Below are 110615 nucleotides of genomic sequence, written 5' to 3'. Positions count from 1 at the left end.
CGCCTGGTCGCCCAGGTCGGTGAAGAACGCGGCCATCGCGGCGGCCAGCTCGTTGAGCCGCCGCCAGAGCTGGCCGCCCTCGCGGGTGCCCTGGTTCTCGTGGGTGTCGTAGCCGCCCATGCCGACGGTGGCCACCCGCACGTTCGCGCCGCCCTTGATGAGCTGGGCGAGCTGCTTGAACGAGTTGCCGACGCCCCGGTACTCGACGCCCTCGGCGGCGGCGTACGGCTTGGCAGCCAGCTTCTGGGCGGTGGCGAGCGCGCCCATGCCCTCGATGACCGCCTCCTCCACCGGGTGGTTGATGCCGGTGAACAGGCCGCGGATCGCCTTCTCGGTGGCCGCCCGGAACTTGTCGTCGCCGTTGAGCCGCAGGTCGCCGACGCTGTTGAGGGAGATCGCGCCGTTCACGCCGACGAGCGAGCGCGGCAGCGTGCTGCCGATGCCGACGCTGCGGAACGCGGTGCCCTTGCCGAGCGCGTCTACCAGGCTGTCCAGCCAGCCCCGGCCGCCGGTCTCGCCGGGCAGGCCGCCCAGGTTGCAGGCGTCGGCGGCCTGGAAGTGGCTGCGGGACAGCCGCGGGTCGGACGCGGCCGGCACGAAGCCGAGCTGACCGGCCTTGAGCCACTTCTCCAGCGGCGCGAACGCGCTGGTCAGCTTGAAGCCGCGGGCCAGCGCCAGCGAGTCCTCGCCGAGCAGCAGGTCCGGGCGGGCCTTGGTGAGCACCGGGTCGCTCGCCGGGGCGACCAGGCTCAGCCCGTCCAGCCCGCCGTAGAGGAAGACGTGGATCAGCGTGCCGGTCTTGGTCGCGGCGAACGACGCCGACGTGGTGACGAACTGGGCCGTCGCCAGCGCGGTCGCGGTGGCCGCGGCGCCCGCGACGAAGGTACGGCGGGTGACGCCCCGGCCGTCCTGCTGCGCCTCCTCGATCTCCTCCAGCCGGCGGTACCGGTCGGCCTCGGCCGCGCTCTCGGCCGCGACGATGTCCGCCTCCGCGCGCAGCAGCGCCTCGGCCGGGTTGTCGGCCAGCCGCCGCAGGTCGGGGCATTCGGGGTGCAGGGGGTACGGGTTCACGGTCATCTCCATCGAATGCCTCACCGGAGGTGGTGCTGGGGGGACGCGAGGATCGTCCGCGCGACAGCGGCGATGGCCCCGTTGAAGGTGGCGTCGACCTTGGCGCTCTCGGCGACCCCGGCCACGGCGAGCACGAGCTTCTTCTCCTTGGCGCTGAGCTTCTGGTGCACCAGCCGCTGGGCCAGCGCGTCCACGTACGCCCCGGCGGTGGTCGGCGGCTTCGCCACCAGCTTCTCCGGCTTGGCGAACGTGAACTGCTTGCGGTAGCCGGCGATCAGGTCGCCCGCCTCGTTCCAGCCGTCGATCATCGTGCCGGCCGAGGTCCAGGCCAGGTAGACGTCGGCGTAGCCGTCCGGGGTGGGCTTGCCCATCGGGTACTGGCCGAGTTCGCGCATCTTGTCCTGGATCTGCCGCAGGCCCTGCGCGAACGGGGTCCGCCGATTGTCGCCGGAGTAGCCGGGGGCCGCGTCCGGCGAGACGCCGAGCGCCCGGTACGTGGCGACCAGGTACTCCATCGGGCGGCGTACCTTCTGGCCGACCGCGGCCCAGAACTCCGAGGAGCTGAACAGCGTCGCCAGCACCGGGCGGATCTGCCCCTTGTTCGTGGTGTACGCCTTGGCGAGCCGGTCCACCACGGACTTCGGCGGGGTGTCGGAGACGAACCGGGTGGCGAGGTTCTGCGCCACGTACCGGGCGGTCGACGGGTGCGTCGCGATGTAGCGGATGTACGAGTCGATGACCTTGTCGGCGGCCACCGGATCGTCGGAGTTGTTGGCGTGGCTGAACCCGAGGATCTTCACCTTGCCGAGGTAGTGCCGCTCGGCGAAGAACTTGTACTTGCCGTCGGCGACACCGCGTCCGGTCTGCAGCAGCGCGGCCTGGCGTACGTCCTTCTCGGTGTAGCCACCGTCGACGCCGACGGAGTACAGCTCCAGGTTCTCCCGGGCCAGGTTCTCGTTGACCGCGTCCTTGCGCGAGTCGACCTGGTTCAGGTAGAGCAGCAGCGCCGGGTGCTTGTTCGCGGCGACGAGCATCTCCGGGTAGCTGCCGAGCGCGTGCTTGCGGATGACGTCCCGGTCGAACGCGTTGCGGTAGTTCTCCCCGCCGTCGAAGTCGGCGGCGACGTGCAGGAAGTCGTTCCAGAAGTCGACCATCACCTCGAACAGCTGCCGGTCCGACCAGATCTGCCGGGCGATGGTGGCGTCCACCGTCTCCCGGGCCGGGTCGACGCCCTTCTCGTTGAGCTGCTCGCGCTGGTCGCGCAGCTGCGTCGGGCTGAGCTTGAGTGACTGCAGCTCGGCCAGCTTCAGCTCCGCCTTGGTCGGGGCGATCTTCTCCGGTTCGAGCTGCTGGCGCAGCCAGTCGTCGATGCCGAGCCGCTTGATGTCGGCGAGCATCTTCGGGGTCGCGCCGAACGTGGTGCGGGTGGCGAGGTGCCGGATCGGATCCTTGGCGAGCACCGTCTTCACAGTCACCTTGGTCGCCTCGGCAGCGGCGGCCGGGCTGCCGTAGAGCCGGCCGCCGGTGGGCGCGTTGCGCTTGAGCGCCTCGCCCGCCCGGGAGCCCATGTAGCTCTCGTTCTGCTCGGTGTAGGTCCGCACGGTGCTGGGCTGCTGGCCGCTCGGCCGCGCCGCGTTGCCGTCGGTGGTGACGGTGCCGGTGGCGTCACCGGCCGCTGCGTCACCGGTGAACAGTCCGCGTACCTGCGGAGACAGCGCGAAGGCGGCGCCACCGGCGACCACCGCGGCCCCACCGAGGGTGGCCAGCGCGCGGCGGCGACCCCGGTTCGGCGGCTCGTCGCCGTCGTCGTCCAGCGTGGGCAGTCCCGGGCCGGGCGGCGGGCCGTACCCGCCGGCGGGCTGGGCGTAGCCGCCCTGCTGGGGGAAGCCGCCCTGCGGCGGGTAGCCACCGGCGGCGGGGGCGAAGCCGTCCGGTCCGACCCACTGCGGGCCCGGCGCGGCGCCGGGGTGAGCGCCGGCGTACGGCGCGGCGTGCGGGTCGCGGTACCCGTCCGGATGGGGGTGCTGGTATCCGTCCCAGCCGCGGTCGTCCCGGGGTCGACGCGGTGGCACGTTCAGGTCGGCCATGTACCTATCCCGTTTTCTTCGAGTGCCGGCACGCCTGCCACCCGGGGGGTCGGGTGGCGCAGGGGCGGCGACGGTTGCCGGAGAAGTTGCCTACGGGAAAGTAGCCAGGCCGTCCCGGCCGCTCAAGGCACGCCGGACGCGCCCGTGAGCGCACTTAAGACGGTGCTCAGGCCCGCCGCGGAGGACCCGGCGGGGCGGCGAGTGCGCGGCGACGTCCGGAGCAGGGCCGATCCGGTCACGCACCGCCCGAACGCGAGGTTTCGCAGCCCGGCGACGCCGCCGGGGGCGTTCACCGCCTCACCGAAACTTAAGGTACGGATAAGCCTGCGCTGAGAACCTCGTTCCGCCTGTCCGGTCCGGCGAAACAGCAGCAGCGGCGGCGCGTGACCGCCCTCCGATCCGGGTATGCCGCCGAACCGCTGAAGCCGTGAGGGGAAGGCACCGCCATGCTCAGCCAAGAGGATCAGCGCAGGTTCGAACAGATCACCCGCCGTCTGCGGGAGAGCGACCCTCGGTTCTTCGCCCGGTTGGACAGCCGGATAAAGGGACGCCGGGGCCGGTACATGATGCTGCTGACGATCGTGCTGTGGGCCTCGCTACCGGCGATGACAGTACTGGTCGGACGGCTGGCCGGGGCGATCTGCGCGGTGGTGCTGGTCGCCAACGCCGCCGTGATGTGGCGTTTCCGCCGCCGATTGCTGTAGGCGTAAGGAAGGGCCCCTTCTTAACGCCTCCGGTAGAGGAAGGGCCCCTTCTTAACGCGCGCCTTCGGCGCGACCGAACTCCGTGGGCGACGCGCCCTCGGCGCTGCCGAACTCCCGGTACGCCCGGCGCAGCCGCTCGGCCAGGCCAGGCCCGCCGATCGCGGCACCGGGCGACCCGAGCTGGCGCAGCAGCAGCTCCGGGCCGGTGGCGAGCGTGGGCGGCCGGTCCGGCAGCGCCACCGGCGCCAGCCAGAACCGGTCCAGCTCCTCGTCCGGCTCGACCGCCGGCACCCCGGCCAGGGCCCGCGCCGCGCCGACGACCGGCACACCCGTCGTCGCCGCCGGGTCCGGCCCGGCGCCCGGGACCGATGCCGCGCCCGCGCCGAGCACACCGCCGTCCGCCACGGCGCCGCGCAGCGTACGCAGCCGGTCGAGCAGTTCGGTGCGGGACCGGCCACGCCAGTGCAGCAGGTGGAACGGGTCGGCGTCGAACGCCTCGGCGAGCAGGTAGAACGTGGCCGCCAGGTGTTTGCACGGCACCGCGAAGTCGGGGCAGCCGCAGCTCTGGTCCAGCTCGTCGATCTCGGCCGGGAACAGCGGCGCGCCCGCCTCGGCGAACAGCTCCTCCAGTTCGGCCGGCAGGTCGCCGGCGAGCAGCCGGGCGCTGAAGAACGCCTGCCCGGCCAGCTCCGACTCCAGCCGCCGCCACACCTTCTCCGGGTACGCGGCCAGCCCGATCCGCACCGGGTAGGGGCGCGGCCGGGAGCCCTGCACCTCGGCGGTGACCTTGCCGGGCGACACGTCCAGCCGGAGCACCTGCCCCCGGCGCGCGTACGCCCGGCCGCGGGTGAGCCGGGAGCCGAGCGCGAACGACTCCAGCACCTCCACGAACCGCCGGGACCACCAGGACTGCCCGATCGCGCCTCTGGTGCTGCGCGCCCGCAGGCCACCCTCGACCCGCAGCGGCGGCCGGTAGTCGTCAAAGCGGGGGCTCACTCGACCACCGCCCCGGACTCCAACGTGAACAGGTCCCGCAGCGTGTCGGTGGACAGCTCGGTGATCCACTGCTCGCCGCTGCCCACCACGGACCGGGCCAGGCTGCGCTTGTCCGCGATCATCGCGGCCACCTTCTCCTCGACGGTGCCGGCGCAGACGAACTTGCGTACCTGCACGCGGCGGCGCTGTCCGATGCGGAACGCCCGGTCGGTGGCCTGGTCCTCGACGGCCGGGTTCCACCACCGGTCCACGTGCACCACGTGGTTGGCGGCGGTCAGCGTGAGACCGGTGCCGCCGGCCTTGAGCGACAGCACGAACAGCGGCGGCCCCTGCGGCGACTGGAAGCGGGTCACCATGGCGTCCCGGTCGGCCTTGCCGACGCCGCCGTGCAGCAGCAGCACCTCCCGGCCGGTACGCGCCGACAGGTGCCCGCGCAGCATGCCGCCGAACTCGGCGTACTGGGTGAACAGCAGCGCCTTCTCCTCCGCGGCGAGCACCTCGTCGACGATCTCGTCGAGGCGTTCCAGCTTGCCGGAGCGGCCGTCCAGCGCGGAGCCGTCGTGCAGCAGCTGGGCGGGGTGGTTGCAGACCTGCTTGAGGCGGGTCATGGTGGCCAGCACCAGCCCGCGTCGTTCGATGCCGTCGCTGGACTCGATCTTCGCCATCATGTCGTCGACCACGGCCTGGTAGAGCGCGGCCTGCTCGGCGGTGAGGTTGCAGACCACCTCCATCTCCAGCTTCTCCGGCAGGTCGGTGATGATCGTCGGGTCGGTCTTGAGGCGGCGCAGCACGAACGGGCCGGTGATCCGGCGCAGCCGCTCGGCGACCTCGGCGTCGCCGTGCCGCTCGATCGGTTCGGCGAAGCGCTTGCGGAACGTCGCGGCCGGGCCGAGCAGCCCCGGATTCGCGAACTGCATGATCGACCAGAGGTCGGCGAGCCGGTTCTCCACCGGCGTACCGGTGACCGCGACCCGGTGCCGCGCGGGCAGTGACCGGACCGCCTCGGCCTGCCGGGTGGCGGCGTTCTTGATCGCCTGCGCCTCGTCCACCACCACCCGGTGCCAGTCGACGCCGGCCAGCTCGAACGCGTCCCGGGCAGCCACCGAGTACGTGGTGAGCACCAGGTCCGCCTCGCCCACCGCGGTGGCGAAGCCCTCGCCCCGGGCGCGCTCGGCGCCGTGGTGCACGTGTACGCGCAGGCCGGGCGCGAACTTCGCCGCCTCCCGCTGCCAGTTGCCGACGAGCGACATCGGGCAGACCAGCAGCGTGGGCCCGGCCTCCGGCGGGTCACCGGCGAGCAGCGCGAGCAGTTGGACGGTCTTGCCCAGCCCCATGTCGTCGGCGAGGATGCCGCCGAGCCCGAGCGACTGGAGGAACGCCAGCCAGGCCAGCCCGCGCCGCTGGTACGGCCGCAGCCTCCCGGTGAAACCCGGCGGCGGGTCGGCCGGGGTGAGCCGCCGTTCCGCCTCACCGGCGAGCAGCTCGCCGAGCGCGCCGTCGGCGACCACGTCCAGCACCGGCAGCTCACCGGCACTGTCGTCACCGGACAGTCCCATCCGCAGCAGGTCGGCCACCGTCAGCTCGCCGGAGGAGCGCAGCAGCTTCAGCCCGGCCTCCAGCCGCTGCGGGTCCAGCTCGACCCACCGGCCGCGCAGCCGGACCAGCGGCGACTTCAGGTCGGCCAGCGACGCCAGTTCCTCGGCGGTCAGCGGCTGGTCGCCGAGCGCCAGCTCCCAGCGGTAGTCGACGAGTGCGTCCAGCCCCAGCTTCCCGGCGGTGGTGGCCACCGCTCCCGGCGCGCTCCGGCTGCGCGCCCGCAGCCGCGCGCCGAGCCGGGACGAGGAACGCCGCCACCACGACGGCAGCAGCACCCCGAACCCGGCCGCGTGCAGCACCGGCGCGCCCTCACGCAGGAACCGGTGCGCGCCGTCGGCGTCCAGTTCCATGCCTTCCGGCGCGGCGGTACGCAACGCGGCGTCCACCTCGGGCCACAGCCGGCTGGCCCGGCCCAGCTCGGCCAGGAGCGTCTCCTGCGGCTCCACGCCCCGGGCGGCCAGCGCCGGCGCGGGCCGCTGCCAGATGTGCGCGGCGTCCACCACGAGCCCCGGCTCGTCGGCCGGGTGCAGGCCGAACTCGACCCGCCAGACGGCGTCCTCGACCAGCTCGGCGACCGGGTCGACGTCCGGCTCGACCAGGCGGAACGTGGCCCGTACCGCGCCGCCCGCGGCGTCGCGCTGCCAGGCGTCCAGTTCGTCGCGCAGCGTCGCCAGCGCGTCCGGCTCGGCGGGGAACGCGCGCTCCGGGCCGGTCAGCGCGGCCAGCCAGCGCGGCACCGCGCCGACCGGGCGCATTCCCCGGTGCAGCCGGGTGTCGGCCAGCGCCACCCGGGCGGCGGCGTCGGCCAGCGCGTCCAGCGCCTCGGCGACCAGCTCACCGGCTCCGATGTCGCCGGATCGCCCGGCCCACGCGCCGCCCGCCGGTTCGCCCGCCCGGCTGCTGTCCCGGACGGACCCGCTCGGCGAGCGCCCGCCCGGCATGGGCCCGGCGGCGTCCGTCCGCACATCCGCCGACGCCGGGGCGGCGGCCCCGCCAGGGCCTTCGCCCGCACCGACCGACGCCGCTGCCGGGCCCCACGGCTCGGGCCGCCATTCCCGGGCGGCGCGGGCCGCCGGTGGCAACGCCGTCGCCAGGTCGCGCGCCCAGCCCGCGTCGGTGCCGGTGAGCAGCGGCCGCCAGAGCGCCCACCCGGTCGCCACGTCGTCCGCCCCGACGGCCCGCAACCGCCGCCCGGCCCTCGCGCCGGAGGCCGCCGGTGACCGCCGCGCCGAGGCACGCCGGCCGGTCGCGGCCGGCCCGCCGTCGGGTCCACCACCACCGGGGTACGCGTCGAGCGCGACCGGCAGCAGCCGGCCGCGTGCGACCAGGTCGGTGGCGAAGTCGGCCAGCTCGCACAGGTGACGCAGGCTCGCCCCGACCGGGCCCGGCGTCGGCGCGCGCAGCAGCTCGTACGCGGCGTCCGGGGCGTACCCCAGGGCCGGGACCCGCCATCCGGCGCGGGTGACCGGGCCGCGGACCGGTTCCCCGACGGTGGCCCGGATCAGTTCCGGCGAGTCCACCGGCGAGCCGGCGCGGGTCGGCAGGTCCAGCAGGACGGAGACCGGCTCGCCCGGCATGCCGTCGAGCGCGGCGGCGAGCGTGGCGTGGTCGGCGGCGAACGGGTGCGGGCGCTCGCGCGGGACGCGGCCGGGCCGGCGGGGCCCGCGCGCCGGGCGCGTGCTGTCCTCGGCCCACAGGGCGAGCCCGCTACCGGGCAGCCACAGCCCGTGGATGACCAGCACTGCTCCCCCTCGCCGACGCCGGGGCCGGAAGACGGCGCCCGGGGAGTCAGGATAGGCCGCCGGGCGTCGCTATCGTCGGCGCCATGGTCGACCTTCTCGTGCTCGGCGGGCTCGGTGTGGACGTCCGCGTCCAGGTGCCCGCGCTGCCGCCGCCCGTCGCCGACTCGCTGCTGGTGCCGCCGATCGACATGCGGATCGGCAACACCGGCGCCGGGGTGGCGCTGGCCGCGCACGCGCTCGGCCTGCGGGTGGCGCTCGTCGACGTGCTGGGCGCCGACCCGGCAGGTGACGTGGTGCGGGCGGCGCTGGCGCGTACCTCGGTGCGGACCACGCTCGCGGACGCGCCGGCCGGCACCCGCCGCTCGGTGAACCTGGTCGACCCGGCCGGGCGGCGGATGTCGCTGCACGACCCGCGCCCGTGGTCGGGGCCGGCGCCGTTCGCCGACGCGGAGCTGGCCGCGCTCGTGGCCGAGGCGACCCACGTCCACCTGTCGATCATGGATTGGGCCCGGGACTCGCTGCCGGTGCTGCGCGCCGCCACGTCGGTCTCCACCGACCTGCACGACTGGGACGGCGAGAACGACTACCACCGTCCGTTCGCCCGGATCGCGGACCTGGTCTTCGTCAGCGACACCCGGCTCGGCGAGCGGGCCGCGAAGGAGGCGGCCGAGCTGGCGCCGCGCACGGTGCTGGTCACCGGCGGCGCGGCCGGCGCGACGCTGCACACCCCCGGCGCGCCGCCCGCACACGTGCCCGCCGCCACCCCGCCGGGGCCGGTGGTGGACACCAACGGCGCCGGGGACGCGTTCGCGGCCGGGGTGATCGCCGCCCGGCTGCGCGGCGCGGACGTGCTCGACGCGGCCCGGTACGCCGCCCGGGTGGCCGCCGCGGCCTGTACGCACGACGGGATGGAGTATCCGGACGGGCTGCTCCCCCGGGCCTGAGGCGTCAGATCGCGCCGGTCTCGCCGTCGGTCAGCTCGCGCAGGATGTCCGCGTGCCCGGCATGCCGGGCGGTCTCCTCGATCAGGTGCACCAGCACCCAGCGCAGCGACACCTCGCCGAGTTGCGGGTGCGGCACCACGTGGTCGAGGTCGAACCGCGCGGCGACCCGCCGGGATTCGTCGCAGGCCGCCTCGTACGCGGCGGCGAGCGTCTCGACCGTGTCGCCGGGGCGCAGCGCGAAGCTGGCGTCGGCGTCGGCCTGGGAGGTGAGGTAGACGTCGCCCGGCTCCGGGGCGAACAGGCGGCGGAACCAGTTCCCCTCGACCACCGTCAGGTGCTTGAGCAGCCCGGCCAGGGTGGTCAGCGAGGGCACCAGACGCCGGCCGGCGTCGGCGTCGGTCAGGCCGCGAACCTTGCGCAGCACGGTGCTCCGGTGGAAGTCGAGGAACGCGTCGAGGATCGCCCGTTCGCCGCCCGTACGGGCGAGGACCGGACCGAGAGTCGGATCGATCGTCGGGTGCGCCATCCCCGGACCCTAGTACGCACGGTGCCCGGTTCGCTGCCCCGCGTGATCCCCTGCGCGGGCGGGCCGGCCGGGGCAGGATGGGCGCATGGCTTCCACGGTGCAGATCCCCCTGGTGGGCGGCGCGGCCGACGGCGAGACCGTCACCGTCGAGCTGGACAGCAACGGCCGTCCCCCGCTGACCCACCACCACCTCGGGTCCAACGGGCTCGCGGAGGCACAGATCTACGAGCTGGAGTCGGACGCCCAGCCGGGCCGGGAGTGGGTCTACGCCTGGCGTGGCCCGGCGGTCTGACGACCCGGCTCACACCGCCGGGGTCAGTGACCGGGCCCGGATGCTGTCCAGCACGCTGCGGGTCACCTGCGAGGTGCCGCGCGCCTGCTCGCAGACCTCCGCCACCCGGCGCGCGGTCTCGTCGGCCCGCGCCGCCCGCTCGTCCCACAGCCGGTCCACCTCGGCCAGCAGCGGGCCCTCGACCTCTCGTTCCACGCCGCGCAGCGCCGGCACGCCGAGCCGCTGGGCCAGGTCGAAGACCTTTCCGGCGTACGGCAGCGGCAGGAACGGTGTGCCCATCATGGCCGCGAAGATCAGGAAGTGCAGGCGCATGCCGACCGCGAGGTCGAAGTGGCGCATCAACCCGAGGATCTGCGCCGGACGGTAGTCGCCGTGCAGGATCCGGCCCCGGTCGGCGGCGGTCATGTGCGACAGCACGCCGTGCGAGTGCCGGATGTCGTCGCGTTCCATCGGCACGAACAGCACGTGCGCGTCGATCCGGTGCACCAGGAAGTCACCGATCTGGGCGAGCAGGCGGTGGTAGCCGTCCACGTCGAGCCGTTCGGCCGCCCGGCCCGGCTCGCGCACGCTCAGCCCGACCAGCCGGGAGTTGGCCGGCACGCCCTCCTCACGCAGCCACTGCTCGGGGAACTCCTCCGGTTCCAGCAGGAACGCCGGGTCGGCGGTGACGGTGATGGGATTGATCAGACCGGCCTCCTCCAGCACCATCCGCGACTCCTGGTCCCGGACGGTCACCTCGACCGCCTGCGCGAGCGTCTCGCGCACCATGCCGCTGTCGAGCGTGTCGCTGAGCGGGCCGACACCCACCGCGTACGTGAGCAGCGGCAGCCCGCGTTCCTGGGCGACCCGGACCACCCGCAGGTAGCGCCGGGCCTCCTTGTCGTAGAGGATCCCGCCGCCGCCGAGGATGAGCAGGTCGAGCTGGTTGAGCACCGGGGACGAGTCGACGCGGCTGACGCCCTCCCACGGCACCGCCTCGACCTCGGGGTGGGCCAGCGCGGTGTGCGCGGGGTTGCGGGAGAAGACGATGATCCGGGCGTTCGGCTCGTGTCGGCGCAGATCGTCCAGGAGACCCGTGAGGATCGCCTCGTCGCCGAGGTTGCGACCGCCGTAGGAGCCGAGCACGCCGATGGTCAGTCCGGTGCGTTCCCTCATCCGTTGCTCCTTCCCAGGGGTGTCCGCGCCAGCGTTCCCGCTGGCCGCCCCGGGTTAACGCACGGCGAGGAGACTCAACGGGTGGCGTCGCCGACCAGACGGGAGACGAGGTCGGAGACCACCTGATCGGTGTCGAACCCGGCGTCGATCGAGGTGGTGAGCAGGTCGAGCAGGAGCCCGTCGACGGCGTAGTGCAGCAGCGCCACCTCGTACGCCCCGCCCGGTAGTCCGGCGGCGAGGTGGTGGGCGACGTCGTCGGCGTACCCCCGGCGCAGCACGCCGCCGAGCGCGGACCGCAACTCGGGGCGGCGGGCGGCCTCCAGCCGCAGTTCGAACAGCGCCCGGGTGAGGCCCGGCTCGCGGGTGGTGCGCGCGACGATGTCGCGCAGGTAGTCGGTCATCAGCGCGAGCGACGGCTCGCGGCGGCCGAGGTCGGCCAGCACGGCCGGGTCGGGTGCGATCCGGTCGAAGATCCGTTCGGCCAGGCCGGCCAGCAGCGCCGCGCGGGACGGGAAGTAGTTCGAGGTGGTGCCGGTGGGCACGCCCGCCTCGGCGTCGACCGCCCGGTGGGTCAGCCCGCGCGCGCCGGCGTCGGCGAGCACCCGCAGACCGGCGTCGGCGAGCAGGGTACGGCGTTCCGGGTTCCTGGCCACGCGAACACACTAGCAACAACCACGACAGGTGTTGTAGATTCGCCACTGAACCACGACAGCCGTCGTGGATCATCTTGAACATCGGAGCCGGTTTGCGCAAGCTCGTGTATTTCGTCGCCAGCACCCTCGACGGCTTCATCGCCGCGCCCGACGGGTCGTTCGACTTCCTCCCGCTGACGCCCGACCTGGCGCCCCACCTGGTGGCCGAGTGGCCCCAGACGCTGCCCACGTTCGCCCACGCCCAGCTCGGCATCGACTCCCCGCCCGCCGGCCGCTTCGACACCGTGCTGATGGGCCGGGGCAGCTACGAGCCCGGCCTGAAGATCGGCGTGACAAGCCCGTACGCCCACCTGAAGCAGTACGTGTTCAGCCGCTCCCTGCCCCCTGCCGACTACCCGGACGTGAACGTCGTCGCCGGTGACCCGGTGGCCTTCGTCCGCGAGCTGAAGACGCAACCCGGGCGCGACATCTGGCTCTGCGGCGGCGGGCAGCTCGCCGGTCAGCTCCTCGACGAGATCGACGAGCTGGTGGTCAAGCTCAACCCGGTGGTCGTCGGCAGCGGCATCAAGCTCGTCGACAGCGGCTTCGATCCGCGCCGGCTCACGCTCACCTCGGCGCGCCCGTTCGACGCCGGCGTGGTCGTCCTGCACTACACGCGCAACGAGTAACCCGGTTGCCCCGGACGGCGGGCGGCACGCACCGTGGAACGGTGACGAAGACTCGGCTGCACTGGCACGAACTGCCCGGGCACGTACGCGACGGCATCGAGGGCGTCCTCGGCGACCGGGTGGTGGCGGCGCACTCGCAGCCGGGCGGCTTCTCCCCCGGCACCGCCGACCGCGTCCGTACCGCAGGCGGTGGCCGGGCCTTCGTCAAGGCGGTCAGCCCGGCGCAGAACGACCGCAGTCCCCACCTGCACCGCGCCGAGGCCCGGATCGCCGCCGCCCTGCCCCCGGACGCGCCCGCGCCCCGGCTGCTCGGCAGCTACGACGACGGCCACTGGATCGCGCTCGTCTTCACCGACGTCGAGGGCCGGCACCCGGCTACCCCGTGGCGTACCGGTGAGCTGGCCGCCGTGCTGTCCACGCTGGAGGCGATGGCGGCGACGCTCACCCCGGCGCCCGCCGCCGCCGGAACCACCACCGCCGCCGAACACCTCGCGTACGACTTCGGCGGCTGGCGGCGCCTCGCCGCCGACCCGCCGGCCGACCTCGACCCGTGGGCCCGGTCCCACCTGCCCGAGCTGTGCGCCGCCGCCGACCGGGGCCTGGCCGCGCTCGCCGGCGACACGCTCTGCCACGTCGACGTCCGCGCCGACAACCTGCTGCTCGGCCCGGACGGATCGGTCACCGTGGTCGACTGGCCGTGGGCCTGTCGCGGGCCGGCCTGGCTGGACACCCTGTTCACCGTCGTCAACGTCCAGGTGTACGGCGGACACGACCCGGACGCGCTGCTCGCCGCCCAGCCGCTGACCGCCGATGTGGACCCGGCCGACCTGACCGGCGTGCTGGCCGGCCTCACCGGCTTCTTGCTGGACGGCGCCCGCCAGCCACCCCCACCCGGCATCCCCACGGTCCGAGCGTTCCAGCGCCAACAGGGCGAGGCTCTCCTCCCTTGGCTGACCCACCGCCTGACCTCCTGACCGCCCCGCGCGGAGTGCCGCCGTCGATCTTGGAGTTGTGGCGCCTCACGAGGCTCACCAAAGCGACATCCCAGGCGCCACAACTCCAAGATCAGCGAAGCGCCGAGGCGCGGGTGAGGGTGCCGAGTGGGTCGGCGAACAACGGGGTGAAGCCCCGTTCGGCGGCGCCGATCAAGGTGGCGTCGTAGCCGAGCGCGGACACCCGCAGGCGGGCCTTGTCGCGGGAGATGGGCAGCACGTTGGCGGCGATCCGGCTGCGGACGTGGTCGGCGCAGACCGGAAAGACCTCGCTGAGCGTGCCCCCGAAGATCACCACGCCGGGGTTGAACAGATTGATCACGTTCGCCACGCCGATGCCCAGCCAGTCACCGATGTGCCGCAGCGCGTCCCGGGCGGCCGGCTCGCCCCGCGACGCGGCGGCCACCACGGCCCGTACCGCCTCGCGCCCCTTCTCCCCCGCCGGGCGGCCGGCGGCGTCGAGCAGCGCCCGCTCACCGACCTCGGCCTCCAGGCACCCGCGCGAGCCGCAGCCGCAGGGCCTCCCCTGGTACGGGTTCACGAGCATGTGCCCGACCTCGGAGGCGTACCCGCCGTCGCCGTCGAGCAGCTCACCGCCGACGATGATCCCGCCGCCGACGCCCACGTCACCGTGCAGGTAGACGACGTTCTGCACGCCGACTCCGGCGCCCCGCTGGTGCTCCGCCAGCGCGCCCAGGTGCGCCTCGTTGCCGACCAGGACCGGCAGCCCCAGGTCCAGCCGCCCGGCCAGCTCGGCGCCGAACGCCTGGTCGACCCAGCCCATGTCCGGTCCGAAGCGGACCATGCCGTCGCCGGGCCGGATCATCCCGCAGTACGACGCGCCGACGCCCACGCACACCGATCCGGGCGGCGCGGCGTGGTGCAGCGCCCGCCCGAAGTCGGCGAGCACCGAGACCACCGAGTCGAGGTCGGCCCCGGCCCGTGGGCGTTCCGCCTCCAGGCGGGCCGACATCACGCCGCCGAGCCCGACGCGGGCGGCCACGAGCCGGTCCACGGCGATGTCGAAGGCGAGCACGTAGAAGGTGTCCGAGGCCGGGCGGACCACAAGCGAGGGTCGCCCCGCCCGTCCGCTGCCGCCGGCCGTCACCTCCCGGACCAGACCGGCCGACGCCAGTTCCGCGGTGAGCGCCATGACCGTGCTGCGGTTGACGCCCATCCACTCGGCCAGCTCGACGCGCGTCACCGGGCCGGTCAGGTGGACGCGCCGGAGCAACGCGCCGAGGTTGGCTCTGCGGCCGTCCCCCTGCGCATGCCGGTCCGCGACCAGGCCCTTCCGCATCGACCACTCCGTCAGACGGCGACTTGGCTTGTGACCCGAGAATAGTTGCCGCGCATCGACGGGTGCCAGCGCCCGCCTCCGGGGACGGCTGCCTCAACCATGGCGGGCCCGACCGGCGCGCCGCGGGCAGCGGTGACGAAGCGGGTGCCTCCCCCGGCCGGGGAGGCACCCGTGCGCCGCCGGGTTACTCCGCTTCGCGGACCGGGCTCTGCGGCACCACCATCACCGGCCGGTGGGCACGGTGCAGGGTGGCCATGGCGACGCTGCCGAGCAGGATCTTGCGCATCGCCGTCCGTCCGCGCGAGCCGACCACCACCGCGCTCGCCTTGTGCTCGGTGGCGACTGCGGAGAGCGCCTCGGCCACCGCGCGTCCCTGGGCGCCGCGCCCGGCGCTGACCCGCACGACGGTGACCGAACCGCCGGCCGTGTCCGGGGTGGGCGTCTCCCCCTCGTCGCCGTCGACGGCGACCAGGACGACGTCCCGCTCGGGGAAGAGACGCCGGGTGGAGTCGAGCGCCGCCTCGGCCCCGGTGGACGCGTCCCAGCCGACCACCACCGGGCCGGCGGCGAGCGCGTCGTGCTCGTCGGTGAGCAGCGGGTGCGGCACCACCAGGACGGGCCGCGGGCTGTAGTGCACGGCCATGTCCGAGACGCTGCCGAGCACGGCCCGGGCGCCGCCCAGACCGCGCGAGCCGAGCAGCAGCACGTCGGTCTGCTTCTCGTCGGCCAGCTCGGCGAGCCGGAGCCCCTCACCGCCGTAGCTGCGGCACACGAGCGGCTCGGCGTCCCAGCCGGCCGCGCGGGCCAGCATCACGCCGACGGAGGTGAGCCGGTCGGCCTCCCGGCCGCCCTCGCGCTCGATCGCCTCCACGAACGCGTTGATGTTGCGCTTGCCGGTCCAGAGCCGCTTGCGCAGTTCCTCGCTGGCGAACGGAGGCGTCCACAGATGCCCGATCCACGCGTGCGCGCCGGGGAACAGCAACGCGCCCGCCTCGATGGCGGCGCTCGCGGCCGGAGACCCGTCGTAACCCACCATCACTTGCCTGCCGTGCACGTCGCTCACCGCACCGAACCTCTCCTGCCGACGACATCTCACAAGATCGTATCCGCGGTCCGACCGGGTCCGCGCCGGATCATCCGCCACGGACCCATCGGTACGCTGGGCGGATGAGCACCCCGGACCTGTCGTACCTGCTCGACCACACCAGTCATGTGCTGCGCACCCGGGTGGCGGCGGCCCTGGCCGAGATCGGGCTGACCGCGCGGATGCACTGCGTGCTCGCGCACGCGCTGCCCGAGGAGCGTACGCAGATCCAGCTCGCCGAGATGGGCGACATGGACAAGACGACGATGGTGGTGACGGTGGACGCGCTGGAGCAGGCCGGGCTGGCGGTGCGGCGTCCGTCGCGTACCGACCGGCGGGCCCGGATCATCGCGGTCACCGAGGAGGGCGCCCGGGTGGCCGCGCGCAGCCAGGAGATCGTCGACCGGGTGCACGCCGAGGCGCTGGCGAGCCTGCCGGAGGACGAGCGGGCGGTCTTCCTGCGCGCGCTGGAGCGCCTGGCCGCCGGCCATTTGGCCACGCCGGTGCAGAGCCCGAAGCCGGCCCGCCGAGCCCGCCAATAGTCCCTCAATAGATTGTCTGCAACGGGACTATCCGTTACGGTCTCTCCTGTCGCACCTCTCGACAGGAGGACTCCATGTCCGCTCCCCGCTCGCGTCGGGTCGCGCTCGGCGTGCTCGCCACCAGCGCCCTGATGACCATCCTCGACGGCAGCATCGTCACCGTGGCGATGCCGGCCATCCAGCGCGACCTGCGCTTCTCCCCGGCCGGCCTGAGCTGGGTGGTGAACGCGTACCTGATCGCGTTCGGCAGCCTGCTCCTGCTCGCCGGCCGCCTGGGCGACCTGGTCGGACGCCGGGCGATGTTCCTCGGCGGCACCGCGCTGTTCACCGCCGCCTCGGTGCTGGCCGGGGTGGCGGCGAACAGCGCCACGCTCGTCGCGGCCCGCTTCCTCCAGGGTGTCGGCAGCGCGGCGGCGGTCGCGGTGAGCCTCGGCATCCTGGTCACGCTCTTTCCCGACGCCGCCGAGCGGGGCCGGGCGATCGCCGTGTTCGCCTTCACCGGCGCGGCCGGGGCGGCCATCGGCCAGGTCGCCGGCGGCCTGCTCACCGACGCGCTGGGCTGGCACTGGATCTTCCTGATCAACCTGCCGATCGGCCTGGCCACGATCGCGCTCGCGGTCCGTACGCTGCCCGCCGACCGGGGCCTGGGCCTGGAGGCCGGGGCCGACGTGGCGGGCGCGCTGCTGGTCACCGCCGGACTGGTGCTCGGCATCTACACGGTGGTCACGATCGAGCGGTACGGGGCGACGTCGGCGCGCACGCTCGGCCTCGGCGCGCTCGCCGTCGCGCTGGTCGCCGGGTTCGTCGTCCGGCAGGCGACCGCACGCCGCCCGCTCATGCCGCTGCGGATCCTGCGCTCGCGCGGCGTGGCGGTGGCGAACGTGGTCCAGATCCTCACCGTGGCGTCGACGTTCGCGTTCCAGGTGCTCGTCACGCTCTACCTCCAGCAGGTGCTCGGCTACGACGCCACAGGCACCGGGCTGGCCCTGCTCCCGGCGGCAGTCGTCATCGGCGCGGTGTCGCTGGGCGTCTCCGCCCGGCTCAACGCCCGGTTCGGCGAGCGGGCGGTGCTGCTGGCCGGGCTCGTCCTGCTCGTCGCCATGTTCGCGTGGCTGGCCCGCATACCGGTGGACGGCCGCTACCTGCCCGACGTGCTCCCGGTGATGCTGCTCGCCGGCGGGTTCGGGCTGGTGCTGCCGGCGCTGACCGCGCTCGGCATGTCCGCCGCCCGCCCCGACGACGCCGGTCTCGCCTCCGGGCTGTTCAACACCACCCAGCAGCTCGGCATGGCGTTCGGCGTAGCGGTGCTGTCCACGCTGGCCGCCGCCCGTACCGCGGACCGCCTCGCGCTCGGCGACGACCGGGCCACCGCGCTGACCAGCGGGTTCCACCTGGCGTTCGCGATCGGCGCGGGGCTGCTCGTGGTCGCCGTCGGGCTCGCGTACGCGCTGCTGCGCCCGCGCACGACGGCGGGCGCGGACACCCCGGCGCTGGTGGGCTGAGTCAGCCCGGGGCGCGCGCCGGATGGGTGAGGAACGGCAGCACCGCCGCCGGCAGCGCGGGCGAGGTCAGCACGTCGTAGTGGGTCAGCCCGGGCAGCACCGCCAGCCGGGACGCGGGGCGGCCGGTTCCGTCGCCGCCCGCGTCCCGGTGGCCGCCGCCGAGCAGGCCGAAGAACTCCGCCGCGTGGCTCACCGGGATCTCGTCCGCGTCGGCGAAGACCAGCAGCACCGGCATCGGCAGCGCGGCCACCTCGGCGGACCAGTCGTAGTCCCGCCGCAGCAGCTCGCCGCAGCGGGCCCAGAGCGCCTGCCAGTCCTGCGGGCGGGGCGCCACCCGCGCGTACCGCTCGTGGAGCGGGGTGCCGCGCATCCGTTGCGCGACGCGCTCGTCGTGGGCGGACATCGCGGCGAGCGTCTCCGGGTACCAGCCGCGCCGCCGGAACGGCGTGGAGACCAGCACCAGGCGCCGGACCAGGTCGGGGTGCTGGATCGCGGTACGCAGGGCCACCCCGCCGCCGAGGGAGTAGCCGAGCACGTCGGCCCGGGGCAGGCCGAGGTGCCGCAGCAGCCCGGCGACGTCGTCGGCCATCGACTCGTACCGCAGCGGCCGGTCCACGTCGGCGGTGCGGCCGTGGCCCTGCAGGTCGACGGCGATCAGCCGCCGGCGCGTGGCCAGCGCCGGGCGGACCGGCGCGAACGTCTCCGTCGAGCCGTACTCGCCGTGCAGCAGGACCAGCGGTTTGCCGGCCCCGTGCTCCTCGTACCAGATCCGCAGCCCGCCGACGTCCGCATAGCTCACCCGCCGATCGTCGCGCCGCCGATGCCGCGGCGGGCGTGTTTACCGTCGCCGCTCAGCTCGACGCGCGGGGGCGGGCGCGCAGGTGGGCGCGTTCGCCCTGGCTGCCGAAGAGGCTGAGGAACTCCACCCCCTCGCTGTCGGCACGCCCGAACCAGTGCGGTACGCGGGTGTCGAACTCGGCCGCCTCACCGGGGACCATAACCAGGTCGTGCTCGCCGAGCACGAGCCGCAGCCGCCCGTTGAGCACGTAGACCCACTCGTACCCCTCGTGGGTCTTCGGCTCGGGCTCGGACCGGCCGCCGGCCGGGATGATCAGCTTGTACGCCTGGATGCCGCCGGCGCGGCGGGTGAGCGGCAGCATGGTCATCCCGAACGCGGCGACCGGCCGCAGGTGGACGCGCGGGTCGCCGGTGGGCGGGGCGCCGACCAGCTCGTCCAGCGTCACGCCGTGCGCGCGGGCGAGCGGGAGCAGCAGTTCGAGGGTGGGCTTGCGGCCGCCGGACTCCAGCCGGGACAGCGTGCTCACCGAGATGCCGGTGGCGGCGGAGAGATCGGTGAGCGTGGTCTCCCGCTCACGCCGCAGCGCGCGCAGCCGGGGACCGACCGCGTCGAGGGCCTGGTCGAGGTCGACATCCATGCCCCCAGTTTGCCACATCAGCAAGAGAGTTTGCGGTTCTGCGCTTCCCCGTCGCAGTCTGGTCGCGGAGGTGGTCACGATGACCGAGCTACGTGAGGACTACGAGGTACTGGTGATCGGCGGCGGCGCGGCCGGGCTGAGCGGCGCGCTGATGCTGGCCCGGGCACGCCGGTCGGTGCTCGTGGTGGACGGCGGCGAACCGCGCAACGCGCCCGCCGACGGCGTACACGCGCTGCTGGGCCACGACGGCGTACCGCCGGCCGAGCTGCTGGCACGCGGCCGGGACGAGGTCCGCGGCTACGGCGGGCACCTGGCCGAGGGCCGGGTCGAGTCGGTGAGCCGCGACGGCGACGGCTTCGAGGTGACGCTCGCCGACGGCCGGCGGGTACGCGCCGGTCATGTGCTGGTCGCCACCGGCCTGGTCGACGAGCTGCCCGAGGTGCCGGGCCTGCGCGAGCGCTGGGGCCGGGACCTGGTGCACTGCCCGTACTGCCACGGCTGGGAGGTGCGGGACCGGCCGATCGGGGTGATCGGCAGCGGCCCGATGTCGGTGCACCAGACGCTGCTGTTCCGGCAGTGGAGCGACGACGTGGTCTACCTGCGGCACACCGCGCCGCCGCTGACCGACGAGCAGGCCGAGCAGCTCGCCGCCCGCGGCGTGCCGGTGGTCGAGGGCGAGGTCGCGGCCGTCGAGACGGCCGGGGACCGGGTGACCGGGGTACGCCTGCGCGACGGCCGCACCGTCGACCGGGAGGTGCTGACCGTCGCGCCCCGGATGGTCGCGCGCACCGGCTTCCTGGCCGGACTGGGACTTCGCCCGCAACCGCACCCCAGCGGGATGGGCGAGTACCTGCCGGCCGACGAGTCGGGGCGTACCGAGGTGCCCGGGGTGTGGGTCGCGGGCAACGTGACCGACCTGTCGGCGCAGGTCGGGGCCGCTGCCGCGGCTGGTGCCCGGACCGCGGCGATGATCAACGCGGAACTGGTGAACGAGGAGACCCGCCGGGCGGTCGAGGCGCGGCGTGACGCGCGAGGGTGGGTGACCACGAATCCCCTCTAACCTGACAATTCTTCCCCTAGGTTGAGTCGGAGAGGGCAGTCGGAACCTGGGGGGCGACGTGAAGAGCTATCCGGCGATCGAGGATCACGGGCTCATCGGCGACCTCCAGACCGCGGCGCTGGTGACCTGTGACGGGACGATCGACTGGTTCTGCGCGCCGCGCTTCGACTCGCCCAGCGTCTTCTGCGCGTTGCTGGACAAGGACAAGGGCGGCTTCTTCCAGATCGCCCCGCACGACGTCCGGTACGTCACGAAGCAGCTCTACCTCCCCGGCACGCCGATCCTGATCACCCGGTTCATCAGCGCGGACGGCGTCGCCGAGGTGATGGACTTCATGCCGGTGACCGGCGAGCGGGTCACCGACTCGCACCGCATCGTGCGCATGGTCAACATGGTGCGCGGCAGCATGCGGTTCCGGGTGGAGTGCCGGCCGCGCTTCGACTTCGCCCGGGAGAGCCACGAGCTGGAGCGACACCGCAACGGTTACCTGTTCCGGAGCCGGTCGGCGACGCTCGCCTTCAACCCGATCGATCCGGTGCGGCAGCTCTGGGCCAAGACCGGCGAGATCCGCATGGAGGACGGCGACCTGATCGCCTACGGCACGTTGCAGGAGGGCGACACCGGCGGGGTGGTCCTGGAGACCGGCAGCGACGAGCCCAGGATCATCCCGCCGGAAGAGGTCCAGGGCATGTTCGAGTGGACCCGGGACTACTGGCGGCGCTGGGTCGAGCGCTCCCGCTACACCGGGCGCTGGCGGGAGATGGTCGAGCGCTCGGCCATCACGCTCAAGCTCATGACGTACGCGCCGACCGGCGCGATGATCGCCGCGCCGACCGCCGCGCTGCCCGAGCTGGTCGGCGGCTCCCGCAACTGGGACTACCGCTACACCTGGGTACGCGACACCTCGTTCTCCGTGCACGCGCTGCTCGGCCTCGGGTTCACCGAGGAGGTCAGCCGGTACATGGACTGGCTGGACGAACGCATCCGCGAGGCCGGCGACCACCAGGACCCACTGAAGATCATGTACCGGGTGGACGGGTCCTCGGACCTGCACGAGGAGGTGCTCGACCACCTGGAGGGCTACCGCGGCTCCCGTCCGGTACGGATCGGCAACGGCGCCGCCGACCAGATCCAGCTCGACATCCACGGCGAGGCGCTCTACGCCATGCACCTCGCCGACGAGCAGGGCATCCGGGTGTCGCACCAGGTGTGGAAGAGCACCGTACGGCTGATCGACTGGCTCTGCCACAACTGGGACCAGCGCGACGCCGGCATCTGGGAGAGCCGCCACCACCCCCGCAACTACACGTTCGGCCGGGTGATGTCGTGGGTGGCGCTGGACCGCGCCATCCGGCTGGCCACCCGTACCGGCCGCCCCGGGGACATGAGCTGCTGGACCGAACAACGCAACCGGATCTACAACCAGGTCATGGCCCGCGGTTTCCACCGGGAACGCGGCAGCTTCGTGCAGGCGTACGACGAGAACGTGCTCGACGCCGCTCTCCTCTACATGCCGGCGGTCGGCTTCGTCACGCCCACCGACCCGCTGTGGTTGTCCACCCTCGAGTCGATCGAGCGGGACCTGGTCTCGGACAGCCTCGTTCACCGGTACGACCCGGTCCACTCCCCCGACGGGCTCCCCGGCCACGAGGGCACGTTCAACATGTGCACGTTCTGGTACGTGGAGGCGCTGGCCCGCTCCGGCCGGCTGGACGACGCCCGGCTCACCCTGGAGAAGATGTTCACCTTCAGCAACCACCTCGGGCTCTACGCCGAGGAGATCGCCTCCACCGGTGAGCAGATCGGCAACTATCCGCAGGCGTTCAGCCACCTCGCCCTGATCAACTCGGCGTTGGCGGTGAACGACCTGCTCGACGCCGAGGCCTCCGCCCGCCTCCGCCGGTAACTCCGGTGATCTCCGGCCCGGAGCCGGGTACTGTTTGCCGCATGAGGTTCTTCGCCGCTGTCATGAAGCCCTGGTCCCTCCGCTGACGGCGGCAGGGTGACCGGCTTCTTCTGACGTACCAGCTCTGCTCCGCCGTCCCGGCGTTCCCGCCGGGCGGTGTCCTCGCGCTGCCCGGCTCCATGACGAGCCGAAGAGCGGACTGTGCACAACCTCGACAACATTCCTTCCTTCCCATCCACCTCGGGCGGTTCGCTGCCCGCCGGGCACCGGGCGCACGTGCGGGCCGACGGCGTCCGCGTCGTACTCGGCGGCCGGGTCGTGCTGTCCGACGTCAGCGTGACCGTCTCCGCCGGTTCCCGCCTGGCGGTCGTCGGCGAGAACGGCCGTGGCAAGACCACCCTGCTGCACGTGCTGGCCGGCCTCATCGCTCCCGACCAGGGCGTGGTGGAACGGCTGGGCACGATCGGCGTCGCCCGGCAGAACCTGGAGTCGCGCCACGGCGAGACGGTGGGCACGCTCGTCCGGGAGGCGATCCGGGAGTCCGAACGCGCGCTGCGGGCGTTCGACGAGGCCGCGATCGCGCTCACCGAGGGCCGGGCGGGCGCGGACGACGCGTACGCCGCCGCCCTGGACGCGGCGACCCGGCTGGACGCCTGGGACGCGCAGCGGCGCGTCGACGTGGCGCTGGCCGGCCTCGACGCCTGCCCGGACCGGGACCGGGAACTGGCCACGCTGTCCGTCGGCCAGCGCTACCGGGTCCGGCTGGCGTGCCTGCTGGGAGCGCGGGTGGACCTGCTGATGCTGGACGAGCCGACCAACCACCTCGACGCGGACAGCCTGGCCTTCCTCACCGCCCGGCTACGCGACCACCCGGGCGGCGTCGTGCTGGTGACCCACGACCGCGCCCTGCTGCGGGACGTCGCCACGGAGTTCCTGGACCTCGACCCCAGCGCGGACGGGCGCCCGCGCCGCTACGCCGGGGACTACGCCGCCTGGCAGGACGGGCGCCGCCGCGACTTCGCGCACTGGGTACGCGACCACGAGGCGCAGCAGGCCGAGCACCAGCGGCTGGCCGACGGGGTACGGGAGGCGCAGGACCGCCTCAGCACCGGCTGGCGGCCGGAGAAGGGACACGGCAAGCACCAGCGCCAGTCCCGCGCGCCCGGACTGGTCCAGGCGCTGCGCCGCCGGCAGGAGGCGCTCGACGCGCACCGCGTCACCGTGCCGGAGCCACCGCAGCCGCTGCGCTGGCCACCGCTGGACACCCGTCCCGGACTGCCGATCCTGCGCTGCCACGACGTGACAGTGGCCGGGCGCCTGCGTACCCCGGTCACGCTCACGCTCGACGGCGGGGACCGCCTGCTGGTGACCGGACCCAACGGCGCGGGCAAGTCGACGCTGCTCTCCGTGCTGGCCGGTGACCTCACGCCGTCGACCGGGGAGGTCCGGCACCTGTCCGGGGCGCGCGTCGCGTACCTCGGTCAGGAGGTGCCCGACTGGCCGCCGGCGCTGCTCGCCCACGACCTGTACGAGCAGCACGTGGGCCGGTTGCGCTCCGCCGGGCGCGTCGACTCCGGCACGGCCCTGCCGCTGAGCGCGACGAACCTGCTCGACGCCGAGGCCCGGCGTACCCCCGTCGGCCGGATGTCGCACGGACAGCAACGGCGGCTGAACCTGGCGCTGCGCCTGGCCGAACGTCCCGACCTGCTGATCCTCGACGAACCCACCAACCACCTGTCGGCGCCGCTGGTCGACGACCTCACCGCCGCCCTGCTGACGACGAGGGCCGCGGTGGTCGTCGCCACCCACGACCGGCAGATGCTCCACGACCTGGCGGCGTGGCCCACGCTGTCGCTCACCGCCCCGGCGGTGCCAGGTCGTTCGGTCACGGAGGGTGATGCCCGGCCGGAAGACTGAGTGCTTCGAACGATATGACTGAGAGGCATATTTATGCCTCTCAGTCATATCGGCTTCTCGTCACCTATTCCCCACCGGGCTGGGCGCGCTGGCTACCGTGGATGTCCGGGGCAGTCGGCGAAGGAGCGGCGGGATGTCTGTCGACGGAGCGGGCGCCGGCCCCGTCAGCCGCCCCTCGCGCTACGAGGAGGTCGTCCTCGGCCTGCTACGGGGCGAGGGGGCGACCGTGCTGACAGCCGGTCTCTGGCTGCTCGTCACGTCCCTGTTCACCGCGCTGTTCCTGACCTTCGCCGGGTGGCAGGTGTGGGAGAACCGCATGCTGGAGACCAGGGGCCGGATCGGCGACGCGCAGGTGGTGCGCGCCAACTACGAAGGGCCCGGCAAGTCCCTGAACGTCGTCTACCTGTCGGGGCCGGTGGGCACGACGGCGATCCTGGAGAACCCGGTGCACCGGCCGGCCGCGGGCGACGTGATAGCGGTCCGGTACGACCCCCGGCACCCCACCCACCTGCGGGAAGCGGACGCGCCGATCTGGCGGTGGCCGGACTTCCTGGTGACCGTGCCGCCCGCGGTGGCGGGCTGCCTCGTCGTACCGGCCGAGTGGATGCGGTTCCGGCGGCGGCTGCGGGAGCGACGACTCTGAGCAGTCACCGCCCCTGCGGACCCGCCTCCCGGGTCCACCCGACGAAGCGGCGGTGCAGCGCGCCGGCAGGCGCCCAGGGCATGTCCTCGGAGGCTTGCACGAGGTAGGCGCCGAGATACAGAGCCAGTGACACCGGCGCGCCGGCGTACTCCGCCCGCAGCTCACGCCTGCGAGTGGGGCACGGCCACGGCAGGTCGCAGCCGCCGCAGCTCCACACCGGCATGACCGGACCGTGGGTGGTCACCGCGCACCCTCCAGGAACCGCGCGGTGATCGCCCGCGCCTGCCGACTCGTCGCCCATTCCGCCTGCCAGCACGGGTACGGCGTGAGCCGTGCCCACCACGCCCGGCACCCGGCACACATGCCGTCGAGTCCCCGCACGTGTACCGCGAGGATCGTCTCCTCCGGCCCGGCGATCACTTGTCGCTCGCCTGTGGCCAGTGACCACGATTGATCGGAAGCCGATGCCGCGAATGACAGGGCAGCTCGGCTCCGCACCAGCAAACCCGTCTCCACCGCCGCCAGCACCACACCGGCCGATGCCGCCGGGCGAACGTCAACGCGGCGGCCGACAGGTACGTGTCGTACGAGACGCGGCGTTCCCGCGAGGCGTCGCCGTCCGGGGACCGTTGCCCGCCTCGCGCCTGGTCCAGCAAACGACGTCTGGCGATCTCCTGCTCCATCGCCTGGATGCGCTCACCGATGCCGGAAACCGCCGACGGCGACAGGCACCGACCGACGCGCCGCCGCAGGAGCATCAGGATCTCGAACCGGGACAGTGCGGTGCCGAGCCAACCGACACCTTCGCCGCAAGCCGCCTCAGCAGTGGTCAGAGGTCGCCTCTTTGTCGCCCGTCGGCCCACCGCGCGGATCTGTTCGCTCCGGCTCACCGACGGTTCGTCGCCAGTGCTCGGCATCTTCACCTCCGCCAGGGAAAACGCGGCGGCCTCTGCCGTCGCCTGTCCACAGTGACGTCCGGGTGTCACCGATCGCGACGGCACAAGAGCCGACAATCCGACCACATAGGTGGCGACATTGAGGCGACACAGCACTATCGTGGAGGGCATGACCGCCCCCAACACGGTTCTCCGCGGCGTCCGTACCGGGATGCGCATGAGCCAGGACGACTTCGCCCGCGCGCTCCAAGCCGCGGGCCACCGCGTCGGCGAGCCCAACGACGCCAACAAGCGACTCGTCCAGCGATGGGAGTCCGGTGCGATCGCCGCACCGCGCCCCGTCTACGCCCGCGCGCTGGAGGTCGTCACCGGCCTGCCCATCTCACTGCTCGGCTTCGCCGCGGTGCCCGGTGGGCACGTGGCCGACGACCCGCAGGGTGGCCACGACCTGACCTCACCCGTATCGAACCTGGCCACGCCGACGCCGGCTGCCAAGCCCAGCACGGCGCACAGGTCGTACGAGGGCGTGTGGCTCAGCCGCTACCAGTACTACTCCAGCGGACGGGAGGAGTCCTTCGCCGGACAGCACTTCGTCGTCCTGCTGCAGCACGGCGACAGGCTGACCGCCCGCAGCCTGCCCGGATCGGCGTCCTCATCTCTGTCGCTGGACCTGACCGTGGACGGTGCCGTTGTCACCGGCACCTGGGTGGAGCAGACCGACCCGGCCGGCTACTACCGAGGCGCCCGCTATCACGGAGCGATCCAACTCCTGGCCGAGCCGACGGGCCGGCGGATGGCCGGAAAGTGGGTCGGGTTCGGTAAGGACATGGACGTGAACACCGGCCCGTGGGAGCTTGTCTTCCGCGACGCCTCGACCTCCAAGGCGACGCTGGACCGGTACAACACCTCAGCGACATAGCGCCGTGGCCTTGTTCTGGCGCCGACTACTCTGCACTCGGAGTACGACACGGCACGGCGTCCGGATCCGGCGAAACCACCGCTGCCCACGACACAACAGGAGAGCGCTGTGACAGTCCGCGCCACGGGCCAGCCACTGACCCGGCTGGAAGCCGCCCGGGCGCAGGCGGAGCACGTACTCGGCCCCCGGAGGGCAAAGCGGATCGCGACGTTCGGCAACGGCGGCCTGTACGTCCGGGCCGGCACCGGGGCACAGATCATGGCCTGGCTCGTCGACTTCACGGTGTTCCTGTTCGGTGTCGGGGCGGGCGTCGTCGCCCTGGCCCTGGTGGACCGCGCGGTCACCCTGTCCGACAACTTCGCCGCCGGGGCGAGCCTCTCGTTGCTCGTGGTGGTGCCGCTGCTCTACGGCCTCTGCTACGGCAACGGCCGCGCGCTCGGCGCGCTGCTCACCGGCACCCAGCTCGTACGGGCCAGGGACGGCAGCCGGATCGGCCTGAAGGCGTGCTGGGCCATGCTGGTTCGGACGCTGTTGATGCCGGTGCTGGTCGTCGTGCTGCTGGTGGCCGCGTTCAGCACCGGATCGTCAGACGCGCCCGGTTCGCTCGTGCGGACCAGCATCGACCCCGACGCCACCCGGCGGCTCCACGAGGCGGGCATCCGCTGACCCGTCGGGTGGCCGCGTCCCGAGGGCGGACGCCGCCAGCCTGATGCTCACCTGGGCTCCGAGTTCGCGGAAGCCGAGCCGGCGAGCGACCCGTCGTGAGGGCTCGGGGCGTGCGCGCCACTGCGGCAGCAGCCGGTTCGCAAGCGCCTCCGCGACCGCGGCGGACGCCACCGCACGGGCCAGCCCGCGGCCCCGGAAGCGAGAGCTGGTCAGCACGCAGAGATGAGCGACCGCGTGTGGCCAGTTGTGGTACCCCGCCGCCGCCACCACTCGTACGGCGTCCCGGACGACGAACACCGGAGAGGTGATCTCACCGATCCCGCTCTCCGCGAGGTCATCCGCGGAAACGTCCGCGACCAGCCGATCGAGGTCCGGGTGCCCCGGCGACAACCGGGCCACCTCAGCGGTCGCCGTCTCCGGCCGGAACTCACGCTCGTCGAGGTACGCCAGCGAGGCGGGACCGAGCACGTCCATCACGCCGCGCTCCCCGTCCCACCACCCGTCCTCGACGGCCGACCGAAGTGGCCGTCCCATGAGCGATTCGCGTAGGAAACGGGCGGCGGCAGCGTCCGGCGCGGTGGCGATCCCCGAGCTTTCCAGCACCACGATGCCGGCCCAGGCCGGCGGGCACAGCCGCGACCCGGCGGAGACGACCACCCGCACGCCGTCCGCCGGGAAGCTGGTGGCGACACCGGCGAGGCCGGCCCAGAGATCCTGTACGCGGTGCGACACATCCGATCGAGCCATCGACGCATTGTCCCGGGCTGCCGTCACGACCGCTGTCCGGCTGCACGCCCCGCGCACCGCCTAGCCTCTCGGGGATGGAGCGACTGCGCGACCTTGCCGTCCGGCTGGCGATAGACGAGCCGGTCGGCGACGACCTGGCGATGGCAGCCGCGCATGCTCTGGCCCGTGGTGTCGACTCGCCGAGCCTGCGGGAGCTCGCCGGTCTGTCGAAGGGCCAGTCCCGGGAAGCCGTCGACCTGTTCCGGCAGGCGATGGAGGAACTCGGCTCGCCGGTCCCGGACGAGAGCGGCGCCCGGCTGCACCTCATGCGGGCGGCAGCGGCGAGCATCATCGACGGAGAGGGCGATCCCGAGGACCTGGCGCACGAGATCTACTGGCAGTCGTCCTACTCTCCCCCGGAAAAGCTGCGCGAGGTGGGCTACCGCTTCCTCCACCTGTACGCCGATTGCGGCGCAGCGCCGGATCAGACGGAGGAGGCGGTGGCGGCCATGAAGGATGCGGCGCGGTCGTTGCTGCACGATCATCCCGCCTGACCGCACCGTCGCTGTCGTGGCGCAGTGCTCAGAGGGCAAACGGCTCGTACGCGAGGGCTTCCGCCACCACCTCCTCATCGGTCAACTCGGGCTGATTGAAGAACATCAGGGTGATGACGTGCGGGCAGCGCACGATCCGCTCCAGCTCCTCGAGCTTCGCCCCCGTCTCCTCGTCAGGAGTGGCCGGGTCGCGCAGTTCTCGAACGAGGGCCAGCGCCCTGCCCCGCGATGCGTCGTCCAGTTCCACAGCCCCGGAGGGTACGGCTCCGGGCCCGATCTCCAGCCGGCCTCCGCTCGCCGGCCCTGCTGCTCCCCGTTGCTGTGACCTTAAGATCGACGTGCACCTGCCGACAGGTCAGGTTCGCCGACGTCGCGATCGCCGCTGTTCGCACCGGCCAACGTTTCGCTGCCGATCCGAACAGGGCATCTTCCGCTGAATCAACAGCGGCGCAGCCACCAGCGGTCGTCACCGGACGTCTGAGGATCGTGATGGATACGCCTCAACAAAGCGTCGTCCAGGCGATCGACAACAGCTCGAAGCTCTCGGCTGGCATGGCCTGGCAGCGAGACGATTGTCTCTTCCAAGCGCAGTCGTGCCCAGGCGTCGCCACAGCAGGAGCAGGCGAACTCCGCTTCCCACGGCTTCCACCGACGCTGGCTGCCGTATGCGTACACGCCCCAGATCCTGACCGCGGCGGCCACCGTGCCTGGCAGCCACCGCCGCCCTTCCACGAGACGGTCGGCAGCGTTCGCGCGACCGGAGAGCCCAGGAACATCCCGATAACGGGCCCATGGGCTTCCCGCGACGGGTACGCGGCGGCGAAGTGATCGAGGTTGCCTACGAGGCACTGCCCCTTCTCTGGAGAATCACGCCTCAGATCCTTGCATGAACGTCAACAGATGCAGGTCGCCCCGGGCCCAGCGAGGCCTAGGTGTGCTGATCGAACAGCGACGTCTGCTGCCCGAGCGCTGACAAGGCGGCCTCGGGGTTGAACTGACGCCACCCAGCACGTCATCGAGCTTCGCCCCGTCTCGTCGTCGGGGCGCCCTGGAACCAGCCTTGACCGGCTGCGCACACTGAGGGCAGGCATCTCACCCAGGGAGGTCGAAGTGCGCTGGCTCATCCTTCTGCTCATCATCGCGGCTGCCGTGGCTGCGGTCGCACTGTGGCGCCGTAGCCGGCAGGCACCAGTCGACGGCGGCCAGGTGCGTGACCTCCAAGCATCCGCCGAGGCCCGCCGCAGGCTCGACGACCACCGGAACCGAACGGACGGCGGCAACACCGGCAGTGGCGGCGTCGGTGGCTGGAGCGCCTGACCTCACCGCCGGTCAGCTCAACGGCGACTCTCGTGCTGTCACCGCGCCGGGCCCTGTTCATCTGTGGTGGACGTGGCAGGTTTCGAACCTGCGACCCCCCGCTTGTAAGTTCTGGGCGCTCGGTCCGGCTGAGTCCGTCCGCGTCCGCCACCTCGGGCGACCGTCCGCACACACCCGCCGGCCACTGTCGCCGTCCAGGACCGTTGCTGTCATCGTTGCTGTCGGCAGTGCCGCTTGGGCCAGTCAACCGGAGGCGCTACCCGAGCGGTCACTCAGTACGCTGCTGTGGCGCACCTGCCGGCCGTGCAGCGCTTGCGTCACCATCATCCTTGGGGGCAGTGGCCCCACCCTGCGTCCTCCGTCGATGCGCGTGCAGATCGGCCAAAACCTGCGCCGCACGAACCAACTCCTCAGCCGAATCCGCGTAGGCGATGGCTTCACCGGCTGTTGGGTTGTGTTGACCGTGGGCGACCTGATTTCGGAGTGCGCGGAGGTCATCTACTGCTCTCACATACGCGGCGTTGACAACCTCGCTGCGTTCGAGTTCTCTCAGCATGGAAGCGGGCGCTCTTGTAGGTCGGCGCGATATACCGTTAGTGGTTGCACCGACCAAATCCGCTAGTGCTCCGGTAAGGCGTTCCCATGCAGAGATGATCACGAAGGACGGGTTCGCCTCGGCCTCGCGGACGAGCGGGCTTTCCGTGGTCAAGTCTTCGTCTGCGGCAACACCCTGATCGGTCTCAATGCCGCCGACGGCCTGGTCCACGGAGTCCTCCGCCCCTGCGAGCTTCTCGCCGAAGTCAATCCTCTGCCCTAGACCCTCATATGACCTGATACGCCCGATTAGCTCGCGCAACGGCCTCCGAAATATCACTACAACCACCGCGACGACGACCGGCCACGAGAGGAGATGACCGGAGAGGGACGAGACGAACTCCATCCAACCCATGCGGGCACCCTATTGGCTCGCGACTCGCCCTCATCTCTTCAACACGCCGCCGTACCAATTGGCTAGCGGGCTGCCACCCCCGTGGGACTCCTTGACCCTCAGGCAACAATCAGGGCGTCTCTACCTGGGCCGACCTCCGCCATACGCTGGCGCTCGTGTCCGTCGTCGTCCACGGGCGTCCGGTCCAGTACACCCCGATCGTCACCCAGCTAGTCACTCAGCCGCCGGCTTCGAGTTCGGCTGGCCGTAGTCTCACCTGCCAGTTGTGAGCGGCATGGTCGACCACTACTGCATCGAAGTAATCGCCAGCAGTTGGAAGCTCGCTGCCGCGCGGGAGCGCGGTTATCTCCAGCAGCCCAAGCGCATCCGGCTGGCCGTCGATCTCGACGAAGACACCGAACGGCATCGCCGCGAGCACCTGCACGCGGACTCGTTCACCCACAGTCAGTGCCGACTTGATCGCCAGCCACGAGCGCCTTGCTCGCTCGGCTCTGCCGTCGAGCAAGCTCCAATCGTCGGGGCTCATGGCCGCTCATCCTCGCACGGTCAGTTTGGAAGGTGCCTTGAACTCGACGTTGGCGAGCGCAGTGGTGCTTGTGATCAGGCTGGCTCTCCGCTGATCGTACGAGGAAGACGGCGGCGGCGACCGCTGCTGACCCTTGTTGACCGGTCTACCGGGCATGCACCGGGCGGCCTGCACTTGTCACCTTCACTTAGCCTCCTCGTGGACCACCTGGTAGGCGTCGTGCTCACGGAGGGGCCCAAAAACGGCCTCGCGCTTGTAGACTCTGCGCGCCTCATCCACTGCGTAGGGGCGGGGGGTTTCCCCAGCACGGATGTATGCAGGTAAGGCCACAGAAGACGGCAGCCGTGAGGCAGGGGCGGACGTGGGACAATCGGGCCTCGAGCCGGGAGACAAGCGGACCGGAGTGTTCATCCACGCGGAAAACGAGGATGCGCCGTGTGTTGTTGGTGCGCTTTGGATCGATCCAAGACTCGGTGTCCTTGCCGAAATCCCGTATATCGGCTTTGGCACCGACCAGTTCGCTGTCCCATCGCAGTGGTTTCGTCAGGAACAAGCACCGAAGAATCTCCTGTTCAGATCAGAAAATCTTCAGATTTCGCTATTTGGGTGCAGAAACACCGGAGCTGTTGAAGGCTCATACCTCGACCTCGGCCGACTGCGGATTCAAGAGGCTGTATTCGCGGAGCGTACCGGCAACATCGATGACGAGCTGCGAGTGACTACTCTCGTATCTCACATAGACGGCTTGGCTAAATGGTCGGGGCTGTCGTCAGTAAAGTGGGAAAGCGAGCGGATCGCGGTCCCTCGGCAACGTCGGGGCAACCGAATCAGATACACCGTCGAATCGAGCCAGGGCCTTAACTGGCTGCAGGGTACTGCACGAATGACGCTAAAGACGCACTGGAAACACGATGGCAAGACGCGTCCCGGCATCCATCTAACGGACGACACGGTTCTTGAAAGCCGGTTCCGTGAGCCCCGCCCGGTGTCCGATCATCTCGTGGAGCATCGCAAGTTTCGCAACTTGATGTCGCTGATTCTAGGAACTGGGGCGCGCTTTCTTGGCCATTCTATTCGTGACCAACGCTTCGGCGTGCGAACACTTGACGGAAGAATCCATGGTGCGGATTATGAGCGGCTGATCACCGCTAGCACAGTTGCCGATCACTACGCGCAAAGCTCGGGAGCGGAAGCGTCGGACTGGCCGATTCTAGCCACTAAGGACCTTTCGCCCGAAAGTTTGAGTTGGTGGGCCCGAGAGTACGACAACTCACGGCGGTTTATCTTGCCCATCGCCTCAACGATGCAGAGATCGAACGTGTTCGCCGAGGACAGGGTAGTCAACGCCTCAATGAGCATCGAGGCTCTGGGGGCTGCACTGGGTCCGATTGAGGGCGAGGAACCCACCTTGGCCGGCAAGAAGAAGGTGCAGACTACGGCGACCTACTTCTACCGCATTATCGAGTCCGTTGGCATCGATACTTCGCAGATCGCGGATGGCAGCGTCGAACTCGCTCGGGCATTGGCAGATACGTATAACACGATTAAGCATGCCGATCGCGGCGACTTTCCAGACGGGCTCCACACCATCTATGCCGCTCGTCTATCACTCATGCTGATTAGAATGGCGATCGTTCAGAGGCTGCCCGGCGCTCGGGCGGCAGTGGGCAGGTACTCTAACAGTTGGCCGGTTCGACGGATAATCGAGGGTATGAAGGATAACGGCGTCAGTGTTCAGTCGGGACGGTTCTGCACATCACCCTAGGCGGGAACGGCAACGCAAGGAACGTTCGCGGCTGGCCGAGGTGTGGCAGGACCACGGCCTTGTCTTCCCCTCCGAAGTCGGCACGCCGATGGAACCTCGGAACCTGAACCGGCACTTCGCGAGGCTTCGGGAAGCGGCCGGCTGCCCGGACGTATGGTTGCACGACCTGCGACACACCGTCGTGTCCCTACTGATGGAGCTGGGCGTCCCACCGCACGTCGTCCAGGCAATAGCCCGGCATGCCGACGTGAAGATCACCCTCAAGATCTATTCGCACGCCAACCTTGATGCCATGCGGCAGGCGCTCGGGAAGCTCGACGGAAAGCTCTCGTGAGCGCTACTGCTGTCATCGTTGCTGTCACCGCCCTGGGGAGTGATCTTCCTGGGTCGGTTTTCGCTGGTGGTGTGTGGTGGGCGCGGCAGGTTTCGAACCTGCGACCCCTCGCTTGTAAGGCGAGTGCTCTCCCACTGAGCTACGCGCCCGGAACGCCCGTACGGCGGGCCGGAGCGGCCAGCTTACCTGCCCGCCTCCGGCCCGGTCGAACGACGTACCTGGGTGTGGGACTCAGGCAGCGGCGGCCTCGGCCAGCGCCTTGCGCCAGCCCTGCTGATCGCGCGCCTCGCCGGGCATGTTCATCTCCGCGAAGCGGACCACGCCGGCCTTGTCGATGACGAAGGTGCCCCGGTTGGCGATGCCCGCGACGTCGTTGAAGACGCCGTACGCCTGGGCGACCGCGCCGTGCGGCCAGAAGTCGGCGAGCAGCGGGAACTGGAAGCCCTCCTGCTCGGCCCAGATCTTGTGGGCGTACACGGAGTCGACGCTGACGGTCAGCACCTGGACGTCGTCGTTGGCGTACTCGTCGAGGTTGTCCCGCACCTCGGACAGCTCGCCCTGGCAGACGCCGGTGAACGCGAGCGGGTAGAAGACGAGCAGCACGGTCTTGCGGCCACGGAAGTCGGCGAGCCGTACCTCCTGGTTGTTCTGGTCCTTGAGCAGGAAGTCGGGCGCTTCGGCGCCAACCTCGACGGGCATGTGCGCTCCTACTTCTTGCTCTTGGAGCCGCGCCGCATGACCAGGCGGGCTCCGCTCCAGTCGCGGCCGGCGTTGATGGTGGAGGTCTGCTGGAGGCCGGCGGTCTGCGCGCTCTCCGCGACCTCGCTCGGCTCGACGTGGCCGTCGCGGCCGGCCTTCGGGGTCAGGAGCCAGACCACGCCGTTGTCGGCGAGCGGCCCGAGGGCGTCCACGAGGAGCTCGAAGAGGTCACCGTCGCCGTCGCGGTGCCAGACCAGAACCGCGTCGACCACCTCGTCGGTGTCCTCGTCGACGAGTTCCCCACAGCGGTCGGTCAGGGCGTCCCGGAGATCGGTGTCGACGTCGTCGTCGTAGCCCATCTCCATGACGACCATGCCCGGCTCGATACCGAACCGGTCCGCCAGGCTGCGTACCCCGTCGGCCTGGCCAGCGGTCGCGCTCACTGTCGCGTGCCTCCTCATCTATCCCTGCTCGTGGCGTCGGGTGACACCGTCGGGCCCAGTCCACACAGTTGCGGCTCGCCGCGCAAGTGGCGCACCGGGTGGAACGGAATTTACCGTGCCAGCAGCGTACGGGCACCCTGGGTGATGGCTTCCTCGGAGACCAGAACCTGACGAGCGGCCGGACCTAATGGTACAAACGAGTCAAGTCCGGCCACACGGCGCGCGGCGCCGACGTACCCGGTGTCGACGAGCGCGGACACCACGCCCTCGCCCACCCCGCCGGAGCGTCGCGTCTCGTCCACCACCAGCACCCGGCCGGTCGCCGAGGCCTCCCGGATGATGTCGGCCACCGGCAGCGGGGCCAGCCAGCGCAGATCCACCACCCGGCTGCCCACGCCCTCCGCGGCGAGGGTGGCCGCCGCGCGCAGCGACATCCGCACCCCGCTACCGAAGGTGATGATGGTGAGGTCCTCGGCCGAGCCGATCCCGTAGACGCGGGCCCGCCCGATCGGCACGTGCCGGTCCGCCCAGGCGCCCGGCTCGGCGTACTCGGCCGTCCACTCGCCGTCGCCGTCGGCGTAGAGGTCACGGGCGTCATAGAGCGCGGCCGGCTCCAGGAAGACGCAGACGCTGCCGTCCACCCGGGCCGCGGCCAGGCACGTACGCAGCATCGGCGCGGCGTCGTCCGGCCGCGCCGGCACGGCGACCACGAGCCCCGGCACGTCCCGCAGCACCGCCACCGAGTTGTCGTTGCGCGCGTGGCCGCCGAGCCCGTCCTCACCCGCCAGCGCGGCCACCCGCACCACCATCGGGTTGCGGAACGCGCCCCGGGAGAAGAACCGCATGGTGGCCGCCTCGCCGCGCAACTGATCCTCGGCGCTGTGCAGATACGCCAGGTACCGGATCTCCGGCACCGGCAGCATCCCGGCCAGGCCGGCGCCCAGCCCGAGCCCGAGGATCGAGGTCTCGTCCCGTGGCGTGTCGAACACCCGGGCCGCCCCGAACCGGTCCCGCAGCCCCTCGGTCACCCCGTGCGCCCCGCCGCCGGCGGCCACGTCCCGGCCGAACACCGCCATCCGAGGGTGGTCGAGCATGCCGTCGGCGAGCGCCGCGTTGATGCTCTGCGCCAGCGTCAGCGGCCCGGTCAGCTCCGGCGGTTTGCCGCCGAACGCCTCCGCCCGCGCCCCGGCGCCCGGCCCGGCCGCCCGCTCCGCCGCCTCGGCCACCGCCCGGGCCACCCGGACCGGCCGCCGCGGCGCCAGCTCCCGCACGACGTCGACAGCGGACGCCAGTTTCGGCTCGTCCAGCGCCTCCTCGGCGATGCGGCGCAGCTGCCAGCCCCGCTCGTCGTACCGGCTGAGCAGCTCCTCGCCCCCGGCGTACCCGGAGGTGACCAGCAGCCGCGCGGTGGCCAGCAGCGGGTCGCGGGCCGCGTCGCCCTGGCCCATCAGCCGGACCGCGCCCAGGTGCAGCACGGCGGGCCGGCGGTGCCGGCGCACCCAGGCCGCCGCCTCCGCCGCCACCCGGTAGCTCTCGGCCACGTCCGTGCCGTCGGCCGCGAAGTAGCGGATGCCGGGCCGGGACCGCAGCGTCGTCGCCACCCACCCGTCGGCGGAGCGGCCGCTGTCCTCGCACACGAACAGCACCGGGATACGCAGGCCGGTGTGGTCGTACCAGCCGGCGGTGTTGAGCGCGGCGGTGACGGTGGCGTGGTTGACCGAGGCATCGCCGAAGGAGCAGACCACCACGGAGTCCGCGGGCCAGGCCGCCGCCGGCTCTCCGTCCGCGGGCCGGGTGCCCCGGCGCAGCCGCTCCAGCGCCAGCCCCAGACCGACCGCGCGGGGCAGGTGCGAGCCGGCGTTCGCGGCGGTCGGCACGACCGCGAGGTCGGCGCGGCCGAAGAGCTTCTGCCGGCCGCCGGCGGCCGGTTCCTCCACGGACGCGACAATGCCGCGCAGCACGTCGCGCGCCGCCGCCGCGAACGCGTCGTCGGGCGCGGGCTGTGGCAGATCGGGTACGCCGACAGTCGCGCCACCGTCCGCGTCCACCACGATCGAGGCTCCCACGGGAAGGCTGCCCGCCTCGCCGCCCGCCCCCGGCCGTTGGGTGGAACGTTGCTCCTGGGAGGTGGGATTGATGTGCGAATCCTGGCCGGTGCCGCGCTGGGCGGGCAGGTCGTGCGATTCGGGCACGGCGGCCGGCAGGGCCGGGGTGGCCGCCGGGGCCGGGGTGGCCGACGGTTCCGGGATGACAGCAGACGGAGCGGGGGCGACAGCCGAGGAGGCGGGGGTGGCCCGCTGCGCGGAGGATGCGGCCGGCTCGTCGGGCGAGACGCCGCTCGAGGTGCCGGGGACGGCACCGGACGAGCCGTGGACCTCGGCGCGGGCAGCGGTGCCGGGCGAGCCGTCGGCGGCGGGCGAGCCGTCAACGGCGCTGCCGGGCGAGCCGGCGGCAGCCGGCGGAGCAGCACTGGGCGAGCCGGCGGCGGTGCCGGGACCAGCATCGGGCGAGGCGTCCACGGCGGCGTCGGGATCGGCCTCCGGGGCGGGTGTCGGCGGGACGGCCGGCGGCGGGGCGGTGGGGAAGGCGCCGGCGGCCTGGGCGGCGCGCAGGCAGTAGAACGCCCCGGAGCGGTGGTGCAGCAGCGCGGGGTCGGTCGGCCGCAGCGCGGCGGCCACCGCGGCGTTGCCCTCGTGCCCCGCCGACTCGATCGTGTGGTACCCCTCACCGAAGCCGTGCAGCCACTGCCCGGCCAGGTCGAGCAGCCGGCTGGTCACTTGCGCGTCGAACAGGGCCAGCGCTTGCGCCCCGGTCAGCGGCCCGCCGTCGGGCAGTCGCTCGCCCAGGTCGCGCCGCTTCTCGGGCGCCCCGAGCGCGGCCAGTTCGGCCCGGAGCCGGTCGTCGAGATCGTGCGGGGTGGTCACGTCGGACAGCATTACCGACTCGGGCCCGCCGCGCCCAGTCGGACACGTTCCGCCCGGCGTGGCTCAGACCTCGCCGCACTCCTCCGGGCAGCCGCCGTCGGAGACCTTGAAGACGAGTTCACGTAGCGCGGCCAGTTCGGCGGTGCTCAGGTCGTCGAGCAGCCGGGGGTCGGACATGACGTGGGCGACCCGCTCGCGGACCTCCCGGCCGCGCTCGGTGACCACGAGCGCCTTCTGCCGCCGGTCGGCCGGGTCGGTGCGTCGTTCCACCAGCCCGGCCCGCTCCAGCCGGTCGGCCAGGCCGGTGACGTTCGACCTGTCGCAGCCGAGCTGCTCGGCAAGGTCGCGGGCCGGCAGCGGGCGGTCCGGGTCCAGTTGGTGCAGCGCGCGGGCGGCCGCCGGAGTGAGCCCCAGGTCGGCGAACGCCTCGTCCTGGTGGTGGCGCAGCGCGGCGGCGACGTGCAGGATCCGGCGCACGGTGTCCCCGGCCAGGCCCAGCCGGTTACCCGGACCGGGCTGCTCAGCGGAGACAGTGGAGTGCGCCATCAGTCGATTGTACGTGACCAGTCAACAATTGACGTACTCCACTATCTGCGCCGCCGGTCAGCCGGGCAGGAACGAGAAGCGCACCTGGCGGTCGGGGTTGTCGCCGTTGGTGTCGACCAGGCAGATCGACTGCCAGGTGCCGAGCTGGATCCGCCCGTCGAGCACCGGCAGCGTCGCGTACGGCGGCACGAACGCCGGCAGCACGTGGTCGCGTCCGTGCCCGGGCGAGCCGTGCCGGTGCCGCCACCTGTCGTCGGTGGGAAGCAGGTCGTCCAGGGCCCGCAGCAGGTCGTCGTCGGATCCGGCGCCGGTCTCGATGATCGCCAGCCCGGCGGTGGCGTGCGGGACGAAGACGTGCAGCAGGCCGTCGCCGGCGCCGGACACGAACCGCTCGGCCTCGCTCGTGATGTCCCGGACGGTCGGCCGGGAGCCGGTCCGGACGGTGATCACCTGACTGCGCATACGGCGCATTCTGCCGCAGTGCCCGGTTCCCCGCCCCGCCCGCCGATAGCGCATCCGGTGATCGCGCAAAGTTACTGATGGGTACCTGTGTTCAGCGTCGCGTCTGAGGGTGGGAGAGGTGACGGCACGCGCCACCAGGGGGCAGGATGGCGCTAGAGACCTATCCCACACGAAACCGAGGGAACGCCTGTGGCTACGGAACGCAAGCGCCCGGTGATCACCGCTGGTCTGCCGAGCCAGCTTCCGGACATCGACCCTGAAGAGACCAGCGAATGGGTCGAGTCACTCGACGGTGTCATCGACGAGCGCGGGACAAAGCGAGCCCGGTACGTCATGCTGCGCCTGCTGGAGCGGGCCCGCGAGCGGCAGGTCGGGGTGCCGTCCCTGACCACCACCGACTACATCAACACGATCCCGCCGGAGCGCGAACCGTGGTTCCCGGGTGACGAGCACGTCGAGCGGCGGCTGCGGGCGTACATCAGGTGGAACGCCGCGATGCTGGTGCACCGGGCGCAGCGCCCGGAGATCGGCGTCGGGGGCCACATCTCCACGTTCGCCAGCTCCGCGTCGCTCTACGAGGTGGGCTTCAACCACTTCTTCCGGGGCAAGAACCACCCGGGCGGCGGCGACCAGATCTTCTACCAGGGCCACGCCTCCCCCGGCATGTACGCGCGGGCGTTCCTGGAGGGCCGGCTCAGCGAGAACCAGCTCGACGGGTTCCGGCAGGAGCTGTCGCACCCCGGTGGCGGGCTGCCGTCGTACCCGCACCCGCGGCTGATGCCGGACTTCTGGGAGTTCCCGACCGTCTCCATGGGTCTCGGGCCGCTGAACGCCATCTACCAGGCGCGGTTCAACCGCTACCTGCAGCACCGGGGCATCAAGGACACCTCCCAGCAGCACGTCTGGGCGTTCCTCGGCGACGGCGAGATGGACGAGGTCGAGTCGCTCGGCGCGATCGGCGTGGCCGCCCGCGAGGAGCTGGACAACCTCACCTTCGTGATCAACTGCAACCTGCAGCGCCTGGACGGACCGGTCCGCGGCAACGGCAAGATCATGCAGGAGCTGGAGGCGTTCTTCCGGGGCGCCGGCTGGAACGTCATCAAGGTCGTCTGGGGCCGGGAGTGGGACCCGCTGCTCGCCGCGGACACCGACGGCGCGCTGGTCAACCTGATGAACACCACGCCCGACGGCGACTACCAGACCTACAAGGCGGAGTCCGGGGCGTACGTGCGGGAGCACTTCTTCGGCCGCGACCCGCGGACCCGCAAGATGGTCGAGCACCTGTCCGACGACGAGATCTGGAACCTCAAGCGGGGTGGCCACGACTACCGCAAGCTCTACGCGGCCTACAAGGCGGCGATGGAGCACACCGGCCAGCCGACGGTGATCCTCGCCAAGACGATCAAGGGCTGGACGCTCGGCTCGCACTTCGAGGGCCGCAACGCCACGCACCAGATGAAGAAGCTGACGCTGGAGGACCTGAAGCTCTTCCGCGACCGCCTCTACCTGGACATCCCGGACAAGCAGCTGGAGGAGAACCCGTACCTCCCGCCGTACTACACGCCGGGCGAGAAGTCGGACGAGATCACCTACCTGAAGGACCGGCGTCAGCAGCTCGGCGGCTACCTGCCCACGCGCAGCACCGCCCGCAAGACGCTGGCCATCCCGGGCAGCGAGCGGTTCTCCGACGTCAAGCGCGGGTCGGGCAAGCAGAAGGTCGCCACCACGATGGCGTTCGTCCGCCTGCTCAAGGACATCATGAAGGACAAGGAGTTCGGCAAGCGCTGGGTGCCGATCATCCCGGACGAGGCCCGTACGTTCGGTATGGACTCGCTGTTCCCGACGCAGAAGATCTACTCGCCGCACGGCCAGCGCTACACCGCGGTCGACCGGGACCTGTTCCTGTCCTACAAGGAGTCGACCACCGGCCAGATCCTGCACGAGGGGATCAACGAGGYCGGTTCGGTGGCCTCGTTCACCGCCGCCGGCACGGCGTACGCGACGCACGGCGAGCCGATGATCCCGCTGTACATCTTCTACTCGATGTTCGGCTTCCAGCGCACCGGCGACGGGTTCTGGGCGGCGGCGGACCAGATGGCGCGGGGCTTCGTGCTCGGCGCGACCGCCGGCCGGACCACGCTCAACGGTGAGGGCCTGCAGCACGAGGACGGCCACTCGCTGCTGCTCGCCGCCACCAACCCGGCGGTGGTCTCCTACGACGCGGCGTTCGCCTTCGAGCTGGCGCACATCGTGGAGAACGGCCTGCACCGGATGTACGGCGAGGCGCAGGAGAACATCTTCTACTACCTCACCGTCTACAACGAGCCGATCTTCCAGCCGGCCGAGCCGGAGGGCGTGGACGTCGAGGGCATCGTCAAGGGCATCCACCGCTACTCCCCCGCGCCGCAGGTCGGCGACGACGCGCCGAAGGCGAACATCCTCGCCTCCGGCACCGGCATGCAGTGGGCGCTCAAGGCCCAGCAGCTGCTCGCCGAGGACTGGGGCGTGGCCGCCGACGTGTGGTCGGTGACGTCCTGGACCGAGCTGCGCCGCGACGCGGTCCAGTGCGAGGAGCACAACCTGCTCAACCCGGGCGAGGAGCCGCGGGTGCCGTACATCGCGCGGAAGCTGGCCGACGCCGACGGGCCGAAGGTCGCGGTCAGCGACTGGATGCGCGCGGTACCGGACCTGATCGCCCGCTGGGTACCCGGCGACTACACCTCGCTCGGCACCGACGGGTTCGGCATGTCGGACACCCGGCACGCGCTGCGCCGCCACTTCCACGTGGACGCCGAGTCGGTGGCGGTGGCCACGCTGCGCCAGCTCGCGCTGCGCGGTGTGGTGCCGGCGCACGTGCCGGCCGACGCGGCCCGCAAGTACGCGCTGGACGACGTCAACGCCGCCCCGGTCGGCGAGACCGGCGGCGACAGCTGAAAGGAAGGGCCCCTTCTTAACGCCTCCGGTAGAGGAGGGGCCCCTTCTTAACAACCTCGGGTAGAACGACGGCCCGGCGTCCCTGGCGGGAACGCCGGGCCGTCACCATCGCGGGCGACGCCGGGACTGGGCTCGGTCAGCCGACGGCGGCCAGGTCGGTCAGCCGGGCCAGCGAGTCCTCCAGGTCGGCGCCGACCCGGCGCAGGCCGAGCCGGAGCAGGGCCGCCTTGACGGGTCCGGCGGGCCACCGCACGACGATCAGCCGTACGACGGTGCCGCCGGCCTCCTCGTCCGGGGTCAGCTGGACGTAGATCTCGGTGCGCGCCTCGGCTCGGGCGCCGGCACCCTTCGCGCGTTCGCGCCAGCCGATCAGGGTCGGCTCCTGGAAGGCGATCACCTCGGCCTCGTGCGCGGCGCCGCGTCCGGCCTGGACCAGCTGCCGCCGCCCGAATCCCTCCCCGGACAGGACCTCGGCCGCGCGGACTCCCGCCAGCCAGGCCGGCAGCTGCTCGGCGCGCTGCACCACGTCCCAGACCACATCCACCGGCGCCGCCACGTGCGCGCTTCGTTCCACGAGGATCATGAGTATCTTTCCCCCACTTAAATCACATCCGCGATATTTGGCACTCTATGTGTAAATCGGACTTAAGCGGACGGGTTCGGAAAAGACACGCCGAACTCCCTTGCGCCACCCAGTCATCTCGGCCTATGGCGCGGCGGTCCGCCGAGCCCTAGAGTCGCGAGCACGCTTCATGTCTTGGAGGGTGCCTTGACGACCGCGCCGATGCCCGAGTTCCCCGCCGGCTTCCGCTGGGGGGTCTCCACCTCCGCGTACCAGATCGAGGGCGCGACCACTGCCGACGGTCGCGGTCCGTCCATCTGGGACACGTTCGCGCACGAGCCGGGCCGGGTCGCCGACGCCAGCACCGGCGACCGGGCCTGCGACCACTTCCACAGGTACGCCGAGGACACCGCGCTGCTGGCCGGGCTGGGGGTGTCCGCGTACCGGTTCTCGCTCGCCTGGCCCCGGATCCAGCCGGACGGCACGGGCCCGGCCAATGCCGCCGGGCTGGACTTCTACGACCGGCTGGTGGACGGCCTGCTCGCCGCCGGGGTGGACCCGGTCGCCACGCTGTTCCACTGGGACCTGCCGCAGCCGCTGGAGGACGCCGGCGGCTGGCTGAACCGGGACACCGCCGCGCGCTTCGCCGAGTACGCCGACCTGGCCGCCGCCCGGCTCGGCGACCGGGTGAAGCTCTGGATCACGCTCAACGAGCCGTTCATCCACATGAGCATGGGCTACGGCATGGGCGTGCACGCCCCCGGCCGGATGCTGCTGTTCGACGCCTTCCCGGTGGCCCACCACCAGCTTCTCGGGCACGGTCTCGCGGTCTCCGCGCTGCGCGCCCGCACCACGTCCCCGGTGGCGATCGCCAACAACTACTCCCCGGTGCGGGTCGCCGGCGACACCGACGCGGACCGGGCCGCCGCCGCGGCGTACGACGCGCTGCACAACCTCCTGTTCACCGATCCGCTGCTCGGGCGCGGCTACCCGGACGCTCCCGGCCTCGACCCGGCGGTGATCCGGGACGGCGACCTGGACGTGCTGGCCGCGCCGATCGACGTGCTGGGGGTCAACTACTACAACCCGACCGCCATCCGGGCGCCCGAGGCGGGCTCGCCGCTGCCGTTCGACATCGTGCCGCTGGAGGGCTACCCGCGTACCGCGTTCGACTGGCCGGTGGCGCCGGACGGCCTGCGCGACCTGCTGCTCCAACTGCACCGGCGGTACGGCGACGCGCTGCCGCCGATCCAGATCACCGAGAGCGGCTGCGCGTACGACGACGCGCCGGACGCCGACGGCCGGGTGCACGACCCGGAGCGGATCGCGTACCTGGACGGGCACGTCCGCGCGGTGCGCGGGGCGATGGCCGAGGGCGTGCCGGTGACCGGGTACTTCGTCTGGTCGCTGCTGGACAACTGGGAGTGGGCCGAGGGCTTCACCAAGCGGTTCGGCCTGGTGCACGTCGACTTCGACACGCAGCGGCGGACGCCGAAGTCGTCGTACGCCTGGTTCCGGGACCTGGTCCGGCGGTGACCACAGTGAACCCGACGCCGGCCTCGCTGCCGGCGGCGCTCGCCGAACCGACGGTGCCGGTACGGCGGAGCTGGATCGCGCTGATCTTCGCGGCCAACCTGGGCGTCTGGATGGCGTTCTTCACCCCGATCCAGGTGCTGTTGCCGCAGCAGGTGGAACGGATCGCGCCGGCCGACAAGGAGGCGATGCTGGCAGTGGTCACCGGCATCGGCGCGCTCGCCGCGGTGCTGGCGAACCCGCTCGCCGGCGCGCTGTCCGACCGCACCTCGCTGCGGCTGGCCAACCGCCACTTCGGCCGCCGGCACGTCTGGACCGCGTTCGGCGCGGTGATCGGCGCGCTCGCCCTGGTGCTGCTGGCCCGGCAGAACACGATCGCCGGGGTGGCGGTGGCCTGGGTGGCCGCGCAGGTCTGCTTCAACGCAATGCTGGCCAGCCTCACCGCGGCGATCCCCGATCGGGTGCCGGTGGCGCAGCGTGGCGGCGTGTCCGGCTGGGTGGGCATTCCGCAGGCGCTGGGCCTGGTGCTGGGCGCGGTGCTGGTGACGGCCGTGGTGACCGGCAACGCCGCCGGGTACGCCGCGATCGCGCTCGCCGTGCTGCTGCTGTCGCTGCCGTTCGCGCTGCTGACCCAGGACGACCACCTGCCCCGGGAGCACCGCTCGCCGCTGCGGCTGCGCTCGCTGTTCTCCTCGATGTGGATCAGCCCGCGCCGCCACCCCGACTTCGCCTGGGCGTGGTTCACCAGGTTCCTGGTGCAGACCGGCAACGCGCTGGGCACGCTCTACCTGCTCTACTTCCTCACCGACGGGGTACGGGTGGCCGACCCCGAGGGCTCGCTGCTGATCCTGATCCTGCTCTACACGGTCGGCATGATGCTGACCGCTGTGGTCGCCGGGCGCATGTCCGACCGCTCCGGCCGGCGCAAGGTCTTCGTGATCGCCTCCGGGCTGATCATGGCGGTGGCGGCGACGCTACTGGCGGTGGCACCCACCTGGCCGATGGCGATCGTCGCGGCGCTGCTGCTCGGCGCCGGGTACGGCGTCTACCTGTCGGTGGACGCCGCGCTGATCACGCAGGTGCTGCCCGCCGCCACCGACCGGGCCAAGGACCTCGGCGTGATCAACATTGCCAACTCGGCGCCGCAGGTGCTCGGTCCGGCGCTGTCCGCACCGATCGTCGTGCACCTCGGCGGCTACCCGACGCTGTACGCGGTGACCGCGGCGGTCACGCTGCTCGGCAGCGCCCTGGTCGTGAAGATCCGCTCCGTGCCGTGACGCCCGCCGGCTGCCGCGCTTGTTAAGAAGGGGCCCCTTCACCTCCGGAGGCGTTAAGAAGGGGCCCTTCCTTTCTCGGTGGYGGCCCGCCGTAGGCTGGGGGACGTGACGGTACGTGTACGCTTCGCCCCCTCCCCGACCGGTATGTTCCACGTCGGCGGCGCCCGCTCGGCGCTGCAGAACTGGATCTTCGCCAAGCAGCAGGGCGGGGTGTTCGTGCTGCGCATCGAGGACACCGACGCGGCCCGCAACAAGCCCGAGTGGACCGAGGGCATCCTGTCCGCGCTGGAGTGGATAGGCATCGCGCGGGGCAGCTACGAGGGTCCGTACTTCCAGTCCTCGTACGCCGGTGAGCACCGGGCCGCCGCGCAGCGGCTGTACGAGGGCGGCCGGGCCTACTACTGCGACTGCACCCGTGAGGACGTGCAGGCGCGTACCGGGCCGCAGCAGCGCGGCTACGACGGCTTCTGCCGCGACCGCGGCCTGGGACCGGGCGAGGGCCGGGCGCTGCGCTTCCGTACGCCGGACGAGGGCGAGACCGTGGTGGTCGACCTGGTGCGCGGCGAGCCGACGTTCGAGAACAAGCTGATCGAGGACTTCGTCATCGCCCGCGGCGACGGCTCCCCGGTGTTCCTGCTGGCCAACGTCGTGGACGACATGTCGATGGGGATCACCCACGTGATCCGGGCCGAGGAGCACCTGCCGAACACCCCGAAGCAGCAGCTGCTGTGGGACGCGCTCGGGGTCAAGCCGCCGATCTGGGCGCACGTGCCGGTGGTGGTGAACGAGAAGCGGCAGAAGCTGTCCAAGCGGCGGGACAAGGTCGCGCTGGAGGCGTACCGGGACGAGGGCTACCTCGCCGACGCGATGCGCAACTACCTGATGCTGCTGGGCTGGGCGCCGTCGGGCGACCGGGAGATCGTGCCCTGGTCGGTGATCGAGGAGGAGTTCCGGCTGGACGAGGTCAACCCGTCCCCGGCGTTCTTCGACGAGAAGAAGCTGCGCGCGTTCAACGGCGACTACATCCGGGCGCTGCCGGTGGAGGACTTCGTCGCCGCCTGCCAGCCGTGGCTCACCGGCACCGACACCATCGCCCCGCCGCCGTGGCAGCCCGAGGAGTTCGACCCGGCCGCGTTCGCGGCGGTGGCTCCGCTGGCGCAGACCCGGATCGCGGTGCTCAGCGAGATCGTGCCGAACGTCGACTTCCTCTTCCTGGCGGACCCGCTGATCGACGAGGCGGCGTGGGCGAAGGCGATGAAGGAGGGCGCGGCCGACCTGCTGGACGCGGCGATCGTCGCGTTCGAGGCGCTGGAGTCCTGGGACGCCGAGTCGCTCAAGGCCACGCTGGAGGCGGTCGGCGCGGAGCGCGGGCTGAAGCTCGGCAAGGCGCAGGCGCCGGTACGGGTCGCGGTCACCGGCCGCACCGTCGGGCTGCCGCTGTTCGAGTCGCTGGAGGTGCTCGGCCGCGACCGTACGCTGACCCGGCTGCGCGCCGCCCGCGTACGCCTGGTCTGAGCGGCAGGCCCGCCGACGGCCCGGGCGTGTCGTGGCCGGGAGAAGGTGACCCTGTCGAGCGATATGCCTCTGAGTCATGATTATGACTCAGAGGCATATGCGTTTTCGGCGATCGTTGCGCCGGCCGCGTCACGCGGAGTGTTCCCCGCGAGCCGGCTCCCGCTGACCGGCCGGCGTCAGCGGCGGGCGGCCCGGCGGCGCAGCAGCAGCCCGCCGCCCAGAGCGGCCAGCACCACCACCGCGCCGGCCGCCCACAGCCAGCCCGTACCCCCGTCGTCGTCCGCCTCGGCGGCGGCCGGGGTCGGGCTCGGCGCCGCGCTGGTAGGCGCGGCGGGCGCGGCACTCGTGGGCGGCGCGCTCGCCGACGGCGCCTCGGCGGGGGTGCCGGTGGTCAGGGTGAACCGGATCTCCCCCTTGATCGGATGGCCGTCGTCGGAGGCCAGCCGGTAGGTGACGATGTAGAGCCCGGCCGCGCCCGGCCGGAACGGCACGGTCACCCGCTTGCCGGAGAAGGTCGGCGCGCCGCCGGCAGCGGCCACGTTGTCCGGCCCGGTGACGGTGACCTCGGTCGTGGCTTCCTTCGGCGTGGCCAGGAACCGCAGCTCGATCCGCTCCGGCGCGGCGGCCAGCCGGGCCCCGTCGCGCGGATCGCTGCCGGTCAGCGAGTTGTGCGCGGCGGCCGGCGCGGCCGGCAGCAGCGCGAACGCCGCCACCACCCCGAGCACCACCAGCCAGGTACGCGCCGTACGGGCGACCCTGCCCCCCATGGTTCCCTCCGTCCGGGTAAGATCCGGCCGATGATCATCGACCGCTCGTTGGTCGGTCTCAGCTCGCAAATAGTTCCAAATACTCTTCCACCTGCTGCAACCGAGCGCCGTTCTGCGGAGTCTTTGTGGTGGACACCGGTCCAGTGTGACTGCAGCGGAAGCCAGCCATCGAACGGGGCGAGGAGGCGGCGATGATCCGGAAGGTGAGACGGCTGCTGATCGCCGTGACCGGGACGATGGCGGCCCTCGCGTGCACACTGGCTCTGACCGGCGCGACGGCGGCCCACGCCGCCCCGAAACCGACGCCCGCGCCCGCCCCGACCGGCGTCGACATCACCGGCGACAAGCTCGACGAGCCGCTGCGGCTGCGCACCGACAGCCGGTCGGCCGACGTCCACCTGGTGATCGACCAGATCAAGTGGCTGGGCGCGACCGGCCAGCTGCGCGGCCCGGCCGCCGCGGACCTCGGTCCGAAGTACACGGTGGTGGTGCACGTCGCCGCCGGTCCGCAGCGCACCTACGACCTCTTTCCCCTGGCCAAGGGCGGCCCGCGGGTCTACCGGCCGGCGAAGCAGCCGGACCGGAGCAACCTCCGCGCGGGCTGGTTCCTCGGGCGGCTCAACATGCCGGAGACGCTGCGCTCGGTAGGCGTGCCGTTGCCGGCGCAGTTCGACACGCTCGCCGGTGGCATCGGCGGCGGCGAGCGGGTGCTGCCGGAGGAGGCGCTCGACCCGGTGGGCGAACTCGACACCGCCCTCGGCGAACTCCAGCGGCTGCTGCTGCTCAACGTGGGCGTCGTGCTGGTCATCACCGCCGGGCTCGCCGGCATCGCGCTGCTGGTGCGCCGCCGCACCCGCTGAGCCCGGCCCGACACCGCGTCGGCGTCAACCCGCCCGGCTCCGCGTCAGCACCAGCGACGCGGCGGGCGCTCCCGGCGGACCGTACGGTTGCGCGGGCGTACCGCGCCGTGGCGGTGGGCGCCCGCCCAGCCCGCCAGGTCGCTGCGACAACCCTGCTCCGGCGACGCCTCGTCCGCGAGATGCGCCGGCTCGACGGCCCGCTGACGGGGCACCGCCGGCTCGTCCTCGGCGCGCTCCGCGGCCCGGCCGACGGCCTGCTCGCCCTGGTGGTGCAGGCACGGCCGACGCGGGTGCGTGGCCGTGACCGGCTGGTCGTGGCCACGCCGGCACGGCTCGCCCTGGGCGCAACCGTGCTCGGCCTCCCCCTGCGCCATCCCGGCCTCCTCACCGTCGCCCTCGCGCGCCCGCCGGAACAGCCCGGGCGCGCCCTGACACCGTACTGGCCCACCCGGACAAGATCGCCAGCGCGTACCGGTGGAGATCGTCACGCCACGGCGAAGCCGCCACCTCGGAGTGGAACCGCTGCTCAGCGCATGTCAGGCTGGTGCGGTGAGCGAACCGGGCGGCACGGAGACGTCGGCGACGCTGCGGCGTATCGAACGGGCGGCGGGCGGCCTGGCCACCGCCAGCGTGGCCCGGATGGACGAGACACTGCCCTGGTTCCGCGACCTGCCCGCCGACCAGCGCTCCTGGGTCATGCTCGTGGCCCAGGCCGGCGTGCGGTCACTGGTGCAGTGGCTGCGCCAGGGTGGCGGGGCCACCGACCGCACCCAGGAGGTGTCGGACGAGGTCTTCGCCGCCGCGCCGCAGGCGCTGGCCCGCTCGATCAGCCTCCAGCAGACCGTGGCGCTGATCAAGGTGACCATCGACGTGGTCGAGGAGCAGGTGTCGGAGCTGGCCGTGCCGGGCGAGGAGCAGTCGCTGCGGGAGGCGGTGCTGCGCTTCTCCCGGGAGATCGCGTTCGCCGCCGCGCGGGTCTACGCCCGGGCCGCCGAGAGCCGCGGCTCCTGGGACGCCCGGTTGCAGGCGCTGCTGGTCGACGCGTTGCTGCGCGGCGACTCCCCGGACGTGCTGGCCAGCCGGGCCGCCGCGCTCGGCTGGACGGACGCCCCACCGGTCGCGGTGGCGGTGGGCCGTTCCCCCGGCGGCGAGGTGGCCGCCGTGCTGCACACCGTCTACCGGCAGGCCCGGCGGATCGGCGTCGAGGTGATCGGCGGCGTGCACGGCGACCGGCTGGTCATCGTGCTGGGCGGGGCGGCCGACCCGGTGGCGGCCACGGAGAAGCTGCGTACCGCCTTCGGTGAGGGGCCGGTGGTGGTCGGCCCGGCGGTGCCCAGCCTGGACGAGGCCACCGAGTCGGCGCGGGCCGCGCTGGCCGGGTTCCGGGCCGCGCCGGCCTGGCCGACCGCGCCGTGCCCGGTCGCCGCGGACGAGTTGCTGCCGGAGCGGGCGCTGGCCGGCGACACCGAGGCCCGCCGCCGGTTGCGCCACGACGTGTACGCGGCACTGGCCCGCTCCGGCGGCGAGCTGCTGGAGACGCTGGACGCGTTCTTCGCCGCCGGTGGCACGCTGGAGAGCGCCGCCCGGGCGCTCTTCGTGCACCCGAACACCGTGCGCTACCGCCTGAAGCGGATCGCCGAGGTGACCGCCTTCTCGCCGCTGGCCCCGCGCGACGCCTTCGCGCTGCAGGTGGCGCTGACTGTGGGTAGGCTCGACCCGGTGGTACCGGGGGTCTCCGACCGGCGATGACCGCCCACCGATTTTTGTAGGTTTCCTCCAAAGGTTCTAGTGCGGTTTCGTGCCGTGCGTTACAGCGCGACCCGCGAGTATCCGTCAGAGTCGTACACGTGCTCGCCGTACTCTCTCCGGGACAGGGTTCGCAGAAGCCCGGCTTCCTCGCTCCGTGGCTCGACCTCGACGGTGTCGAGGCGCGCCTGCGCTGGTGGTCGGCCCTGGCCGGGGTGGACCTGATCCATTTGGGCACCCGGGCGGACGCGGACGAGATCAAGGACACCGCCCGTACCCAGCCGCTGCTGGTCGCCGCCGCGCTGCTCGCCGCCGAGCACCTGCCGATGCACGACGTCGCGCTGGTCGCCGGGCACAGCGTGGGTGAGCTGGGCGCCGCCGCCCTGGCCGGGGTACTGCCGGCCGAGGCCGCCGTGACGCTCGCCGGCGTACGCGGACACGAGATGGCCGCGGCCTGCGCGCTGGAACCGACCGGGATGGCCGCGGTGCTCGGCGGTGACCCGGACGAGGTGCTCGCCGCGCTCCAGTCCCACGGGCTGCACCCGGCCAACCGCAACGGCGCCGGTCAGATCGTGGCCGCCGGTGCGATCGACGGGCTGGACAAGCTCGCCGCCGAACCGCCGGCCCGCACCCGGATCATCCGGCTCCAGGTGGCCGGCGCGTTCCACACGCCGTACATGGCACCGGCCGAGGCCGCGCTGGCCGCCGTCGCCGCCGGTGTCACCGCCTCCGCCCCGGCCCGGATCCTGCTGTCCAACCTCGACGGCGCGCCGGTCGGGCACGGCCCGGAGACGCTGCAGCGGCTGGTCCGGCAGGTCACCGCCCCGGTCCGCTGGGACCTGTGCATGCGTACGCTGGCCGACCTCGAGGTCACCGGCGTGATCGAGCTGCCGCCCGCCGGCACCCTCGCCGGACTGGTCAAGCGGGAACTCAAGGGCGAGGGCGCGCCCGAGATCGTCACTCTGAACACCCCCGCCGACCTGCCCGCCGCGCGGCGGCTGATCGCTCGGCACGCCGGTCCCGCCCGCCCGTACACGCCGTGGTTCCGGATGGTCGTCTCCCCCGCCGCCGGCCGCCTCGCCCGGGCGGCCGAGGCGACGGTGGGCGCCGAGGTACGCGCCGGCCAGGTCCTCGGCCACGTCACCGGGGCGCAGGGGCCGGTCGAGGTGACCGCACACGACAACGGGCTGCTCACCGAGTGGCTCGCGCACCACGACGACCCGGTCGCCCCGGGCCAGCCCCTCGTCCGCATCGGAGGAACGCACTAAATGGCCGGCAGCCGGATCGTCGCGATGGGGCACTACCAGCCCTCCCGCGTCGTCACGAACGACGAGATCGCGCAGATGGTGGACACCAGCGACGAATGGATCCGGGACCGGGTCGGCATCGCCACCCGGCGGATCGCGGGCGACGAGACGGTCGCCGACATGGCCACCGCCGCCGCCGGCAAGGCGCTCGCCAACTCCGGCCTCACCGCCGCCGACATCGACATGGTCGTGGTGGCCACCTGCTCGTCGGTGGACCGCAGTCCCAACGTGGCCTGCCGGGTCGCGGCGAAGCTCGGCGTCACCGCGCCCGCCGCATACGACCTCAACACCGCCTGCTCCGGCTTCGCATACGGGCTGGGCACCGTGGACCACGCGATCCGGGCCGGCGCGGCGCGCAACGCGATCGTCGTCGGCGCCGAGAAGCTCTCCGACTTCACCGACTGGACCGACCGCTCGACCTGCATCATCTTCGCCGACGGCGCCGGGGCGGCCGTGGTGACCGCGACCGCCGACGACGAGCCGGCCGGGATCGGGCCGGTGGTCTGGGGCTCCGCGCCGGAGAAGAGCGACGCGGTACGCATCGAGGGCTGGCAGCCGTACATCGCGCAGGAGGGGCAGTCGGTGTTCCGCTGGGCCACCACCGCGCTGGCCCCGCTCGCGCTGCAGGCCTGCGAGCGGGCCGGCGTGGCCCCGTCGGAGCTGGCCGCGTTCGTGCCGCACCAGGCCAACGGCCGGATCATCGACGGCATCGCGAAGCGGCTGAACATTCCGGACGCGATCATCGCCAAGGACATCGTCGAGTCCGGCAACACGTCGGCGGCGAGCATCCCGCTGGCCCTGTCGAAGCTGGTCGAGCGGCGCGAGGTGCCCTCGGGCGCCCCGGTCCTGCTGTTCGGCTTCGGCGGCGGCCTGACCTACGCCGGTCAGGTCGTGCGCTGCCCCTGAGATCCCCTCGGGCGCGAACGCGCCGAGGCGCGTGACCGGCGACGCCGGTCACCGGTAACCCCCGATGAGAGGAACCAACCGTAATGACCCGTGACGAGATCACCGCCGGCCTCGCCGAGATCCTCGAAGAGGTTGCCGGGGTGAACCCGGACGACGTGGCCGAGGGGAAGTCCTTCACCGACGACCTCGACGTCGACTCGCTCTCCATGGTGGAGGTCGTGGTGGCGGCCGAGGAGAAGTTCGGCGTCAAGATCCCGGACAACGAGGTGCAGAACCTCAAGACGGTCGGTGACGCGGTCAGCTACATCGAGGCGCAGTCCTGATCATGAGTCGTCCCGACGTCGTCGTCACCGGGCTCGGCGCGACGACCCCGCTCGGCGGGGACGTCGCGTCGACCTGGGACGCCATGCTCGCCGGCCGCTCCGGGGTGAGTGCGCTCACCCAGGAGTGGGCGGCGGACCTGCCCGTCCGGATCGCCGCCCAGCTGGCGGTGGACCCGTCCGAGGTGCTGGACCGGGTGAAGCTGCGCCGGCTGGACCGCTCGGAGGCCATCGCCATCATCGCCGCCCGGCAGGCGTGGGCCGACGCCGGGCTGGCCGAGGCCGGGCCGGACCCGGAGCGCCTGGCGGTCAGCGTCGGCTCGGGCATCGGCGGCGCCACCACCCTGCTCGCCCAGGACGACATCCTGGAGAAGTCGGGCCCGCGGCGGGTCTCCCCGCACACCATCCCGATGCTGATGCCGAACGGTCCGGCCGCCTGGGTCGGGCTGGAGCTGGGCGCCAAGGCCGGCGTGCACACCGTGGCCAGCGCCTGCGCGACCGGCGCGGAGGCGATCGCGCTGGGTCTGGACATCATCCGCGCCGGCCGGGCCGACGTGGTGGTGGCCGGCGGCACCGAGGCGGTCATCCACCCGCTGCCGATCGCCGGCTTCAGCTCGATGCGGGCCATGTCGACCCGCAACGACGAGCCGGAGCGGGCCTCCCGGCCGTGGGACTCCGGTCGCGACGGCTTCGTCCTCGGTGAGGGCGCGGGCGTGGTGATCCTGGAGCGCGCCGACCACGCCGCCGCCCGGGGCGCCCGGGTGTACGCGCGCCTGGCCGGCGCGGGGATCACCTCGGACGCGTACGACATCGTGCAGCCGCATGCCGAGGGCGAGGGCGCGATCCGGGCCATCGCCCGGGCGGTCGCCGACGCGGACGTGGCCCGTACCGACATCGTGCACGTCAACGCACACGCCACCTCGACCCCGGTCGGGGACATGCTGGAGATCGGCGCGCTGCGCCAGGCGGTCGGCGACCACCCGGTGCTCACCGCCACCAAGTCGATGACCGGGCACCTGCTCGGCGCGGCCGGCGCGCTGGAGTCGATCGCCACCATCCTGGCCATCCGGGACGGCGTGATCCCGCCGACGATCAACCTGGACGACCCGGACGAGGGCCTCACCCTGGACGTCGCCGCGCACAAGGCGCGGCACATGGAGATCCCGGCGGCGCTGAACAACGCGTTCGGCTTCGGCGGACACAACGTGGCGCTGGTCTTCACCCGCCCCTGACGTAAGGAAGGGCCCCTTCTTAACAGCGACTGTTAAGAAGGGGCCCTTCCTCTACCGCAGGCGTTAACAGGGGGCCCTTCCTTACACCTCAGCGGTTGCGGGGGTGTAGGCGGGCGGTGCGCTCGTTTCCCCGCCGGTAGTTGCCGGTCCACCGGGCCATGGCCAGCTGCGGATCGTCGTCGACCTCGGCCAGGAACTGCGCGGCCCGGCCGCCGCGAAGCGTGCTCGCGACCCGGCCGTGATGCGTGATCACCACCGTGCCGTCGGCGCGCTGGACGTACCGGAATCCCTGTGCTGCCTCTCCCATGGGCGCCACCCTGCCAGCCGGCCGCCCCGGGCCGCACCCGAGTTACCGGCGGCGGTGGTCAGGTGCGGCAGGTGGTGGCGGGCAGGCCGGAGACCGGCACCGGGGAGCGGCCGCCCGGGCGGGCCTTGCCGGCGAGCACCGCGGCCAGGCCGTTCATCGAGGCCCGGGTGGACGAGTAGGTCGCCATCAGCGTCGGGGACTTCGCCCCGGACAGCACGTACGGCGTGTCCATCGCCACCGTCACGGCGGCGTCGGCGCGCAGGTCCTTCGCGCCGTCGCCGTACCCGACCAGGTGCACCACCGTGCCGCCGGAGGGCACCACCTTGACGCCGGCCGCGGTGAGCGCCTCGGTCAGCAGCTTGCGGGTGCGCTCCCGGCCACCGGAGGAGGTCACGCTCACCGGTCCGGTCACCGCGCCGCCGCACTTGCCGCGCAGCACAGTCACCGCGGCGGTGGCGAGGTCGTCGGCGGCCTTGCGGTGGTCGGCGCCGTCGAGCGTGGACAGCGCGGGCGTGTCCCGCCCGGCCAGCCGGAACTTCATGGTGAGCACCCGGGTGACCGCCTCGACCAGGCGGGCGCGGGGCAGCGAGCCGTCCTTGAGCGCGGCGCGCAGCCCGTCGTACGCCTGGGTGACGTTCGGCGTCATCAGGATGAGGTCGTTGCCGGCGTTGAGCGCGCGCACGGCCGCCTCACCGGGTGACCACTTCTTGGCCGGGGCCATGTTCATCCCGTCGGTGATCACCACGCCCTGGAAGCCGAGCTGGCCGCGCAGCACGTCGGTGAGCAGCTTGCGGGAGAACGTGGCGGGGGTGCCCGGGTCGACCGCCTTGACGTCCAGGTGGGCCGACATCACCGCCATGGCCCCGGCGCCGATCCCGGCCCGGAACGGCGGGAACGCGATCCGGTCCAGGTCGGCGCGGGACTGCTTGATCACGGGCAGCTCGGTGTGCGAGTCCTCGGCGCTCAGGCCGTGCCCGGGGAAGTGCTTGACCGCCGCGCCGACGCCCTCGGCCTGCAGGCCGCGTACCGCGCCGGCCACCTGGGGGGACGCGGTCGCCGGGTCCGCGCCGAAGGACCGGGAGCCGATCACCGTGCTGCGGGTGACGAGCACGTCGGCGACCGGGGCGAAGTCGAGGTTGATGCCCATCGCGGCCAGCTCGGCCCCGGCGGCCCGCCAGGCGGCCTCGGTCAGCGCCGGGTTCCCGGCGGCGCCGGCCGCGAGCGGGCTGGGCAGCAGCGTCACGCCGTCGGTGATCCGGGTGACCACGCCGTACTCCTGGTCGGTGCCGATCAGGAACGGCGCGGCGCCGGCGGGCAGCTTGCCGGCGGCGGCGCGCAGCCCGTCGGTGAGCGCCCGGACCTGCTTCGGGTTGTCGACGTTCGTGGTGGCCTGGTTGCCGGAGGTGGGGTCGTCGGCGCTGAAGCCGACCAGGATGACGCCGCCGAGCCGGTACTTCGCCACCATCTCGGCGGGGGTGTCGACGCCCGCCAGCGCGCGGTTGCCGGCCGCCGAGCCGGCCGAGACCTCGGTGGCCGAGCTGCCGTAGGCGTACGGCATCAGCACCTGCCCGACCAGGTCCTCGTCGCTCAGCGTGCCGACCAGCGCGGCGGCGCGGGCGGCCGGGTCAGCGGCCGGCGACTCGCTCGGCGCGGGCGCGGCCGACGACGGCGCCGGACTCGTCGGGGTGGGACGGGGCCGGTCCGGCCCGTCCGAGCACCCGGAGACGAGCAGCGCGGTCAGTGCGGCGAGCGCGACGGCGGAGCGCCGCGGGGAAATCGACACGCGGCCCACCGTATCGGGGCAACTCGGCCGCCGTCACCCGACCCGGGTGAGCAGCGTCACCGGGGCGCCGTCGCCGGCGTAACGGTAGGGCTCCAGTTCGGCGTCCCAGGCGGTGCCCAGCGCCTTGTCCAGCGCGTGGGCGAGCGCCTCCGGGCTGCGCGCGGCGGCCATCAGGCTGCGCAGCCGGTCCTCGCCGAGCTGGATGTCACCGGCCGCGCCGACGGCGGCCCGGAACAGGCCCCGGCCCGGTACGTACATGAAACGCTCGCCGTCGACGCCGGGACTGGGTTCCTCGGTGACCTCGAAACGGATCATGGGCCACTGCCGGAGGGCAGCGGCCAGCTCCGCGCCGGTCCCCGGGCTGCCGGTCCAGCCGCACTCGGCGCGACGAGCGCCCGGATCGGCGGGCTGCGCCGTCCAGTGCAGGTTGACCGGCGCGGCGAGGACGCGCGCGATCGCCCACTCGACGTGCGAGCACACGGCGAGCGGGGTCGAGTGGACGTATACGACGCCACGCGTTGGCACGGTGACCTCCCGGTGAGCCGAGGTGCGTCTTCCCCTACGACCTCGTCCTACCGAGTGGTACCTGGACACACATGATGACCCGTGTGACTGGTGGTGCGCCAGCGAATCGGAAAATTCGCCGGTCCCAGCCGGCGGGAAATACCCGGGAGGTGGAGCCGGTTGTGCCCTCTGACGCCGCGACGACCAGCCAGGTGTCGCGGTCGTGTACAGTTCTCTGGGCGGTTCTGTGTGCCGCCGTACATCTTCGCGGGCAGGCGCTCAACCCGGGCGTCACTCGCACAGCCCCCGGACGGCTTTCCGTCCCCACCGTACGTCTGCAAGGAGTACCTCCGTGGCGAGCAACACCTCTAAGACCGCGCGCGCGTCAGTCCGGGCCGGCCAGGCTGGCCAGGGTGGCGCCCTCAGCGTGCTGGGCGAGTTCAAGTACCTGATCCCGCTCAACGGCGGCAAGCACGCCTACGTGCGCAACCTGACCAACGGCAAGACCGCGCACCTGCGCACCGACTCCGAGGCCTTCGTCGAGGAGATCCGGGTGCTGGCCGCCGCCGGCCACGCCGCCAAGATCCGGGCTGAGATCAACGGCCTCGCCGCCGCCCACCCGGACCACGGCTGGGAGGCCACCGAGAAGCGCCTGGTCGAGGCCGGCGTCTTCGAGGGCTGAGCACCCTTCACCCGCACCACCGCGACCGCCCGCCGGGATCACCCCGGCGGGCGGTTTCGCGTCTGCTCCTGCGGCAGCAGCGTCACCTCACCGGTGGCGGATCGCCGGCGGATGCGCGTCCGGCTCGTCCATAGGCCGGACGCGAATCTTCTCCCCGCCCCGGTTGCCGTGGTGTCATGACGGGTAACGCCGGTGTCACCGCCGGGACACCCGGTGGACGCAAACCGGACGGGCTCGGGGGTGGCGACATGGAACTGCGGCTTCCGGACGGCGTACGCCTGCACGTGACGGTCACCGGGCCGGTCGACGCCGAGGTCACCGTGCTGATGCTGCACGGCTGGACGCTCGACGGCCGCAGCTGGCACCGTCAGGTCGCCGAGCTGCGGGAACGGTTCGGCGACCGGGTCCGCCTGGTCACCTACGACGCGCGCGGCCACGGCCGGTCGAGCTGCCTGGCGCTGCGCGACGCCACGCTCGCCCAGCTCGGCGACGACCTCGCCACCGTGGTCGACGAGATCGCCCCGTCCGGGCCGATCGTGCTGGTCGGGCACTCGATGGGCGGAATGACGGTGATGGAGTACGCCCACCGCCACGCCGACCGGTTCGCCGCGCGTACCGCCGGGCTGGTCTTCGTCTCGACCACCGCCGAGGGGCACACGCACACCGTCTACGGCCTGTCCCCCCGCATCACGAGGTTGATCCGGCTCGCCGAGACCACCGGCGCCGGGGTGCTGGCCCGGTGCGGCGGCTGGCGGCCACCGCACGCCCTGCTGCGCGCGCTGCGCCCGAGCATCCGCTGGATGCTGTTCGGCGACCGCTGCGACCCCGCGGACATCCGGCTGGTCACCTCGGCGGTGGCCCGGGCCACGCTGCGCTCGATCGGCGGGTTCCGCGCCTCGATCGGGGCGCAGCACCGGCTGGAGACGCTCGCCGCGCTGGGCGGGCTGCCGGCCGCCGCGCTGGTCGGGGACCGGGACCGGCTCACCCCGCCGCCGTGCGCCGAGTCGATCGCGGCGGCGCTGCCCACCACGGAGCTGACCGTCTGCCCGGGCGCCGGTCACATGCTGATGATGGAGCGCCCGGACCAGGTGAACGACGCCGTGGCCGGGGTGCTGGACCGGGTGCTGACCGGCCGTCCGGCGGCCCGCCTCTGAGCGTCTCCCGCTCCGGAACGGCACTGACGTACGCCACGCGGACGGCATGCCCCGGCGCTGCGGTTGCCGAGGGCCCGTACCCTCATTCAGCCCGTCGTGCCGTCCGACCACAGGAGCATCCGCGTTGACCGACCAGACCACGCTGGACCGGGAGATCGCCGCCGAGCAGCGCCACCTCGACCGGGTGTACGCCCGGCTGGCCGAACTGCGCCGGTCGGCGGCCGACGCCGAGCGGGAGGGCTACCGGCTGGCCCGGGTCGGCAACTTCGGCGCGCTGGTCGAGCGGGATGCGATGGTCTTCCACGCCGCCCAGCGCCGGCACGTGCTGGACGCCGAGCACGAGGGGCTGGTGTTCGGGCGGCTGGACCTGCGTACCGGGCAGGTGCTGCACGTCGGCCGCCTGGGCGTGCGGGGCGTGGACGCGGAGACGCTGGTGGTGGACTGGCGGGCGCCCGCCGCCGCCGCGTTCTACCAGGCCACGCCCGCCGAGCCGCGCGGCGTGGTGCGCCGGCGCACGATCCAGTCGGCCTCGGAGAAGGTCACCCGGATCGAGGACGACCTGCTGGACCCGGAGGCCGCGCCGCCGGACATGGCGGTGGTCGGTGACGGGGCGCTGCTGGCCACGTTGTCCCGGGCCACCGGCCGGGGCATGCGCGACATCGTCGCCACCATCCAGCGCGAGCAGGACGAGGCGATCCGCTCCCCCGGCAACGGCGTCACGATCGTCTCCGGCGGCCCGGGGACCGGCAAGACGGCGGTGGCGCTGCACCGGGCCGCGTACCTGCTCTACTCCGACCGGGCCCGGTACGCCGGCGGCGGCATCCTGGTGGTCGGCCCGTCCGGCGTGTTCGTCGAGTACATCGCCTCGGTGCTGCCCTCACTGGGCGAGGAGACCGCCACGCTGCACTCGCTCGGCTCGCTCTTCCCCGGCCTGTCCGCGTCGCGGACCGACCCGCCGGACGTGGCGGCGGTGAAGGGCTCGCTGCGGATGCGCCGGGTGCTGGAACGCGCGGTCCGCGACGCGGTGCCGGACTCCCCCGCCGAGCTGCGCCTGCTGTACCGGGGTGAGCTGCTGCGCCTGGAGCGCCCCGCGCTGGACGCGATCCGGGACCGGACGCTGGCCCGGGGCGCGCGCCGCAACGAGGTACGCCGGGCGGCGTTCGACGCGGTGCTCGCCGCGCTCTACGCGCAGGCCCGCACGCTGCGGGTGGGCCGGCTGCCGGAGCAGCCCGCGTTCGAGGACGAGATCATCGAGCGGCCGGAGTTCCGCGAGTTCCTCAAGGCGTGGTGGCCCCGGCTGCACCCCCGGCACGTGCTGGACTGGCTGGCCCGCCCGGACCGGCTGCGCCGCTACGCCGGGGGGATCCTCTCCTCGGCCGAGATCCGGTTGCTCGGGCAGGCGTACCGCACGCTCGCGACCGACGGGCTGACGGTGGCGGACATCGCGCTGCTGGACGAGCTGGACGCGCTGCTGGGCAAGCCGGTGCAGCGGGCCCGGCCCAAGCGCGACCCGTACCAGCTCGCCGGTGGCGTGCGCGAGCTGAGCACGTACGCCGATCGGCAGCGCGCCGCCCGCGCGGCGGCGCGGGAGCGTCCGGCCGACTACCGCGACTACGCGCACGTGGTGGTGGACGAGTCGCAGGACGTCTCGCCGATGCAGTGGCGGATGATCGGCCGGCGCGGGCGGCTGGCGTCCTGGACGGTGGTCGGTGACCCGGCGCAGACGGCCTGGACCGGCGACCCGCAGGAGCTGGACCGGGCCCGGGACCAGGCGCTGGGCCGGCGCAAGCGGCACCGCTACGAGCTGACCACCAACTACCGCAACTCGGCGGAGATCTTCGCGGTGGCGGCGGCGGAGATCCGCCGGCTCTACCCGGATCTGCCGCTGCCCGACGCGGTCCGGTCCACCGGCGTTCCGCCGGTCGAGCGCACGGTGCCCGCCGCCGAGCTGCCGGCGGCCACCGTCGAGGCGGCCGAGGCGCTGCTCGGCCAGGTGGAGGGCACCGTCGGCGTGATCACGCCGGTGCCGCGCCGGGACGAGGTGGCCGGCTGGCTGGGCGCGCTCGGCGCGGGCCGGCTCCAGGTGGTGACCAGCCTCCAGGCCAAGGGCATGGAGTACGACGGCGTGGTGCTGGTGGCGCCGAGCGAGATCCGGGCCGATCCGGGCTCGGGCGTGCGCACGCTCTACGTGGCGCTGTCCCGGGCGACCCAGCGCCTCACCACGCTCGACCCGGTGGGGTGAGGGGCCACGCCCGCGCCACCCACAGTTCACTTGCATACATAGCGATGTGAGCATACATTGGGCCCGGCCGGTACGCGGCAGGGAGGGTGTTGGCGTGGGCGCAGGTCATGACCACAGCAGCGCGGTGGCCAACGCGGCACACCGCCACGCAGGCCGGCTCTGGGCCGCGTTCGCGCTGCTCGCCGTCCTGATGGTGGTCGAGGCGGTGGCCGCCTTCACCACCGGCTCGCTCGCCCTGCTCTCCGACGCCGGGCACATGTTCACCGATGTGCTCGGCATCGGCATGGCCCTCGCGGCGATCACCGCCACCCGGCGCGCCGGCACCGACCCGCAGCGCACGTTCGGCCTCTACCGGCTGGAGGTGCTCGCCGCCCTCGCCAACGCCGTGCTGCTCGGCGCCGTCGCGGTCTACGTCCTGATCGAGGCGGTACGCCGCTTCGGCGAGCCGCCGGAGGTGCTGGCCGGCCCGATGCTCGTGGTGGCGGTGCTCGGCCTGCTCGCCAACATCGTCGCCTTCGCGCTGCTGCGCGCCGGGGCGAAGGAGAGCATCAACCTGCGCGGCGCGTACCTGGAGGTGCTCGGCGACCTGCTCGGCTCGCTCGGCGTGATCGCCGCCGCGCTGGTCATCGCGGTGACCGACTGGTGGTGGGCGGACCCACTGGTCGCCGTCGGGATCGGCCTGTTCATCCTGCCGCGCACCTGGCGGCTCGGCCGGGCCGCGGTGCGCATCCTGGTGCAGGCGGCGCCGGAGCACCTCCAGGTGACCGCCGTGCACGACCGACTGGCCGCGGTCCCCGGCGTGGCCGAGGTGCACGACCTGCACGTCTGGACGCTCACCTCGGGCATGGAGGTGGCCTCGGCGCACCTGACCACCGACCCGGGTGTGGACCCGGCCGGGGTGCTGGCCGCCGCGCGGACGGCGCTGCACGAGGACTTCTCCATCGATCACGCCACGTTGCAGGTCGAACCCGGAGCGTCAGCCGGAGTGTGCGGAAAGACCGAGTGGTGATTAGGGCAGACTTAAATCACCGTGACTGCTGTACACTTATGTCGGTTTTGCCCCACCATGCGGCACTGCGCAACGGAGCCGCGCCCGGGCCGCGCCGGTAGGCTCGGTCGCGGCCGCAGCCACCGGCGTCACCGGCGCAGGTGGGGTGGCCGTCGCCTAATCGCCCGAAGGGGCGAGCCGGGGAACCACGTACGTGGGGTGCATCCGCGTCAGCGGTAGGGATCTTCCGTCCCGAACCCGTCAGCTAACCCGGTCGGCGGTTGACGGAAGGACATGTGAATGCCCCCAGTGGCACCTGTACGACGGACGGCCGCCCGGTTGGCGGCCCTGCTCGTCGCGACGCTGACTGTCGGCGTCGCGACCGTTCCGGCCTCCCCCGCCTCGGCGGCGCCCCGGACCGCCCTGCTCGCCGCCGCGCCCGGCGACGACGAGGGCGGCACGCCCGAGCTGCGCGCCCAACTCGACGCGGCCAGCAAGGGCTGGCTGGAGGCGAAGGCCGCGCTGAACCGGTCGGTGAACCGCCAGAAGCAGCTCAACGACCAGCTCGCGAAGGTCGGCGCCGAGCTGGCCGTACGTGACGCCAAGGTCGGTGAGATCGCCGGGGTGGCGTACCGCGCGGGCCGCCTCGGCACCGCCGCGGCGCTGCTCGACAGCAGCAGCCCGGCGGGCTTCATGGACCGGGCCGCCACGCTGGAACAGGTCGCCGCGCACGAGGACCGCACGGTGCGCGAGCTGATCACCACCCGGGACGAGGCCACCCGCACCCGGGCCGCGCTCGACACCGAGATCCGCGAGCAACGCAAGCAGGTCGAGGTGATGGGCAAGCGCAAGGAGCAGGCCGAGCGCGCGCTCGAAGTGGCGAACGAACGTTCCGCCCGCAACAACAGCAGCGGCGGCGGCAGCGTCCAGGGCACCTCAAACAAGAACGCGAAGCCCGCACCACGCAACTCGGACGGCTCGTGGCCGTCGGAGTCGTGCAGCGTCAACGACCCGACCCCGGCCAACGGCTGCATCACCCCGCGGACGCTGCACGCGCTGCAGCAGGCCAAGGCGGCCGGTTTCACCAGGTACGTCTCGTGCCACCGGCCCAGCGGCTCGGGCGAGCACCCGAAGGGGCGGGCCTGCGACTTCGCCGCCCAGAAGAACGGCTTCGGCGGCGTGGCCAGCGGCGGTGACCGGACGTACGGCAACAACCTGGCCGCGTACTTCGTGCGCAACGCCGACCCGCTCGCCGTGCTCTACGTGATCTGGTTCAAGCAGATCTGGCTGCCCAGCAGCGGGTGGAAGTCGTACAGCGGCGGCAACGGAGACCCGTCCAGCGACCACACCAACCACGTGCACCTGTCGGTGTACTAGCGCGCTCCCGGGGGGCCGGCCGGATCGGGCCGGCCCTCCAGCGTCGCGCCGAGACGGGCCGCCAGGCTCAGGTGAGCCGCCCGGGCCTGGCGGAACGCGTACCCGAACAGCGGCGCCGGCGCGGTGAGCGTGATCTCCACGTCGATGCGCACGGTGCCGTCGGGCTCGTCGCGTAGCCGGGTGTGGTTGCGCACCGTCGTCGCCGGCTGCTGCCGGGCCACAGTGACCACCTCGTCCTCGCTCGCGACCAGCACGTCCGCCTGGTACGTGACCGGGAAGTGCAGCGGGCCCAGTTGCAGCCGGTCGGTGATCGCGTAGCTGGCCAGCGCGCCCGGCCGGGCCGGCAGCTGCCGGACCCGGACGATCAGCGGATGCAGCTCGCCCTGGCGACTCAGGTCACCCAGCAGTGCCACCGCGTCGGCCCGGCTGCACCGGGCCTGCACGGTGTAGCTGAAGCTGTCGCTGCTCTGCAAGCGGGCCCCCTCGCCGTCGTACGTCGCGACGATCGTCCCGTACCGACGCCGGGCTGGCAACGGGTAGAAGGTCCCCTGGCCGCAGGGGGTGCGAACGGCGCTCAGGCGCCGGGCAGCACCTCGGGGGTGTCGTCGGCGAACCACGGCTCGGGAGCGCCGAAGAGGCCGAGCAGGCCGGTCACCCAGAGCTGCCGGTGCACGAACCGGCTCGGCTCGGTGACCACGAGCTTGACGCCGCTGACCTCGCAGGTCTGGAAGCCGGCCACCATGGCGCTGATGCCGACCGAGTCGATGAACGTGACGAGCCGCATGTTCAGCTCGATGCGCGAGGGACGGCCCTTCGCGAGCACCTCGGCGATCGCTTCCCGCACCTCGTACGCGGTGTCGACGTCGATCTCCCCACGGGGCGCGATCTGGACGACACCACCCGGCCGCACCGACTTCACGATCGACAGGCTCACGCGAGCACCTCCACTCGCCCTTGACGGGCGCCTCATCAGTACGCGGGCCGCGACCGAGAGTATTCCTCCAACGGCCCGGTCGCCACCCCCCGGGATGAGCAATTCGCGAACTGGGCACACCTGGGCGCTCCCAATCCGGACCTCCGGGTTCCAGTTTCCCCTTCGACGCGGGCCGCGGCCAGCCGTACGGCCGGTCGGACCCGTCGATCCGCCGACCAGGGTAGCGGGCGCGCGCACGTCCCGTCGGCACCGGTCCCGGCGCGTTCGGGTGGTTCGTCCCGTTCGCTGCTCACGAGCCGGGCACCACCGCGAGGGTTTGCCGCGTGCGCCGGTGGGGCACTGCCCCGAGACAGTGAACGCGCCGGATGGACACCGGAGTCCGAAGTGGCCGCCGGCCTTCGGCACCCGAGGAGGTAGAACGATGTTCGGATCCAACCTGCTGGACCGCCGGGGCAAGGCCGAGCGGGTCGCCGACCAGGCGTGGCAGCACCTGCTCTCCGCGGCCGGCTCCGCCGGTGACAGCGTGCGCGACGCCACCCGCAGCGCCCGCCGCAACTCCTCCGGCTTCGCCGACGACGCCACCGACCTGGTCGGCTCCGCCGCCGAGGAGGCGCGCCGGCGTGCCACGCTCGCCTTCGACGCGCTGGCCGGACGCCGGCCCGCCCTGCCCTGGACGCTGCTGATCGCGGCGGCGCTCGCGGGCGCGGCGATCGGCTGGGCCGCCGGCACCGCCGCGCGCGCCGCGGGCAGCCGCGACCGCGCCGCGGACGAGATCGAGTTCGTGGACGTGGACCGCCCGAACTCCCCGGCCGGCCTGGACGGCTGAACCCCACCCGACCGGCACGGTGGCCGCTCCCGGCACTCCCGGGGGCGGCCACCGTGCCGCGTGGTGCGCTCCCCCACCCGGACCGGGTGAGGGCCGGTCACCCCGGACACGCGCAGGATCGCGGGTGCGGGACCGCGTGCCCGCGCCGCCATCGACGGAGGGAGAGCCGGATGGCCACCGACACGATCACGCGCACCGACCGGGACATCCAGTCCGCGGTGCTCGACGAACTGACCTGGGAGCCCCGGGTCGGCCCGGACGAGATCGGCGTAACCGTCACCGAGGGCGTGGTGACGCTGACCGGCCGGGTGGACAGCTACGCCAAGAAGTGGGCTGCCGAGCGGGCCGCGCACCGGGCCGCCCGGGTCCGCGCGGTCGCCAACGACCTCGCCGTCCAGATCGCCACCGCGGCCGGCCGGGAGGACCCGGAGATCGCCGTCGCGGCCGTACGGGCGCTGGAATGGGACGCGTTCGTGCCGGTCGAGACGCTGCAGGTGACGGTCTCCGACGGCTGGGTCACGCTGCACGGCGACGTCGAGTGGGAGTACCAGCGGCGGGCCGCCGAACGGTCGGTCGCCCGGCTCACCGGCGTACGCGGGGTGAGCAACGGGATCGCCGTGCGCCCGGCGGTCCGCGCCGACGGCCACGACCTGGCCGAACGGATCGTGGACGCGCTCGCGCGCAACGCCGCCACCGAGGCCGAGAGCGTCGACGTCCGGGTGCACGGCGACACCGTCGTGCTGGGCGGGCAGGTCCACTCGCCCGGCGAGCGCGCGGAGATCGAGCGGGTGGTGTGGAACGCCCCCGGCATCCGGGAGGTGCACAACCACCTGGTCGTGCGCTGAGCCGAACCACCCCGCCCGGGTGAGCCCGCCTCACCCGGGCGCCCGCCATGGTGGGAGGCATGAGTGATCCGAACGGGCTGATCACACCCGGGCGGGCCGCCCCCGGGTTCACGCTGCCGGCGGCGCCGGACGGGCGACAGGTGGGTCCCGGGCAGTTCCGGGGCCGTCCGGTGGTGCTGGCCTTCTATCCCGCCGACTGGTCACCGGTCTGCGGCGAGCAGATGGCCCTCTACCAGGCGGCCCTGCCCGAACTGGAGCGGTACGACGCGGTGCTGCTGGGCATCTCGGTGGACAGCGTCGACTCGCACCGGGCGTTCGCCGAGAGCCAGGGCATCCGGTTCCCGCTGCTCGCCGACTTCGAGCCCAAGGGCGAGGTGTCGCGCCGGTACGGCGCGTACGCGCCGCGTGGGCAGTCCGACCGGGCGCTCGTGGTGATCGACCCGGACGGCCGGGTGGCCTGGAGCCACCTGTCGCCGCCCGAGGTGAACCCGGGCGTCGACGGCATCCTCGACGCGCTGGAGCGGCTGGACGCGGATCGGCGGGTGAGCGCCCGATGACCACGCCACTTCAGGTCACCACCGCGCGGCTGCGGACCCCGGTGACCGAACACGACCACGTCCGCGGGCCGGCGGACGCGCCGGTCACGATCGTCGAGTACGGCGACTTCCAGTGCCGGTTCTGCGGCGCCGCGTACCCGAACCTGACCGAGGTGCTGCGCCAGCGGGCCGACGTGGTGCGGCTGGCGTACCGGCACTTCCCGATCGCCAACATCCACCCGTACGCGGAGAGCGCGGCGGAGACCGCCGAGGCGGCCGCCGCCCGGGGCCGGTTCTGGGAGATGTACGACTGGCTCTTCCAGCACCAGGACCAGCTCGACCCGGTGCACCTGTCGCTCGGCGTCGAGCAGATCGGACTGTCGCCGGACGAGATCGCCGCGGAGGTCGGCCGCCAGGAGTACGCCGACCGGGTGCGGCAGGACTTCGTCGGCGGCATCCGCAGCGGCGTCAACGGCACCCCGACGCTGTTCGTCAACGGCGTCCGCCACGACGGCGGCTACGACCTGGCCGAACTGCTGACAGCGGTGGACGCCGCCGCCGACGCCTGAGTCAGATCAACCGCAGCTCGCGCGCCCGCCGGACGGCGTCCCGCCGGCGGGTCGCGTCGAGCTTGCGGTAGATGTTGCGCACGTGCGTCTTGACGGTGTTCACCGACAGCGACAGCTCGGCGGCGATCTCCACGTTGGACAGGATGCTCTGCAGGTACCGCAGGATGGTCAGCTCCCGCTCGGTGAGCGGCTCGTCCAGCCCGCGCGCCGCGCCGTCCGCCGGCCCGGTGACCGGCTGCGCGTCCGCGCCCCGGACCAGTTCGCTCACCGTGGCCCAGTACGCGGTCCCGGAGTCCAGGTGCGCGGCCAGCAGGTCCCGTACCCCCGGGTCGGTGCGGGTGAAGACGCGCCGGTAGCCGTCCGGCTCGGCGAGCGCCAGCACCTCCTCCAGCGCCCGCCCGGCCCGCCGGGCGTCCCCGGACCCTCCGGCCAGCACCGCGTCGAGCAGCCCGGCGCCCAGCCGCACCGGCAGCGGCCAGTCCGCCGCGCCGGGCCCGGCCCAGTCGGGCAGCGTCCGCTCGGCCGCGCGGGCGTCACCGGCGCGCAGCAGCAACCGGGCGGACGCCAGCGCCGGCGCCGGCCCGTCACCAGTGGCGTCGAGCAGCGCCCGGGCGCCGTCGGCGTCACCGGCCGCCGCGCGTACCTGCGCCTCCTCGGCGGCCAGCCACCCGCCCAGCTCCGCGCCGGGCGCGACCGCCCGCGCGCCGGCGAGTGTGCGCAGCGCGCCCGCCGGGTCGTCGCCGTCGGCCAGCAGCCCGGCCCGGCAGAGCGCGGCCAGCGCCGCTCCCCCCGGCTCCGCGGTGGCCGGACCGGCCAGCGCCAGGTGGGCCACGGCCTCCGCGGGCCGGTCCCGGTGCCAGGCCACGAGCGCCAGCGCCAGGTACGCGTAGCCGCAGTCCGCCCGCGCCGACCAGCCCTGGCAGGCCGGCATCGCCAGCGCCTCCCCGGCGAGTTCCTCGGCCGCCCGCAACGCGCCCCGGGCCGCCTCCAGCGCCGCCGACCGGCTGACGCAGAGCAGCTCGGTCCGCGGCCGCCCGGCCCGGCGCGCCGCCTCCCGCGCCTCGGCGAACCGGGTACGGGCTGCCGGCAGTTCCCCCTCGGCCAGCGCGACCAGTCCGTGCGCGGCGCCCGCCACCGCGCGTACGTCGTCGCGCTCGGCCGCCCCGGCACGCGGGTCGGCTCCCGCGTCGGCTGCCGGGCCGGAAGCGGTGGCGAGCAGGCGGTCGGCGGCCTCGCGTACCCCCTGGTGGTTCCCGCCGAGCCGGGCCAGGCTCAGCTCCACGGCGGCGGCCAGCCGGCGGAACCGGTCGCGGCGCGGCGCGGGCAGGTCGTCGGCGTGGGCCAGCGCCCGCCGCAGCTGCCCGTCGGCGGCGGCCGGATCACCGGCGTACGCCCGCTCGGCGGCGGCGGCCAGCGCCAGCTCGGGATCCCGGCGGACCTGGTGCGCCGGCGGCTCCGGCGGGGCCGGCGCGGCGGTCGGCTCGTCCGGGGCCAGCTCGGGCCAGCGGCTGACCAGCAGCTCGGCGGCGGCGGTCCACTCACCGGCGGTCAGCGCGTGCCGTACCGCCTCGGCCGGCCGGTCATGGGCGGCGTACCAGTCCGCCGCCCGCCGGTGCAGCTCGCGCACCTCGTCGGCGGGCAGCCGGCCCAGTTCGTCCCGCAGCACGTCGGCCAGGAGCGGATGCGGCCGGTACCACTGCGGGTTGCCGCCGTCCTGGAGGAGGAAGCCGCCGTCCCGGGCCGCCTCGGCGAGCACCTGCCCGGCGTCGGCCCGCCCGGTCAGCGCGGCGGCGAGGTCGGCGCGGACCGCGACGGCCACCGCCACGCGGCGCAGGACGTCGCGGGTCGCCGGGCCCAGCGGGGCGAGCACCTCGTCCCGCAGGTACGCGGCGACGTCCGGCTGGTCACCGGCGAACCGGTCCACCGCGCGGGCCGGGTCGGTCCCGTCGGCCAGCGCGAGCGCGGCGAAGCGCAGCCCGGCCGGCCAGCCGGCGGTGCGCTCGGCCAGCCGGGGCACCGCCGGGGCGGGCACCGGCACACCGTGCGCGACCAGCAGGTCGGCGACCTCGTCGGTGGTGAACGCCAGCTCGTCCGGGCCGATCAGCGTCAGTTCGCCGGCCAGCCGCCAGCGGTGCAGCGCCAGCGGCGGCTCGCGCCGCGCGCCGGCCACCAGCCGCAGCCGCCCGTCGGTGTGCTGGAGCAGGAACTCCAGCCCGGACAGCGCCGCCGGGTCGGTGACCCGGTGCAGGTCGTCGAGGACCAGCAGCACCGGCCGTTCCCGTCCGGCCAGCGCGGCGGCCAGCGACTCCAGTTGCTCCGGCCGGGGCGGGCCGTCCGGCACCGGTGGCGGTGGTCCCTCGTCCGGGTCGTCGACCGCGGCCGTCCGCAGGGCCGCCGCCAGGTAGCCCCAGAGCCGCCGTGCCGTGTCGCCCTCACCCACCGTCACCCAGGCCGGCGCCGGGCCGTCCCGCTCCGCCCGCGCCCAGGTGGACAACACGGCCGTCTTGCCCCAGCCGGCCGGCGCGAGCAGGAGCGTCACCGGCCCGCTCGCGCCCCGCTCCACCCGCTCCACCAGCCGGGGCCGCAGCAGACCCGGCTCGGGTGGCGGCGGCGGCGTCAACCGGGACGCCAGCAGCGGCGGGCCGCCCGGCAGCGGACCACCGGCCAGGTCGGGCGAATCGATGCCGGCGGTACGCAGATCGGACGTACCGGTGATCTCGCTGGTGTCGTGCGGCGCGGCCACGAACCGGACCTGGTCGGCCTCCTCCGGCATGCATCCCTCCCCCTGTCGACGCGGGCAGCGGTTACCCGAACCGGGCCGGTTCACCCCTTCGGGGCGACCCCGGCTCACCCGCCCCTCGCCCACCCTGGAGGCACGCGGGCGGCCGGCCGGGCAGCGCCGGCCGCCCGAGGCCGGGACCTCGGGAGGTCAGGTGGCGCGGATCAGACGGCTGGCGGCGGGCGCGCTGGCGCTGGCGGCCGGCGGGGCGCGGAGGCTGGCCGATCGCCTGCCGCAGCGGGCCGCAACGGATCCACGGCCGGGGCGCTGGCAGAAGGTGACGGTGGCCGCCGAGCCCGAGCGGGTGCTCCCGGCCGGGCGGTGGCCCGAGCCGCTGCGCCGTCTCGACGGGGCGGTCGAGGTGTGGGCCCGCCCCGCGCCGGGCGGTCGCGGCACGGAGCTGGCGATCCGTCCGCTGGGCGGGGAGTGCACGTTGCCGGGGTTCGCCGCGCACCTGGTCGGTGACGACCCGGGCCGGTACCTGCGCCACGTGCTGCGGCAGACCAAGCAGCTCCTGGAGACCGGCGAGGTGCTGCGGGCGGACCGTTCGCCGCTGGAGCGGCCGGGGCCGGTGCGATGAGGGCGCTGTGCTGGGCCGGGGCCGACGCGGTGGAGGTGCGTCGCGTCCCGGACCCGGAGCTGCGCAACGCCCAGGACATGATCGTGCGGGTGCGGCGCAGCATCACCTGCGGCGCGGACCTGCCGCTCCTGGACGGGCGGGTGCCCGAGGCGTCCGCCGGGGAGGTGCTCGGACGGGAGTTCCTCGGCGAGGTGGTCGAGGTCGGTACGGAGGTACGCCGGCACCGGGTCGCCGACCGGGTGGTGGTGGGCGCCGCGGTGGCCTGCGGGGCGTGCTGGTTCTGCCGGCAGGGGCTGCTCGCCTGCTGCGACAACGGCACGAGCGGCGTGACGGCCGAGCCGGAGTGGGGCCAGCCGTCAGCGGGCGGTTTCGGCCGGCCGGCCCGGCTGGGCGGGTTCGCCGGTGGCCACGCCGAGTTCGTCCGGGTGCCGTACGCGGACGTGGGCGCGTTCGCCGTACCGGAGTCGGTGAGCGACGACCGCGCGGTGTTCGCCGCCGACGCCGCGCCGGCCGGCTGGTACGGCGCGGAGCTGGGCGAGGTCGCCCCGGGCGACGTGGTGGCGGTGTGGGGCGCGGGCGCGGTCGGCCAGCTCACCGCCGGGGCGGCGGTGGCCCGGGGCGCGGACCGGGTGATCGTGGTCGACGACCGGGACGACCGGCTGAGCATGGTCGCCCGGCACGCCGGGGTGGAGGCGCTCAACCACAGGTACGTGGACGTGCTCGCCGAGCTGCGGGAGCGCAGCGGCGGCCGGGGCCCGGACGTCTGCGTCGACGCCTCCGGGGTGCCGGCCGAGCCGAACCGGTGGCCGCTGACCGAGGCGGACGGCGGGGCGGCGCTGCGCGAGGCGGTGCACGCGTGCCGCAAGGGCGGCGTCGTGGTGGTGCTCGACGCCCGGCCCGGTGTGGTGGACCGGTTCCCGCTCGGCGCGCTCGCGGACAAGGGCCTCGCCGTCCGCGCGGCCCGGCGGCGGGGCGCGACGGCGATCCCGGAGCTGCTGGCCCGGATGGCCCGCGACGAGCTGGTCACCGAGCATCTGGCCACGCACCGGATGCCGCTGGAGCGCGGCGCCGACGGGTACGCGTTGTTCCGCGACCGGGCCGACGGCTGCGTCCGGGTTGTCTTCACGCCGTGAAGGTGAGCGCCGTGGATGGCACACTCGGCGGATGCGCGCAGACCGTCGGTACGACCTCGTCCTGTTCGGCGCCACCGGCTTCACCGGCGGGCTGACCGCCGAGTACCTGGCCCGGCACGCGCCGGAGCGGCTGCGCTGGGCGCTGGCCGGGCGTAACCCGGACAAGCTGGCCGCGGTGCGGGAGCGGCTCGCCGCGATCGACCCGGCCCTGGCCGAGCTGCCGCTGCTCACCGCCGACGTGACCGACCCGGCGTCGCTGCGCGCGGTGGCGGAGTGCGCCCGGGTGGTGGCCAGCACCGTCGGGCCGTACGTGCACCACGGCGAGCCGCTTGTGGCCGCGTGCGCCGCAGCCGGCACCGACTACCTCGACATCACCGGTGAGCCGGAGTTCGTGGACCGGATGTACGTGCGGCACCACGCCGAGGCGGTACGCACCGGGGCCCGCCTGGTGCACGCCTGCGGCTTCGACTCGATCCCGCACGACCTGGGCGTCTGGTACACGGTCAAGCAACTGCCCGCAGACGGGCCGATCGCCGTGGACGGGTACGTGCGGGCCGGTGGCCGGTTCTCCGCCGGCACGTACCACTCGGCGCTCACCGCGTTCTCCCGTACCGGTGAGACGAGCCGCGCGGCGCGGGCGCGGCGGGCGATGGAGCCGAAGCCCGGCGGGCGCCGGGTCCGCGCGGTGCCGGGCAAGGTCGGCCGGGTACGCGAGTTCGGCCAGTGGGCGGTGCCCCTGCCCACCATCGACCCGCAGGTGGTCCGCCGGTCCGCGGCGGCCCGCCCGGAGTACGGCCCGGACTTCCGCTACCGGCACTTCGCCGCGCTGAAGCGGCTGCCCACGGTGCTCGTCGCAGGTGTCGGGCTGGCCGGTGTGATGGGGCTGGTGAAGGTGGCGCCGACGCGGCGCTGGCTGCTCGGACGGCTCGCCTCCGGGCAGGGCCCGACCGCCGAGCAGCGGGCCAAGTCGTGGTTCCGGGTGCGGTTCGTGGGCACCGGTGGCGACCGCCGGGTGGTGACCGAGGTGGCCGGCGGCGACCCGGGCTACGACGAGACGGCCAAGATGCTCGCCGAGTCGGCGCTCTGCCTGGCCTTCGACGACCTGCCGGAGACCGCCGGGCAGGTCACGCCGGTCGCGGCGATGGGCGACGCGCTGCTGGACCGGCTGGTACGCGCGGGCATCACGTTCCGCACGCTGCCGGCGTGAGGTTGACCCTCGACCCGCTTGAGGTCACAGGATGACGGCCGTGGAGAGCGAGCTTCGCAGCATCGGCGAGCTGGCCCGGGCCAGTGGCCTGACGGTCAGCGCGCTGCGGTTCTACGACCGTTCCGGGGTGCTGGCCCCGGCCCGGGTGGACCCGGTGACCGGCTACCGCTGGTACACCGAGGAGCAGGTGGACCCGGCCCGGCTGGTGGCCGGGCTGCGCCGGGTCGGGATGCCGCTGGCCGGCATCGCCGAGGCGCTGCGGAACCGGCACCGGCCGGCCGAGGTGCACCGGCTGCTGGACGCGCACCTGCGCCGCCTGGAGGACGGCCTGGCCGACGCGCGTCGCGAGCTCTCCCGGATCCGCAGCCTGATCGACCCGGAGGAGCCCACAGTGACCACCCGCCTCGCGCTGGCCCGCACCGACCTGGCCGCCGCCGTGGACGCCGTACGCTTCGCCGTCGGCGCCGACCCCGAGCTGCCGGTCCTGTCCGGCGTGCTGCTGGAGGTCGCCCTCGACGGGGTGCACCTGATCGCCACCGACCGGCACCGGCTCGCCGTGGCCCGGGTCGCCGGCACCGTCGACGGCCCGCCGGTGAGCGTTCTGCTGCCGGTGGCCGCCGTCGACGAGTTGCGGGCGCTGCTGGACGCTGCCGGCTCGGTGTCGGGCCTCGACGGCGCGGACGTCGCCGAGGTCGTCGTCGCTCCCGGCCGGGTGACCGTCACGGTGGCGGGCCGGCCGCTGACCGCCGTACCGCTGCCGTACGACTTCCCGGACTACCGCCGGCTGCTGCGCGCGCAGCTCGGTGACGTACCCGCGTACCGGATCCCGGTCGACGGCGCGGCGCTGCGCGCGGCGCTCACCGCCGACGGCGTCCCGGTCTGCCACCGCGCGCACGAGGGCGTCGAGCACGAGGTGGTGGCGCTCGGCCTGGACGGCCGCGGCGAGTTGCGCCTTGTCGACCCGGCCGGCGCGGCCGGCGCTGACGCGCTTCGGGTTGGGGTGAACCGGGAGTACCTGCTGGACGCGCTGGGGTCCGGCGACGGCCAGCTCGTGCTGGAGCTGGACGGCCCGATCACTCCGCTGGCCGTGCGACGGACCGACGACGCGCACGCCTTCTCGGTCCTGATGCCGGTACGCCTCTGACGCTCAGCGCTCCCCGGCTTCCGCCACCCGGCCTCCGTCACCCGCCTCCGCCACCCGGCCTCAGCCAGGCCCCGGCGGAAGACGCCAGTGACTGTGCGTGATGCGAACGCTCCCCCGGGATGTTTGCCCTTCGCGGACTTTGCTCTGCAACCATCCGCGCGACGCTGACGCTGCGTCGAACGCCGCGTCGGTGGCTGCAGAGCAAAGTCGCCGAAGGGGCACACCCGCCCGAAGGCGAATCCGTCAGATTGACCAGGTCAGCACGCCCACCAGCGGACGCGGGTCGGAGCGGGCACCAGCACACCGTCACGGACTGTGAGCACACCCCTCCGACAGCACCACCGTCACGCGCCGTCACCGAAACGGGCCCCGTGGCGGCGGGCTGTGCGGGCCGGGCCGGGGCGACGGGGGCGCGACGGTAGCATCTGGAGGTCCCACCTGACTGCCTGGACGGAGGCGTACGAGCAGCATGCTCGACATGGAGTTGATCCGGAAGGATCGCGAGGCGGTGGCGACCGCGCTGGCGAAGCGTCTGGATCCCGCCGAGGTCACCCGGACGCTGGACGACATCCAGCGGCTCGACCAGGAACGACGCGCCCTGATCACGGAGATCGACGCCGAGCGGCAGCGCCGCAAGGCCGAGGCGCGGGCGTACGCGGAGGCGAAACGGTCCGGCGGCACGCCGCAGCCGGTCGCCCCGGAGGCCGAGCGCAAGCAGCTCGCGGAGCTGGAGTCCCAGCTCGACGAGGTGCAGTCCCGGCTCCGCGCGGTGATGAGCGAGCTGCCGAACCTGCCCGCCGACGACGTGGTCGCCGGGGGCAAGGAGGCCAACCGGGTGGTGCGGACGTTCGGCGAGGCGCCGGCCATCGAGAAGGTACGCGACCACGTGGAGCTGAGCCGCGCGCTCGGCCTGGTCGACCACGAGCGGGGCGTGAAGCTCGGCGGCTCGGGCTTCTGGATGTACACCGGTCTGGGCGCCCGGCTGGAGTGGGCGCTGGTGAACTGGCTGATCGAGCAGAACATCCAGGCCGGCTACGAGTTCCTGCTCCCGCCGCACCTGCTGCTGGACAGCGCCGGCTACGCGGCCGGGCAGTTCCCGAAGTTCCACGACGACGTCTACCACATCGACAAGCAGTCGTCCTCGCGCGGCCAGTTCCTGCTGCCCACGGCGGAGACGGCGATCCTCGGCGCGTACCAGGACGAGATCCTGGAGACGCCAAAGCTGCCGCTGAAGGCGTTCGCGTACACGCCGTGCTACCGGCGCGAGGCGGCCGGGTCGCACTCCGACGAGCGCGGCACTGTGCGCGGCCACCAGTTCAACAAGGTGGAGATCTTCCAGTTCACGCTGCCGGAGCAGGCGGGCGCGGCGCTGGAGGCGATGGTCGGGCACGTCGAGGGCCTGGTCGGCAAGCTCGGTCTGCACTTCCAGACCAGCCTGCTGGCCGCCGGTGACGCCAGCGCCTCGATGAAGAAGACGCTCGACGTCGAGGTGTGGATGCCGAGCACCGGCAAGTACAAGGAGGTGTCGTCGGTCTCGTGGGCCGGTGACTACCAGGCGCGCCGGGCGGCGATCCGCTACCGCGAGCCGGGCGCGAAGCAGACCCGTTTCGTGCACACGCTCAACGGCTCGGCGCTGGCCACCAGCCGCCTGTTCCCGGCCATCCTGGAGCAGCACCAGCAGCCCGACGGCTCGGTGGTGGTCCCGGAGGTCCTGCGCGACAAGCTCGGCACCGACCGCCTCACCCCGCGCTGACCCGCTCCCCCGCCGCCGCCGTCCCCGTCCCTTCCCCGCGATCTTGCACTTCCGGCCCGCGAGAAGTCCGCTTCACCCCTTCCGCCCGGGCCCCAACCGCAAGATCGCGGGAAAGGGGGCGGCGGCGGGTGAGGAGCACGGCGGCCAGGAGCAGGGCCGCGAGGACGGCGGGGCCCAGAGTGTCGACGGCCTTCACCAGGGTCTGCTGGAGCTGGGCGGCGGCGCGGATCACCGGGTCGGTGAAGGCGTCGTACCGGCCCTGGGCGAGGCGCACCTCGTACCAGCCGTACCAGCCGACGTAGCCGCCCGCGACCACGAGCACCAGGCCGCTCAGACGCGGCGCCCAGGCGCCCGCGCCGCGTAGTCGCGCCACGACCCGGCCGCGCAGCAGCGCCACGGCGAGCGCGGCCACCCCGACCACGAGCGCCATGCCCAGCGCGTACGCGCCGAACAGCGCCAGCCCGCGCAGCGGCGACCCGGCCCGCATGCTGGTCACCACGATCGCCAGGAACGGCGCTATCGCGCAGCTCAGCGACGTGAGCGCGTACGCCGCGCCGAACAGCACCATGGACGGCCAGGTGCGGGTGAGCCGGGGCGCGACGCGCAGCGGGCGCGGGGCGGGCAGCCGCTTGCCGGCGAGCAGCCAGCACCCGGCCAGCGCCAGCAGCACGCCGAGCGTCACCGTCAGCCACGGCAGCCGAGGGCGCAACCAGTCGGCGGCCGGTGCCACGGCCAGCCCGAACGCGCCGAACACCAGCACGTACCCGAGCGTGAGCGCGGCCGTCGCGGTGAGCGCGCGGCCGACCGCGCCGCGCCCGCCGTCGGGCCCGGCGACGAGCAGTGACAGGTACGCGGGCAGCATCGCGAAGCCGCACGGGTTGACCGCGCCGAGCATGCCCGCGGTCAGGGCGAGCAGCAGCGCGCCGGTCATCCCCGGGCCAGCGTCTCGACCTGCCGGGTGAGCGCCTCACCGTCCAGGAATCCCTGGTGGACGACCCGGCCGGTCCGGTCCAGGACGACGAACGTGCTCTGCTCGGTCACCTTGAAACGGCGCCACAGCGCGCCGTTGCGGTCGTCGATCTGGGTCGTGTCGCCCAGGTCGAACTCGGTGACGAAGTCCTTCATCGCCTTCTGCTCGCCGAGCCCGGCGACGCCGACGATCGGGACCGTGTCCCGGTAGGCGGGGGCGATCTCGGCGACCGTCCACGCCTGGCTGGCGCAGGTGGCGCACCAGGGCGCCCAGAACCAGAGCAGCACCGGCCGCCCGGCCAGGGCGGCGGCGGAGAACGCCGTACCGTCGAGGGTCTTGCCGGTGAACGTCAGCGTGGCCGGCACCGCGGCCGGTGGCGCGGACGTCGGCCCGCCCGGCGTCGCGGCGGGGGACGCGACGTCCGGGGGCGCGGCGGCGGGGGCCGCGGGTGCCACCGCCCCGGCCTCGGGCCCGGCCGCGCAGCCGGTGGCGAGCGTGGCTGCGAGTACGACGGCGGCGGTCACACGAACGGCGGTACGCATCGGCGGCTCCTGGGTTCTACTCGGCCCGGACCAGGCGAAGCGCGAGTTCGGGACAGACCTTTACCGCCTTGAGCGCGCCTTCGCGCAGCCACGTCGGCACCGGGGTGGGCGGGAACGCCGGGTAGCCGTTGCCGTCGAGCCGGATGAAGTCCGGCACCACGTGCGCGCAGAGCCCGTGGCCGTCGCAGCGGGACCAGTCGAGCGTGAGCTTCTGCGGGTTGGCGTCGGGCGCGCCGGGCAGGCCCATCATGCCCTTGACCCGCTTGCCGCAGCCCTCGCCGGTGGCGTGCAGCCGCAGGTCGTCGGCGAACACCTCCATGGCGGACAGCGCGAACCGGGCGGTGCCGTCCGGGTGGCTGCACGCGCCGCGTCCCTTGACGTCGCCGGCCGCGGCGCGGACCAGCTCGACCGGGGCGCTGCCGGAGACCGCGAGGTCGACCGAGCGGGCCAGGTCGGGCAGGCCCATCTTGCACGGGCCGCACTGCCCGGCGGACTCACCGGCCAGGTACCGCACGACCTGGGCGGCCTCGCCGAGCGGGCAGGTGTCGGCGCCGAGCGGCACGATGATGCCGGCGCCGAGCGTGCCGCCGACGGCGGTGAGCCCCTTGCGGGACACCTCGGCCCGGTCCGCCGCCGCCGCGGTGATCCACTTGCCGTGGTAGCCGCCCATCAGGATGCCGGGGCCGGGCGGCACCTCGCACAGGTCGAGGATCTCGCGCAGCGGGGTGCCCGCGGCGCACTCCACCACGGCGGGCCGCTTCGCCGACCCGGTGACGGTGAGCAGCACGGTGCCGGGCTCGTCGTCGGTGCCGAGCGCGGCGTACTCGTACGGGCCGATCCGGGCGGCGACGGCGAGCTGGGAGTACGTCTCGGCGTTCGACAGCAGGGTGGGCAGCCCGCCGACGCCGGAGTCGCTGGAGCGCTTCTTGGTGCCGGGCGGGATGTGCGGCAGGCCGTTGATGCCGTTGACGAGCGCGCCGCCCTCGCCGGAGATGAACCGGTGCGGCACCGTGACGATCGTGGTGGGCACCGGCATCCGGCGTTCCTTCAGCGCCTCGGCCAGCGAGGGCCGGCCCACGTCGTCGTCGGCGACGCCGATGACGATCTCCTCCGCGTCCAGCGCGAACGCGGCCAGCGCGGCGCCGTCCAGGATCAGGTGCGGGGCGCGGGTGAGCAGCACCTTGTCCTTCCAGCTCGCCGGTTCCCCCTCGGTGGCGTTGACGACGACCACGGCGGAGAGGTCCTGCCGCTCGCAGGACTCCAGCACCGCGCGCAGCTTGCGGGCGAACGGGAAGCCCGCGCCGCCCTTGCCCTTGAGGTCGATGGCTTCGGCGAGCCGCAGCAGCGCCGCCGGTTCCATCGGGCCGATCGGGCCGTGCACCTCCTCGTGGGCGAGCAGGTCGAGCCGGCCGAACTCGGCGAACCCGGCGGTCAGGCGGGGCTCGCCGACGCAGGCGACCGGTGGGACCGTGGTCTGCCGCGTCACCGGGCCTCACCCCGCAGCCCGGCCCAGTACGCCCCGTCGACCGCGTCCGCGTCGGCCCGCTTGCGACGGCCGGACCGGCTGTCCTTGCCGGCCCGCATGGCGCGACGGGAGGCGAGGTCGACGAGCGTCGGGGTGTCGTCCACGAACGCCTCGTCGGCGTCGTAGCGGGCCGGCGGGCGCCAGTAGTCCGGCTCCTCCGGCACGTCCTCCTCGTCCCGGTAGCGCCGGCCGGATCCGCTGAGCGGCTGCGCCGACATCGGGCTGCCGGAGATCGGCCCGGCCGAGATCGGCTCACCGGAGACCGGGCGGGTCTCCCAGCGGCGCGGGCTGTCCCACGGCTCCTCCGGCTCGCTGCCGGCACGCGGCGGCGCGGAGTAGCGGGCCACCTCGGCCGGGGTGGCGTACCGGCTGCTGTCCGGCGGGGCGGAGTGGCGGCCCCCGGTGTCCGGGGGCGCGGAGTGGCGGCCACCGCTCTCCGGCGGGGCCGAGTAGCGGGCGGCGACGTCCTCGTCGGCCCGGGAGCGGCGACCGACCCGTTCCTCGTCGGTCCGGGACCGGCGGCTCACCCGCTCCTCGTCGGTGCGGGACCGGCGGCCCGCCGGCTCCTCCTCGGACCGGCGACGACGGCGGGAGCGTTCACTGTCGGACCGGCGTGCCGGCACCAGTTCCTCGTCCCGGTCGAAGAGGACCGGCTCGCGCTCCTCCTCGCGTACCCGGGTGGCGACCCGCTCCTCGTCGCGGCGGCGGGCGGACGCGCGGACCGGTTCGCGCAGCGACCCGGGTTCCGGCACCACGGGTACGGCGAACCGCTCGGGGTCGCGCCGCCGGGCGGTGCCGGCCGGCGCGGTCCAGGTGGCGGTGGCCTCGGCCCAGCGGCCCCGGCCGGCGCCGCTGTCCTCCTTGGCGGTGTCCTTCTTGCGGGTGAGCACGGCGAACACGCCGGTCCGCTCCTCGGCCTTGCCGGCCATGGCCTTGTTGAGCGCGGCGGCCTGGTGCTGTTCCCGGCTGCGCTTGCCCAGGTGGACGGAGAGCCGCACCATCAGCGCCAGCACCACGGCCAGCACGCAGGCGAGGTAGCTGAGCAGCACCCAGGTCGCCGCGGGCCGGCCGGCGTTGAGGCCGTGCACCAGCGCGAACGGCCAGGACACGTACGCCATCGAGTGCAGCGCCCGCCAGAACCACTTGGGACCGACGCCGGCGAACCGGACCCGGACGATTCCAGTCCAGAGCACGCCCACCATCAGCAGCGCGGCGACGGTGCCCAGTCCGACGTAGAGGCCGGCGCCGCCGATGAACGGCACCACCGCGTCGGTGGGACCGGCCCGGCCGATGGCCACCTTGGTGATGACGTGGAAGACCAGTCCGGCCACGCCGAGCACGCCGGTGGCGCGGTGCGCGGACTGGAGCAGCACGCGGTGCCGGATGAGCAGCACGAGGCGATCGGTGGCGAGCAGGCCCAGCATGACGGTGATGCTGAGCGCGACCAGGGCGACCACCCCGGCGAAGAACTCGGTGAAGAAGAATCCGTACGAGTACATGAGCCCGCCGGCGCCGGCCAGCTCCACTCCGGCCCACGCGAGGCCGAGTGCGGAAGCGGTCAGCGCCGCGATCGCGGACTTCGACATGGTCCGGGCACCACGGCTGCTGGTGGTGGTCCGGACGGTCGTCGTCTTCTCGTTCTGCTGTGCCCGGGCCATCTGCTCCTCGATCGTCTCGCGGCGGCGCCCCCACCGGCCGACCCTGCTCCCCACTCAGGTACGGAGCGACGGCGCGGACGGATCACCTCCGGTGGCGAATTTCTCGGCCGGTTTTTCGAACCGTCCGGTCCGGACGCGCGTGTAGCGCCTGACGCAACGACGAATGCCCATACGTTGACAGTCCTTGCAACATTCTCGTAACCTTGCCGCAAAATTTCAGCGCGGGCTGCAAGAAGCCAGCACTGAGACAGGCTCCACTCCCCCGCATCCCCCGCACCCCCGCAGGAGTCCTGATGCATCGACGCCGATTCCGCGCCGCGGCGCTCGCCCTGGGCCTGGCCGCCAGCCTGCTCGTCCCGATCACGGCGGCGGCTCCCCCGGCCACCGCCGCCACCCCGGGCGCCAAGAAGGTCATCGTCCAGCTCTTCGAGTGGAACTGGACGTCGGTGGCCGCCGAGTGCACCAGCACGCTGGGCCCGAAGGGCTACGGCTACGTGCAGGTGTCCCCGCCCCAGGAGCACGTCAACAGCAGCCCGTGGTGGGTGTCGTACCAGCCGGTCAGCTACCGGATCGAGTCCCGCAAGGGCACCCGCGCGCAGTTCCAGTCCATGGTGAACACGTGCCACGCGGCGGGCGTGAAGGTGATCGTCGACGCCGTGGTCAACCACATGTCCGGGCAGGAGAACGGCGGCACCGGCTGGGCCGGCTCGTCGTACGGCCACTACAACTATCCCGGCATCTACTCGGCGCAGGACTTCCACTACTGCGGGCGCAACGGCAACAACGACATCGCCAACTACAACGACCGGTACGAGGTGCAGAACTGCGAGCTGGTCAACCTCGCCGACCTCAAGACCGAGTCGGAGTACGTGCGCGGCCGGCTCGCCGCGTACCTCAACGACCTGCTCTCCCTCGGCGTCGACGGGTTCCGCCTGGACGGCAGCAAGCACATGCCGGCCGCCGACATCGCCGCGATCAAGGCCAAGCTGAACCGCAGCGCGTACCTGGTGCAGGAGGTCATCTACGGCGCGGGCGAGCCGATCCAGCCGGCCGAGTACACCGGCAACGGTGACGTGCACGAGTTCCGGTACGGCAAGGACCTGGCCCGGATGTTCAACAACGAGCGGCTGGCGTACCTGAAGAACTTCGGTGAGTCCTGGGGCTACCTGTCGAGCGCGAAGGCGGTGGTCTTCACCGACAACCACGACACCCAGCGCGAGGGCGGCGTGCTCACCTACCGCGACCGCGGCACGTACGCGCTGGCCAACGCGTTCATGCTGGCCTGGCCGTACGGCACCCCGGCGGTGATGTCGAGCTTCACCTACAGCGGCCGGGACCAGGGCCCGCCCGCCGACGGCAGCAACCGGATCACCAACGTCACCTGCTACTCGGGCTGGGAGTGCGAGCACCGCTGGCCGGTCATCGCCAACATGGTCGGCTTCCGCAACGCCACCGAGGGCGCCGGGGTCTCCAACTGGTACGACAACGGCTACCAGCACATCGCGTTCAGCCGTACCGGCAAGGGCTACCTGACGATCAACGACGAGGGCAGCGCGGTGAACGGCCGCTCGTACTACACCGGGTTGCCGGCCGGCCGCTACTGCGACGTCGTCCACGGCACGTTCAGCAACGGCTCGTGCAGCGGTCCGGTGATCACGGTGGACTCGTCCGGCTGGTTCGCCGCGAACGTCCCCGCGCACGACGCGATCGCCATCCACATCGGCGCGAAGCTCAGCTGAGCCACCCGGGCCGCGAAGCCCCCGTACCCGTAGTACCGGGTACGGGGGCTTCCGGTCGGTTACAGTCAGTTTCGTGCTGTTCGACCGGTTTGCCGCGCGCCGACCTCCCGGTTGGCTGATCGCCGCGCTCGCCGTACCGCTGCTGCTCGTCACCGCGCTGCTGGTCGGCCGCGCGCTCACCGTCACGCCCGCGCGCCCGTCAACGCCGGTCGTCGCCGCGCCCACCACCACGACCGCCGCGCCGAGCCCGTCGCCGTACGAGTCGGTGCCGCCCGCCGCGCGCCCGCCGGACGACCTGCCGGTGATCACCTACGACCCGGCGCCGCGCGGCTTCCCGCCCGACCCGGACCCGGCCGACACCCGCCAGCTCGGCGAAGGGCTGCGCCCGAACCGCAACGTGGCCGCGTACGACGCGCCGGGCGGCCGTCCGCTGGCCTTCCTCGCGCCGACCATCAACGGCGTACGGCTCACCGTGCCGATCGTCGAACGCCGCTCCGGCTGGACCGCCGTGCTGCTCCCGTCGGCCAACCGCACCATCGCCTGGCTGCCCTCGGGCGGCTGGACCACGGTGGCGCTGCGCGACCAGATCGTGGTGGAACGGCGCACCCACCGCCTCACCTGGAGCCGGGACGGGCGCGCGATGCGCACCTGGCCGGTCAGCCTCGGCATGTCCGGGCAGCTCACGCCACTGGGCCGCACGTTCGTGCTGGGCCGCACCCCGCCCCCGGAGGCCGTCTACGGCGGCGTCGACATATTCGCCCTCGGCGCGATCCCGGACGACCCGGGTGCGGTGCCGACCGGGCTGCGCGGCGCCCACATCGGACTGCACAGCTGGTACAACGACGACACGCTCGGCAAGAACGTCACCAACGGCTGCATCCGGCTGACCCGCAGCGCCCAGCGCCTGCTGCTGACCGAGGTCGAGCCGGGCACCGCCTTCGTCGTGGTGGACCGCCTGCCCTGACCGGGCTCAGCCCAGCAGCCAGCCGTTGGCCTCGGCCACCCGCACCGCGTCGGCCCGGTTGCGGGCGCCGGTCTTGCCGATGGCTGCGGAAAGATGATTGCGTACGGTCCCCTCGGACAGGTGCAACGTCGCCGCCAGCTCCGCCACCGTGCCGCCGCCGCGCGCCGTACGCAGCACCTCGGTCTCCCGCTCGGTGAGCGGGCTCGGCCCGGTGGCGAGCGTCTCGGCGGCGAGCGCCGGGTCGACCACCCGCAGCCCGGCGTGCACCCGGCGGACCGCGTCGGCGAGCTGCCGGGCCGGGGTGTCCTTGACCACGAAGCCGTTCGCGCCCGCCTCCATCGCCCGGCGCAGGTAGCCGGGCCGCCCGAACGTGGTCACCACGAGCACCCGGCAGGACGGCAGCGCGGCCCGCAGCGCGGCGGTCGCGGCCACCCCGTCCAGGCCCGGCATCTCCACGTCGAGCAGCGCCACGTCCGGGCCGGTGCGCAGCGCCTCCGGCACCACCTCGTCGCCGCGGCTCACCTCGGCCACCACAGTCAGGTCCGGCTCCAGCGACAGCAGCGCTGCGAGCGCGCCCCGGACCAGCGCCTGGTCGTCGGCGAGCAGCAGCCTGATCGGCTCGGTCACGGGCGCGTCCCTCCGTCCGGATCCGCCGCGGGCACCGTCACCCGGAGCAGGAAGCCACGCCCGTCGTCCGGCCGCGCCACCGTCACCGTCACCGTCGCGTCCAGCCGCCGGGCCCGCTCCCGCAGCCCGGCCAGGCCGTGCCCGGCCGGGCCATGCTGGTCCGCCGGGCCCCGGCCGTCGTCGCGTACCTCCACCGCCGACGGTTCCACCCGGATGACGCAGTGGCGGGCGCCGCTGTGCCGCACCACGTTCGTCACCCCCTCGCGGACCGCCCAGCCGAACAGCTCGTCGCGGTCCGCCGGCAGCGGCGGCACCGACTCCGGCAGCTCCGCGACGACGCCCGCGGCGGTCAGCGCCGACCGCGCGCCGGCCAGTTCGGAGGCCAGATCCACCCCGCGGTACGCCCCGACGGTGCTCCGCACGTCCGCCAGCGCCTCCCGGGCCAGCCGCTCGATGTCGGCGACCTCGGTGGCGGCGCGGGCCGGGTCCAGCTCCAGCAGCCGGCCGGCCAGTTCGGCCTTGACCGCCACCACGGTGAGCGAGTGCCCGAGGATGTCGTGCAGGTCCCGGGCGGCGCGGGCGCGTTCCTCCGCCACCGCCAGCCGGCGGATCTCCTGCTGCGCGGCCTGGAGTTCGCCGTTGCGCTGGGCCAGCCGGCTCACCCCGAACATCGCGAACGAGGCGAGCAGCACCGCGAAGACGAGCGTGCTCTCGTGCTCCCAGCCGGGCACCAGACGCGCGGTCACCGGCGGCGCCGCCGCGGCCAGCACCACCACCACCAGCGCCTCTGCCGACGGCAGCAGGAACACCGCGGCTGCCCCGACGAAGACCAGTGTGGTCAGCCAGTCGCCGCCGGTGCCGGGGATCCCGGCCAGCCCGAGCGCGAGCAGCACGGCGATCAGCAGCCGGGCCCGGCCGGGCGGGACCGACAGGTTGCGCTGCCGCCGGGCGCGGGCCCACTCGAAGATCAGCACGTACGCCACGGCGAACGCGACGAGCGCGCCGATCCCGACCAGCCGCCGCCACAGTTGGGGCTGGTGCAGTGCGGTGCCGAGCGGGATGTTGAGGAAGAACAGCCAGACCGCCGCCAGCAGCCAGCCGGTGAACCGCCAGTGGCGGTTCACCGGCCGGGCCGGACCGGGCGGCGACGTCACGCCGACCACGCTAGACCCCGCTCAGACACGGGTGGTGTCCCGGCGGAACAGCCGGGCCGCGCCGAGGCCGAAGAACACGGTCCAGGCGGTCACGTTCGCCACCGCCGCCCAGTCCACCCCGGTGCCGGTCAGCGGCGCGCGGGCGAGCTGACCGACCCCGTACACCGGGGTGAACTTGGCGATCTGCCGCATCACGTCGGGCAGCAGCTCCAGCGGGACGAACAGGCCGCCCAGCATGGCCAGGATGGCCAGCGCCGGACCCATGAACTGCATGACGTTCTCGGCCGGGGCGAGGTAGCCGACGAACAGCCCGAGCGCGGCGAACACGAGCGCGCCGACCCAGGCGGTCAGGCCGGACTCGACCCAGACGTGGGCCGGCAGCCGGACTCCGGAGGCCGCGCCGACGGCGAACTCCACGAGTACGCCGAGCAGGCCGAGCACCATCGCGGTGGCGACCTTCGTCGCCACGTACGCGGCGGGGCGCAGCGGAGTGAGCCGCAGTTGCCGGCTCCAGCCCAGCGCGCGTTCGGTGGCGACGGCCGCACCGGCGCTGGTGGTGGCGACCATGGCCGCGTACACGGCCAGGCTGATCATGATCCAGCCGGTGACCGGCAGCCCGTTGTCCAGCTTCTCCCCGCGCGTGGGCAGCCCGAACAGCAGGAAGAACACGGCCGGCATGACCAGGATGAACAGCAGCGTACGGCGGTTGCGCAGCACCCGGCGTATCTCGATGGCGAGCACCGGCGCGCAGAACCCGCCGAGCATGGGCGGCCGGCGGTCGACGGCGCGGGCGGTGGTGGACGAGGTCGTGGCGGTCATGGCGAGGCTCCCCGGTTCAGGCGGTCAGGGTGAGGAAGGCGTCCTCGAGGTTGCGTGAGGTGATCTCCAGGTCCCGGGCGTCCGTGCGGGTCAGCAGGTGCCGGGCGACCACATCGGAGTCCCCGGTGTGCACGAGGACCGCGTCGCCGCGTACCTCGACCGAGCGGACGCCCGGCAGCGCGGCGAGTGCGGCCTGGTCGGCGCCGGGCAGCGTCGCCCGCACCACCCGCCCGGCGGCCAGGTTCTTGATCTCGGCGGTGGTGCCGTCGGCGACCACGCGGCCCTGGCGGATCAGCACGATCCGGTCCGCGTACGCGTCGGCTTCGTCCAGGTAGTGGGTGGCGAACAGGACGGTCCGGCCGGAGCGGGCGTCGGCCCGGATCGCCTGCCAGAAGTCGCGCCGGCCTTCGACGTCCATGCCGGTGGTCGGCTCGTCCAGCACCATCAGGTCCGGGTCGGGCAGCAGCGCGAGCGCGAACCGCAGGCGCTGCTGCTGCCCGCCCGAGCACTTGCCGACCGCCCGGTCGGCGATCCCGGCGATGCCGGCGCGCTCCAGCACCTCCGCCACCGGCCGGGTGTGGCCGTAGAAGTGCGCGGTCATCCGTACCGTCTCGGCGACGGTGAGGTCCTTGAGCAGGCCGCCGGTCTGCATCACGGCGGCGACCCGGCCGTGCCGGACGGCGTCGGCCGGCTCGCCGCCGAAGAGGCGGACCGTGCCGGCGTCCGGGCGGGCCAGCCCGAGCAGCATGTCGACTGTGGTGGTCTTGCCGGCGCCGTTGGGGCCGAGGAACGCCACCACCTCACCGGGGGCGATCCGCAGGTCGAGCCCGTCGACGGCGGTCACCGGGCCGAAGGTCTTGGTGAGTCCGGCCAGGTCCACGGCCGGTGCGGAATCGGTCATGTCCCGATGCTCCGGCGTGCGGTGTCCGGTTCCCCGGAGCGGCAGTCACCTTCCGGCCGTGACATTTGTCAGGCGGTCACGCCGCCGACGCCGGACGCTCTGGGGCCGATCAGGCCGTCGCGCCGCCGTCGATCGCGATCGACGCGCCGGTGACGTGCCGTCCGCCGGGGCCCACCAGGTGACTGACAGTCGCCGCCACGTCGTCCGGGGTCGCGTACCGGCCGAGGGCGATGTGCGACCGCTGCCCGTCCGCGCCCGCGCTGTCCGCCGGGTTCATGTCGGTGTCGGTCGAGCCGGGCAGGATCAGGTTGACGGTGATCCCACGCGGACCGAGTTCGCGGGCGAGCGCCCGGGTCAGCCCGTTCACGGCGCTCTTGGTCATCGCGTACGCGCTCACCCCCGGTGCCGGGACGCGGCTGGCGAAGCTGCTGCCGATGTTGACGATCCGCCCGCCCGCGCCCATGTGGCGTACCGCCGCCTGGGTGGCGAGGTAGACCCCGCGCACGTTCACCGCGATCGCCCGGTCCAGGGCGTCGAGGCTGACCGACTCGATCGGCCCACCCGCGAACACGCCGGCGTTGTTGACCAGGATGTCCAGCCGCCCCAACTCGGCGACGGTCCGGTCCACGGCGCCGACGACGGCCGTCGCGTCGGCGCTGTCCGCGTTGATCGCCAGGCCGGTCCGCCCGTACGCCTCGATCTCGGCCACCACGGACTTCGCGCTGTCCTGCGCGGTGCGGTAGGTGAACGCGACGTGGATGCCGTCCTCGGCCAGCCGGCGCACGACGGCGGCGCCGATTCCCCGGCTCCCGCCCGTCACCAGGGCGACCCTGTCGGCAAGTCTGACCGTCATGTCGTCATCCTGACAGTCGACTCAGGACGCTGATCATCCGGGTCAGCCGTCAATTCCTGTCCGGCCGGTCAGGCAGGATTGCCGGCGCCCAGTCCGGGTACGCGCGGGCCGTCCAGCGGCGAAACGGGGAGGCGGACATGAGCGCACCGACGGGACGGGTCGACACGATCGTGCTCATCCACGGGCTCTGGATGACCTCGCGGAGCTGGGAGCACTGGGCGCAGCGGTACGCCGCGCGCGGCTTCCAGGTGCTCACGCCCGCCTGGCCCGGGATGGACCGCGAGGTGGAGGATCTGCGGGCCGACCCGGCCCCGATCGCCGCGCAGCGCATCGCCGACATCGCCGACCACTACGCGGCGATCGTCAAGGGCCTGCCGCGCCCGCCGATCATCATGGGCCACTCGTTCGGCGGCCTGATCGCCCAGTTGCTGGCGGACCGCCGCCTCGGCGCCGCGGTGGTCGCCGTGCACCCCGCGCCGGTACGGGGTGTGCTCAAGCTGCCGCCCAGCACGCTGCGGTCCGGGTATTCGATCCTGCACAACCCGGCCAACCGGCACCGCGCCGTGCCGTTCACGCCGGAGGACTTCCGGTACGCCTTCGGCAACACCATCAGCCAGCAGGAGTCCGACGCCGCCTGGGAGCGGTACGCCGTACCGGGCGCCGGGCACGTGCTGTTCGAGGCCGCGTTCGCCAACCTGGACCCGAACTCCGCCACCGAGATCGACAAGAAGCGCAGCGACCGCGCCCCGCTGCTGATCACCGCGGGCGGCGAGGACCACGTGGTGCCCGCGACCTTGGCCAGCTCGATCGCCAACCTCTACCGGAGTTCGACGGCGCTCACCGGCTACCGGGAGTTCCCCGGCCGGTCGCACTTCGTCGGCGGCGAACCGGGCTGGGAGGAGGAGGCGGACTACGCGCTGGAGTGGGCGGTCGAGGCGGCGAACGAGTATTCCCCGACAGTGGTCGCCGAGGCCCCTCGACGGCGTTGACCGACGAAGATATCAAGATCAGCGAAAATTGATATCATCACCTCGTTCGAGTGCTCGGACGAGGAGGCGCACATGTCCCGGACCATCCTTGACGTCGACGACGACCTCCTGGCCGAGGCCGCCGAGATCCTCGGTACCGGCACCAAGAAGGCCACCGTCAACGCCGCGCTGCAGGAAGTGGTCAACCGGGAGAAGCGCCGGGAGTTCGCCGACTGGCTCAAGAGCGGCGGCCTGCCGGACCTCACCGACCCGCAGCAGGCGTCGGAGCCCGAAGCGGCATGACGCGGGAGCGCTACCTTCTCGACAAGTCGGCGCTCGCCAGGTGGCCGAAGCCCGCCGTGGCACCCGTCCTGGACGAGTTGTCCGAGCGCGGTCTGCTGGCGGTCTGCGGGGCGGTCGAGATCGAGGTGGTGCACAGCGCCCGCTCGGCCAAGGACGCGCAGCGCGCTCGATGGCTGCTTCGCGGCTTCGACTGGCTCGCCATGCCGGACGACATCTGGGATCGTGCGATCGACGTCCAGGTGCAGGCGCTGCACAAGGGCAACCACCGCGCGCTTTCGATGGCCGATCTGCTGATCGCCGCCACCGCCGAACGGCATGGCGTGACCGTTCTGCACTACGACGGCGACTTCGACCTGATCACCGCGATCACCGGCCAGCCGATGACGTGGGTCGTCCCGGCCGGAAAGGCCGACTGACCGACTACGGTCCTCATTCCCAGGAGTCGGAGATGTCGAGGACCTCGAGGTCGGGCGGGGCCGCCACCGCTACCGTCCCGACGTCCCGTGTGACCAGGTAGCACCGGTAGAGCACGGCGGTGGCGATCGCGTGGGCCACGTCGAGCGGCACCTTGCGGCTCGCCGCGATCCGGGCCACCCGCCGGCTGGTCGGACCGTCGTATACCGCGATCCGGATGTCCCGGTCCGTGTCGAGGAGCAGGTCGAGCAGATCGGCGGCCGGAGTACCCGCTACCTGAAGCTGCGCCTGCCCCAGGCAGAGCGCCGGGATCCACACCTCCTGCTCGGGATCCTCCTGCGCGAGGGTCAGCAGCGCACCCGGCTCGACGCTGTCCCCAGCGGCGTACGCGAGCAGTGCGGACGTGTCCAGGACGAGCCCGTTCACGCGGCAGCCGCCCCGTCACCGTCCCCGAACTGGCGTAGCCACTCCATGTTCCGATCGTGTTGCTCGTCGGTGATCGGCGGCTGTTGTGCCAGCCTCCGGCGAGCCCGCTCGACGTCCTCGTCGGTCACCACATAGCCGTGCTCAGCCCATCGGGCACGCAGACCGTCCGCTCGCATCTTCCGCCGGAGCACGTCGGCGATGAAGCCGGACGTCGTGCCCTGCGACCGCTCGACGTACTCGGCCACGTCGTCGGGCAGGCTGATCGTGATGCGCCGCGTCATACTCTCACCATAGCTCATGCATACTCCGCTTTCGGTGCGGCACGCGGTGCCGGTCGAGCGGGTGCTCATCGCGGCCGGAACCGCCGGGAGCACTCACCGTCGTGTCCGGGCCGGAGCAGACACCGCTGCCCACCGGGCAGCAACCGGTCGCAGAACACCCAGTGGCGGACGTTCTGGTCGTCCTCCGCCGAGACCGTGGTGCCGCCGGGCTCGGTCTGCGGCAGGACGTGCGACCAGTGCGCCACCACCCGGGCCAGCCGCTGAGCGGAGAGCAGGTCGTTGACGACGACCGGCAGGTGGATCACCCATCGCTCGGTCACCTGTCGTACCCCCGTTCGTTGCGGGCCCGGGCCTGCTCCGACTGCCAGCGACGCAGCGCGTTCTTGATCCGGTCTGTCTCCCGGCGGCTCTGCGCCAGCGCGTCGTAGACGACGGCCAGGTCACCGGCGACGCGGTCGAGGAACTCCCGCACCTCCTGCGGATCGAGCCCACGCCGGCCCAGCTGGGTCGTCCGGAAGCTCCGCTCACGGACCTGCCACGGACGCAAGGGCTGATAGGTGGACGACCGGTAGCAGGTCGATCCGAGGACCGACCGCCGGCGACGCCGGACACGCCGGAGGAAGACGCGCATGACAGGACCTGCCCCTCACCGTCGAGATCGAACTGTGGAAGGGCGGGCCCACCGGCCCGCCGCGCACCGGCGGACCCACCCCGGCACCTGCCACCGCAGCCTTCGACCAGCAGTACGTCAGCAGGGCACAACGCGTGGCCCAGGTCGACACCCGATGACCCAGCCGATCCGGCCACTCACTCATCGTGCAGTGGACCGCACCCTTTGCGCAACTCCCGATTCGGGATGATGTCATTGCGAAGCTCGTCCGCTTCCGCCACACTGACCGGCATGACTGGAAGCCCGACCGTCCGACGTCGACGCCTGGCCGCTGCCCTCCGTCGCCTCCGTGAGCAGACCGGCATGACCGCCGACCAGGCCGCCAAGGAGGTGGGGATCTCGAAGTCGGCGATCAGCCGCATCGAGAACGCCCAGGTGTCCGTCATGCCGCCGGTCGCCCGTGGACTTCTTGAGCTGTACGGGGTGGAAGGCGACGAGGTGGACGCACTCGTCCAGGTCGCCCGCGATGCCCGCAAGCGCGGCTGGTGGCAGGCGTACGACGACGTGCTGCCGGACTGGTTCGAGGTCTACGTCGGGCTGGAGGCCGAGGCGGCCGAGATCCGCACCTTCCAGCCGCAACTGATTCCGGGTCTACTCCAGACCGCCGACTACGCCCGCGCGGTCATCCGCGCCGAGCACCCGGACGCCCCGACCGACGAGGTGGACCGGCGGGTCGAGTTGCGCATGCGCCGTCAGGACACCGAAACTCCGCCGAAGCTCTGGSTGGTGCTGGACGAAGCCGCACTACGGCGCCCGGTCGGCGGCGCGGAGCTGTTCGCGGCGCAGTTGCGGCGACTGGCCGAGGAGGCGGACCGGCCCGGCCGCACCATCCAGATCCTGACCTTCGGCGCGGGCGAGTACGGGTCGATGGGCAGCGCCTTCAGCGTGCTGACCTTCCCCGAGCCGGCCGATCCGGGGGTCGTCTACGTCGAGACCCGCGCGGGTAGCCTCTATCTCGAAGGCCAACAGGTGAGGGAGTACAGCCGCGTCTTCGAGCACCTGGTCGCCACGGCGGCCGGCGCCCGGGAGTCGCGCGACCTCATCCTGGGGGCGATCGACGAGCTATGAGAGGACGGCGCGGGTGGAAGAGGCCAACCAGGCGACGATGACCTGGCGCAAGAGCACCCGTAGCAACGGTTCCGGCGACTGCGTCGAGGTCGCCGACAACCTGCCCGGCGTGGTCGGGCTACGCGACAGCAAGGACCCGCGAGGTCCTATCCTCGCCTTCGACCCGGCAGCCTGGTCGACCTTCGTCGCGGGCGTCAAGCACGAGACGTTCCGGAACTGAACGCGGCAGGCATCGCCTGCGCACCCTGACCCTACGATCCAACGCCCGAAGCCTCCGTGCTTCGTAGCTTCGCCAGGGCGCGCAGGTACTCGTCCTCTACAATCCGGTCGAACGCTGCTGGCTGCGCCCCCGCGTGCACGACCTTCCGCGTAAGCCGCGCCTGCTCCCAGAACCTCAAGCCGATCTCGGTGGCGAAGATGTCAGCCGCCAGCAGTCCTCGCAACTGGCTCTCAGGCATCCCGCCCAGTTGCCAGGTCGTGGCCCAGAAGTTGAGGATCAGATTGATGTAGGCCCGCTGCCTCCGCCGTTCAGGGGCAGGGTCCTGGGTCAGCGACCCCCAGCACTCCATCAGCACGGCATCATCTATGGCCATCTTGAGCAACAAGGCGTGCTGGTCACGTTGCGCGTATTCCAATGCGATGCGGGCCTGCCTGTTTTGACTGATGGTGGTGGCGACCACACCCACGAGAGCCAGCGCGGACAGAAGCATGGAGACCGAGCCGTAGGCTTGGCCGATATTCGCCAAGCGCTCCCAGTCGGTACTCGGATCGAAGGCGTAGTCGATCAGGGGCGGGGAGAGCAGCAGCGCAAGCCCTCCCAAGAAGACCAACAACGCCCAGACGGCTACGCCGCGAACACTCCTCATCTACGCAAGGCTAGTTCTCCCATCAAAGTTGATCAATCGAACGCGCCGCCACCTGGCACCCCGATCCTCCTGGCTCTGCACCCACCGCAGAACCGGCACGCCGTGCGGCAGGTTCTGGTGTGCGGGTGGGTGCGCCGGGTATGACGGAAACATGAGGGCGAGTTTCCGTCTGGGCCGGATCGCGGGCGTACCGGTCGGCGTCAACTGGAGTGTCCTGGTCATCTTCGTGCTGATCGCGTGGGCGCTGTCGGCGAGCCTGTTCCCCGCCTCGTACCCCGGTCACTCCCCCGTCGCCTACTTCGCGGCCGGCCTGGCCGCCGCCGTGGTCTTCTTCGTCGGTCTGCTCGCCCACGAGGTGGCGCACGCGGTGGTCGCCAAGCGCAACGGCATCGAGGTCGAGGGCATCACGCTCTGGCTGTTCGGCGGTGTCGCCGAGCTGAAGGGCGAGGCGAAGGACCCGGGCGCCGAGCTGCGGATCGCCGGGGTCGGGCCGCTGGTCAGCCTGATCATCGGCGTGTTCTTCGCGGCGATCGCGGTGGCGGTGGCCGCCGCGGGCGGGCACGGGCTGCTGCTCGGCGCGCTGGCCTGGCTGGCGGGCATCAACGTACTGCTGGCGATCTTCAACGTGCTGCCGGCCGCCCCGCTGGACGGCGGGCGGCTGCTGCGCGCGGCGGTGTGGAAGTTCACCGGCGACCGAACCAAGGCGTCGGTGGTGGCGGCCCGCGCGGGCTGGGTGCTCGGCGTCGTGCTGATCGGGCTGGGGCTGTGGCGGTTCTTCACCGGCGCGGGGTTCGGCGGGTTGTGGCTGGCGCTGATCGGCTGGTTCCTGCTCGGCGCCGCCGGCCAGGAGGAACGCGCCGCCCGGATGGGCGACGCGCTGCGCGGCATCCGGGTCGGCGACGTGATGACGCCGCAGCCGCAGACCGCGTCCGGCGACCTCACAGTGGCCGACTTCGTCGACCACTACCTTTTCGCGTACCGACACTCGGCGCTCCCACTGACCGTCGACGGCAGGCCGGTCGGTCTGGTCACGCTCGATCGGGTACGCGGCATCGCGGCGGACCGCCGTGCGTCGACCACGCTGGCCGAGGTGTCCTGCCGGGCCGACGAGCTGGTGCTCGCCCGCCCGGACGAGCAGCTCACCGACCTGCTGCCCCGGCTCAACGAGTGCACCGACGGCCGCGCTCTCGTGGTGGTCGACAACCAGCTTGTCGGCATCGTCTCGCCCAGCGACATCAGCCGCGCGGTGCAGCGCGGCAGCCTGCGCCAGCAGATGCCGGCCGGACGCTGAGTCAGTCCCGGGGGAAGTAGCGGTCCATCTCGGCGGTGCGGAACTTCCCCTTCGGGTCGAACTCGCGCAGCAGCGCGGCGAAGTCGGCGTGCCGGGGGTACGCGGCGGCGGGGTCGCGCTCGAACAGCTTGCCCCAGTGCGGGCGCGGCGCGAACGGGGCGAGCCGTTCCTCCACCTCGGCCAGCACCGGCGCGACAGCGACCGGATCGCCGATCCAGGTGAAGTGCAGCGCCAGCGAGTCGCGCCGGAAGTTCGGGCTCAGCCACAGCTCGTCGGCGGCGACCGTACGCAGCTCGCAGATCTGGAGCACGGCGGCGATGCGGTCGGCGACCGGGTCGAGCGCGGCGAGCGCCGCCGACGCGTCGGCCCGGGCCACGTGCCACTCCGACTGCAGCTCGTCGCCGCTACTGGGGGTGAAGCCGAGCCGGAAGTGCGGCAGCCGCTCGTGCCACGGCCCCGGCTCGCCGAGCTGAGCGGTGCAGTGCTCCGGCGACATGCCGGGCACCGGGTGCCGGGGCGAGTCGGCGGCCACCGTGTCCAGCCAGTCGGCGGGCGGCGGGGCCTCGTCGGCGTACTGCTTCACCCACACCTGGTCGAAGCGCTCCGAGCGCCACGAGGTGAAGACGCTGACGCTGTACGCGGCGTCGAGCGCCTCGTCCAGGGCGGCGCGGGGCAGGCCCAGACGGACGTGCTGCCGGATCTCGTACGTGGGCACCACGTCGAGCGTGAGCCGGGTGACCACGCCCAGCGCGCCCAGGTTGACCACCAGCCCGGCGAACCGTGGGTCGGCCCGGTCGACGGTGATCAGGTCGCCGTCGGCGGTGACGAGTTCCAGCGCGGCGACGGCGGCGGCCAGGTTGCGGTTCCGCGCGCCGGAGCCGTGGGTGGCGGTGGCGACCGAGCCGGCCACCGAGATGTGCGGCAGCGACGCGAGGTTCGCCAGCGCGTACCCCTGGGCCTGGAGCGCGGTGGCCAGGTCGCCGTAGCGGACGCCGGCCGCGACGGTGACGGCGCCGCGGTCGGGGTCGAGCGCGACGGCGGGTGGCAGGCCGTCCAGCGCGATCTGGGTGCCGGTGGTGTCGCCGAGCCGGTTGAACGAGTGGCCGGTGCCGACGGCCCGGACCAGGTCGGCCTCCGCGACCAGCCGCCGCAGTTCGTCGGTCGAGGTCGGCCGCGATCGGGTACGCGCCGACCAGCTGACGTTTCCGGCCCAGTTCGTGTCCGTCATGCGCGCCATCATCCGCCATCATGCGCCGGCAGGGTTGCCCCGGCCACTCGGCGGGAATCCTGGCGGGATGAGCAGCTACCGCGACCCGAGCCTCCGCGGCGACGTGTACCCGTCGGAGGAGGAGATCGACCCGACCGGCGTGGACCCCGACGCTGCGGAGATGCCGCCCGCCGGTGTGGGACCCGCCGGTGTGGGTGTGACGCCCGCCGCGACCGCGCCGGTGCCGGGGCCCACGCCGGAGCCCGAGCCCGCGCCGGTGCCCCACCCGGGGCCGCCGCCGCGCCAGGGGGCGGGCCGGTCGATCGTGACCCGGCACCTGGACGGTTCCGTCGAGGTGGTCACGGATCTGGACGGCGACGGTGTGGCCGACGTGGTGCAGATCGACCTGGACGGCGACGGCGTACCCGACGTGACGTACCTGGACAGCGACCGCGACGGCCGCCTCGACACGGTCCGCCGCGCCACAACAAGCTGACCCGCCCGCCGCCCACGCGACTCGGCGACGATCTTGGAGTTCTGGCGTCCACACCGCCGTTGATCATGCAGTTGCTGCCCCGACAAGAGCCGTAAATCCGGCACCGGAAGGGCCGCAACCGCAAGATCGCGGGGTTGGTGGGGGGCGGCGCAGGAGTGCCTCCCGTAACGCGAGATTGTTGCTCCGCAAGGTGGGACCGCTGGAGATCTTGGTACGGAACGGCCCCTATAGGGGCCGTTCCGTACCAAGATCTCGACGGGAGGCGGGAGGCGGGAGGCGGGACGGGCGGCGGGACGGGCGGCGGGACGGGCGGCGGGACGGGCCGGGTCAGATGTGGGGCATCACCTCGGCGGCTACCAGCTCCAGGTGGTCCAGGTCGGTCAGGTCCAGCACCTGGAGGTAGGCCCGGGAGCTGCCCGCCTCGGCGTACCGGCCGAGCGTCTCGACCACCTCGGCGGGCGTGCCGGCGGCGCCGTTGGCGCGCAACTCGTCCGGGTCGCGGCCGATCGCCTCGGCGCGCCGCTTCACCTCGGCCTCGTTGCGGCCGCAGCACAGCACGAGCGCGTTGGACCAGGCCATCGTGGACGGGTCGCGGTCGATCTCGGCGCAGGCGTCGCGTACCCGCTGGAACTGCGTGACGGTGTCCTCGACCGAGACGAACGGCAGGTTGAACTCGTCGGCGTACCGGGCGGCCAGGCGGGGCGTGCGCTTCGGGCCCATGCCGCCGAGCAGGATCGGCGGGCGGGGGCTCTGCACCGGCTTGGGCAGCGCGGGCGAGTCGCTGACCGGGTAGTACGTGCCGGGGAAGTCGAACGTGGAGCCCGCCGGGGTGGACCAGAGCCCGGTGATCACCGCGAGCTGCTCCTCCAGCCGGTCGAACCGCTCCCCCAGCGGCGGGAACGGGATGCCGTACGCGGTGTGTTCCTCGGCGTACCAGCCGGTGCCGATGCCCAGCTCGACCCGGCCGCCGCTCATCTGGTCGACCTGCGCCACCGTGATCGCCAGCGGGCCGGGGAGCCGGAACGTGGCGGCGGTCATCAGCGTGCCGAGCCGGATCCGGGTGGTGTCGCGGGCCAGCCCGGCGAGCGTGGTCCAGGCGTCGGTCGGGCCGGGGTCACCGCTCACCGAGCCCATCTTCAGGTAGTGGTCGGAGCGGAAGAACGCGGCGAAGCCGGTCTCCTCCGCACGCCGGGCCACGGCGAGGAGCTGGTCGTACGTGGCGCCCTGCTGGGGTTCGGTGAAGATCCGCAGTTCCATGCCCCGAGCATATGGAGCCGGCCGGGGCGGGGCAGCGCGACCTGTCATTCCTTGCCAGGCATATAACCGATGAGGCATATTGAAGGCGTGACAGTCGACGCCTTCGCCGTGCTGGCCGAGCCCTCCCGGCGCCGCATCCTGGACCGGCTGCGCCGGACCGAGAGCAGCGTCGGCGAGCTGGTGGACGCGCTGGGCATGAGCCAGCCGGCCGTCTCCAAGCACCTGCGCGTGCTCCGCGACGCCGGACTGGTCACCTGCCGTACTGCCGCGCAGCGGCGGATCTACCGGGTCGACACCGCGCCGCTACGAGCAGTCGACGACTGGCTCGAGCCGTACCGGTCGATGTGGACCACGCATCTCGACGCCCTGGAACGCCATCTCGACAGTCAGGAGTGACAGATGGACCGCGCCACGTTCCGCCCCGGCCCACTCGCCCGGGTCAAGCTGACACCCGAAAACGAACTGGTCTTCGTCCGCGACCTGCGGCACCCGCCGGAGACCGTGTGGGCCGCGCTCACCGACCCGGATCGGCTCGCCGAGTGGGCGCCGTTCCTGGCCGACCGTGACCTGGGCCGCCCCGGCGACGCCGTACTCAGCGCCGTCGACGGCGACCAGAGCTACCCGGCGCCGGCCCGGGTGCTGCGCGCCGACCGGCCGCACCTGCTGGAGTACACCTGGGGCGACGACCTGCTGCGCTGGGAGCTGGCAGCGAACGGCGACGGCACCACGCTGACGCTGCGGCACCGGGTCGGCGGTCCCGACCTCGCCGCGATGACTGCCGCCGGCTGGCACGTCTGCCTCGACGTCGCCGCGCATCTGCTCGACGGCGACCCGGTCGGCCCGATCCGGGGCGCGGAGGCGAAGGACTTCGGCTGGGCGGACCTGCGCGACGCGTACGCCGAACGCCTGAATCACGACTGACGACTGCGGTCACCCGGTCCGGCGGCGCAGCCACCCGGCGGAGCCGCCGACCAGCGTCGTTCCGATGGTGGTGCCGATCGCCACCAGCGCCGCCCCGACCGCCCACAGACCGGTGTCGTCGGTCGAGGCGGCGTGCACCGCCCACGGAACGGTGAACGCCACTGTCATCACGGTCGCCACCAGCCAGATGTTCAGCCACCAGCCGGCGACGGCGGCCAGCGCGCCCAGGGTCAGCACCGCGGCGGCGACCTGCCAGACCGCGTACGGCCCGCTCATGTCACCGGTCTGCGGGTCCACGGTCCAGCCGGACTCCCAGCTCAGCCAGGCCACCCACGCGCCGGCCGTGGCCAGCGCCAGGAACAGACCGCCGAGCAGCGTACGTCTCGTTGTCACGCCTTCGATCCTGCCCGGCCGGCGGGGCTGGCGAATGAGCACGCGTACTCGATTTCGCCGCCGCGCACACGACGGTGTGCGCGGCGTGTGCGCCCGGTGCCAGCGGCCCCGGCCATCGTCGGCGTCATGAGTTACGCATTCGAAGCGGAGGGCCTGGTCAAGCGGTTCGGTACGACCACCGCGCTGGCCGGGATCGACCTCGCCGCACGCCGGGGGACCGTGCTGGGGGTGCTGGGACCCAACGGCGCCGGCAAGACCACTGCGGTACGGATCCTCGCCACGCTGTTGCGCCCGGACGGGGGGCGCGCGACTGTCGGCGGCTACGACGTGGTCACCGACGCCGCCCGGGTACGGCGGCTGATCGGGCTGACCGGCCAGTACGCCTCGGTGGACGAGGACCTGACCGGCACCCAGAACCTGGTGCTGATCGGCCGGCTGCTCGACCTGAGCCGCCACGAGGCGCGGGCGCGGGCGGCGGAGCTGCTCGCCTGGTTCGGCCTGACCGACGCGGCCGGACGCCCGGCCAAGACGTACTCCGGGGGTATGCGCCGCCGCCTGGACCTGGCCGCGAGCCTGGTCGGCCGGCCGGAGGTGATCTACCTGGACGAGCCGACGACCGGGCTGGACCCGGCGAAGCGGGAGGAGATGTGGGGCGTGGTCCGCTCGCTCGTCGACGACGGGTCGACGGTGCTGCTGACCACGCAGTACCTGGACGAGGCCGACGCGCTCGCCGACGAGATCTCGGTGATCGACCACGGCCGGGTGATCGCGCACGGTACGCCGGGCGAGCTGAAGCGGATCGCCGGCAGCCAGACGATCGTGGTCCGGCCGACCGATCCGGGCCGGATCGGCGCGGTCGCCGAGATCCTGCGCGCCGCCACCGGGGCCGATCCCGAGCTGCCCCGGCCGGGCGTGCTCACCGTGCCGGTGGACGACGACACCCCGTTCACCGCTGTGGTCCGCCGGCTCGACGACGCCGGCATCGGAGTGGTCGAGCTGGCGCTGCGGCTGCCCAGCCTCGACGAGGTGTTCTTCACGTTGACCGGCCACGGCGCCGAGGAGCAGGCGGAGGTGGCGGCATGACCACGACGACCCGTACGGCGACGCCGCCGCCCCGGACCGGCACGCCCCGCGCCTCCGCCCGTCCGTTCGGGCTGGTCCGGCACAGTCTCGCGCTGGCCGGCCGCAGCCTGGTCAAGACGATCCGGACCCCGGAACAACTGCTCGACGTCACGCTCCAGCCGGTCGTCTTCGTGCTGATCTTCGTCTACCTGCTCGGCGGCGCGGTCGCCGGCTCGCAGCACGAGTACCTGCAGTTCCTGCTGCCCGCGATCATGGTGCAGACCGTGCTGTTCGCGTCCATCGCCACCGGCGTCAGCCTCAACACCGACGTCGAGAAGGGCGTCTTCGACAGGTTCCGCAGCCTGCCGATCGCCCGGTCCGCGCCGCTCGTCGGCTCGGTGGTCGGCGACCTGGTCCGGTTCGTGGTCTCCATCGCGGTGCTGCTGGGGTTCGGCTACGCGCTCGGCTTCCGGATCGGCACCGACCCGCTGTCCGCGCTCGCCGCCTGCCTGCTGACCATCGCGTTCGCGTTCGCGGTCAGCTGGATCGGCGTGCTGCTCGGGGTGCTGATGCGCAGCCCGGGCGCGGTGCAGGGCACGGCGTTCCTGCTGCTGTTCCCGCTGACCTTCGGCACCAACATGATGGTGCCGACGGACACGCTGCCCGGCTGGTTGCAGTGGTGGGTCGGGGTCAACCCGGTGGCCGACGTGATGGAGGCGGCCCGGGGTCTGATGATCGGCGGCCCGGTGGCCGGGCCGGTGACCCGGTCGCTGCTCTGGACCGTGGCGATCATCGCGGTGTTCGCGCCGCTCGCCGTCCGCGCCTACCGCCGCCGCGCCTGAGGGCGCCTCATCCAGCCGGGTCGCCGCCCACGAACGCGAGGGCGTCGGCCCGGCTGCGGCCGTGACCCCGGGCGTACGCGGCGGCGTATCCGTCCTCGCCCAGCTCGGCGCGCAGCCGCTCGGCGAGCCGCTGCGCGTCGGGATTGGAGCGGTCCGGCCGCCCGCGCAGCGAGTCGGAGACGCCGAGCAGTTCGGCGGCCCGCTCGTACCGGCCCTCGGCCACCGCCAACGCGACCCAGCCGACCGTGACGATCGCGACCACCGGCATGTCCCGGGCGGCGAGGCTGCGCGTGGTCGCATCGTCGAGACAGCGACGCGCACCCGGAAGGTCACCGCGGGCCAGCGCCAGATGGCCCGTCTCGGTCAGCAGCAGGGCACGGAACTGCGGGGCGGCCAACGGCGTCTCGTCCTGGCGGCGCGTCGCCTCGGCGAGGCACTCCTGCGCCTCGTCCAGCGACCCCTCGGAGCGGGCGATGCTGCCGAGCATCATCAGCCCGAACGCGCCGTCCCGGCCGTCCCGGTCGGTCACGAACCGGCGCAGTTCGGCCTTGGCGCCGGCCACGTCGCCGGAGCGGGCCCGGATGGCGGCGAGCCAGATCAGCTGGAAGCCGGGCTCGGAGGCCGGGTTGAGTTCCCGGGCCAGCCGCACCGACTCCTCCAGCGCCGCGGTCGCCGCGTCGAAGTCGCCGCGTTTGGTGAGCGCGTCGGCGTACTCGCTGAGCACGTGCGACAGGCTCATCCGCTCGCCGACCGCGCGCAGCTCCGCGGCGGCGTCGGTCAGGTCACGCAGCATGCCGTCGGCGTCGCCGTCGTTCTCCTTGAACTTGCCGCGTACCCCCAGCAGCGTGCCGTCGGTCCACGGGTCGGGATGCCCGCGCGCCCGGTCGATCGCCGCGATCCCGGCCGCCGTGTCGTCGTCGAAGATCGACAGCATCGGCGCGAGCAGCCCCACGATCGGATGCTTGGTCCCCTCCACCGCCCGCAGGGTAGTGGTCAGCTCGGCGATCTGCTCCGGCGTCGGCCCCCGCTCGCCGCCTGCCAGCTCCGAACCGATGCGGATGGCGAGCACCACCGCCCGCTCCTCCGCCGGGGCCGGGCCGGGCAGCGCCAGCGCGCGGGCCAGCACGTCACCGCCGATGCCGCCGTCGCCCCAGATCACCAGCGGCAACGCCAGCCCCGCGCCGATGCGCAGCGCGGTGTCGGCGTCACCGGCGTCGCAGGCGTAGTGCAGCGCGCCGACGATGTTCTCCCGTTCCGCCTCCAGCAGCCGCAGCCACGGCAGCTGACCGGCCGTGCGCAGGTGCGGCTCCGCGGTCCGGACCAGCTCCCGGAAGTACGCCGCGTGCGCGGCGCGCGCCCCGGCCGACGCCCCGGCGGCGGCGAGCCGTTCCAGCCCGTACTCCCGGATGGTCTCCAGCATCCGGAACCGCCCGTCGCCGACCACCTGGAGCAGCGACTTGTCCACGAGCGCGTCGAGCAGCGCGGCGGCGGCCGGGCCGGCGACGCCGGCCGCCGAGTCGGCGGTGACCGACGCCGGGAAGACCGCGAGCCGTTCGGCGAGCTGCCGCTCGTCGTCGGTGAGCAGCCCCCAGCTCCAGTCCACCACCGCCCGCAGCGTGCGGTGCCGGGGCAGCGCGGTGCGGCTGCCGCCGGTCAGCAGCCGGAACCGGTCGTCCAGACCGGCCGCGACCTGCCGCGGCGACAGCGTCCGCAGGCGCGCCGCCGCGAGTTCGATGGCCAGCGGCAGGCCGTCGAGCCGCCGGCAGATCTCCACCACGGCCGCCACGTTCTCGCCGGTCACCGCGAACCCGGGCCGCACGGCGGCGGCCCGGTCGCGCAGCAACTGCACCGACGGATACGCGAGCGCGTCGCCCGGCGTGGCGTCCGCCGGTGGCAGCCGCAACGGGGGTACGGGTTCCAGCACCTCGCCGACGATGCCGAGCGGCTCCCGGGAGGTGGCCAGCACGCGCAGCCCCGGACAGTGGCCGAGCAGGTCCTCGGCGAGCCGGGCGGCGGCCTCGACGACGTGTTCGCAGTTGTCCAGCACGATCAGCGTCTCGTCGGTGGCGATCGTGTCCACCAGGCGGCCGAGCGTGTCGCGGGCCGGCTGGCGTACCGGTTCCAGCTTCCGGTCCCGCCGCCCGAGCGTGTCGAGCACGGCCCGGGGCACGTCCGCCGGGTCGGTAATCGGTGCCAGCTCGACCAGCCACGCCCCGCCGGGTACGCCGTCGGCGAGCCGGCCCGCCGCCACGCTCGCCAGCCGCGTCTTGCCGGCTCCGCCCGGCCCGAGCAGGGTGACCAGCCGGTTGCCGGCGAGCAGCCCGGTGAGCCGGCGCAGGTCCTCGTCGCGCCCGACGAACGTGGTGAGCGCGGCCCGCAGGTTGCCCCGCGTCACGGCCGTCGGCTGCGGCGGGGCCGCCTCGCCGCGCAGCAGTTCCAGGTGCGCGGCCCGCAACTGCGGTGACGGGTCGACGCCCAGCTCGTCGGCGAGCCGCTGCCGGATCCGCTCGTACGCGGCGAGCGCCTCGGCGGGCCGCCCGGCGGCGGCGAGCGTACGCAGGTGCAGCTCGGCCAGCCGCTCCCGCAGCGGATGCGCGGCGGTCAGCTCCTCCAGCTCGGCGACCAGCAGTTCCGGCCGCCCGGCGCGCAGCTCCGCCTCGATCCGGTCCTCCTGCGCGGTGAGCCGCAGTTCCGCCAGCCGCGCCACCGCTGCCGCCGCGTACGGCGCGTCGGCGACCTCGGCCAGCGCCGGCCCCCGCCACAGCGCGAGCGCGTCGCGCAACATCGTCCGCGCCGTCGTCGCGTCCCCGTCGCGCAGCGCCGCCCGCCCCTGCCGGGTCAGTCGCTCGAACCGCCCCGCGTCCACGTCGTCCGGGTCCAGGTCGAGCCGGTAGCCCGCCGGGCTGCTGCGTACCCCGAGCCCGGGCACCGCCCGGCGCAGCCGCGACACGAGCGTCTGCACCGCGTTGGCGGTGTCGGTGGGCGGCTCGTCGCCCCAGAGCGCCTCGGCCAGCGCCGGTACGCTCACCGGCCGGCCCGGGTCCAGGGCGAGGCGGATCAGCAGCGCCCGCAGCCGCGCCCCGGCGACGTCGAGCGGCCGGTCGCCGTCGCGGACCTCAAGCGGCCCGAGGATCCCCACCCGCACCATGCCACTCTCTCACCCGCCGGCGAACCGATGGTGGCAAGATCGCGGGCGTGACGAGTGTGTCCCGCCCGCTGCCACGGCTCGTGGGGCCGGAGGCGTTCGCGGACGTCCCCGCCGACCGGCTCCTGGCGGTGCTGGAGGCGGTCACGATGGTCCTCACGCTCCCCCACCGCGCCGCCGAGCGGGTGGACGCGCTGGTGGTGGCCACCGGCCAGGGCGAGGACTGGCGTCTCACCGACGCGATCCGCGCTTGGGAGACCGGCCCGGCGCTGCGGCACCTGCTGGTGGCGAACACCGACTCGGCCGAGCGGACGTACCGCCCGCTCACACTGGACCGGCTGCGCGGACTCGGTCTGCGCCGGGTCGACGGGGTCGTGCTCCAGGCCGAGCCGGTCACCGGCACCGGCCGGCAGGCCACCTGGGTCGTGGAGCAGGTACGGGCGCTGGGCATCGGCAGCGTCGCGCTCGTCGTCTCGCCGTACCACCTGGTCCGGGTCTACCTCACCGTGCTGCGGGCCTGCGACGACGCCGGCCTGCGGATCCCGATGGTGCCGCTACCAGTGGCTGTCGCACCGGACGCCCCGGTGCCGGAGACCGGCGCGGCCGGGTACAACCTGGTGGCCGGCGAGGTCAGCCGTCTGCTCCGCTATCCCGGCCAGGGGTGGATCGCCACCCCGGAACGGCTACGCGACTACCTGCGCTGGCTCTGGTCCGCGCACCGTCCCCTGCTCACCGGCGCCTGACGGTTCCCCGGCGGGCTACGCGTCGGGGATCCGGACGGTGAGCACCCGGGTGAGGACGCGGAAACCGGCCGCGTCGTACATGCGGCGGGCCGGGTTGCCGTCGACCACCGACAGGCCGACGGACGGCAGTCCCGCCTCCCGCGCGCCGCGCAGCGCGTGGACGAGCAGCGCCCGCCCAAACCCGCGCCGCTGTGCCCGGGGCGCGACGCCGAGGTTGAGGATCCAGACGCAGTCGTCGTCGGTCCACGGCACCGGCCCGGCGCACAGCACGTGCCCGGCGCTGCGGCCGTCCGGGTCGATCAGCCGGGCCGAGGCGGGCACCAGCGGCGGCACCGGTTCGCCGGTGTCGAACATCGCCCGCACCTGTTCGGTGTCGCTGGGCTGCCAGCGGCCGTCCGGGTGGTCCGGGCCGTACGCCGCGTCCAGCCCTGCGGCGAGGTCGTCGTCCCAGCCGGGTGCGCCCTGCGACCAGCCGTCCGGCAGCGCCACCGGCGCGGGCACGTCGGTCAGGTCGTGCCGCATGTCGGTGGCGGCCCGGTGCAGCTTCAGCCCGTCGGCCACCAGCGCCGCCGCCAGCGCCTCGTCCGGCGTCTCCAGCCGATGCCCGGCGAGGTCACGCCGCACCTGCGCGACGAGCCGGGTGAGCGGCGCCCCGGCCAGCGGCCTCACGCCGGCCGCGACCCGCGTGCCGTCGTCGTCCCGCAGCCGCATCCGGGCCAGCGGCACGTCGTCGGCATCGAACAGCAGCGAGTAGTGGAGGTGCGGCAGTACCGGCATTCGCGGCAGCGTACCCGGCGCGCCCCGCCCCCGCTTCCCCGCCGATCTTGGAGTTGTGGCGCCTGAATCGCCCTACTCCGTGGCATTCGTCAACCGCCACAACTTCAAGATCGACGAGAGCGCCCACGGGCGGGCAGGGTGCGGGGCCTAGGGTTGGGGGGTGAGCAGGGTCGATCGGGGCAGCAGGACGATCGGGGCCGCGCCGGCAGCGGTGTACGGGGCGCTCGTGGATCGGGCGGCCCTGGAGGCGTGGTTGCCGCCGGACGGGATGCGCGGGCGGATCGAGCGGTGGGATCCCCGGCCCGGGGGCGGGTTCCGGATGGTGCTCACCTATCTCGACCCGGCGGGCAGCCCGGGCAAGACGTCGGACGCCACCGACGTGGTCGACGTCGGGTTCGCCGAACTCGTACCGGCGCGCCGGGTCGTGCAGACCGCCGTGTTCCAGGCCGACGACCCCGCGTACGCGGGCACCATGACCATGACCTGGCACCTCGCAGCGGCCGGCGACGGCACCGAGGTGACGGTCACGGCCACCGGCGTACCGCCGGGCATCGACCAGGCGGCGCACCAGGAGGGCATCGCGTCGTCGCTGGCGCACCTGGCCGCGTACCTCGAACCGGGCGGCTGACCTCGGCGGACGCCGGGATTGGCGGCGGTTTTTGCGGGTAGCCGCCCGCGGTGACCGGGCAGCGGGAGGGGCGCGACGGCCGGCGGGGGTCGTCGCGGCGCGCCGGCCTGGACGCGGAACGGTTCGACGAGGCGTGGGAGCGCGTGAACGAGCGCGGCCGGGCCGCCGGGCGGGACCGGATGCAGCAGCTGCGGGTCAAGTCCGTACTCGCCGTGCAGGCCGGTCTGGCGGCGGCGCTGGCCTGGGCCGTCGCGCGCTGGATCACCGGCATGCCGAGCCCGATCTTCGCCCCGGCGGCCGCGGTCGCGGTGATCACCTCGTCGTTCGGACGGCGCCTCTCCAACACCGTCGAGCTGCTCGCCGGGGTGACGCTCGGCATCATCGTGTCGGACCTGCTGATCGGCGCCGTCGGCGCCGGGGTGTGGCAGACCGGCGTGATCGTCGCGGCGTCCGTCCTGGTCGCGCTGGCATTGAGTACGCGGGGCGGGATCGTGGGCAACGCCAGCGGTACGGCGGTGCTGCTCGGCGCGCTCTCCTCGTCCCGGCACACGCTGGAGTTCCCCCGCTTCGTGGACGCGCTGATCGGCGGCGGCGTGGGCCTGGTGGTGACACTGCTGCTGGTGCCGATCAACCCGCTGCGGATCATGCGGCGGGTGGCCGCGCCGACGTTGCGGCAGCTCGCCGACCAGCTCGCGGCGACCGCCACCGCGCTGCGGCGGCGCGACCACGAGCTGGCCGACCGGGCGCTGAGCCGGTCGCAGGCGATCGGCACGGACCTGGGCCGATTCTGGGACGTCTTCGGCGGCGCGAAGGAAACCGTCGACCTCGCCCCGGCCCGGTGGCCGAGGCGGCGATCCGTTCAGCATTACCAGCTCGGCGCGCCGGACGTGGACCAGGCGGTCTGGAACACCCGGGTGCTGGCGCGGCGGGCCGTGGTGCTGATCGAGGACGGGGAGCCGATCCCGGAGAGCCTGCCGGACGCCGTGGAGGCGCTCGGCGCGGCGGTGCACGCCGTACAGGAGGAGGTTCTCGCGGACCAGGGTCCGGAGGACGCCCGCCGGCACGCGCTGAACGCGGTGGCGGCGGCGACGCGCGCGGAGCTGGCCGGGACCGGGCTGTCCGGCACAGTGATCGTGGGGCAGGTCCGGACCGCCGCGAGCGACATCCTCCAGGCGACCGGGATGGACCGGGCGGAGGCGCTGCGGCGCATCCGGGAGGTGGCCGCCGCGCAGTCGTGACCCGGTCAGTCGTCCCCGCGGACGCGGGCGTGCAGGTGCATGTCGTGCCGTCCGTCGTCGTGCACGGCCGCGCTGCGCTTGGTGCCCTCCAGCCGGAACCCGGCCTTGACCGCCACCCGGCACGACGCGACGTTGCCGGTGGAGTGGTCCAGCCAGAGCCGGTGCAGCCGGCCGTCCGCGAGCGCCCACGCGCTCAGCGCCCGCAGCGCGCCGGAGGCCACGCCGGTGCCGCGGGCGGCCGGAACCACCCAGTACGCGCACGCGGCCTCGCCGTCGTCGAGGTTGACGCCGCCCAACGTCATGCGGCCCACCACCTCGTCGCCCCGGGTCACCGCCCAGCTCGCGCCCGTCTCCTCCTGCCAGGCACGACGGGAGTGGGCGAACCACTGGAGGACCTGCTCCGGCGACGCGGGCCGGCGGGTGTGCCAGCGGCGGATCTCCGGATCCTGGTACGCGGCCAGGACGGTCGGCGCGTCCCCGTCCGCCCAGGGGCGCAGGACCAGGCCGCCCTCGGCGGGCAACGTCGGTTGCGGGCCGGCGGCCAACGTACCGGCGGGAACGGCGGGCGGTGTGGACACCTGAAAGCGCATGCCCGACTCTCCCCCGCCGACCACCCCACATGTCAATCGGGTTCAGATCGGCACGTGTGAGGGTCCACGCGCCACGTGGCCGCTCGGCTAGGGTGCGCTGGTGGCAGTGACGGCAGCGGGCGTCTTCCGGCGTACGCCGCGGGAACGGCCTGGATGTGCCGGGACACCTACCCGGACCGGCCGATCGGCGTCGCGGGGTTGCGGTTCGCGGGTCAGAGCCAGGTCTTCCACGTGTACGCGACCTGGGCGGGCTGGGCGTTCGACCACGCCGGGTGGAACCGGGAGGCGCACCTGCTCGCCATCACCGCATGCCGCACCAGTACTTCGGTGACCCGCTCCCCCGCGCCCGCGACTACGTGAACCGGCATCCCCGGCCGACGGCCAGGCTGATGCGCCAACGCGCGCTGGTCGACTTCGCGACCGGGTGGATGGCCACCAACCGCACGGGCTGATCGCCGTCCCGTCCGCCGCCCGGACTCGCACGACGGACGGGGCGCTCGACTCACGCGGGGCGTTGTTCGTTCTCCTCGCCAGGAGGACGCTGGCGGAGCGGCTCGGTCGTGTGGCCTTCGGACGGCGGCGGCATCAACAGAGCGGTCGGGTCCGCACCCGACGGTACAGCGGGTCCACTCAACGCCGCGGGCGCGTCGGGATACGCGGCGCCGCTGTGCTCCCGCAAGTGCTCGCGGAGTTGGGAGATCATCCTGTCCACGGAGGACGGCTCCGTGACACCCTGGATACCCATCGCCTCGTTGGGCGCGATCCCCAGCCAGAGGTCGACAGCCACCCGGCCGGAGACAAGCAGTTTGATGATCTGGCGCTGCGTGTAGTGCCCGAACTGTGCACCCATGTTCGGCCCGTTGCCGATGGCTCCCGAGAAGACCCCGCCGCTGTTGCCGTCGGAGCCGGGTTTCCACTGCTCGTTGAAGACGCTCACCCGGTCCGCGGACGTCTCCATCCCGTCCACGTTGCCGAGCGCGTACTCCTTCGTGGAGTCGCGGATCGTGAACCCGGTGGCGATGTCGAGCACGCACTCGTACACCGGCAGGCGCCAGTTCGACATGTAGACGATCATGATCTTGTACGCGGAGTAGCGGAGTTTGCCGTCCCGTCCCCTGTTCCAGTGGAACGGGAGAACCGAGAACAGCTCGGGGATTCCGTAGAAGACGAGATAGGGCTGCCTGCCCTGGGAAAGCTCGGTGGGGTGGATGTTCAGCCGCCGGTAGCCCATCTGCGCGATGGCTTCCTCGGCCCCGTACAGCCAGGCGTCCATCTCCTGATCGGTCGCCCGGGGATAGGCGCGCCGGCGCGCCTCCGCATAGTTCAGGAGCCCGATGAGCCCCAGGACGACGAGCACCGCGCCGCCGACCCCACAGAGGAATCCGAGACAGATCGCCGCGTCACCGACGGCGAACATCACCAGGGCCATCAGCAGGAGTCCGCCACCGAATGCCAGCTTGACGTACTGGGCTACCGGCGTGGACGGTTCGGGCGCGAAATACTTGCCGGCTCGCTCTGCGCGTTGTTCAGGATGCATCAGATCCCCTGGTTTCGGCTGAGCCCCTGCCAGGTCGGGCACTCGACAGCAGGAACGTGGTTGATGATCTCGCGGGCGCGATCACTGCCGACGCCCGACAGCGCCGCCTGAAGGCCGCGCAGCCTGGAGCGGTCGGTCGGAATGCCACGGATTTCGTAGTAGTCCTCGATGATCAGCGCCCAGAGGGCTCGCAAATGGTTGCTCGTACGGCCGGGCTCGATCTGAATGCCGATCTGCAGCAGATTCTCCATCGCCCGGATCACCTCGTACCGGTACCCGCCGGGGCGTCGGCCGCCGAGAGCGGCCAGCACCCGGTAGTAGTAGACATCGACTTCGCGTGGATACATGTTCACGAGCGTGTTGAAGCGCTCCAGGGCCCGCGCGTACGCCCCATTGTTGAGAGCAGCGACCGCCTCGACGAATTCCGGGTCGACGCGGATCTGCTCCGGGAGCAGGTCCGCCAACGGCGGCCAGGCCTCAGCCAGCGTGGCGAGCGGGATGATCCACGAGATCCGCAGCCTCTTGTCCATGTCGGCGGTCGAAACCATGCCGACGACGCGGCCCGACGTGACGTCGACAACGGGGCCGCCGCTGTATCCGCGCTGGATCTGGCCGTCGAATCCGGGCAGACCGTTCACCTGGATGAGCTTCCCGGTCTCATCAGGCCCGATGACCTGGACCCGGGTCCGCTGACCGCGGTCGTCCGCCGCCGAATACTGTTCCGGAAAGCCGAGCGCGTCGAGCGGCGTCTCCGGCCGCGGCGGCGCACTGGGCCCGAGCGGCGCCGCAGGCCAGCTCTCCGGCACGTCGACGACTGCCACGTCGGTCCCGTCGTACCGGCCCGGACTCCAGCCCGGCACCGCGTAGCGGGTGGAACAGACCTGGCCCGAGCCCCAGCCCCCCGGCGCCTCCGCCCAGCACCGGACCCGGCCCTCGACCACGTGAGCGCACGTGAGGGCCACGCCCGGCGCCACGACGAATGCGGTTCCCAGCACCTCCGACGGAGCACCATCATTCGTCGTGGCTCGGATCCGCAGCCGCCAGGGTTCAGAGGAGGTGATCATTTCGGTGCGGAGTCTTCCCGTCGCCAGACCAGTTCGACACCGAGGTTTCCTTCGTACGCGGTCTTCGCGATGACGGCGTTCATCTCAGCCGTCATCTTCACCGCGAAGGTGAGCTTGACCTCGCTCGGCCCCAGGTCCTCGCGGAACACACGCATGGCCTCCAGAGCCGCCGCGCGTACGCTCCGAAGGGACTCTTCGAAGGATCTCGGTTCGGTACGACCGCTGCGGCCCACCGGTCCGATGCCGGCGCTCTCGCCACGAATATCCAGGTCCTGGCCATCGACCTCGATGAGGACCGGATCCGCTCCATGCACCGCGAATTGCCTGGTAACTGGCACAGCACTCCTTCGACCGGAAGGAAAAGAGGTCAGCGGGACAATGCAGACGACGCGACAATGCGTCGAGGATCGACCGGCAGCACACCCGCAACTTGCGAGGATCGTTCAACCGGCTTGAAATCGATCCTGGCGTTCGCGCGCTGATGCCAGGATCAGACATTCGGCCGGTTCGGATGTCAGCAACACGACTTCTGGTCGAATATCGCGCTCCACTGAGGACTTGGTCCGATGATCAAATCTGCGCCGGCGCGAGACTGGTAACCGAATGGGCGGAGTGGTGGCGTAGGACGTCGTTGACCTGGCGGGGCGGAGTTCGCATCCGCGACCGTGGGATTACGAGATCAAGATTGGCGGCATCGCACGCATCCCGTTTTCCGGTACGGTGACGCTTCACGAGTCGCGCCCTTACCGTCGAAGGCCTCGCCGTTCAGGAGGTGATGCGCGTGAGAAGGACCAGCCGCATGGTGTGGTGGCCGCTCAGCATCTTCCTGATGGCGGCACCGGCAGCCTGTACGTCCTCAAGCGGTTCGAGCCAGGGTGGGGCCAGACCACCCACGCCAACTGCGTCTCTGGGCACCGACCCCAGCGCGACCCCGTCAGCTGACGTGGGCGCCGGGCAGGAGTCGTGCACCAAATCGGTCGATACGATCACGGAACCGCCGGCGGGTTATCGGCTCGTGGGAGAGGACGTCGCGGTACCTGCCCGGCCGGTGCTTCAAGTAGCGGAATCGGGGCAACCGGACCCGGCAGCCCGGCTGTTCGCCAAATGGGGCCTGGTCATACGCGGCGGCGCAGTGGTCGATCTTCGGGTGGCATCCGGCTGGGAGGACAAGGCGCGTCTCGGATGGGGCTCGTCAGTGGTGCCGGCCGTGAGCGCCCACGTGCGCGCCTGCGCACCTGTCGATGACCGACCTCAGTGGCTGGCCTTCGTCGGCGGCACCTGGGTTGCGCGGCCGGCCTGCCTACCGCTCACCATCACGTCGCGGGGGCAGACGGCGCACGTACAACTAGGTGTCGGTGTCCCCTGCGACGGAACCACGCCGCCGAGTTCGTAGGAATCCTGAGCTTGAGGCTTACTTGTCTAGGGCTCGAGCGTGGTGGGCATGCCGAAGGCGGCGACGTGACGGGCACCGATGAAGGCGTTGCTCTCTGCGATCTTCCCGTTCTCGATCCGGAGTACGTCGACGACCAACGCCTCGTAGTGCCGGCTGCCGGGCCGGCGGAGATAGTTGATCAGTGCCGGGCGCCCGTTGGCCGAGGTGGGGAAGGTACGCCAGTCGAGCGGTCGGCCGAGGAACTCCGCGGCCGCGTCGATCCCGACGACCGGCGGCTCGGGCGGCATCGTGATCCGTACGTCCTCGGCGAGCAGCTCCCGTATCGTCTCCGGGTCCTTCGCGTCGGCGTAGCGGCGCAGAATCTCTTCGTCCTCACTGGTGAGCTGCGGGCGGCGCCATTCCTTCGGGTCCGACGGAGCGCGCCCCCGGAGGGTGTGGC

General features: G+C 73.1%; 112 protein-coding genes, 1 tRNA gene, 1 pseudogene and 1 riboswitch (2 of these 115 cut by a window edge). Of the genes and pseudogenes, 58 read left to right on the top strand and 56 right to left on the bottom strand.

Features of this window, described 5'->3' with window-relative positions; genetic code table 11:
• Nucleotides 1-1077 carry the 5' portion of a DUF1501 domain-containing protein gene (locus A8711_RS18675; RefSeq protein ID WP_223201459.1) on the bottom strand. It extends 297 nt beyond the left edge of the window, so only the first 1077 of its 1374 coding nucleotides appear in the window; the start codon lies at nucleotides 1075-1077; its stop codon lies beyond the left edge, outside the window.
• Nucleotides 1078-1091: 14 nt separating this feature from the next.
• Complete coding sequence (locus A8711_RS18670; protein WP_069088943.1) at nucleotides 1092-3158, bottom strand: DUF1800 domain-containing protein; 2067 nt, start codon at nucleotides 3156-3158, stop codon at nucleotides 1092-1094.
• Nucleotides 3159-3604: 446 nt separating this feature from the next.
• Between A8711_RS18670 and A8711_RS18665 the strand changes: the two genes are divergently transcribed.
• Nucleotides 3605-3862, top strand: coding sequence for a DUF3040 domain-containing protein (locus A8711_RS18665; protein ID WP_043329246.1), 258 nt, complete (start codon nucleotides 3605-3607; stop codon nucleotides 3860-3862).
• A gap of 51 nt (nucleotides 3863-3913) precedes the next feature.
• On the opposite strand, the gene A8711_RS18660 is transcribed toward A8711_RS18665, so the two are convergent.
• On the bottom strand, nucleotides 3914-4858 hold the full coding sequence (locus A8711_RS18660; RefSeq protein WP_069088942.1) for an SWIM zinc finger family protein: 945 nt from the start codon (nucleotides 4856-4858) through the stop codon (nucleotides 3914-3916).
• On the bottom strand, nucleotides 4855-8196 hold the full coding sequence (locus A8711_RS18655; RefSeq protein ID WP_069088941.1) for a DEAD/DEAH box helicase: 3342 nt from the start codon (nucleotides 8194-8196) through the stop codon (nucleotides 4855-4857). Before A8711_RS18655 ends, A8711_RS18660 begins: the two co-directional genes overlap by 4 nt.
• A gap of 83 nt (nucleotides 8197-8279) precedes the next feature.
• Here A8711_RS18655 and A8711_RS18650 point away from each other — a divergent pair, with 83 nt between their 5' ends.
• Nucleotides 8280-9140 carry a carbohydrate kinase family protein gene (locus tag A8711_RS18650; RefSeq protein WP_069088940.1) on the top strand — a complete coding sequence of 287 codons (861 nt, stop codon included), beginning with the start codon at nucleotides 8280-8282 and terminating at the stop codon, nucleotides 9138-9140.
• Nucleotides 9141-9144: 4 nt separating this feature from the next.
• Here A8711_RS18650 and A8711_RS18645 read toward each other — a convergent pair whose 3' ends face one another.
• Complete coding sequence (locus tag A8711_RS18645; protein ID WP_069088939.1) at nucleotides 9145-9666, bottom strand: DinB family protein; 522 nt, start codon at nucleotides 9664-9666, stop codon at nucleotides 9145-9147.
• Nucleotides 9667-9751: 85 nt separating this feature from the next.
• Between A8711_RS18645 and A8711_RS18640 the strand changes: the two genes are divergently transcribed.
• Complete coding sequence (locus A8711_RS18640) at nucleotides 9752-9958, top strand: hypothetical protein (RefSeq protein WP_064448256.1); 207 nt, start codon at nucleotides 9752-9754, stop codon at nucleotides 9956-9958.
• A 9-nt stretch (nucleotides 9959-9967) separates the two neighbouring features.
• Here the strand turns inward: A8711_RS18640 and A8711_RS18635 are convergent, their stop codons facing one another.
• Both A8711_RS18635 and A8711_RS18630 read right to left on the bottom strand, forming a co-directional pair.
• Nucleotides 9968-11113: a polysaccharide pyruvyl transferase family protein gene (locus A8711_RS18635; protein ID WP_064448255.1), complete on the bottom strand. Its 1146-nt coding sequence runs from the start codon at nucleotides 11111-11113 to the stop codon at nucleotides 9968-9970.
• A gap of 74 nt (nucleotides 11114-11187) precedes the next feature.
• A complete protein-coding gene (locus A8711_RS18630) occupies nucleotides 11188-11766 on the bottom strand; it encodes a TetR/AcrR family transcriptional regulator (RefSeq protein ID WP_069088938.1) in 579 nt (192 codons plus the stop codon).
• Between the two features lie 92 nt (nucleotides 11767-11858).
• On the opposite strand from A8711_RS18630, the gene A8711_RS18625 reads away from it, so the two are divergent.
• Nucleotides 11859-12434 carry a dihydrofolate reductase family protein gene (locus A8711_RS18625; protein ID WP_069088937.1) on the top strand — a complete coding sequence of 192 codons (576 nt, stop codon included), beginning with the start codon at nucleotides 11859-11861 and terminating at the stop codon, nucleotides 12432-12434.
• 41 nt (nucleotides 12435-12475) lie between these two features.
• Nucleotides 12476-13408 carry a phosphotransferase gene (locus A8711_RS18620; RefSeq protein ID WP_069088936.1) on the top strand — a complete coding sequence of 311 codons (933 nt, stop codon included), beginning with the start codon at nucleotides 12476-12478 and terminating at the stop codon, nucleotides 13406-13408.
• 91 nt (nucleotides 13409-13499) lie between these two features.
• Here the strand turns inward: A8711_RS18620 and A8711_RS18615 are convergent, their stop codons facing one another.
• Together A8711_RS18615 and A8711_RS18610 are read right to left on the bottom strand one after the other, a co-directional pair.
• Nucleotides 13500-14726, bottom strand: coding sequence for an ROK family transcriptional regulator (locus tag A8711_RS18615; protein WP_069088935.1), 1227 nt, complete (start codon nucleotides 14724-14726; stop codon nucleotides 13500-13502).
• A gap of 184 nt (nucleotides 14727-14910) precedes the next feature.
• Nucleotides 14911-15762, bottom strand: a complete 852-nt coding sequence (locus tag A8711_RS18610; protein WP_069088934.1) for a universal stress protein — start codon at nucleotides 15760-15762, stop codon at nucleotides 14911-14913.
• 131 nt (nucleotides 15763-15893) lie between these two features.
• Between A8711_RS18610 and A8711_RS18605 the strand changes: the two genes are divergently transcribed.
• Together A8711_RS18605 and A8711_RS18600 are read left to right on the top strand one after the other, a co-directional pair.
• Nucleotides 15894-16352 (top strand): MarR family winged helix-turn-helix transcriptional regulator, encoded by a 459-nt coding sequence (locus tag A8711_RS18605; protein ID WP_069088933.1) that lies wholly within the window; start codon nucleotides 15894-15896, stop codon nucleotides 16350-16352.
• A 74-nt stretch (nucleotides 16353-16426) separates the two neighbouring features.
• Entirely contained in the window at nucleotides 16427-17854 is a 1428-nt protein-coding gene (locus A8711_RS18600) for an MFS transporter (protein WP_069088932.1), read from the top strand.
• Nucleotide 17855: 1 nt separating this feature from the next.
• On the opposite strand, the gene A8711_RS18595 is transcribed toward A8711_RS18600, so the two are convergent.
• On the bottom strand, nucleotides 17856-18653 hold the full coding sequence (locus tag A8711_RS18595) for an alpha/beta fold hydrolase (RefSeq protein WP_069088931.1): 798 nt from the start codon (nucleotides 18651-18653) through the stop codon (nucleotides 17856-17858).
• Between the two features lie 52 nt (nucleotides 18654-18705).
• A complete protein-coding gene (locus A8711_RS18590; protein ID WP_064448246.1) occupies nucleotides 18706-19290 on the bottom strand; it encodes a helix-turn-helix domain-containing protein in 585 nt (194 codons plus the stop codon).
• A gap of 79 nt (nucleotides 19291-19369) precedes the next feature.
• Between A8711_RS18590 and A8711_RS18585 the strand changes: the two genes are divergently transcribed.
• The 4 genes from A8711_RS18585 to A8711_RS18570 all read left to right on the top strand — a co-directional run bounded on the left by A8711_RS18585 (nucleotide 19370) and on the right by A8711_RS18570 (nucleotide 24816).
• Nucleotides 19370-20350 carry an NAD(P)/FAD-dependent oxidoreductase gene (locus A8711_RS18585; protein ID WP_069089117.1) on the top strand — a complete coding sequence of 327 codons (981 nt, stop codon included), beginning with the start codon at nucleotides 19370-19372 and terminating at the stop codon, nucleotides 20348-20350.
• A gap of 58 nt (nucleotides 20351-20408) precedes the next feature.
• Complete coding sequence (locus A8711_RS18580) at nucleotides 20409-22256, top strand: glycoside hydrolase family 15 protein (RefSeq protein ID WP_069088930.1); 1848 nt, start codon at nucleotides 20409-20411, stop codon at nucleotides 22254-22256.
• Between the two features lie 201 nt (nucleotides 22257-22457).
• Nucleotides 22458-24173, top strand: a complete 1716-nt coding sequence (locus tag A8711_RS18575) for an ABC-F family ATP-binding cassette domain-containing protein (protein ID WP_233607729.1) — start codon at nucleotides 22458-22460, stop codon at nucleotides 24171-24173.
• A 133-nt stretch (nucleotides 24174-24306) separates the two neighbouring features.
• Nucleotides 24307-24816, top strand: a complete 510-nt coding sequence (locus tag A8711_RS18570) for a hypothetical protein (protein ID WP_069088929.1) — start codon at nucleotides 24307-24309, stop codon at nucleotides 24814-24816.
• Between the two features lie 4 nt (nucleotides 24817-24820).
• Here A8711_RS18570 and A8711_RS18565 read toward each other — a convergent pair whose 3' ends face one another.
• Nucleotides 24821-25060, bottom strand: a complete 240-nt coding sequence (locus A8711_RS18565; protein WP_064448242.1) for a hypothetical protein — start codon at nucleotides 25058-25060, stop codon at nucleotides 24821-24823.
• Nucleotides 25057-25437 (bottom strand): annotated as a pseudogene (locus tag A8711_RS33185) (hypothetical protein); the annotation flags it as partial. The pseudogene A8711_RS33185 and the gene A8711_RS18565, both read right to left, overlap by 4 nt.
• A 435-nt stretch (nucleotides 25438-25872) precedes the next feature.
• On the opposite strand from A8711_RS33185, the gene A8711_RS18555 reads away from it, so the two are divergent.
• A complete protein-coding gene (locus A8711_RS18555; protein ID WP_124778854.1) occupies nucleotides 25873-26631 on the top strand; it encodes a DNA-binding transcriptional regulator in 759 nt (252 codons plus the stop codon).
• Nucleotides 26632-26739: 108 nt separating this feature from the next.
• Nucleotides 26740-27297: an RDD family protein gene (locus tag A8711_RS18550; protein WP_069088926.1), complete on the top strand. Its 558-nt coding sequence runs from the start codon at nucleotides 26740-26742 to the stop codon at nucleotides 27295-27297.
• Here the strand turns inward: A8711_RS18550 and A8711_RS18545 are convergent.
• Nucleotides 27217-28044 carry a GNAT family N-acetyltransferase gene (locus A8711_RS18545; protein WP_083297047.1) on the bottom strand — a complete coding sequence of 276 codons (828 nt, stop codon included), beginning with the start codon at nucleotides 28042-28044 and terminating at the stop codon, nucleotides 27217-27219. The two genes, A8711_RS18550 and A8711_RS18545, sit on opposite strands and share 81 nt — an antisense overlap.
• 74 nt (nucleotides 28045-28118) lie before the next feature.
• Here A8711_RS18545 and A8711_RS18540 point away from each other — a divergent pair, with 74 nt between their 5' ends.
• Nucleotides 28119-28577: a hypothetical protein gene (locus A8711_RS18540; RefSeq protein ID WP_069088924.1), complete on the top strand. Its 459-nt coding sequence runs from the start codon at nucleotides 28119-28121 to the stop codon at nucleotides 28575-28577.
• Nucleotides 28578-28605: 28 nt separating this feature from the next.
• Here A8711_RS18540 and A8711_RS18535 read toward each other — a convergent pair whose 3' ends face one another.
• Nucleotides 28606-28824 carry a hypothetical protein gene (locus A8711_RS18535; protein ID WP_069088923.1) on the bottom strand — a complete coding sequence of 73 codons (219 nt, stop codon included), beginning with the start codon at nucleotides 28822-28824 and terminating at the stop codon, nucleotides 28606-28608.
• 863 nt (nucleotides 28825-29687) lie between these two features.
• Here A8711_RS18535 and A8711_RS32080 point away from each other — a divergent pair.
• Nucleotides 29688-29894: a hypothetical protein gene (locus tag A8711_RS32080; RefSeq protein WP_124778853.1), complete on the top strand. Its 207-nt coding sequence runs from the start codon at nucleotides 29688-29690 to the stop codon at nucleotides 29892-29894.
• Nucleotides 29895-30162: 268 nt separating this feature from the next.
• Here the strand turns inward: A8711_RS32080 and A8711_RS32075 are convergent, their stop codons facing one another.
• The gene (locus A8711_RS32075; RefSeq protein WP_141707672.1) at nucleotides 30163-30843 is read right to left on the bottom strand and encodes a hypothetical protein; all 681 of its coding nucleotides are present in this window, start codon (nucleotides 30841-30843) and stop codon (nucleotides 30163-30165) included.
• A gap of 217 nt (nucleotides 30844-31060) precedes the next feature.
• Nucleotides 31061-31369 (bottom strand): hypothetical protein, encoded by a 309-nt coding sequence (locus A8711_RS32875; RefSeq protein ID WP_233607727.1) that lies wholly within the window; start codon nucleotides 31367-31369, stop codon nucleotides 31061-31063.
• Between the two features lie 310 nt (nucleotides 31370-31679).
• Here A8711_RS32875 and A8711_RS32070 point away from each other — a divergent pair, with 310 nt between their 5' ends.
• Together A8711_RS32070 and A8711_RS18520 are read left to right on the top strand one after the other, a co-directional pair.
• Nucleotides 31680-33134, top strand: coding sequence for a hypothetical protein (locus A8711_RS32070; protein ID WP_124778851.1), 1455 nt, complete (start codon nucleotides 31680-31682; stop codon nucleotides 33132-33134).
• Nucleotides 33100-33468, top strand: a complete 369-nt coding sequence (locus A8711_RS18520; RefSeq protein WP_233607726.1) for a tyrosine-type recombinase/integrase — start codon at nucleotides 33100-33102, stop codon at nucleotides 33466-33468. The genes A8711_RS32070 and A8711_RS18520 overlap by 35 nt, the downstream gene beginning before the upstream one ends.
• 74 nt (nucleotides 33469-33542) lie before the next feature.
• Here A8711_RS18520 and A8711_RS18515 read toward each other — a convergent pair.
• The 6 genes from A8711_RS18515 to A8711_RS18490 all read right to left on the bottom strand — a co-directional run bounded on the left by A8711_RS18515 (nucleotide 33543) and on the right by A8711_RS18490 (nucleotide 38542).
• Nucleotides 33543-33617: transfer RNA gene (locus A8711_RS18515), tRNA-Val, on the bottom strand.
• Between the two features lie 82 nt (nucleotides 33618-33699).
• Complete coding sequence (locus tag A8711_RS18510; RefSeq protein ID WP_043329219.1) at nucleotides 33700-34167, bottom strand: peroxiredoxin; 468 nt, start codon at nucleotides 34165-34167, stop codon at nucleotides 33700-33702.
• Nucleotides 34168-34175: 8 nt separating this feature from the next.
• Nucleotides 34176-34610 (bottom strand): DUF3052 domain-containing protein, encoded by a 435-nt coding sequence (locus A8711_RS18505; protein ID WP_013287823.1) that lies wholly within the window; start codon nucleotides 34608-34610, stop codon nucleotides 34176-34178.
• Nucleotides 34611-34720: 110 nt separating this feature from the next.
• A complete protein-coding gene (locus tag A8711_RS18500; RefSeq protein ID WP_255365644.1) occupies nucleotides 34721-37546 on the bottom strand; it encodes a transketolase C-terminal domain-containing protein in 2826 nt (941 codons plus the stop codon).
• A 51-nt stretch (nucleotides 37547-37597) separates the two neighbouring features.
• Entirely contained in the window at nucleotides 37598-38080 is a 483-nt protein-coding gene (locus tag A8711_RS18495; RefSeq protein ID WP_069088920.1) for a MarR family winged helix-turn-helix transcriptional regulator, read from the bottom strand.
• Between the two features lie 57 nt (nucleotides 38081-38137).
• Nucleotides 38138-38542: a secondary thiamine-phosphate synthase enzyme YjbQ gene (locus A8711_RS18490; RefSeq protein ID WP_176722832.1), complete on the bottom strand. Its 405-nt coding sequence runs from the start codon at nucleotides 38540-38542 to the stop codon at nucleotides 38138-38140.
• 189 nt (nucleotides 38543-38731) lie between these two features.
• On the opposite strand from A8711_RS18490, the gene aceE reads away from it, so the two are divergent.
• Nucleotides 38732-41476, top strand: coding sequence for a pyruvate dehydrogenase (acetyl-transferring), homodimeric type (gene aceE, locus A8711_RS18485; RefSeq protein ID WP_069088918.1), 2745 nt, complete (start codon nucleotides 38732-38734; stop codon nucleotides 41474-41476).
• 136 nt (nucleotides 41477-41612) lie between these two features.
• Here aceE and A8711_RS18480 read toward each other — a convergent pair whose 3' ends face one another.
• Nucleotides 41613-42059 (bottom strand): SRPBCC domain-containing protein, encoded by a 447-nt coding sequence (locus A8711_RS18480; protein ID WP_030503643.1) that lies wholly within the window; start codon nucleotides 42057-42059, stop codon nucleotides 41613-41615.
• A 201-nt stretch (nucleotides 42060-42260) separates the two neighbouring features.
• Between A8711_RS18480 and A8711_RS18475 the strand changes: the two genes are divergently transcribed.
• From A8711_RS18475 to gltX, 3 genes are all read left to right on the top strand, one after another.
• Nucleotides 42261-43574 (top strand): GH1 family beta-glucosidase, encoded by a 1314-nt coding sequence (locus A8711_RS18475; protein ID WP_064448235.1) that lies wholly within the window; start codon nucleotides 42261-42263, stop codon nucleotides 43572-43574.
• Nucleotides 43571-44848 (top strand): MFS transporter, encoded by a 1278-nt coding sequence (locus A8711_RS18470; RefSeq protein ID WP_043329208.1) that lies wholly within the window; start codon nucleotides 43571-43573, stop codon nucleotides 44846-44848. Before A8711_RS18475 ends, A8711_RS18470 begins: the two co-directional genes overlap by 4 nt.
• A gap of 105 nt (nucleotides 44849-44953) precedes the next feature.
• The gene (gltX, locus tag A8711_RS18465) at nucleotides 44954-46363 is read left to right on the top strand and encodes a glutamate--tRNA ligase (protein WP_082931128.1); all 1410 of its coding nucleotides are present in this window, start codon (nucleotides 44954-44956) and stop codon (nucleotides 46361-46363) included.
• Between the two features lie 176 nt (nucleotides 46364-46539).
• Here gltX and A8711_RS18460 read toward each other — a convergent pair whose 3' ends face one another.
• Nucleotides 46540-47130: a copper resistance CopC family protein gene (locus A8711_RS18460; RefSeq protein WP_069088917.1), complete on the bottom strand. Its 591-nt coding sequence runs from the start codon at nucleotides 47128-47130 to the stop codon at nucleotides 46540-46542.
• 191 nt (nucleotides 47131-47321) lie between these two features.
• Here A8711_RS18460 and A8711_RS18455 point away from each other — a divergent pair, with 191 nt between their 5' ends.
• A complete protein-coding gene (locus tag A8711_RS18455; RefSeq protein WP_069088916.1) occupies nucleotides 47322-47990 on the top strand; it encodes a hypothetical protein in 669 nt (222 codons plus the stop codon).
• 44 nt (nucleotides 47991-48034) lie between these two features.
• Here A8711_RS18455 and A8711_RS18450 read toward each other — a convergent pair whose 3' ends face one another.
• Nucleotides 48035-48364, bottom strand: a complete 330-nt coding sequence (locus tag A8711_RS18450; protein ID WP_043329196.1) for a hypothetical protein — start codon at nucleotides 48362-48364, stop codon at nucleotides 48035-48037.
• Nucleotides 48365-48464: 100 nt separating this feature from the next.
• On the opposite strand from A8711_RS18450, the gene A8711_RS18445 reads away from it, so the two are divergent.
• The 5 genes from A8711_RS18445 to fabF all read left to right on the top strand — a co-directional run bounded on the left by A8711_RS18445 (nucleotide 48465) and on the right by fabF (nucleotide 53501).
• Nucleotides 48465-49739, top strand: a complete 1275-nt coding sequence (locus tag A8711_RS18445) for a CdaR family transcriptional regulator (RefSeq protein WP_274479170.1) — start codon at nucleotides 48465-48467, stop codon at nucleotides 49737-49739.
• A 98-nt stretch (nucleotides 49740-49837) separates the two neighbouring features.
• Entirely contained in the window at nucleotides 49838-51004 is a 1167-nt protein-coding gene (locus A8711_RS18440) for an acyltransferase domain-containing protein (RefSeq protein ID WP_069088915.1), read from the top strand.
• On the top strand, nucleotides 51005-51949 hold the full coding sequence (locus A8711_RS18435) for a beta-ketoacyl-ACP synthase III (RefSeq protein ID WP_043329189.1): 945 nt from the start codon (nucleotides 51005-51007) through the stop codon (nucleotides 51947-51949). It abuts the gene before it with no gap.
• Between the two features lie 83 nt (nucleotides 51950-52032).
• Nucleotides 52033-52272: an acyl carrier protein gene (locus A8711_RS18430; RefSeq protein WP_007072348.1), complete on the top strand. Its 240-nt coding sequence runs from the start codon at nucleotides 52033-52035 to the stop codon at nucleotides 52270-52272.
• Nucleotides 52273-52274: 2 nt separating this feature from the next.
• A complete protein-coding gene (gene fabF, locus A8711_RS18425; RefSeq protein WP_030503633.1) occupies nucleotides 52275-53501 on the top strand; it encodes a beta-ketoacyl-ACP synthase II in 1227 nt (408 codons plus the stop codon).
• 88 nt (nucleotides 53502-53589) lie between these two features.
• On the opposite strand, the gene A8711_RS18420 is transcribed toward fabF, so the two are convergent.
• The 3 genes from A8711_RS18420 to A8711_RS18410 are packed head-to-tail and all read right to left on the bottom strand — an operon-like array spanning nucleotide 53590 to nucleotide 56116.
• The gene (locus A8711_RS18420) at nucleotides 53590-53808 is read right to left on the bottom strand and encodes a hypothetical protein (protein WP_069088914.1); all 219 of its coding nucleotides are present in this window, start codon (nucleotides 53806-53808) and stop codon (nucleotides 53590-53592) included.
• A gap of 58 nt (nucleotides 53809-53866) precedes the next feature.
• Nucleotides 53867-55591 carry a glycoside hydrolase family 3 protein gene (locus tag A8711_RS18415; protein WP_069088913.1) on the bottom strand — a complete coding sequence of 575 codons (1725 nt, stop codon included), beginning with the start codon at nucleotides 55589-55591 and terminating at the stop codon, nucleotides 53867-53869.
• A gap of 33 nt (nucleotides 55592-55624) precedes the next feature.
• Entirely contained in the window at nucleotides 55625-56116 is a 492-nt protein-coding gene (locus A8711_RS18410; protein ID WP_013287841.1) for a DUF3145 domain-containing protein, read from the bottom strand.
• A gap of 331 nt (nucleotides 56117-56447) precedes the next feature.
• On the opposite strand from A8711_RS18410, the gene A8711_RS18405 reads away from it, so the two are divergent.
• From A8711_RS18405 to A8711_RS18385, 5 genes are all read left to right on the top strand, one after another.
• Nucleotides 56448-56777, top strand: coding sequence for a hypothetical protein (locus tag A8711_RS18405; RefSeq protein WP_043329183.1), 330 nt, complete (start codon nucleotides 56448-56450; stop codon nucleotides 56775-56777).
• Between the two features lie 248 nt (nucleotides 56778-57025).
• Complete coding sequence (locus A8711_RS18400) at nucleotides 57026-57931, top strand: alpha/beta fold hydrolase (protein ID WP_064448227.1); 906 nt, start codon at nucleotides 57026-57028, stop codon at nucleotides 57929-57931.
• Between the two features lie 124 nt (nucleotides 57932-58055).
• Nucleotides 58056-60173 carry an AAA family ATPase gene (locus tag A8711_RS18395; protein WP_064448226.1) on the top strand — a complete coding sequence of 706 codons (2118 nt, stop codon included), beginning with the start codon at nucleotides 58056-58058 and terminating at the stop codon, nucleotides 60171-60173.
• A gap of 94 nt (nucleotides 60174-60267) precedes the next feature.
• On the top strand, nucleotides 60268-61182 hold the full coding sequence (locus A8711_RS18390; protein WP_043329179.1) for a cation diffusion facilitator family transporter: 915 nt from the start codon (nucleotides 60268-60270) through the stop codon (nucleotides 61180-61182).
• A gap of 143 nt (nucleotides 61183-61325) precedes the next feature.
• Nucleotides 61326-61457: riboswitch (cyclic di-AMP (ydaO/yuaA leader) on the top strand.
• Nucleotides 61458-61461: 4 nt separating this feature from the next.
• Nucleotides 61462-62538 (top strand): hypothetical protein, encoded by a 1077-nt coding sequence (locus tag A8711_RS18385; RefSeq protein ID WP_069088912.1) that lies wholly within the window; start codon nucleotides 61462-61464, stop codon nucleotides 62536-62538.
• On the opposite strand, the gene A8711_RS18380 is transcribed toward A8711_RS18385, so the two are convergent.
• Nucleotides 62535-63071 carry an SRPBCC family protein gene (locus tag A8711_RS18380; RefSeq protein ID WP_231915621.1) on the bottom strand — a complete coding sequence of 179 codons (537 nt, stop codon included), beginning with the start codon at nucleotides 63069-63071 and terminating at the stop codon, nucleotides 62535-62537. The genes A8711_RS18385 and A8711_RS18380 overlap by 4 nt on opposite strands.
• Before the next feature lie 41 nt (nucleotides 63072-63112).
• Complete coding sequence (locus A8711_RS18375; protein WP_013287849.1) at nucleotides 63113-63472, bottom strand: STAS domain-containing protein; 360 nt, start codon at nucleotides 63470-63472, stop codon at nucleotides 63113-63115.
• Nucleotides 63473-63893: 421 nt separating this feature from the next.
• Here A8711_RS18375 and A8711_RS18370 point away from each other — a divergent pair, with 421 nt between their 5' ends.
• The 4 genes from A8711_RS18370 (at nucleotide 63894) to A8711_RS18355 (ending at nucleotide 66248) form a co-directional block, all read left to right on the top strand.
• Nucleotides 63894-64298 carry a hypothetical protein gene (locus A8711_RS18370; RefSeq protein ID WP_064448225.1) on the top strand — a complete coding sequence of 135 codons (405 nt, stop codon included), beginning with the start codon at nucleotides 63894-63896 and terminating at the stop codon, nucleotides 64296-64298.
• A 170-nt stretch (nucleotides 64299-64468) separates the two neighbouring features.
• Entirely contained in the window at nucleotides 64469-65143 is a 675-nt protein-coding gene (locus tag A8711_RS18365) for a BON domain-containing protein (protein ID WP_064448224.1), read from the top strand.
• 59 nt (nucleotides 65144-65202) lie between these two features.
• Nucleotides 65203-65700: a redoxin domain-containing protein gene (locus A8711_RS18360; RefSeq protein WP_043329170.1), complete on the top strand. Its 498-nt coding sequence runs from the start codon at nucleotides 65203-65205 to the stop codon at nucleotides 65698-65700.
• A complete protein-coding gene (locus tag A8711_RS18355; RefSeq protein WP_064448223.1) occupies nucleotides 65697-66248 on the top strand; it encodes a DsbA family protein in 552 nt (183 codons plus the stop codon). The genes A8711_RS18360 and A8711_RS18355 overlap by 4 nt, the downstream gene beginning before the upstream one ends.
• Nucleotide 66249: 1 nt before the next feature.
• On the opposite strand, the gene A8711_RS18350 is transcribed toward A8711_RS18355, so the two are convergent.
• Nucleotides 66250-69021: a LuxR C-terminal-related transcriptional regulator gene (locus A8711_RS18350; RefSeq protein ID WP_069088911.1), complete on the bottom strand. Its 2772-nt coding sequence runs from the start codon at nucleotides 69019-69021 to the stop codon at nucleotides 66250-66252.
• Nucleotides 69022-69181: 160 nt separating this feature from the next.
• Here A8711_RS18350 and A8711_RS18345 point away from each other — a divergent pair, with 160 nt between their 5' ends.
• The 5 genes from A8711_RS18345 (at nucleotide 69182) to serS (ending at nucleotide 74844) form a co-directional block, all read left to right on the top strand.
• The gene (locus tag A8711_RS18345) at nucleotides 69182-69607 is read left to right on the top strand and encodes a hypothetical protein (RefSeq protein WP_064448221.1); all 426 of its coding nucleotides are present in this window, start codon (nucleotides 69182-69184) and stop codon (nucleotides 69605-69607) included.
• Complete coding sequence (locus A8711_RS18340; protein WP_069088910.1) at nucleotides 69604-70740, top strand: alcohol dehydrogenase catalytic domain-containing protein; 1137 nt, start codon at nucleotides 69604-69606, stop codon at nucleotides 70738-70740. The genes A8711_RS18345 and A8711_RS18340 overlap by 4 nt, the downstream gene beginning before the upstream one ends.
• Before the next feature lie 31 nt (nucleotides 70741-70771).
• Nucleotides 70772-71947, top strand: a complete 1176-nt coding sequence (locus tag A8711_RS18335) for a trans-acting enoyl reductase family protein (RefSeq protein WP_069088909.1) — start codon at nucleotides 70772-70774, stop codon at nucleotides 71945-71947.
• 31 nt (nucleotides 71948-71978) lie between these two features.
• On the top strand, nucleotides 71979-73091 hold the full coding sequence (locus A8711_RS18330; RefSeq protein ID WP_069088908.1) for a MerR family transcriptional regulator: 1113 nt from the start codon (nucleotides 71979-71981) through the stop codon (nucleotides 73089-73091).
• A 469-nt stretch (nucleotides 73092-73560) separates the two neighbouring features.
• Nucleotides 73561-74844, top strand: coding sequence for a serine--tRNA ligase (gene serS, locus A8711_RS18325; protein WP_043329159.1), 1284 nt, complete (start codon nucleotides 73561-73563; stop codon nucleotides 74842-74844).
• Here the strand turns inward: serS and A8711_RS18320 are convergent.
• The 4 genes from A8711_RS18320 to A8711_RS18305 are packed head-to-tail and all read right to left on the bottom strand — an operon-like array spanning nucleotide 74831 to nucleotide 79593.
• Nucleotides 74831-75775, bottom strand: coding sequence for a cytochrome c biogenesis CcdA family protein (locus A8711_RS18320; protein WP_069088907.1), 945 nt, complete (start codon nucleotides 75773-75775; stop codon nucleotides 74831-74833). The two genes, serS and A8711_RS18320, sit on opposite strands and share 14 nt — an antisense overlap.
• Nucleotides 75772-76356 (bottom strand): redoxin family protein, encoded by a 585-nt coding sequence (locus tag A8711_RS18315; protein WP_069088906.1) that lies wholly within the window; start codon nucleotides 76354-76356, stop codon nucleotides 75772-75774. Before A8711_RS18315 ends, A8711_RS18320 begins: the two co-directional genes overlap by 4 nt.
• Before the next feature lie 16 nt (nucleotides 76357-76372).
• Nucleotides 76373-77842, bottom strand: coding sequence for an NADH-quinone oxidoreductase subunit NuoF family protein (locus A8711_RS18310; RefSeq protein WP_064448215.1), 1470 nt, complete (start codon nucleotides 77840-77842; stop codon nucleotides 76373-76375).
• Complete coding sequence (locus A8711_RS18305) at nucleotides 77839-79593, bottom strand: hypothetical protein (RefSeq protein WP_233607678.1); 1755 nt, start codon at nucleotides 79591-79593, stop codon at nucleotides 77839-77841. Before A8711_RS18305 ends, A8711_RS18310 begins: the two co-directional genes overlap by 4 nt.
• 239 nt (nucleotides 79594-79832) lie before the next feature.
• Here A8711_RS18305 and A8711_RS18300 point away from each other — a divergent pair, with 239 nt between their 5' ends.
• The gene (locus A8711_RS18300) at nucleotides 79833-81278 is read left to right on the top strand and encodes an alpha-amylase family protein (protein WP_069088904.1); all 1446 of its coding nucleotides are present in this window, start codon (nucleotides 79833-79835) and stop codon (nucleotides 81276-81278) included.
• 73 nt (nucleotides 81279-81351) lie between these two features.
• The gene (locus tag A8711_RS18295) at nucleotides 81352-82242 is read left to right on the top strand and encodes a L,D-transpeptidase (RefSeq protein ID WP_069088903.1); all 891 of its coding nucleotides are present in this window, start codon (nucleotides 81352-81354) and stop codon (nucleotides 82240-82242) included.
• 6 nt (nucleotides 82243-82248) lie between these two features.
• On the opposite strand, the gene A8711_RS18290 is transcribed toward A8711_RS18295, so the two are convergent.
• The 5 genes from A8711_RS18290 to A8711_RS18270 form a co-directional block, all read right to left on the bottom strand.
• A complete protein-coding gene (locus tag A8711_RS18290) occupies nucleotides 82249-82869 on the bottom strand; it encodes a response regulator (RefSeq protein WP_043329150.1) in 621 nt (206 codons plus the stop codon).
• On the bottom strand, nucleotides 82866-84023 hold the full coding sequence (locus A8711_RS18285; protein WP_043331038.1) for a sensor histidine kinase: 1158 nt from the start codon (nucleotides 84021-84023) through the stop codon (nucleotides 82866-82868). The genes A8711_RS18290 and A8711_RS18285 overlap by 4 nt, the downstream gene beginning before the upstream one ends.
• A 21-nt stretch (nucleotides 84024-84044) precedes the next feature.
• Complete coding sequence (locus A8711_RS18280; RefSeq protein WP_069088902.1) at nucleotides 84045-84842, bottom strand: ABC transporter permease; 798 nt, start codon at nucleotides 84840-84842, stop codon at nucleotides 84045-84047.
• 16 nt (nucleotides 84843-84858) lie between these two features.
• Nucleotides 84859-85743 carry an ABC transporter ATP-binding protein gene (locus tag A8711_RS18275; protein WP_069088901.1) on the bottom strand — a complete coding sequence of 295 codons (885 nt, stop codon included), beginning with the start codon at nucleotides 85741-85743 and terminating at the stop codon, nucleotides 84859-84861.
• A 109-nt stretch (nucleotides 85744-85852) separates the two neighbouring features.
• On the bottom strand, nucleotides 85853-86596 hold the full coding sequence (locus A8711_RS18270; protein WP_069088900.1) for an SDR family NAD(P)-dependent oxidoreductase: 744 nt from the start codon (nucleotides 86594-86596) through the stop codon (nucleotides 85853-85855).
• Nucleotides 86597-86733: 137 nt separating this feature from the next.
• On the opposite strand from A8711_RS18270, the gene A8711_RS18265 reads away from it, so the two are divergent.
• From A8711_RS18265 to A8711_RS18255, 3 genes are all read left to right on the top strand, one after another.
• Nucleotides 86734-87585, top strand: coding sequence for an alpha/beta hydrolase (locus A8711_RS18265; RefSeq protein WP_069088899.1), 852 nt, complete (start codon nucleotides 86734-86736; stop codon nucleotides 87583-87585).
• 72 nt (nucleotides 87586-87657) lie between these two features.
• Entirely contained in the window at nucleotides 87658-87867 is a 210-nt protein-coding gene (locus tag A8711_RS18260) for a type II toxin-antitoxin system VapB family antitoxin (protein ID WP_069088898.1), read from the top strand.
• Nucleotides 87864-88283: a PIN domain nuclease gene (locus A8711_RS18255; RefSeq protein WP_069088897.1), complete on the top strand. Its 420-nt coding sequence runs from the start codon at nucleotides 87864-87866 to the stop codon at nucleotides 88281-88283. Before A8711_RS18260 ends, A8711_RS18255 begins: the two co-directional genes overlap by 4 nt.
• A 13-nt stretch (nucleotides 88284-88296) precedes the next feature.
• Here A8711_RS18255 and A8711_RS18250 read toward each other — a convergent pair whose 3' ends face one another.
• The 4 genes from A8711_RS18250 to A8711_RS18235 all read right to left on the bottom strand — a co-directional run bounded on the left by A8711_RS18250 (nucleotide 88297) and on the right by A8711_RS18235 (nucleotide 89619).
• Nucleotides 88297-88707: a type II toxin-antitoxin system VapC family toxin gene (locus A8711_RS18250; protein ID WP_069088896.1), complete on the bottom strand. Its 411-nt coding sequence runs from the start codon at nucleotides 88705-88707 to the stop codon at nucleotides 88297-88299.
• The gene (locus tag A8711_RS18245; protein ID WP_121685563.1) at nucleotides 88704-88988 is read right to left on the bottom strand and encodes a hypothetical protein; all 285 of its coding nucleotides are present in this window, start codon (nucleotides 88986-88988) and stop codon (nucleotides 88704-88706) included. Before A8711_RS18245 ends, A8711_RS18250 begins: the two co-directional genes overlap by 4 nt.
• A 65-nt stretch (nucleotides 88989-89053) precedes the next feature.
• Nucleotides 89054-89308, bottom strand: coding sequence for a hypothetical protein (locus A8711_RS18240; RefSeq protein WP_069088895.1), 255 nt, complete (start codon nucleotides 89306-89308; stop codon nucleotides 89054-89056).
• Nucleotides 89305-89619 carry a DivIVA domain-containing protein gene (locus tag A8711_RS18235; protein ID WP_043329134.1) on the bottom strand — a complete coding sequence of 105 codons (315 nt, stop codon included), beginning with the start codon at nucleotides 89617-89619 and terminating at the stop codon, nucleotides 89305-89307. Before A8711_RS18235 ends, A8711_RS18240 begins: the two co-directional genes overlap by 4 nt.
• Nucleotides 89620-89889: 270 nt before the next feature.
• Between A8711_RS18235 and A8711_RS18230 the strand changes: the two genes are divergently transcribed.
• Together A8711_RS18230 and A8711_RS18225 are read left to right on the top strand one after the other, a co-directional pair.
• The gene (locus A8711_RS18230; protein ID WP_069088894.1) at nucleotides 89890-90726 is read left to right on the top strand and encodes a helix-turn-helix transcriptional regulator; all 837 of its coding nucleotides are present in this window, start codon (nucleotides 89890-89892) and stop codon (nucleotides 90724-90726) included.
• A gap of 37 nt (nucleotides 90727-90763) precedes the next feature.
• A complete protein-coding gene (locus A8711_RS18225; RefSeq protein WP_104113057.1) occupies nucleotides 90764-90946 on the top strand; it encodes a DUF397 domain-containing protein in 183 nt (60 codons plus the stop codon).
• Nucleotides 90947-90977: 31 nt separating this feature from the next.
• Here A8711_RS18225 and A8711_RS18220 read toward each other — a convergent pair whose 3' ends face one another.
• Nucleotides 90978-91592, bottom strand: coding sequence for a DUF6082 family protein (locus A8711_RS18220; protein WP_069088893.1), 615 nt, complete (start codon nucleotides 91590-91592; stop codon nucleotides 90978-90980).
• A 151-nt stretch (nucleotides 91593-91743) separates the two neighbouring features.
• Here A8711_RS18220 and A8711_RS18215 point away from each other — a divergent pair, with 151 nt between their 5' ends.
• Entirely contained in the window at nucleotides 91744-92883 is a 1140-nt protein-coding gene (locus tag A8711_RS18215; protein ID WP_043329128.1) for a site-2 protease family protein, read from the top strand.
• Nucleotide 92884: 1 nt separating this feature from the next.
• Here A8711_RS18215 and A8711_RS18210 read toward each other — a convergent pair whose 3' ends face one another.
• Entirely contained in the window at nucleotides 92885-94111 is a 1227-nt protein-coding gene (locus A8711_RS18210) for an FAD-binding protein (RefSeq protein WP_069089114.1), read from the bottom strand.
• 67 nt (nucleotides 94112-94178) lie between these two features.
• Between A8711_RS18210 and A8711_RS18205 the strand changes: the two genes are divergently transcribed.
• The gene (locus A8711_RS18205; RefSeq protein WP_064448203.1) at nucleotides 94179-94586 is read left to right on the top strand and encodes a hypothetical protein; all 408 of its coding nucleotides are present in this window, start codon (nucleotides 94179-94181) and stop codon (nucleotides 94584-94586) included.
• A gap of 327 nt (nucleotides 94587-94913) precedes the next feature.
• Here the strand turns inward: A8711_RS18205 and A8711_RS18200 are convergent, their stop codons facing one another.
• On the bottom strand, nucleotides 94914-95843 hold the full coding sequence (locus A8711_RS18200) for an LLM class F420-dependent oxidoreductase (protein WP_064448202.1): 930 nt from the start codon (nucleotides 95841-95843) through the stop codon (nucleotides 94914-94916).
• A gap of 87 nt (nucleotides 95844-95930) precedes the next feature.
• Here A8711_RS18200 and A8711_RS18195 point away from each other — a divergent pair, with 87 nt between their 5' ends.
• Both A8711_RS18195 and A8711_RS18190 read left to right on the top strand, forming a co-directional pair.
• A complete protein-coding gene (locus A8711_RS18195; protein ID WP_104115004.1) occupies nucleotides 95931-96239 on the top strand; it encodes a helix-turn-helix transcriptional regulator in 309 nt (102 codons plus the stop codon).
• 3 nt (nucleotides 96240-96242) lie between these two features.
• On the top strand, nucleotides 96243-96764 hold the full coding sequence (locus A8711_RS18190; RefSeq protein WP_069088892.1) for an SRPBCC family protein: 522 nt from the start codon (nucleotides 96243-96245) through the stop codon (nucleotides 96762-96764).
• Between the two features lie 9 nt (nucleotides 96765-96773).
• Here the strand turns inward: A8711_RS18190 and A8711_RS18185 are convergent, their stop codons facing one another.
• Nucleotides 96774-97157, bottom strand: a complete 384-nt coding sequence (locus A8711_RS18185; protein WP_069088891.1) for a hypothetical protein — start codon at nucleotides 97155-97157, stop codon at nucleotides 96774-96776.
• Between the two features lie 126 nt (nucleotides 97158-97283).
• Between A8711_RS18185 and A8711_RS18180 the strand changes: the two genes are divergently transcribed.
• Complete coding sequence (locus A8711_RS18180; protein WP_069089112.1) at nucleotides 97284-98240, top strand: ATP-binding cassette domain-containing protein; 957 nt, start codon at nucleotides 97284-97286, stop codon at nucleotides 98238-98240.
• Nucleotides 98237-99061, top strand: a complete 825-nt coding sequence (locus A8711_RS18175; RefSeq protein ID WP_064448199.1) for an ABC transporter permease — start codon at nucleotides 98237-98239, stop codon at nucleotides 99059-99061. Before A8711_RS18180 ends, A8711_RS18175 begins: the two co-directional genes overlap by 4 nt.
• A 7-nt stretch (nucleotides 99062-99068) precedes the next feature.
• On the opposite strand, the gene A8711_RS18170 is transcribed toward A8711_RS18175, so the two are convergent.
• A complete protein-coding gene (locus tag A8711_RS18170; RefSeq protein WP_069089113.1) occupies nucleotides 99069-102206 on the bottom strand; it encodes a BTAD domain-containing putative transcriptional regulator in 3138 nt (1045 codons plus the stop codon).
• Nucleotides 102207-102256: 50 nt separating this feature from the next.
• Between A8711_RS18170 and A8711_RS18165 the strand changes: the two genes are divergently transcribed.
• Entirely contained in the window at nucleotides 102257-102949 is a 693-nt protein-coding gene (locus A8711_RS18165; RefSeq protein ID WP_369830116.1) for a hypothetical protein, read from the top strand.
• A gap of 15 nt (nucleotides 102950-102964) precedes the next feature.
• Here A8711_RS18165 and A8711_RS18160 read toward each other — a convergent pair whose 3' ends face one another.
• A complete protein-coding gene (locus tag A8711_RS18160; RefSeq protein WP_069088889.1) occupies nucleotides 102965-103726 on the bottom strand; it encodes a GNAT family N-acetyltransferase in 762 nt (253 codons plus the stop codon).
• Between the two features lie 160 nt (nucleotides 103727-103886).
• Between A8711_RS18160 and A8711_RS18155 the strand changes: the two genes are divergently transcribed.
• Nucleotides 103887-104354: an SRPBCC family protein gene (locus tag A8711_RS18155; protein WP_069088888.1), complete on the top strand. Its 468-nt coding sequence runs from the start codon at nucleotides 103887-103889 to the stop codon at nucleotides 104352-104354.
• A 50-nt stretch (nucleotides 104355-104404) separates the two neighbouring features.
• Entirely contained in the window at nucleotides 104405-105592 is a 1188-nt protein-coding gene (locus tag A8711_RS18150) for an aromatic acid exporter family protein (protein ID WP_069088887.1), read from the top strand.
• Nucleotides 105593-105597: 5 nt separating this feature from the next.
• Here A8711_RS18150 and A8711_RS18145 read toward each other — a convergent pair whose 3' ends face one another.
• Entirely contained in the window at nucleotides 105598-106182 is a 585-nt protein-coding gene (locus A8711_RS18145) for a GNAT family N-acetyltransferase (RefSeq protein WP_069088886.1), read from the bottom strand.
• A 153-nt stretch (nucleotides 106183-106335) separates the two neighbouring features.
• On the opposite strand from A8711_RS18145, the gene A8711_RS31550 reads away from it, so the two are divergent.
• Complete coding sequence (locus tag A8711_RS31550) at nucleotides 106336-106542, top strand: hypothetical protein (protein ID WP_233607795.1); 207 nt, start codon at nucleotides 106336-106338, stop codon at nucleotides 106540-106542.
• Between the two features lie 142 nt (nucleotides 106543-106684).
• On the opposite strand, the gene A8711_RS18140 is transcribed toward A8711_RS31550, so the two are convergent.
• From A8711_RS18140 to A8711_RS18120, 4 genes are all read right to left on the bottom strand, one after another.
• Nucleotides 106685-107719, bottom strand: coding sequence for a hypothetical protein (locus tag A8711_RS18140; RefSeq protein WP_124778941.1), 1035 nt, complete (start codon nucleotides 107717-107719; stop codon nucleotides 106685-106687).
• On the bottom strand, nucleotides 107719-108783 hold the full coding sequence (locus A8711_RS18135) for a serine protease (RefSeq protein ID WP_083297045.1): 1065 nt from the start codon (nucleotides 108781-108783) through the stop codon (nucleotides 107719-107721). The genes A8711_RS18140 and A8711_RS18135 overlap by 1 nt, the downstream gene beginning before the upstream one ends.
• Nucleotides 108780-109121, bottom strand: coding sequence for a CU044_2847 family protein (locus A8711_RS18130; RefSeq protein ID WP_069088884.1), 342 nt, complete (start codon nucleotides 109119-109121; stop codon nucleotides 108780-108782). Before A8711_RS18130 ends, A8711_RS18135 begins: the two co-directional genes overlap by 4 nt.
• Nucleotides 109122-110202: 1081 nt before the next feature.
• Nucleotides 110203-110615 carry the 3' portion of an RNA polymerase subunit sigma-70 gene (locus A8711_RS18120; protein WP_069088882.1) on the bottom strand. The gene runs 508 nt beyond the window's last position, so 413 of the gene's 921 nt are visible here — the last part of the coding sequence; the start codon falls outside the window, past its right edge; it ends in the stop codon at nucleotides 110203-110205.

The sequence above is a fragment of the Micromonospora sp. II genome, assembly GCF_001709195.1.
Taxonomy (GTDB): domain Bacteria; phylum Actinomycetota; class Actinomycetes; order Mycobacteriales; family Micromonosporaceae; genus Micromonospora; species Micromonospora chalcea.
Note: the sequence above shows the minus strand (reverse complement) of the source record. Positions and strands in the feature narration are given on the sequence as shown.

Excerpts from the sequence above, each read along its gene's own strand:
- A8711_RS18175 (WP_064448199.1), top strand. The coding sequence starts at position 98,237 with ATGACCACGACGACCCGTACGGCGACGCCGCCGCCCCGGACCGGCACG.
- A8711_RS18330 (WP_069088908.1), top strand. The coding sequence starts at position 71,979 with ATGACGGCCGTGGAGAGCGAGCTTCGCAGCATCGGCGAGCTGGCCCGG.
- fabF (WP_030503633.1), top strand. The coding sequence starts at position 52,275 with ATGAGTCGTCCCGACGTCGTCGTCACCGGGCTCGGCGCGACGACCCCG.
- A8711_RS18460 (WP_069088917.1), bottom strand. The coding sequence starts at position 47,130 with ATGGGGGGCAGGGTCGCCCGTACGGCGCGTACCTGGCTGGTGGTGCTC.
- A8711_RS18215 (WP_043329128.1), top strand. The coding sequence starts at position 91,744 with ATGAGGGCGAGTTTCCGTCTGGGCCGGATCGCGGGCGTACCGGTCGGC.
- A8711_RS18480 (WP_030503643.1), bottom strand. The coding sequence starts at position 42,059 with ATGATCCTCGTGGAACGAAGCGCGCACGTGGCGGCGCCGGTGGATGTG.
- A8711_RS18430 (WP_007072348.1), top strand. The coding sequence starts at position 52,033 with ATGACCCGTGACGAGATCACCGCCGGCCTCGCCGAGATCCTCGAAGAG.
- A8711_RS18435 (WP_043329189.1), top strand. The coding sequence starts at position 51,005 with ATGGCCGGCAGCCGGATCGTCGCGATGGGGCACTACCAGCCCTCCCGC.
- A8711_RS18585 (WP_069089117.1), top strand. The coding sequence starts at position 19,370 with ATGACCGAGCTACGTGAGGACTACGAGGTACTGGTGATCGGCGGCGGC.
- A8711_RS18610 (WP_069088934.1), bottom strand. The coding sequence starts at position 15,762 with ATGGTGGGTTACGACGGGTCTCCGGCCGCGAGCGCCGCCATCGAGGCG.
- A8711_RS18500 (WP_255365644.1), bottom strand. The coding sequence starts at position 37,546 with ATGCTGTCCGACGTGACCACCCCGCACGATCTCGACGACCGGCTCCGG.
- A8711_RS18280 (WP_069088902.1), bottom strand. The coding sequence starts at position 84,842 with ATGACCGCCACGACCTCGTCCACCACCGCCCGCGCCGTCGACCGCCGG.
- A8711_RS18600 (WP_069088932.1), top strand. The coding sequence starts at position 16,427 with ATGTCCGCTCCCCGCTCGCGTCGGGTCGCGCTCGGCGTGCTCGCCACC.
- A8711_RS18665 (WP_043329246.1), top strand. The coding sequence starts at position 3,605 with ATGCTCAGCCAAGAGGATCAGCGCAGGTTCGAACAGATCACCCGCCGT.
- A8711_RS18140 (WP_124778941.1), bottom strand. The coding sequence starts at position 107,719 with ATGCATCCTGAACAACGCGCAGAGCGAGCCGGCAAGTATTTCGCGCCC.
- A8711_RS18320 (WP_069088907.1), bottom strand. The coding sequence starts at position 75,775 with ATGACCGGCGCGCTGCTGCTCGCCCTGACCGCGGGCATGCTCGGCGCG.
- A8711_RS32875 (WP_233607727.1), bottom strand. The coding sequence starts at position 31,369 with ATGAGCCCCGACGATTGGAGCTTGCTCGACGGCAGAGCCGAGCGAGCA.
- A8711_RS18300 (WP_069088904.1), top strand. The coding sequence starts at position 79,833 with ATGCATCGACGCCGATTCCGCGCCGCGGCGCTCGCCCTGGGCCTGGCC.
- A8711_RS18365 (WP_064448224.1), top strand. The coding sequence starts at position 64,469 with ATGGCCACCGACACGATCACGCGCACCGACCGGGACATCCAGTCCGCG.
- A8711_RS18615 (WP_069088935.1), bottom strand. The coding sequence starts at position 14,726 with ATGCGGAAGGGCCTGGTCGCGGACCGGCATGCGCAGGGGGACGGCCGC.
- A8711_RS18180 (WP_069089112.1), top strand. The coding sequence starts at position 97,284 with ATGAGTTACGCATTCGAAGCGGAGGGCCTGGTCAAGCGGTTCGGTACG.
- A8711_RS18245 (WP_121685563.1), bottom strand. The coding sequence starts at position 88,988 with ATGACGCGGCGCATCACGATCAGCCTGCCCGACGACGTGGCCGAGTAC.
- A8711_RS18605 (WP_069088933.1), top strand. The coding sequence starts at position 15,894 with ATGAGCACCCCGGACCTGTCGTACCTGCTCGACCACACCAGTCATGTG.
- A8711_RS18360 (WP_043329170.1), top strand. The coding sequence starts at position 65,203 with ATGAGTGATCCGAACGGGCTGATCACACCCGGGCGGGCCGCCCCCGGG.
- A8711_RS18275 (WP_069088901.1), bottom strand. The coding sequence starts at position 85,743 with ATGACCGATTCCGCACCGGCCGTGGACCTGGCCGGACTCACCAAGACC.
- A8711_RS32075 (WP_141707672.1), bottom strand. The coding sequence starts at position 30,843 with ATGGGTTGGATGGAGTTCGTCTCGTCCCTCTCCGGTCATCTCCTCTCG.
- A8711_RS18200 (WP_064448202.1), bottom strand. The coding sequence starts at position 95,843 with ATGGAACTGCGGATCTTCACCGAACCCCAGCAGGGCGCCACGTACGAC.
- A8711_RS31550 (WP_233607795.1), top strand. The coding sequence starts at position 106,336 with ATGTGCCGGGACACCTACCCGGACCGGCCGATCGGCGTCGCGGGGTTG.
- A8711_RS18315 (WP_069088906.1), bottom strand. The coding sequence starts at position 76,356 with ATGCGTACCGCCGTTCGTGTGACCGCCGCCGTCGTACTCGCAGCCACG.
- A8711_RS18135 (WP_083297045.1), bottom strand. The coding sequence starts at position 108,783 with ATGATCACCTCCTCTGAACCCTGGCGGCTGCGGATCCGAGCCACGACG.
- A8711_RS18235 (WP_043329134.1), bottom strand. The coding sequence starts at position 89,619 with ATGCGCGTCTTCCTCCGGCGTGTCCGGCGTCGCCGGCGGTCGGTCCTC.
- A8711_RS18650 (WP_069088940.1), top strand. The coding sequence starts at position 8,280 with ATGGTCGACCTTCTCGTGCTCGGCGGGCTCGGTGTGGACGTCCGCGTC.
- A8711_RS18490 (WP_176722832.1), bottom strand. The coding sequence starts at position 38,542 with ATGCGCAGTCAGGTGATCACCGTCCGGACCGGCTCCCGGCCGACCGTC.
- A8711_RS18270 (WP_069088900.1), bottom strand. The coding sequence starts at position 86,596 with ATGACGGTCAGACTTGCCGACAGGGTCGCCCTGGTGACGGGCGGGAGC.
- A8711_RS18510 (WP_043329219.1), bottom strand. The coding sequence starts at position 34,167 with ATGCCCGTCGAGGTTGGCGCCGAAGCGCCCGACTTCCTGCTCAAGGAC.
- A8711_RS18385 (WP_069088912.1), top strand. The coding sequence starts at position 61,462 with ATGCCCCCAGTGGCACCTGTACGACGGACGGCCGCCCGGTTGGCGGCC.
- A8711_RS18265 (WP_069088899.1), top strand. The coding sequence starts at position 86,734 with ATGAGCGCACCGACGGGACGGGTCGACACGATCGTGCTCATCCACGGG.
- A8711_RS18335 (WP_069088909.1), top strand. The coding sequence starts at position 70,772 with ATGCGCGCAGACCGTCGGTACGACCTCGTCCTGTTCGGCGCCACCGGC.
- A8711_RS18190 (WP_069088892.1), top strand. The coding sequence starts at position 96,243 with ATGGACCGCGCCACGTTCCGCCCCGGCCCACTCGCCCGGGTCAAGCTG.
- A8711_RS18645 (WP_069088939.1), bottom strand. The coding sequence starts at position 9,666 with ATGGCGCACCCGACGATCGATCCGACTCTCGGTCCGGTCCTCGCCCGT.
- A8711_RS18160 (WP_069088889.1), bottom strand. The coding sequence starts at position 103,726 with ATGCCGGTACTGCCGCACCTCCACTACTCGCTGCTGTTCGATGCCGAC.
- A8711_RS18225 (WP_104113057.1), top strand. The coding sequence starts at position 90,764 with ATGACCTGGCGCAAGAGCACCCGTAGCAACGGTTCCGGCGACTGCGTC.
- A8711_RS18210 (WP_069089114.1), bottom strand. The coding sequence starts at position 94,111 with ATGACGGACACGAACTGGGCCGGAAACGTCAGCTGGTCGGCGCGTACC.
- A8711_RS18355 (WP_064448223.1), top strand. The coding sequence starts at position 65,697 with ATGACCACGCCACTTCAGGTCACCACCGCGCGGCTGCGGACCCCGGTG.
- A8711_RS18475 (WP_064448235.1), top strand. The coding sequence starts at position 42,261 with ATGCCCGAGTTCCCCGCCGGCTTCCGCTGGGGGGTCTCCACCTCCGCG.
- A8711_RS18340 (WP_069088910.1), top strand. The coding sequence starts at position 69,604 with ATGAGGGCGCTGTGCTGGGCCGGGGCCGACGCGGTGGAGGTGCGTCGC.
- A8711_RS18635 (WP_064448255.1), bottom strand. The coding sequence starts at position 11,113 with ATGAGGGAACGCACCGGACTGACCATCGGCGTGCTCGGCTCCTACGGC.
- A8711_RS18590 (WP_064448246.1), bottom strand. The coding sequence starts at position 19,290 with ATGGATGTCGACCTCGACCAGGCCCTCGACGCGGTCGGTCCCCGGCTG.
- A8711_RS18640 (WP_064448256.1), top strand. The coding sequence starts at position 9,752 with ATGGCTTCCACGGTGCAGATCCCCCTGGTGGGCGGCGCGGCCGACGGC.
- A8711_RS18455 (WP_069088916.1), top strand. The coding sequence starts at position 47,322 with ATGATCCGGAAGGTGAGACGGCTGCTGATCGCCGTGACCGGGACGATG.
- serS (WP_043329159.1), top strand. The coding sequence starts at position 73,561 with ATGCTCGACATGGAGTTGATCCGGAAGGATCGCGAGGCGGTGGCGACC.
- A8711_RS18145 (WP_069088886.1), bottom strand. The coding sequence starts at position 106,182 with ATGCGCTTTCAGGTGTCCACACCGCCCGCCGTTCCCGCCGGTACGTTG.
- A8711_RS18370 (WP_064448225.1), top strand. The coding sequence starts at position 63,894 with ATGTTCGGATCCAACCTGCTGGACCGCCGGGGCAAGGCCGAGCGGGTC.
- A8711_RS18260 (WP_069088898.1), top strand. The coding sequence starts at position 87,658 with ATGTCCCGGACCATCCTTGACGTCGACGACGACCTCCTGGCCGAGGCC.
- A8711_RS18570 (WP_069088929.1), top strand. The coding sequence starts at position 24,307 with ATGTCTGTCGACGGAGCGGGCGCCGGCCCCGTCAGCCGCCCCTCGCGC.
- A8711_RS18205 (WP_064448203.1), top strand. The coding sequence starts at position 94,179 with ATGAGCAGCTACCGCGACCCGAGCCTCCGCGGCGACGTGTACCCGTCG.
- A8711_RS18540 (WP_069088924.1), top strand. The coding sequence starts at position 28,119 with ATGGAGCGACTGCGCGACCTTGCCGTCCGGCTGGCGATAGACGAGCCG.
- A8711_RS18400 (WP_064448227.1), top strand. The coding sequence starts at position 57,026 with ATGGAACTGCGGCTTCCGGACGGCGTACGCCTGCACGTGACGGTCACC.
- A8711_RS18450 (WP_043329196.1), bottom strand. The coding sequence starts at position 48,364 with ATGGCGCAGGGGGAGGCCGAGCACGGTTGCGCCCAGGGCGAGCCGTGC.
- A8711_RS18545 (WP_083297047.1), bottom strand. The coding sequence starts at position 28,044 with ATGGCTCGATCGGATGTGTCGCACCGCGTACAGGATCTCTGGGCCGGC.
- A8711_RS18220 (WP_069088893.1), bottom strand. The coding sequence starts at position 91,592 with ATGAGGAGTGTTCGCGGCGTAGCCGTCTGGGCGTTGTTGGTCTTCTTG.
- A8711_RS32070 (WP_124778851.1), top strand. The coding sequence starts at position 31,680 with ATGTATGCAGGTAAGGCCACAGAAGACGGCAGCCGTGAGGCAGGGGCG.
- A8711_RS18255 (WP_069088897.1), top strand. The coding sequence starts at position 87,864 with ATGACGCGGGAGCGCTACCTTCTCGACAAGTCGGCGCTCGCCAGGTGG.
- A8711_RS18495 (WP_069088920.1), bottom strand. The coding sequence starts at position 38,080 with ATGGCGCACTCCACTGTCTCCGCTGAGCAGCCCGGTCCGGGTAACCGG.
- A8711_RS18350 (WP_069088911.1), bottom strand. The coding sequence starts at position 69,021 with ATGCCGGAGGAGGCCGACCAGGTCCGGTTCGTGGCCGCGCCGCACGAC.
- A8711_RS18670 (WP_069088943.1), bottom strand. The coding sequence starts at position 3,158 with ATGGCCGACCTGAACGTGCCACCGCGTCGACCCCGGGACGACCGCGGC.
- A8711_RS18420 (WP_069088914.1), bottom strand. The coding sequence starts at position 53,808 with ATGGGAGAGGCAGCACAGGGATTCCGGTACGTCCAGCGCGCCGACGGC.